Consider the following 112,943-nt stretch of genomic DNA (forward strand, 5'->3'; position numbering starts at 1 on the left):
AGTCACCGTGGGCAAAGTTACCGGCTATGAGTTGGGCCAAACCGCCGACCGTGTGCTGGTGCACATCCTGATCGAACCCAAATACGCGCCACTGGTACGCAGTGGCAGCCGCTTCTGGAACACCAGCGGTTTCGGGCTCGACTTCGGCCTGTTCAAAGGTGCCACGGTGCGCACCGAGTCCCTGGAGACGTTGGTGGCCGGCGGTATTGCCTTTGCCACACCTGATGGTGAGCGCATGGGCAATCCGGCGCGGCCGCAGCAGACGTTCCCATTGTTCGACAAATTTGAAGATGAGTGGCTGACCTGGGCGCCTAAGATCCCGCTGGGCAAATAGACCGAGGCGCGGCCATCGGGGGCAAGCCCCCTCCCACATTTTGACTGTATTCACAAATCAGAGTGTGGGAGGGGGCTTGCCCCCGATGAGGCCCTGAAAATCACCGCAAACCTCACAAAAAAAGGCCGCGATCCATAAGATCGCGGCCTTTTTGCATTTCAGCGCAACACGTCAGACCTCATCCAGCTCCGGCTCGTCCGCCTGCACATTCACTGTCGCCTTCACCACATCATGGCGACGGATGTACTTCCAGTCCGCCTCATCGATGTAGATGCCGTTCGGCCCGCTGCCGCCTTCCAGATCGATCGCCACCTGGGCGGACACCTGCGGCTTCACACTCGCCAGGATCGGCACAAAGCCCAGTTGCAGGCTGGTTTCCAGCAATGCGGCCTGGTTCTTCTCATCGATGTCTGCCGCTTCGTCGAGGTAGTACGGCAAACGCACACGACCAGCCTGGTCACGGTCCATCAGGTGCAACAACAAGTACATGTTGGTCAGCGCCTTGATGGTCATGGTGGTGCCGTTGGAAGCCGCACCGTCGATGTCGGTATGGATTACCGGCTGGCCGTGTACCTTGGTGATCTCGAACGCCAGTTCGAACAGATCCTTTAGGCCCAGTTGGTTATGGTTGGCAGCCACCAGGCGTGCCAGGTATTCCTTGGCCTCTTCGTTCTTGTTGTCCTGCTCGGCGCTCTGGCTGAGGTCGAACACCGACAGCGTCTCGCCTTCTTCATACTGGCCGGCACTGTGGATGATCTGGTCGATATGCTTGAGGGCTTCCTTGTTCGGCGCCAGCACGATGCGGAAGCTTTGCAGGTTGGAGACCTGGCGCTTGTTGATCTCGCGGTTGAACAGCGCCAGCTGGTGTTCCAGGCTGTCGTAGTCGCTGCGGATGTTGCGCAGGGTCCGGGCAATATCGGTGACCGCCGCACGCCGAGCCTTGCCGAGGGTCAGCGCCTCGTCGGTACGGTGCGCATAGGCGTTGATCAGCAGTTGCAGGCGACGTTCGACGTCATCCTCACTGTCGAACTTGGCCACCCCCTTGAGGCGCACCTGGGCGTACAGCGCTTCGATCTGACCATCGGCGCGCAGCAAGCCCTGCCAGCTGTCCTGATAGTCATTGAGCAGCGGCAGCAGGTTGTCCATGGAGTCGTCGACCGGGTCCATGAACGGTGTGCCGAACGGCAGGTCTGCCGGCAACAGCTGGCGACGACGCAGCGCGTCATCCAGCGTACGTTGCTTGGCTTCCATGTCGCCGATCTGGCGGCCGACCAATTGCAGCTTGGCCGACAGTTGCTGCACGCGCTCGGTAAACGCATCGCTGGAGCGCTTCAACTCGTCCTGGGCGGCTTCCATCTGCGCCAGTTGTTCGAGCTTTTCGCCTTCTTCGGCACTCAGGGTCTGGGTGCGACGGAAGTCTTCCAAGGCCTTCTGGGCGTCCAGCACCTGCTGGTACAGCGCTTCGGTCTGGGTCTTGCTCGCGGCGCGGTCGGAAACCACGACCTGCTGGGTTTTCAGTTGCTTGAGTTCTTTTTCCAGGCGCTCTTTCTGGTCACGCAATGCGGCGCGATCCGCCAGGGCCTGCAAGGCCGGAGGCTCGATGTGCGAGATGTCGATGGACAGCCCCGGCACTTCAAAGCGTTCGCCCTTGAAGCCATCGAGGATCTGTTCCAGGGATTTGACCCACTGGCCGTCCTCGTCCAGCGTGATGCCATGCTCACCCAGCGGCAGGCTGAACAACGAACTGTTGAACAGGCGCATCAGGCGCTCGACATCCTGCTGCGAGAATTCTTCGCGCAGTTTGGCGTAGCTGTTGTTGTCGGCGTGATCGAGCTGCTGCTTGACGGACTTCAAGCGTTTTTCCAGGTCGCGCAGACGCTCGTCCAGATCCTCGGCGCTGAACTGCCGCGACTGCGCCAAGGCGCCCGCCAGTTCATCGTGGGCATCCTTAGCGGCCAGCAATTGCTGCTCCAGCACCTTGACGTCATTCACCAGCGCGAAGCGATGCTTGAGCACCGACAATTCGCCCAACCAGCGCTGGATGCCGCTGATTTCCCGCTCCAGACGCATCAGTTCCTGGGTGCCACCGCGTTGGTCGTTCTGCAGCGCATCCTGTTCGTTGCGGTAGTGCTCGGCCTGAATGGTCAGCTCTTCCTTGCGCGCACTGGCGTAGTCCGACCAGGTGCCCAGCAATGAATCCAGCAACGGTGACAGGCGATGCAGTTTGCCGCGCAAGGCGTCGCGCTGTTTCACGCCATTGGCCAGCGCCTCGACCAACGGCCCGGCCGCCACCAGCGAGTTGTAGTCCTGCTCCATGCGTCGCACATCGCGGAAAGCTTCTTCGCACGCGGCGATGTAGTCGACACTGCCGGAGCGCAGGCTGTGTTCGAACGCATCGAGGAACAGCTGCTTGAGCTTGGCCGCCGTAATTTCGCGCATGTGCAACAGGTTGATGAACAGCGCGCGGAAGGTCTTCAGGCTCTGTTCGCTGGTGGAACGCAGCGGGATCAGGGTCAGGTCCAGCGGGATCGATGTATGGCCGCCCACCAGCAAGCGCCGCAGTTCATCAGGCTTGAGTTCGTAGGCTTTGAGACCCTCGCGCTCAAGGTTGGTGAACAGTTCTTTCTGGCGCAGGCAGGTGTCGTTTTTCTGGTAGTGGGCCAGGTCGAGCTTGCCGGCATAGGCAAAGAACTGGTGACCGAAACCTCCGCCTGGCCCACGCCCGACCACGCCGATGACGTGCGGGCCGTGGGGCAGGGAGACCTCCACCAGGATGTAACTGGTGTCGGTGGCAAAGTAGAAGCGCCGCGATTGTTCCAGGGTGTACTTGCCGAAACTCATGTCCGACATGCGCGCCAGGATCGGGAACTGCAAGGCGTTGATGGATGCGGATTTACCCAGGTTGTTCGCGCCATACACCGACAGCGGTTCTTCCAGCGGGAACAAGCCCAGGCTGTAACCGGCGGTGTTCAATAGGGCGAAGCGGCGGATGCCGTAGCGTTCCTTACTCATGCGTCGGTCTCCTGTTCTTCGGCAATGGCACGGGCCAGGGCGTCTTCTTCACTTTCCTCATTGAAGGCGCTCAGGTCCAGCGGGTCATCGGTCTCCAGCAGTTTTTCATCGCTGTCTTCGTCGATGATCACCGGCGCCGGCAGCGGCAGTACGCTGTGAACGCTGGCGGCAAGGTCGCGGTCCTGCTGCACGGAGAGGCACACGTCGAGGAAGCGGTGCATCGGCGGCAGGAAGCGGTAGATGCCATTGTCTTCGCTGGCAAAACCCAGTTGGGTCATGCGGCGCATGATTCTTTCTTCGAGTTCTTCCTGGGTCTGCACTTCGGCCTGGATAAACAGGTCGCGGTATTTCTCCAGCAGCGAAGGCAATTCATCGCGGCCCAGGCTGCCGCCGTCGAGCACGGCAATCGGGTCGCGACCCTGGTCGGCCAGATGCTCGACGAGGATGAAGGTAAACAAGGCCAGGCGCTGGGCCGTCTTGTTGACCTGCGCGCTGGCAATGGCGGAATCCGGCACGAAGTAATAGAAACCGCGGGTATCGCACACCAGCTCGAAGCCCAGGGCCTTGAACAGCGTGCGGTACTGGTCCTGGAAGTTCGACAGTTGCGCGTACAGCTCCGGATCACGGCGGCTGACGTGGTAACCCTTGAACAGCTCGCGAAAGATCGGCGCCAGCTGGGACAGTTCGGATAGATCAAGATGCATAAGGCGTGCTCGCAGAATTCTCGGTGGCGTCGCTGCCGGCCGGGAGCAGGGCGAAGGAGCGCAGGCTGACCTGGTGCTCGTGGGTGTGGTAATCGCGGCGTTCCAGGCGTTCGCGCTTGAAGCGTTTCTCCCGGGACAGGCGCGAAAACCAGTACAGCAATTCGTCTGTAGCGCCGTCCGGTTCCTGCTCCAGCAGCCAGGTCATCAGGTCCGGCATCGGCAGTGCGTCTTCGCAGCGCTCGAGCATTTCCTTGACCGTACGCGGCGCGCGCTGGGCTTCGCCCTTGTGGGATTTGTGCGCCTTGGGGAAACGCGCCGGTTTCGGCTCGAAATTCGCCAGGGCATACACATAAGCTTCGACCTGGCTGGCACTGCCCAGGAAGGTGCTTTGTGGCCGGGTAAACATCGGCATTGCAGCCTGTGGCACTGCGTCCAGGCCCTTGCGGCGGATCGCCGACAGGGCCAGCGCCGCGCCACGGGTCACGGCGTTGTGTCGGCGCGCTTCTTCGCGCAGCGGCAACAGCAGCTCGCGCGCATGGCGCAAGGTCAGCTGGGCGCTGGTCTGCATTTCGAGGATGCGCGCGTGGGTACGCAGCAGCATGTCGTCGTCCACCAAGTGGCCAAGACGCTGTTGCTCGGTAAGCATGCGCAGCAGCACGTTCTCGACCTTGCGCACACCTTGCTCGAAGGCACCGTCGGCGTTCACCAGCTGGATCATCGGCTCGACGTATTCGTCCCAGGTCGCCAAGACTTCTGCGTAACGCTGGCGCAACGGGATCTGGCGGTCGCTGGTCTTGGCGCGGTCGGCCACGGCGGCGAGGGCCTGTTCGTCGTTGGCGAGCTTTTTAAGCACATCGCGCACGCGCATGTCCAGCAGGCGCAGTTGCCGCGCCAGGTCATGGCCGTCGCGGATGTCGAAGGCGTCCTGGATATAACCGGCCAGGCGCTCGAGGTGGCGCAGGTAGGCTTCGATTTCCAGGCACAGGCCAAGCCGGTGCTCCTTGCGCAGGTAGGCGAGGAAGTCATGGATCTGCGCGTTGAGCTCGAAACGGTTCGGGCTCTTGGCCACAGGCACCAGGATATCCAGGCGAATCCACACGTCCAGCAGGCTGGTGATGTCCTGGGGCGTGCTGTCCAGTTGTTGGGCGGCCAATTGTGCGCGCAGCTCGGCAAGGCTCAGTGTGCCTTGGTCGAAGTGTTCGCACAGAGGCTCGAGTAAGGCCCAGTGTTCGGCGAGGGCGCGCAGGACGCGCTTGGGTTCGATCATGGGAATGGCCGGCTGGTTGGCGATTAAAAGTCGCGATTGTACTGCATCAGGCGCGGGATTTATCCACAGCCGGTCAGTGCACAGTGGGCGATTGTTACCCAACAGCGGTAGAATCCCCGCTCTTTACTTATCCACAAGTGGCCGAGCTGTGCTTATCGAGTCCCGACGTCGCGCTTACTTGACCGCCATGCAGGTGGTCAACTGGCTGCCCCGCACCGAACTGCCGTTTGCCGCGCCGTCGCGGCCCGAGTTGTTGCAAGCGCTTGAACCCTATGAGGCGTTCGAGACTTCGGGAGAGGAAGCGGCCGCGCCCGTGGCAGTGGTCAAACCCGCCCCCGAGATGCGCCCTGCAGTCGAACGGGCCAAGATCGAAGTGCCACGCCCTTCGCCAGTGACCAAGGCGGTCAAGGTCGCCGAAGAGGCAGCGCCGGTAGTCAAGGCGCCGGTAGTGCCGCCGCCACGCTTTGCCTTGCAATTGCTGCGGGCCGGGCGTTGCCTCTTGCTGGTGGAACTGCCCACCGGCGAGCGTTTCCAGTCACGCGACCCGGCCTACCTGCTGCTCAAGGACATGCTGCGCGCCGCCGGCCTGCCCGACAGCCCCCAGATCATCGGCGAGCCTGTACGCTGGCCGCTGCTGGTGCGCGGCACTATGGACCAGGGCCCCGAAGCTGCACGGGATTTCGTCCAGGGTTTTGTCTCGGCGCGCCTGGAAGACGAACCCTGCGTGTGCCTATGGTTGATCGGCCTGCCCGCCGTGCGGTTTGCCGGCGAAGCCAATGCCGAGGCCTGGTACCGCGAGTTGCAGGTCGACAGCCTGGGCTCGGTGTGGGCCCTGCCGGGCCTGGAATTATTAATGGAAGAGCCACAGCGTAAGGCTGATGTCTGGCAAGCCATGCGCCGGCTGATGGCGCGCTGGAAAACAACTGATGAGTGAGGCTTTATCCTTCCGCCCGATGACCGAGGCCGACCTCGACGCCGTGCTGAAAATCGAATATGCGGCGTTCAGCCATCCCTGGACCCGTGGCATCTTTCTCGACGGGCTGGGCAAGTATCAAATCTGGCTGATGTTCGAAGGTGAGCAGCAGGTGGGCCATGGGGTGGTGCAGATCATTCTCGATGAAGCGCACTTGCTGAACATCACCGTTAAACCGGAAAACCAGGGGCGCGGATTGGGTTTGGCGCTGCTGGAACACCTGATGTCCCGTGCCTATGCGGCCAATGCCCGGGAGTGCTTCCTGGAAGTGCGCGACAGCAATACCGGCGCGTTTCGGTTGTACGAGCGCTATGGCTTCAACGAGATCGGTCGCCGCCGGGATTATTACCCGGCTGTCGGTGGCCGCGAGGATGCTGTCGTCATGGCCTGCACCCTGGTCGACTGAACACCGGAACCAATCTGGGAGGGGGCTTGCTCCCGATAGCGATGGGTCAGTGACTTATTAAGTGCCTGACACACCGCCGTCGGGAGCAAGCCCCCTCCCACATTTTGTGCGGCGTTGTGTCAGCGTTTGCCGTTGAGCGGGTCCAGATCGGCCAGTTCGGCCTCATCCAGGCCATCTCCGCCGCCAATATCCTCTTCACCAACAACGCTCAGATCATAGTCCGCCGGGCTGTCTTCTCCTTCCTCCCGAGCATCTCTGGCACCATCCTCATGAATCAGCGTTTCCGGGCTCATATCATCATCGGTCGATTCATGGTCATCGGTCGAAGCCCCGGTCATCCCGGCCTCTCGTGCCCGTTCGTCGGGCATCAGGTGCTCGCGCTCGCCATGCGGGATTTCATCGCCGATTTCCGCTGTCTGGTCTTCCTGGTCAAAATCCAGCTCGCGCATTTCACCCATGCGGTCTTCGTTATCATCAATAGGTTCCGGCTGGGTTGCGCCGTAGGGACGTCGTGATTCAGTCATGGCCAATCCTCATACTGTGGGGCTTATAGTGTGTGGACAGGCGTGGCTCCCTAAAGATTCAAGCTAATTAACACTCGGCGTGACCTGGACGAGGGGTTGTCAGTCACAAAACTGCGCATCATTCCTGAGGCTTTCCCTGATGAACGAACTACAAGACCTGCTTGATAACAACGAACGCTGGGCGGATGCGATCAAACAGGAAGATCCCGAATTCTTCGCCAAGCTCGCCCGCCAGCAGACCCCGGAGTACTTGTGGATCGGCTGTTCCGATGCCCGTGTACCGGCCAACGAGATCGTCGGCATGTTGCCCGGTGATCTGTTCGTGCACCGCAACGTCGCCAACGTGGTGCTGCACACCGACCTCAATTGCCTGTCGGTGATCCAGTACGCAGTCGACGTGCTCAAGGTCAAGCACATCCTCGTCACCGGCCACTATGGCTGTGGCGGCGTGCGTGCATCGATGCAGGACCGCCAGTTCGGCCTGATCGACGGCTGGCTGCGCACTATTCGTGATCTCTACTACGAGAACCGCGACCTGTTGGCTCAACTGCCAACTGAAGAAGAACGCGTTGATCGCATGTGCGAACTCAATGTGATCCAGCAGGTGGCCAATGTCGGCCACACCAGCATTGTGCAAAATGCCTGGCACCGTGGGCAGAGCCTGTCGATCCATGGCTGCATCTATGGCATCAAGGATGGCCGCTGGAAGAGCTTGAACACCACCATCAGTGGTTTCGAGCAGCTCCCGCCGCAGTACCGCCTACGTCCGCTGGGCGAAGCCTAAGACCGCTTGTGTTCGCGCCACCAGGTCATGAAAGCCTGGCCTTCGGCGTTCAGCGGTTCCTTGCTGCCGGTGATCCAACCCCGGCAGTTCAGCTCGCCGCAATGGCAAGCGAACTGCCGGGCCAGTGCGTCTTCGGTCATGGCGTAATCAAGGGTCAGCAGGCTACCGGCGAGGATGGGTTGCACCGTCCATAGCTCCAGGTACGTGGTGTCCAGGAACACGTTCGGGTTGCAGGAGTGCTGCAACAGGCCGCAGAACCAACAATCGTACAAATGGATACGCGGCGATAGCTGCAGCGTATGCGGGCGTCGGTCGCTGACGGCGTAGCCAGAAACCTGGGCAATGCGCACGCGGCTGTCAAAGGCAATGCGCGCCATGACACCGCCCGTCATCCCGTGGGTGCCTCGCTTGATCTGGAAGTGCTCGGTCGAGGGGTAACCTTGCTCCACGAGCAGCGTCTTGAAGGGATACAGGCAGCTACTCACCGCGGTTTTAGCCTTATCCATGGCTTGAGTTTTCATTACTCTCCTGAACGGGGCTGCATGGACCTGCGGGTATTAGGTGACTGCCAGTCTTGCAGCAAATGGGCGCGGCCCAAGATTCGCCGAAGTTGGGCCCGATATCTACTGTCAATCTTGACAGTAGAGACGGTTTGTTCGCGTTAAAGCACAGGCGCCATGATGGTGGGCACTGGGGCGACATTTTTCAGCTGTTTCAACTGCGCCTTGATAGACGGTGTAGCGCACTTGGCATTGGCCTGCTCCGGCGTCAGGTGGCGCACCGAGGTGTAGAACAACTCACAGGTCTGCTCCTTGCGTGTGACTTGCCAGGTGTTCATGCACGCCTTGAGTAACACATTCGCATCGCTGGCGGGTTTCTGGCCCATGCCGGCTTGCCAGCAGGCCGCGCTCAAATCCTGGCCCATTACTTTCAACCCGGCGTCGTCAGCCTTTTGTTCATCGCCGTCATAGCTTGCCGGGTCCGCCGCATACCAGATGTAGCTGGGGTGGTTGGCGCCCAGCACGGATACGTTTTTGCCGGCTGCCGGGCTGATTTGTGCCAGTTCCAGCACGCCCACATTCTGGCCGTATTGTTGCTTGATCCAGCTGCGCACCGGCGCGCCGAATGCCACCATCGGCAGTGACCCATTGGCGCGCAGGCTCAGTTCCCTGACCATGCGGGTCTGGTACTCGGTGAAGTAGCTGTAGACTTTTTCCAGGTCTTTACCTGCATTGGACGGCGCGGCGATGGGGGCGATATCGATGATGGTCTGGTAGGCCGGCGTTTCGCTGGCCGGGATACCGTTGTCGGTGAGCAGCGCCGCCCAGCGGTCAGTGGTGGCCGACTCCAGATAGTCCTGGGCCTGGGTGAGTGAGTAATCCGGTGGGAAGTGCAGCAGTTCGATGCTCTTGCGGTTCTCCAGGGCCATGCCCAGCGGCAGGAACAGATCCCAGTTATAAGCCCACTTGCCGTCGCTATTGAGTCGGCTGGCGCCTTGATAAGCCAGGTCCGCAGTGTTGAGCAAGGTGGTCAAGGATTGACCGTAGGTATCCGGTACGCCGCTGAAGGTCGCCGCGATCTGGCCGTCGTGGGTTTTCACGCTGACCTTGGCCCGGCTGTAACCGTCACGCTGCAGGCTTTGGTTCAAATAGTGCTCGGCGGTCTGTTCCAGCGTCCACGGCCGAAAGCAGATCACATTGCAATTATTAGGGAACGCAAACAGCTGGGTGACACGTTGCGTACTGCCCAGTGGCACCTCGATGTCGGCCTGTACGACCGCACTCGCCAGCAGTGCGGCCAGGGTGAAGGACAGCCTGGTCGGTTTAAACATAGTTGGTTCCTTGTCAGCGAAGCCCGTCTGCGCGGGATAAAAGCCCACCTGCACACAGTAGCGGCTGATCAGGAAGTTCGCGTGTTAAATCGCCAGGCATGTCGTTATTGGATAAGCCCCTACAGGTTGAACTGCAAGGCGTTGGTCAAATCGCCCATGGGCTTCTGGCCGCGGGCAATCATCGCGTCATCGCGCTGCTTGAGGCCTTCCAGGGTTTCCAGTTGGAACACCCGGGTGACCAAGCGCAAGATGGATGCTGTGTCATAGACCGTATGGTCCACCGTGCCTTTGCGCGCAAACGGCGACACCACCAGGGCCGGCACCCGCGTGCCCGGACCCCAGCGGTCACCCTTGGGCGGCGCCACATGGTCCCACCAGCCACCGTTTTCATCGACGGTGACCACCACTACCATGTTTTTCCACTGCGGGCTTTCTTGCAGCACCTTCAAGGCGCGGGCGATATGGCGGTCACCCGAGGCGATATCGGCATAACCGGCGTGCATGTTCAGGTTGCCCTGGGGCTTATAGAAACTCACGGCAGGCAGCTTGCCGGCCTGTGCATCGGCGAAGAACTTGTTGGTCGTCGACTCATCGCCCAAGCCAGCGTCGCGCAGGCGCTTTTCACGTTCAGCGCGGTTTTGCGGGCCTTGCTGCTTGAAGTAGTTGAACGGTTGGTGGTGGTACTGAAAGTTCGGAATCTTGGGGATGCCACCGGAATCCTTGAACTGCTCCAAAGTGGCTTGCCACGCCCCGGCGTACCAGGCCCAGTCGACGTTCTTTTTCGACAGCTTGTCGCCAATGTGCTCGTGGGTTTGCGGCACCAGTACGTTGGGCAGGTCTGGTTTGGAATAATCCGGATTTTCCGGGTCGCGAATCCAAGTGGGCCAATACGGTGGGGCCAGGGTGTTCACCCCGTAGCCATCCGGTGTCAGCGCACTGGGGCCGAATTGCGGCGGGCCGGTCATCGCGCTGGCCGGGGACTTGTCCAAAGGTTTGAGGCGCGTGTCGGTGGGGTCATCGCTTTGCAATGTGGCGATCTGCGCCTTGGCCACCGACTGCGCGGCATCAGGATAGAACGGCGCCGTGGCGCTGATCAGGTATTGGTGATTGAGGAACGAGCCACCAAATGCGCCCTGGAAAAAGTTATCGCAGAGTACAAACTCCTTGGCCACGTCCCACAGGCGCAGGGAATAACGGCTCTGGGCATAATGGCCCATGACCAGGCCACCGGAATCGCCCCAGGCGACAAAACCGTCGTTTTTGCCGTCGTTGATCTGCATCTGGTTCTGATAGAACACATGCCACAAGTCGCGGGTCACCAGGCTCAATGGCAGGTCTTCGGCGTTAGGACCCTTGAGAGCGTACGGCGCGTTGGGCAGGTTTTGCTGGAATTGCACTTCGCTGGGATAGGTCACCCCATCCACGGTTTGCGGGCCGACTTGCAACACACCGCCCCACGTGGGGGGCAGGGTGGTCAGTACACTGCCATCGCGGTCGCGCTGCTGGAAGTCCGTGGCGGATAACGCTGAAAGCGGTTTCTCCAATCCTGGGAAATCGGCAAACAGGTTGTTGAAGCTACGATTCTCGGCATAGATCACCACCACGGTCTTCACCTGGTCGTGCAACGCCTTGTCCAGCTCTTGAGACGTAAGCGGTCGCGGTACCGGCGTACTGGGTGCGTCGCTGGTATTGCCGCAGGCACTCAAGGTCGCACCGACCCCCAACACCGCCGCACCGCCGAGGAAGCGTCGGCGGCTGGTGTCTACCGGTGCTTGGGTGGTGGAGTCGGGGGAGGGGCGGTCTTCGTGCTCGTCACTCATTGCGGGGGAGTCCTTGGCGAGATGTTGCAAGATATTTCGCAGGACGGTAGCAATGGAATGTGACGGAACGACGACACACAAGTGATGGCTGGGGCATGTCTACACAGAGTAAGCGCTGCTAGACTGAGCTTCTAATGCACATCACCGAGGTGAGTCGTGAAACCTTCAACTGCACTTGATCTAAAACGAGCAGCTGTCAGAGAGGTGATTGGACGGTTCCAAATATCAAACCCAAGAATATTTGGGTCTGTATTAGCGGGTACCGACCAAGAAGGCAGTGATCTTGATTTGCTCGTTGATGCGCCGCCGGGAACAACTCTTTTTGATCTTGGCGGGTTTCAGGTCGAGCTTGAGGACTTGTTAGGCGTCAATGTCGACCTGTTGACGCCTGGCGACTTGCCTTTGAAGTTTCGCGCTAAGGTGTTGGCTGAGGCCCGTCCTGTATGACAGAAAATCGCTTAGGGGATTATCTCGAGCACATAAGGCAAGCGGCCACTGACGCTATGACGTTTGTCGAGGGGTTGAGTAAGGACGATTTTTTGGAGGACAGGCGAACACAACAAGCCGTGATCATAATTGGTGAGGCGTCGACTAAAATCATGGACCAGTATCCGGACTTCGCTGCGGGCCATTCACACATTCCTTGGCGCAATATGCGGGCGATGCGCAACCGTATAGCTCACGGTTACTTCGATATCAACCTTGATGTTGTCTGGGACACGATACAGAGCGCATTGCCTGATCTATTAGCGCGTCTTCCTACAAAACCATGACCACACCTACTGTAACAGCGGGCGCGGTCCCCCGTGATTTATGGCATAACCGGCGGCAAATATTTCAACGTCGTCCCTAGCGCCCACAGTAAAAACAGCACCAACGGTGTGTGCACCAGCAACTGCACAAACGAAAACCCGATCAAATCCCGTGCCTTCAACCCCAACACCCCCAAGAGCGGCAGCATATAGAACGGGTTGATCAAGTTCGGCAGCGCCTCGGCCGCGTTGTAGATCTGCACCGCCCAGCCCAGGTGGTATTGCAGGTCATTGGCCACTTGCATCACGTAGGGCGCTTCGATGATCCACTTACCGCCGCCCGATGGAATAAAGAAGCCCAGCACCGCCGAATACACGCCCATCAGCAGCGCGTAGGTGTCATGGGAGGCGATGGAGGTGAAGAACGTCGAGATATGGTGTGCCAAGGTCTGGCCGTCGCCGCCCTTGACCACGGTCATCAACGCGGCAATCGAGCCGTACAGCGGGAACTGGATCAACACGCCGGTGGTGGTCGGCACCGCACGGGCCACGGCATCCAGGAAGCTGCGCGGGCGCCAGTGCAGCAGGGCGCCGACCATGATGAACAGGAAGTTATAAGTGTTGAGCCCCGAAATGGCGCTGATCGCCGGCTTGGTGGAAAACTCATGGAATAGCCAGCCGGCCGCCAGCAAAGCCAGCAGAATCGTCAACAGCGGGCTGTGTTCCAACCATTCGCCTGGGCGCGTCGGTGCCTGTGGCTTGGGTAGGTTAAAGGCCGGGTCGACACCGCAGGCCTTGGCATCGCGGGCGCTGTTGGGGCCAGGAGCGGTGGCGTAGGCGATGATCAGCGACACTACGATCAGCGCCAGCAACAGCACGCCGGACTGCCACAGGAAGATGGTTTCAGTGAATGGGATCATCCCGGTGATCGACAGGATCGACGGCGGCAAGCTCGCCGGGTTGGCCTGCAACTGCGCGGCCGACGACGACAGCCCCAGTGCCCACACCGCACCCAGGCCCAGGTACGCCGCAGCGCCGGCGGCGCGGTAGTCCATGCGCAAATCCGTACGCCGGGCCAACGCCCGCACCAGCAAACCGCCGAACACCAGGGATAGCCCCCAGTTGAGCAGGGAGGCCACCATGGAAATCAATGCAACCCAGGCCACCGCCGAGCGGCCGTTCCTGGGGATGCGCGCCAGGCGGTCGATCAACTTCACCGCCGGCGGTGAACTGGCGACCACATAACCGCCGATCACCACAAAGGCCATCTGCATGGTGAACGGGATCAGGCTCCAGAACCCGTCGCCGAACGCCTTGGCCGCTTCGGCCGGCGCGGCGCCCATGCCCAGGGTCGCCACGGCGACGATGATCACGGCGAGGGCGGCAAACACCCAGGAGTCAGGAAACCAGCGCTCTGCAAAGTTGGAGCAGCGCAGGGCAAATCGGGCATAGCGGCTGTCTTCGATAGCATCGGCCACGAGTCTTTCCTCTTGTAGTTATTATGGGTTTTGGCAGTTTTACGGCATGTTCCTCTACACCCATTGATTTGGGAATGTAGTTATCTTCAACGATCGATGAGTAAAACAAATATATCCATCGTGATTGCCATCAATGGGCTCAGCTCATAACCTGCACGCCATTTTGTTTGCCTGCCGAGCCTGCACATGACTGCCACCTTTTCACCACGGGCGCAGCGTTTTTCCCGCTCCGACTATAAAACCCTGGGCCTGGCTGCCCTCGGTGGAGCCCTGGAAATCTATGACTTCATTATCTTCGTGTTCTTCGCGCTGACCCTCAGTCAACTGTTCTTCCCCCCGGAAATGCCCGAGTGGCTGCGGCTGTTGCAGAGCTTCGGCATCTTCGTCACCGGCTACCTCGCCCGCCCGCTGGGCGGCATCCTGATGGCGCACTTTGCCGACCACTTGGGGCGCAAGCGCGTATTCAGCCTGAGCATCCTGATGATGGCCTTGCCCTGCCTGCTGATTGGCATCATGCCGACCTACGCGCAAATCGGCTATTTCGCCCCGCTGATCCTGCTGGCGTTGCGCGTGCTGCAAGGCGCAGCGGTGGGTGGTGAAGTGCCCAGCGCCTGGACTTTCGTTGCCGAGCACGCCCCGCGTCACCATCGCGGCTACGCCTTGGGCTTTTTGCAAGCCGGCCTGACCTTCGGCTACCTGCTGGGCGCATTGACCGCCACCTTGCTGGCACAAGTCTTCACCCCCGCCGAAATCCTCGACTACGCTTGGCGTTTGCCTTTCCTGCTCGGCGGCGTATTCGGCGTGATCGGCGTATGGCTGCGCCGCTGGCTCAGCGAAACCCCGGTATTCCTGGAAATGCAGGCACGCCGCCAAGCGGCCGCCGAAATGCCACTGCGTAGCGTGCTGCGCGATCACCGTGCCGTATTGCTGCCGGCGATGATCCTCACCTGCGTGCTCACCTCGGCCGTGGTGGTGCTCGTCGTTATCACCCCGACCATGATGCAGAAAACCTTCGGCATGAGCCCCAGCCATACCTTCGCCTTGAGCGCGCTGGGCATCGTCTTCCTGAACATCGGCTGCGTCCTTGCCGGCCTGCTGGTCGACCGCATCGGCGCCTGGCGTGCGGTGCTGGTCTACAGCCTGTTGCTGCCGGTGGGGATCTTTATCCTGTATGCCAGCCTGATCAGCGGTGGCGTATGGCTGGGCGCGGCGTACGCCGTGGCAGGCTTGAGCTGTGGCGTCGTGGGCGCGGTGCCGTCGGTGATGGTCGGGCTGTTCCCGGCGCAGGTGCGGGTGTCGGGAATTTCCTTTACTTACAACATCGCCTATGCGCTGTGGGCGAGTACCACACCGTTGCTGTTGATCGCACTGATGCCGACCAGCCCCTGGATCTGCGTGGGGTACTGCGTGGTGATGGGGGCGGTGGGGGTGGCGAGTGTGGCGTTGTTTGGCAAGCGCCACACTTTGGCTGCGTGACGATCAAGTCAGGAAGTGCCAGAGCAGCAACGTACCCACTAACCCAACCACCGAAACAATCGTCTGCAACACCGACCACACCCAGATCGTCTGTTTCAACTGCAAGCCAAAGTACTCACGCACCATCCAGAACCCGGCATCGTTGACGTGGCAGAAGAACACCGAGCCGGCGCCAATCGCCAGGGCGACCAGTGAGCTTTGCGTTGCCGCCAACCCGGCCATCATTGGCGCGAGGATGCCCGCTGTCGTGGTGGTGGCGACAGTGGCCGAGCCGGTGGCTTGGCGCAGGGCCACGGCGATCAACCAGGCAAGCAACAGGTAGGGCATGTGTGCGCCTTCGGCGACCTTGCTGATGGTCTGGCTGACACCTGCGTCCAGCAGGGTTTGCTTGAGGCCGCCACCGGCGCCGATGGTCAGCAGCAACACGGCGATGGGGGCGAGGGCTTTGCGCAGGGTATTGCCGACGTCGGCGCGTGGCATGCCTGCGGCCCAGCCCAGGCATATCACGGCGGCGATGACCGCCAAGCCGAGGGCGATCAGCGGTTCACCGAGGAACTTCAAGGTCAGGCCAAGGGTGCTTTCTGGCGCCAGCGCGACTTTAGCCAAGGTGCTGCCGAGCATCAGGATCACCGGCAAAAGAATGATCAGTAGCGACGCGCCAAAGCTGGACTGGCGTGGGGCCTTGGGCGGTGCGCTGAACAGCGCGCCAATCTCGGCGGGTTCATCCACATGCAGGCGCTTGGACAGCCAGTTGCCGTAGAGCGGCCCAGCCAGGATCACTGCCGGCACCGCCAGGCAAAAGCCCAGCAACATGGTCAGGCCCAGGTCGGCGTGCAACGCGCCCACGGCAATCAGCGGCCCCGGATGTGGCGGCATCAGTGCGTGCAGGGTGGTCATGCCCGCCAGCGCCGGGATGGCGATTTTCAGCAGCGGCTGGTTCGACCGCTTGGCCATCACAAAGATGATCGGCACCATCATCACCAGGCCCACTTCAAAAAACAGCGGCAGACCAATCACCATGGCGACCAGTGCCATCACCCACGGCAATGACTTGCCCTTGCCCAGCCCGAGCAAAGTGGTGGCGATTCGGTCGGCCGCGCCAGATTCGGCCATCAGCGCGCCGAGCATCGCGCCCAGGGCAATGATGATCCCGGCTTCACCGAGAATTGCTCCAGCACCTTTACTGAATGCCTTCGCCACTTCTTCCGGTGGCAGGCCGGCGCCCACGCCGGCGATAAAGGTGCCAATCAGAATCGACAGGAAGGGCGGCAATTTGCTCGCGCTGATCAGCACGATGATGCTAGCGATGGCCAGCAGGACGCAAAGCATGAGACGGGTGTCGTGAACCATCCACGCGGCAGTCGATAAACCCAAGACAGGACTCCTTATCGAGCAGGTTGGCTAATATGTTTCTTTTTGTTTCAGCGCGAAAAGCATACCTGATAGAGCCGGCCCAGGGCGCCCATGGGCGATTTTGGTGCGCCCAAAGCTAACGACGCGCTGGCGGATAGATGACAATTTTGCAAACCATGCCAGTGGATCTGCAATTGCTGCACGAGCAGTTCGATATTGCCCACGCCACCATCCAGGTCGAAGGCGAGGGTTTCCAGCATGACGAACACGACGAAGTGCATGCCTGAGCCTGGCTAACGGATTTGTAATCTTCCACCCACGGCCCTGATAAGTACCGAAAGCTACATTGCCCCTCGCTGGGAACCTCAGCGACTTCATGGGCGTGGAACTCTCGTTATGGCAATTTCCGTTAGAACACTGTTAGGGGCGGCGGCGTTGTGGCTAGCCGCAAATGCCGTCCAGGCACAGCCCCTCACCCTTGATGCAGCCTTGCAAACCGCCTTCGCCAACAACCCGGACCTGGCGGCTGCACAATGGGAAATCGATATCGCCCAGGGCGGCCGCCAGCAGGCCGGCTTGATTCCCAACCCGGTCGCCTCCTGGGACGCCGAAGACACCCGCCGCAACAGCCGCACCACCAGCATCAAGCTCAGCCAGACCCTGGAACTGGGCGGCAAGCGCGGTGCGCGCATCGAGCTGGCCACCCGCGCCCAGGACGCCGCCGCATTGACCTTGGAGCAGCGCCGCAACGTGCTGCGCGCCGAGGTGATCGACAGTTATTACGGCGCCCTGCGCGCCCAGGAACGCCTCGACCTGGCGCAACGCTCGATGGCCCTGGCCGAACGTGGCCTGGCGGTCGCCAACGGGCGTGTCAGCGCTGGCAAGTCATCACCGGTGGAAGCCATCCGCGCCCAAGTGCAGGTGTCGGAAATCCGCCTGGAGTTGAATCGCGCCCAGATTGGCCTGAGTGACGCCTACCGGCAGCTGGCCGCCCGCACCGGCAGTGCCGCCACCGACTTCGAGGCGCTCGCCACACAAAACACCTTCGCACCGGCGTTACCTGCAGCCGCACAATTGCTGGCGCGCCTTGAGCAGACCGCTGAGCTGCGCCTGGCCGAACTGAATATTGTGCAGAACGAAGCCAGCGTGGGCCTGGAAAAAGCCCAGCGCATTCCGGACCTGGATGTGTCCATCGGCAGCCAATACGACGCCAGCGTGCGCGAGCGGGTCAACCTGTTGGGCGTGTCGATGCCGATCCCGTTGTTCAACCGCAACCAGGGCAACATCCTCGCTGCCAGCCGCCGCACCGACCAGGCCCGCGACCTGCGCAACGCCACCGAGCTGCGCCTGCGCACCGAGACCCGCCAGGCCCTGGACCTGTGGCAAGCGGCGATTACCGAGGTGCGCGCATTCAACCAGCAGGTCCTGCCCGCCGCACAAAGCGCGGTCGACAGCGCCACCCGTGGCTTCGAGATGGGCAAGTTCAACTTCCTCGACGTGCTCGACGCCCAGCGCACCTTGATCGCGGCCCGCACCCAATACCTCACCGCGACTGCCCAGGCCACCGACGCCTGGGTACGCATCGAACGCATTTACGGCGACCTCGCCCGGTTTTGATTTTTTCCTGGAGTCTCCTGATGAACAAAAAACATGGCATGGCGCTCGCCGTCGCCCTGGGCCTGCTGCTATCGGGCTTCGCACAGGCCGAGGAAGAAGGAGTGCTCGAACTCACCGAGCAGCAGATCCAGGCCGCCGGCATTCAACTGGCCCAGGCTCAACCGCGCTCTATCAGTACCGTGCTGACGCTACCGGGCGAGGTGCGCTTCGACGAAGACCGCACCTCCCATATCGTGCCCCGTGCGGCGGGTGTGGTGGAGGCGGTGAAGGTCAATCTTGGCCAGTCAGTGAAAAAGGGCGAGCTGCTGGCGGTGATCGCCAGCCAGCAGATTTCCGATCAACGCAGCGAGTTGGCGGCCAGCCAGCGCCGAGTCGAACTGGCGCGCACCACTTTCCAGCGTGAGCGCCAATTGTGGCAGGACAAAATCTCCGCCGAGCAGGATTACCTGTTGGCGCGGCAAACCCTGCAAGAAGCTCAAATTGCCCTGAACAACGCCCGGCAGAAGATGACCGCCCTCAGCGGCAGCGCGGTCTTGGCCGGTGGCAATCGCTATGAGCTGCGTGCGCCGTTTGCCGGGGTGGTGGTGGAAAAACACCTGGGCGTGGGCGAGGTGGTCAGTGAGACCAGCAACGCGTTCACGCTCTCGGATTTGTCCCAGGTGTGGGTCACCTTCGGGGTATTTCCCAAAGACTTGAACAAAGTGCGCGTGGGCAAGCCGGTGAAAGTCAGCTCCACGGAAATGGGCACCGAAGTGCTCGGCACCGTGGCCTATGTCGGCAATTTGCTCGGTGAGCAGACACGTACCGCGACCGTCCGCGTGACCGTGCCCAACCCCGACGACGCCTGGCGCCCAGGCTTGTTTGTGGCCGTGGAGCTCGCCACCGATACCTACCAGGCCAAGGTCACGGTGCCGCAAGCCGCGATCCAGACAGTCGAGGACAAACCCTCGGTATTCGTACGCACCGCAGAGGGTTTTATCACCCGCCATCTTGAATTGGGCGTCAGTCAAAACGGCTACGTCGAAGTGCGCCAGGGCCTGGAGGCCGGCGCGCAGGTGGCGACGGTTGGCAGCTTCATCCTCAAGTCCGAACTGGGCAAAGGCTCGGCCGAACACGCCCATTGATCTGCGAGTGATTCCCCATGTTTGAGCGCCTTATTCAATTTGCCATCGAGCAGCGCATCATCGTGCTGCTGGCGGTGCTGCTGATGGCCGGTGTCGGCATCGCCAGCTATCAGAAACTGCCCATCGACGCGGTGCCTGATATCACCAACGTGCAAGTGCAGATCAACTCGGCAGCGGCGGGGTTTTCACCGCTGGAAACCGAACAGCGCATCACCTTCCCTATCGAAACCGCCATGGCCGGCCTGCCCGGTCTGCAGCAGACGCGTTCGCTGTCGCGTTCCGGATTGTCCCAGGTAACGGTGATTTTCAAGGACGGCACCGACCTGTTCTTTGCCCGCCAACTGGTCAACGAGCGCCTGCAAGTGGCACGTGGGCAATTGCCCGATGGCATTGATACCGCGATGGGGCCGATTTCCACCGGGCTCGGGGAAATTTTCCTGTGGACCGTGGAGGCCGAGGACGGTGCGCGCAAGGACGACGGTACGCCGTATACCCCGACTGATCTACGGGTGATCCAGGACTGGATCATCAAGCCGCAACTGCGCAACGTACCGGGCGTGGCCGAGATCAATACGATCGGCGGTTTCGCCAAGGAGTACCAGATTGCGCCAGACCCCAAGCGCCTGGCCGCCTATAACCTGACGCTCAATGACCTGGTCACGGCGCTGGAGCGCAACAACGCCAACGTCGGTGCCGGTTATATCGAGCGCAGTGGCGAGCAGTTGCTGATTCGCGCACCGGGGCAAGTGGCGTCCATCGACGACATCGCCAACATCGTCATCACCACCTCGGACGGTACGCCGATCCGCGTGCGTCATGTGGCTCAGGTGGATATTGGCCGCGAACTGCGCACCGGCGCCGCCACTGAAAACGGCCGCGAGGTGGTGCTGGGCACGGTGTTCATGTTGATCGGCGAGAACAGCCGCAGCGTGTCCCAGGCGGTGGCGAAAAAACTCGAGGAGATCAACCGCTCGCTGCCCGAAGGGGTGGTGGCGGTCACCGTGTATGACCGCACCAACCTGGTAGAGAAAGCCATCGCCACGGTGAAGAAAAACCTTTTCGAAGGTGCGTTGCTGGTGGTCGCGGTGTTGTTCCTGTTCCTCGGCAATATCCGTGCGGCGCTGATCACCGCCATGGTGATTCCGCTGGCGATGCTGTTCACCTTTACCGGCATGTTTACCAACAAAGTCAGCGCCAATCTGATGAGCCTCGGCGCATTGGACTTCGGCATTATCGTCGACGGAGCGGTGGTGATCGTCGAGAACGCCATTCGCCGTCTGGCTCACGCGCAGCAGCGCCATGGCCGTTTGCTGACCCGCAGTGAGCGTCTGCACGAAGTGTTTGCCGCCGCCAAGCAAGCGCGACGGGCGCTGATCTTCGGGCAACTGATTATCATGGTGGTGTACCTGCCGATCTTTGCCCTCACCGGCGTGGCCGGCAAGATGTTCCACCCCATGGCCTTCACCGTGGTGATTGCCTTGCTCGGCGCGATGATTCTGTCGGTGACCTTCGTACCGGCGGCGATTGCGTTGTTCGTCACCGGCAAGGTCAAAGAGGAAGAAAACTGGGTCATGCGCAGCGCACGTCGGGTGTACGACCCGGTGCTTAATTGGGTGATGACGCGTCGCCCCTTGGTATTTGGCCTGGCGCTGCTGACCATCGTGGTGTCGGGTCTGGTTGCCAGCCGTATGGGCAGCGAATTTATCCCCAGCCTGAGTGAAGGCGATTTTGCCCAGCAGGCACTGCGCGTACCCGGCACCAGCCTGACGCAATCGGTGCAGATGCAGCAGCAACTGGAAAAAACGTTACTGGGCGAGGTGCCGGAAATCGAGCGGGTGTTTGCGCGTACCGGTACGGCGGAAATCGCTTCCGACCCGATGCCGCCGAATATTTCCGACAGCTACGTGATGCTCAAACCCAAGGCCCAATGGCCCGATCCGAACAAGTCCCGCGAGGCGATCATTGCTGACATCCAAAGGGCCAGTGCGATTGTGCCGGGCAGCGTGTACGAGTTGTCGCAACCGATCCAGCTGCGCTTCAATGAATTGATCTCCGGTGTGCGCAGCGATGTGGCGGTAAAGGTGTTCGGCGATGACATGGCGGTGCTCAACACCACCGCCGGGGAAATCGCCGAGACCTTGCAGGCACTCAACGGCGCCTCGGAAGTAAAGGTGGAACAGACCTCCGGCCTGCCGGTGCTGACCATCAATATCGACCGCGACAAGGCCGCGCGCTTTGGCCTGAATGTGGGTGATGTGCAGGACACCATCGCCGTCGCCGTCGGTGGGCGCCAGGCCGGTACGTTGTACGAAGGGGATCGGCGCTTCGACATGGTGGTGCGTTTGTCCGACGCGTTGCGCACGGATATCGAAGGCTTGTCACGACTGTTGATTCCAGTGCCGGCGTTGGCCGGTAATACGTCGGGGCAACTGGGTTTTATCGCCTTGTCCCAAGTCGCCAGCCTCGACCTGGTGCTCGGCCCCAACCAGATCAGCCGCGAGAACGGCAAGCGCCTGGTGATCGTCAGCGCCAACGTGCGCGGGCGTGATATCGGTTCGTTTGTCGAGGAAGCCGAAGCCGCCCTCATGGCCCAGGTGAAAGTGCCCGTCGGTTACTGGACCACCTGGGGCGGGCAATTCGAGCAGTTAAAAGAAGCCTCCGAGCGCCTGCGCATCGTGGTGCCGGTGGCGTTGCTGCTGGTGTTCGGCTTGCTGTTCATGATGTTCAACAACCTCAAGGATGGCTTGCTGGTGTTCACCGGGATTCCGTTCGCGCTGACCGGTGGGATCATGGCGCTGTGGCTGCGGGATATTCCGCTGTCGATTTCGGCGGGGGTGGGCTTTATTGCGTTGTCGGGTGTGGCGGTGCTGAACGGCCTGGTGATGATCGCCTTTATCCGCAACCTGCGCGAAGAAGGGCGCTCGTTGGCGTTGGCGATCCACGAAGGCGCGCTGACCCGCCTGCGCCCGGTATTGATGACTGCATTGGTGGCGTCCCTCGGGTTCGTCCCCATGGCACTCGCCACCGGCACCGGCGCCGAAGTGCAACGCCCGTTGGCGACGGTGGTGATTGGCGGGATTATTTCTTCGACCTTGCTGACGCTGCTGGTGTTGCCGGCGCTTTACCAGTGGGCCCATCGCCGCGAAGAAGAGGACGAATAACAATCTTGAATGCAACACAAAACCAATGTGGGAGGGGGCTTGCTCCCGATAGCGGAGTGTCAGCCAGCACATGCATTAGCTGATCCGCCGCCATCGGGAGCAAGCCCCCTCCCACACTGGACCTGTGCTGTTTTCAGATTCAGGGGAAACACCAGGCTGAACCGCGTAAAGCGCCCCGGCTGGCTGGTGACATGGGCATGCCCCCCATGAAGATGCATGATCGACTTGACGATCGCCAACCCCAGCCCGTTGCCGCCTTCGGCGCGGGTACGGCTGCTGTCGGCGCGGTAGAAACGTTCGAACAGGTGCTGCAGGTGGTGCGCGTCGATGCCTCGACCCGGGTTGCCCACCGACAGCGACACGCTCTGTTCATAGGCTTCCACCAACAACAAGATGCTCGAACCTTCAGGTGTATGGCGAATGGCATTGGAGAGCAAATTGGATATGGCCCGCTGGATCATCAGCCGATCACCAGTCACCCAGGCATCGCCGCGCAGGCTCAGGGTGAGCTCTTTGTCTTCGGCACTCAGGGCAAACAGCTCCATCACCCGCTGGGCTTCTTGGGCCAGGGATACTTCGGTGAATGACGCCCGCGCCGCAGGATGGCTGACCTGGGCCAGGAACAGCATATCGCTGACGATACGCGCCAGGCGTTCAAGCTCTTCGGTGTTGGATTCCAGCACCGCCTTGTATTCCTCGGGCGGCCGCTGGCGGGACAGGGTCAGTTGGGCCTTGCCCATCAGGTTGGTCAAGGGCGCCCGCAGTTCGTGGGCCAGGTCATCGGAAAATTGCGAGAGCTGCTGCACCCCGGCGTCCAGACGGTTGAGCATCACGTTGAAGCCTTGGGCCAGTTCTCCCAGTTCGTAGGGCAAGTTGTCCACGGACAAACGATGGGTCAGGTCTTGGGTGGTGACTTTCGCCGCTACTTGGCTGAACTGCTTCAACGGTGCCAGGCCGCGTTGCACCAGCCACCAGGCGCCCATGCCGATCAGGATCAACAGCAGCGGCAGCGCAATCAGTGTGGCGCGCAGGTAGGCGCTGAGCAACGCCTGGTCGTCCATGCGGTCCAGGGACAGCAGCACCCGCACGCGTTCGCCGCTGGCCAGGCGCATCAGGCTGGAGGCGCTGAGCACCTGGCTGCCATAGTTGTCGGTCCAGTTCAGGTAGCCGAGGGTTTCCCGGGGTTTGAAGTCCGTGAGCAAGGGCTCCTGGGGCTTGGCACCGATGTTGAGTAACACGCTGTTATTGGGGGCGGTGCCGACGATAGTCAGGTAGAAATTGTCATGGCCGATGACCAGGTCCAACAGCGAGTGGGGGCGGGCGCGGATGGCCTGGGCGTCGAGCCCCAGGGCCAGGCTGTGCTGGATCTGTTCCATCTTGCTTTCCAGGTTCTTGCGCGCCAGTTTTTCCAACTCATGGGTGAGGGCCAGGTAGGCCAGGGTGGCCAGCAGCAACACCAGGCCGGCGCCCATCAGGCTGACGGTCAGGCCCAGGCGCATCGACAGGCTGCCGGTCTTCATGGACGCGCTTCCAGCACATAGCCCACGCCACGGATGGTGTGGATCAGCTTGACCTCGCTCTGGTCATCCACCTTGGCCCGCAAGCGGCTGATGGAAACTTCCACCACGTTGGTGTCGCAATCGAAATTCATGTCCCACACCAGGGAAATAATCTGCGTGCGGGTCAGCACTTCACCGCTCTGGCGCATCAGTACGTGGAGCAGGGTGAACTCCTTGGTGGTCAGGTCGATACGCCGAGTGTCGCGATAAGCACGATGGCGGCGCGGGTCCAGTTCCAGGTCCGACACGCGGAACACTTCCGGCTGCGGAATGTGTTCGCTGCGTCGCAACAAGGTGCGCACACGGGCCAGCAGCTCGGGGAACTCGAAGGGCTTGACCAGGTAGTCGTCGGCGCCCATGTCCAGGCCCTTGATCTTGTCAGCCAGCCGGCCCCGGGCGGTCAGCATCATTACCCGCTGGGCGCTATTGCGCCGCAGTTCTTGCAGAACTTGCCAGCCGTCCTTGCCGGGCAGGTTGACGTCGAGAATCACCAGCTCATACGCGTGCTGCCCGGCCAAGTGCAGGCCATCGATGCCATTGGCGGCGCAGTCGACCACGTAGCCGCTTTCGTTCAAGCCTTGCTGCAGGTAGTCAGCAGTCTTTTGCTCGTCCTCAACCACAAGGATACGCATGGGGGTTTTACCTCTAATGTCTGGGGAGAGAAAGCGCCCATTTCCGTTTGGCGGCTGTTTTCAGGGGGGTAGGAAAAGTCTGAACGGTGAAGTAACTTCAGGGTCAACTGCGACCATCAGTCGCATAACCCTGCGGGCAAAAAAAACGCCCCAAGCGGGGCGTTAAAAACTCATCTCTTTCCAAAGGAGCTACACAAAAGCTTCAGAGATGAATGTGCTCGGTGATAAGTTGAAGCCAGTATAGAAATTTCAACTTAACGAGAAGCTGGAGCCAATATTACAATTTTGATAGACGGCTATTTGTGAACAGATGTTAGTTAATCGCGAGCGAATGTAAGCTTACAGCGCGAGCACTGGGCATATCGGGGAGTCATTTGCTGCAGCTGCTGTGCGGCGGCACGCTGATGAAGGTTACGATTCTGCAAACTGGCGGCCTTCTAACAAATAAGTAATGTTCTGGTGAACATGCCGTCAGGGTTCACTGGTTAATCTCGACACTGAACTTTTCAGTCGAGGAACCCGTGATGAACTTTTATAAAGTGGCCTCAGGTGTTTTAACCGCCGTCTTATCCTTCGGTGCACTGGCCGAAGGCGGAGGGGATCGAACCTTCGCCCTGATGATGGAGCGCAACGAGAAAGCCATGGCCGCCTACGCGATCAAAAACGGCAAGCCAGTGCCTGAGGTGCAGGCCTATCGTTATGGCATGGAGTTGGACATTGCCAAGGTGGTCAACATGACGCCGCCGGTCCGCTCGTGCAACGCCGTGCCGTCGCGCATGACCTATGAGGATTCCAGCGGCAAGCTCAAAACCCTGGAGTATCAGGTGTTGGGTGTGTGCCGAAACACGGGCGGTTGAAGGATCAAAAATATAGTGGGGCGGTGGGCTAAAGCGCTATTCAGAAAATGCCGGCAGCGCCGATGCAGCAGTAATCGTCCCGCCCATTTGCCCATCGGTGCCCTATGTTCAATACCCGCCTGAAACAGGAGCTGGCCGCTCTTCGCGAAGACTTGTCGAGCTTGCTGCAGGTCAAGGAGAGCCTGGAGAACGAAATGCTGTGCCTGACGCTCAATGCCGAGGGGCGGGTAGAGTGGGCGAATGCCAACTTCCTGCAGGAGCTGGTTTATCCGCTGAGTGAGATTGTAGGGCGGGCGATTGAAGACTTGGTGCCGGCTCATGTGCGCCAGGACGAGTTCCAATTGCGCTTCAAGCACGCGTTGGCTCGCGGCGAACATTTTGCCGGCACCGTGCGCCTGCTGCGGGGCAATGGCAAGGAGGCGTGGCTGCGCTCGATCGTACAGCCGGTGCGCAATTCGCAGGGGCATCTCAAGCATTTTTCAATGTTCTCCAGCGACCTCACCCGCACCATCGAGAGTTCGCGAGAACATGACAACCTGATCACCGCGCTGATGCGCTCCACGGCATTGATCGAGTTCGACCTGGACGGGCACGTGCTCACCGCCAATGACCGCTTCCTCAGCAGCATGGGTTACAGCCTGGCGCAGATCCAGGGCAAACATCACCGTATGTTCTGTGAGCCACAGGAATACAACAGCCCTGAGTACCAGCAGTTCTGGAAACGCCTGAACGCCGGTGAGTACGTTGCGGCGCGCTTCAAGCGCGTGGACAGCCATGGCCGCCTGGTGTGGTTGGAAGCCACCTACAACCCAGTGCTGGACGCCAACGAGCGACTGTACAAAGTGGTCAAGTTCGCCACGGTGATCACCGATCAGGTCAACCGCGAGCAGGCGGTGGCCGACGCCGCCAGCATTGCCTACAGCACCTCCCTGCAAACCGACGACAGCGCCCAGCGCGGCACCACGGTGGTGACCCAGGCCGTGGAAGTGATGCGTGACCTGGCCCAGCACATGCAACAGGCCGGCGAAGGCATCGAGGCGCTGAACGCCCAGTCCCAAGTGATCGGCACTATCGTCAAGACCATCAGCGGCATCGCCGAACAGACCAACTTGCTGGCGCTGAACGCAGCCATCGAAGCGGCGCGTGCCGGTGAACAAGGGCGTGGCTTTGCGGTGGTGGCTGATGAGGTGCGGCAACTGGCTTCGCGCACCAGCAAAGCCACTGAAGAAATTGTCGGCGTGGTGCGCCAGAACCAGGACATGGCCCGCGATGCGGTGGCGCTGATGGCCGACGGTCGCCTGCAAGCCGAACAAGGCCTGGCCCTGGCGGCCGAGGCTGGCACGGTGATTGTGGAGATCCAGGACGGTGCGCAAAAAGTGGTGAGTGCGGTTGGGCAGTTTGCCAATCAGCTGTCGAGTTAACTGGTTAGCTCAAGAGCATGTTCCAACGCTGAACTCGGTTTTGAATACAACAAAACTCAATGTGGGAGGGGGCTTGCTCCCGATGGCGGTGGGTCAGTCATAGATGTATTACTGACACACCCTCATCGGGAGCAAGCCCCCTCCCACATTGGTTTTGTAGTGTTTTCAGGTACGCGGCATGCAGTCGATGGTGCGGTTTACCACGGTCTTGGCCATCTCCAGCAAATGCCACGCGGCATGGATTCTGGCGCGGTCGTGTGGTTGCAGGTGATCGCAACAGTCCCACACCGTGGCTGAGGCGCTGTGGATCAAGTGGGAGATATAGAGTTGGGCGTCTTCGAAGCTGAGTTCTTCGTTGACGACAAGGCAGTCCATGGGTGGATCGGGAAGGGCTTTGGTCATCGTGTAACTCCTATTGAGCAAGGGAGCGACCACCAACGCTGCTAAACGTAAGGTGGCAGCTGTACGCGGGTTAGCAGACCGGTCAATAGGAAAACCAGCGCACCCGAAGATGCCCCGCGCACAGCCACCATAAACGCGGATGTGGACCGTGTGCCTATTGAGTTCGGGCTGCTAAACCCGATCACTGAACTCCAGTGACGGACCGAAGACTAGCCATCGATTCCAACAGGCACAAGGCGGCGGGGATTGTCTCGGAAACGTCCTGCAATTTAAAGAGACACAGCTTGCTGGCCTTTTACAAACCATGACCAAATGCCAGCAACACCATCCGTCCAAATGTGGGAGGGGGCTTGCTCCCGATGAGGGTATGTCAGTCATACATCTGTGACTGACCCACCGCCATCGGGGGCAAGCCCCCTCCCACATTGGTTTTGTAGTGTTTTCAGGTACGTGGCATGCAGTCGATAGTGCGGTTTACCACGGTCTTGGCCATTTCCAACAAGTGCCACGCGGCATGGATTCGGGCACGGTCGTGGGGTTGCAGGTGATCGCAACAGTCCCACACGGTGGCTGAGGCGCTGTGGATCAAGTGGGAGATATAGAGTTGGGCGTCTTCGAAGCTGAGATTTTCGTTAACGACGAGGCAGTCCATGGGTGGATCGGGAAGGGCTTTGGTCATGGTGTAACTCCTGATTAAGGCAGAAGCCGGCCCAGTCGCGACTAAACGAAGGGTGGCGGCTGTACGCAGGTTAGTCGACCGGCTAATCAGGAAAATCCGGCGCACCCGAGGGTGCCCTGCGCACAGCCACCATAAAACCTCATGGAGGACCATGCGCCTGATTAGAGTCCGGGCGACTAAACCCGATCACTGAAAAGGCAGTGACGGACCGAAGACTAGCCATCGATTCCAACAGGCACAAGGCGGCGGGGATTGTCTCGGAAACGTCCTGCAATTTAAAGAGACACAGCTTGCTGGCCCTTTACAAACCATGACCAAATGCCAGCAACACCACCCCTCCCACATTTGGATCAGCGGCCGAGCATCTTTACCCAGCGCGATGGCGGCATGCCGTAGGTGCTGCGAAATTGACGGGTCATGTGGCTTTGGTCGGTGAAGCCGGCGGTCATCGCCGCATCCACCAACGATTGGCCCTGGGCCAACAGCTGACGCACCAGGTCCAGCCGGCGCATGGTCAGGTAGCGGTAGGGGCTGGTGCCGAACAATAAACGAAAATCCCGCGATAACGCCCAGCGGTCGCGGCCGGCGTGGTCGGCCATTTCATCCAGGGTAATGCTGCGGCCCAGGGCGCTGTGGATAAATTCACGGGCGCGCTCGGCGGCGATGTAGTCGAAGGATTTGCGGCTGACGATGGCGCCGGACGCCATGCTCAGCGCCTGTGCCAGGTCGTACATGGCGTCCTGTTCCTGCATCGGGTCAATCGAGCACTCCAGGTTCTGCAGCAACACTTCGCTGGCGCGGTGCAGCCGTGGGTCGGTGGACAAGCCGCCGGGAATAAACGGCAAGGGCTTGCCGCCAAGGATCTGCTGGATCAGCGCCGGCTCCACATAAATCATCCGGTACTTGAAGCCTTCATCGCTGCCTGCGCGGCCGTCATGGAGTTCATCCGGGTGAATCACCATGGTGGTACCAGGCAGGCTGTGGGTCATGCCGCCGCGGTAATGAAAACTCTGCACGCCGAACAAGGTGCGCCCGATGGCGTAGGTGTCATGGCGATGGGGGTCGAACGCGAAGCCGGCAAAGTACGCCTCGATACGGTCCAGGCCACTGGCGTGCGGGGCGCGGTGCAGCCAATCGAGGGTGTGGGTGGGGTTGCCCATGGTGACTTGTCACAAAAGGAGGTGGAAACACGTTAACCGAGTCTGCCGCGCTTGTCTGCCTGGGGTCTTGTACGATTGTGCAGGCGTCGGCTGGGGCCTATGATCGCGGTTCGTCTACTGCACTGGTGGAGCCTTCCATGGATTTTTTCAACCCTGCCTATGTGGCGCCCTTGGTGGCGCTCGCGCTGCTGTGGACGGTGGCCGTGGTGACGCCCGGCCCCAACTTCTTCAATACGGCGCAGTTGGCCGCCAGCTGTTCGCGACGTCACGGCGTGGTGGCATCGGCGGGCGTGGCGACCGGCACGATTATCTGGGGTCTGGCGGGTGGCCTGGGCATCAAGTCGCTGTTTACTGCCGCGCCCATGCTGTACCTGGCGTTCAAGATCATCGGCGGCTGCTACCTGATCTACCTTGGGCTGAAACTGTTCAAGCGCTCGGCGCCGGCATCGGTGCAGTTGCCCGACGAGCCGCGACGCTCATTGTTTTCCGCCTGGCGCTTCGGCTTGCTGGGGAATTTGTCCAACCCCAAGGCCGCGCTATTCGTCGCCACGGCCTTCGCCTCGACCATGCCGCCGTCGCCATCGCCTGCGCTGCTGACCCTGGCGGTCATCACCATGGCGACCTTGTCGTTCAGTTGGTACACCAGCGTCGCCCTGGTGTTTTCCAGCGAGCGCATGGCAAACCTCTACAGCCGTTCGCGCAAGTGGCTCGACCGCTTTGCCGGCAGTTGCTACCTGTTGTTCGGTGCACATCTGGTAGCGAATCGCTGACCGGCCGTGGTAAGAAGCCTTACTTTCAACAGTGAGGCCGGGTCATGAGCAAGGTGCGGGTAGGGATTATTTTTGGTGGTCGTTCGGCCGAGCATGAGGTGTCGCTGCAATCGGCGCGCAACATCGTCGATGCCCTCGACCGTTCGCGCTTCGAGCCCATCCTGATCGGGATCGACAAGGCCGGTCACTGGCACCTCAACGACACGTCGAACTTCCTGATCAACCAGGAAAACCCGGCGCTGATCGCCCTCAACCAATCCAACCGTGAATTGGCGGTGGTGCCGGGCAAGGCCAGCCAGCAAGTGGTGGAAACCTCCGGCCAGGGGCTGCTGGAACACATCGATGTAATCTTCCCCATCGTCCATGGCACCCTTGGCGAAGACGGTTGCCTGCAAGGCTTGCTGCGCATGGCTGACTTGCCCTTCGTCGGCTCCGACGTGCTTGGCTCGGCCGTGTGCATGGACAAAGACATCAGCAAACGCCTGCTGCGTGACGCCGGTATCGCGGTTACGCCGTTCATTACCCTTACGCGTCGAAACGCGGCACGCACCTCTTTTGAGGCAGCTGCGAACACGCTCGGCCTACCGATGTTCGTCAAACCCGCCAACCAGGGCTCCTCAGTGGGCGTGAGCAAAGTCGGCAATGAAGCCGAGTACCTCGCCGCGGTTGAGCTGGCGCTGGGTTTTGATGAAAAAGTGCTGGTGGAGTCCGCCGTCCGGGGCCGTGAAATCGAATGCGCCGTGCTGGGCAATGACCAGCCCATTGCCAGCGGCTGCGGCGAGATCGTGGTGAGCAACGGCTTCTATTCCTACGACAGCAAATACATCGACGACCAGGCCGCCCAGGTGGTGGTGCCTGCGGCTATCAGCCATGAAGCCAGCGAGCGCATTCGCAGCCTGGCCATTGAAGCGTTTGAAGTGCTGGGTTGTGCAGGGCTGGCGCGGGTGGATGTGTTCCTGACCGATAATGGCGAAGTCCTGATCAACGAGATCAACTCACTGCCCGGTTTTACCCGCATCAGCATGTACCCCAAGCTGTGGCAGGCGGCGGGCATGAGTTACAGCGAGCTGGTAAGCCGCTTGCTTGAACTGGCGCTGGAGCGGCATGCGGGGCGCAAGGGGTTGAAGATCAGTCGCTGATTGCTGGTGGCCCTCGCCGCAAAAGTACGGCCTGTTCGTCAGGTCGTACGAGCAATCCACGAATAGATCAACGTCCTGTTCTCCGCCGGGTGATGAGTCCTCCTGCGATAGCTGGCAAACGCCGGCGAGGTGCAGTAGGTGCATACGTCACTCACCTCGATATGTTCGCGCTTGACCCCGGCCGCGTGCAGCAACAGCAGCCCATACCCGCTCAAATCAAACCAGGCACTTCCTGTTTGCCTGGCATGGGGCGGTGTAATGTGCGGGGCTTGTAGCGGTGTCGGTTGCTCATCGCTCCAGGGCGCCTGGCCGTGCTGCCATACGTGGCCTTGATCGGCCTGGAACTCGGCAATAAACGCCGCGCTCACCTCATAGCAGCACGGTTTGATCGACGGCCCAATCGCTACTCGCAGTTGGTCTGCGGTAATGCCTTTATCTATGAAGCGCTGCACGGCATTGTCGATGATTCCGCGCTGCAAGCCCTTCCAGCCGCCATGGATGGCCGCTACCCACTCACCGCCTGCGATCAGAATGGGCAAGCAATCGGCCGTGATGACCGCAATCGGCTGGCGGCTGTGTGTGAGCACCCCGTCGGCCTCAATCGTGTTGGCCAACTGACCCGGTTGCCACTCGATCACCGACGCGCTGTGCACTTGTTTGCAAATGAACACGTCATCGGGTCGCAGGGGATCATCAATCGAGCAAAAACCGTGATCGACGCCGGGGAGAGCATTGAGGTTGTGGGCTTTGTACACCGTGCATTCTCCGTTGATCAAAACACCTTAGTCGCCCAGCGCCTCGCCTTCGCGCCGAGGGTCGGCGCCGCCGCTCAGCGACACCTTACCCTGGGCATCCCGTGTGCGCACGATGGCCTGGATGCCGCTGGTCATCTCGATTTCGCTGAGGGCATGACCTTTGTCCTTGAGCGCCTGTTTCAGCGCGGGGTTGAACAGACCTGTTTCCAATTCAGTGGCCCCGTTGCGGCTGCCGAAATTCGGCAGGCTGATGGCTGCTTGGGGATCAAGTTTCCAGTCGAGCATGGCTACCAGGGATTTACTCACGTACTCGATGATCTGCGAACCGCCGGGGGAGCCGACGGTGGCGAGCAGCTCACCTGTCTGGCGGTCGAACACCAAGGTCGGCGCCATGGCCGAGCGCGGGCGCTTGCCGGGTTGCACGCGGTTCGCCACAGGCTGGCCGTTTTCTTCGGGAATGAACGAGAAGTCGGTCATCTGATTGTTGAGTAAAAAGCCCTGCACCATCACATGGGAGCCGAACGCCGCTTCCACCGTGGTGGTCATCGACACCGCTCCGCCCTGGTCGTCTACCGCCACCACTTGCGAGGTGGAGATGCGCAGCGGCGAGCGGTCCGGTGCATAAGCCACCTGCACGCCAGCGGGTTGGCCGGGCTTGGCGATGCCCATGCTGCGTTCGCCGATCAGCACGGCACGCTGGGCCAGGTAATCGGGCGCGACGAGGCCGGCAACCGGTACGGGGGTGAAGTCTGCATCAGCCACATACAGTGCACGGTCGGCAAAGGCCAGGCGCCCGGCTTCGGCGATCAGGTGCACCGCCTCGGGTGTCGGCTCAAGCCCGGCCGGCGAGGCACTCTTGACCGGTGTCATCGGCGCGATAGCCAAGCGAGGGTCGCGGGTTTCCAGTGCCTGCAAAGTCCCAAGGATCTGCGCCACAGCAATCCCGCCCGAGGAAGGCGGCGGCATGCCGCAGACCTTCCACTGTTTGTAGTCGGTACACAAAGGTGCGCGTTCCTTGGCGCTGTAGCTCTTGAGGTCGGCCACGGACAGGCTGCCGGCATTGTGATTACCCTGCACCTTGCGTGCGATCTCATCGGCAATCGGCCCGTGGTACAGCGCGTCCGGCCCTTCCTTGGCGATGCGCTTGAACACCGCGGCCAGCGCTGGATTTTTCAGCAGCGTGCCGGTGGCTTTTGGCGAGCCATCGGCATTCAGGAAGTACGCCGCCATCTCCGGCGATTGTGCGATAAAGCGGTCAGCCGCAATCAAGCTGTGCAAGCGCGGGGAAATAGCGAAGCCTTGTTCCGACAAGCGGATCGCGGGCTCAAACAGCTTGGCCCATTGCAGATGGCCGTTCTTCTTGTGCGCCATCTCCAAGGCGCGCAATACCCCTGGCGTACCCACCGAACGTCCACCAATCTGGGCATCCGTAAACGCCATTTGCGTACCATCGGCCTTCAGGAACAAACGCTCGGTCGCACCCGCCGGCGCGGTTTCGCGGCCGTCGTAGGCATGCACCTTTTGCCCATCCCACAGCATGATGAATGCACCGCCGCCGATACCGGAAGACTGCGGCTCCACCAAGGTCAGCACCGCCTGCATGGCAATCGCCGCATCGATGGCCGAGCCGCCCTGGCGCAACATCTCACGCCCGGCTTCGGCGGCCAGCGGGTTGGCGGCGGCGGCCATGTGGCGTTTGGCGTGGCGGGTGCTGAGGTCGGTGCGATAGCCCGAACCCAGTTCCGGGGCGGGTGGTTGTTCGGTGACGGCAGTGTGGCAGGCCGCGAGGGCCAGGGCTGTTGCGATGACCGTCAGGTGGCGGCGGGAAATCAAAAACACGCGCTGAACTCCGTTCATTTTGAGAAGGATCTGTTGTCCTTGGGGAACTGCTTTTTACAGATAAATGGTGCCTTGCATATACAGCACGGCCTTACCGGAAATAATCACCCGGTCGCCCTTAAGTTCACAACGCAACTGGCCCTTGCGCTGGCCGCCTTGCTCGGCAGTCAATTGCGATTTGCCCAGGCGCTCGGCCCAGAACGGTGCCAGCGAGGTGTGCGCCGAGCCGGTGACCGGGTCTTCATTGACCCCCACATTCGGCCCGAACCAGCGTGAGACAAAGTCAAATCGAGTGCTTTTGGCGGTGACCGCAATCCCGCGTTTAGGCAGGCCCCTGAGTCGTGCGAAATCCGGCGTGAGCGCCGCTACCTGAGCTTCATCTTCTACCAGCACGATGTAGTCATCGGTGCCGAACACTTCGGCGTTTTCGATCCCCAATGCACTCAGCAGACCGCTCGGCGGTTCGCAGCGTTGAGGTTGCTTGGCCGGGAAATCCATCGCCAACTCATCGCCATTGCGCGTCACCCGCAGTTCGCCGCTGCGTGTGGCAAAACGCAGCACTTCGGGGGCATCCGCCAACATATGCATCAGCACCCACGCTGCCGCCAACGTGGCATGGCCGCACAGGTCCACTTCGACTTCCGGCGTCAGCCAGCGCAACTCATATATATCGCCGCGAGGCACGAAGAACGCGGTTTCCGAAAGGTTGTTTTCAGCGGCGATGCTTTGCAGTTGTTCGTCGTGCAGCCACTCGGTAAGTGGGCACACCGCCGCCGGGTTGCCGCCGAAGGGGTGTTGGCTGAAGGCATCGACTTGGTAGATATCCAGTTTCATCGTGGCGCTCCGTGTTTCAGGGAGGCTGGACACTAACAGTGGGGTCTGGAAGCGTCAAAATACAGTTGGGCAGTTTTTTTGCGCGCATAGAAAACCGCCTACCTTTCGGTAAGCCGTTTTTAGTACTTGGGATGTGGACATTAGGGCTTCTGTAATTTGCCCTAGGGTGTACCATCGAATACTGCTCATCAGATATTAGTCCGTTATGTCCACACCAAGCGAAGAGAGCCGCCAGATCGTAGCTTCTCTGGCGCTCTGTGTTGGTCCACGCGCTGACACTGCAAGCATCGCCCAGGCGATTGTTTCGATTTTGCAGAATATAGGCGCAGTACTTACGCCCATTATTGGCCAGCAGGGCGTTGCCGCGCTGTACCGGCGCACCTTCCATCTGTGCGTCTCTACTCATCCAAGGCTGGCCGGCATCTATGACAGTGTGCCGGCCGCGATGGACCTGATTGCCCTCAAATCCGTACTCGTCGAGCAGAACGAAACCGATGCGCTGTTTTTCGGTGAGGTGTTGTTGACTACCCTCTACGAGCTACTGACCACGCTGATCGGGCCCTCACTCACTACACGTTTGCTGGTTGACGTGTGGCAGCCTTCTTCGAGCGACACCTCTTCGCAGGAAATTTCGCCATGAGCACCAAAGTGACTATCAATCGTCTGGCCACGGGTGTGCCAGGACTGGACGAGGCCCTGGGCGGAGGCCTGCCAGAGTTTTCGTTCAACTTGATCGCCGGCCCTCCCGGGTGTGGCAAAACTACCCTTGCGCACCAGATGATGTTTGCCCTGGCCACGCCTGAACGTCCGGCGTTGTTTTTTACCGTCCTTGGCGAGCCGCCGTTGAAAATGCTGCGCTATCAGCAGCAATTCGATTTTTTCGACAACGAAGCGATCAACCAGTCGATTCGCTATATCAACCTGGCCGACGACACACTGGCCGGTGACTTGGACGAGGTACTGCGACGGATCGTCAGCGAAGTCGAGGCGTATTCACCGTCGCTGGTATTTGTCGATTCGTTTCGCTCCGTGGTGCTGGCCAGCCAGACCCAAGACAACCCGAATAACAACTTGCCGCAGTTCATCCAGCAACTGGGTATGTTGATGACCACGTGGCAGGCGACGACCTTTCTGATTGGCGAATACTTCACCGAAACCGACACCAATCCGATTTTCACCGTGGCAGACGGCCTGATATGGCTGCGCCAGAGCATCGAGCGCAACTCGATGGTGCGCAAGATGGAAATCATGAAGATGCGCGGCCAGCCGACCTTGCCGGGCCTGCACACCTTTCGTATTGCGACCTCGGGGATCAAGGTGTTCCCACCGGCGGCTATCAATCGCTCGGTTGAAGCGCCGTCGACGTTCCCGATCACACGCCTGAAAATGGGGGTGCCGGTACTCGATGAGATGCTCGGCGGCGGCCTGCCTCGTGGGTATTCGCTGTTGGTGGCCGGACCATCGGGCTCGGGCAAAAGCATTCTGGCGGCGACCTTCCTGGCCGAAGGCGCACGCAACGGTGAAACCGGTGTGATTGCCGTGTTCGAGCAGCGGCCCAACCATTCGCAAAACCCGAAGTTGGCTGAGTTGATCAAGAGCGGGCAGGTTAGCCTGGTAGACAGCCGCGCGCCGGACCTGTCCATCGACGAAATCGTCCACTTGCTGCTCGGCGAGATCGGCCGTTTGAAAGCTACCCGCGTGGTAATTGATTCGCTGTCGGGCTTTGAGCTGGCATTGGCGCCAACCTTTCGCGCCGACTTTCGCGAGTCGCTCTCACGCATGGTCACCGCGCTGACGGCTGCCGGGGTCAGCGTCTTGATGACCTCTGAGTTGGAAGACCGCTACACCGACTTGCGCTTTAGTCCTTACGGCACAGCTTTTCTCACCGACGCGATCATTGTCCAGCGCTACATTGAAGTGCAGAGCCGCCTGCTGCGGATCATGGCAGTGGTAAAGGTGCGCGCCAGCGCCCATTCCGATGAGTTACGCCAGTATTACATCGACGACAACGGCCTGCAGATTGGCGAAATGCTCGCTGATCAGGAGGGACTGCTGGGGGGGCGTCCGACAAAGCAAGGCGCAGAGGCGAAACACATGGGAGATAAAAATGATTGAGCCCGACTCGTGAGCAAGATCAGCGGCGAGAACGAACGTGAGAAGGCCAATGCCGCTCACGAACTGTTCTTGCTCGGTCAAAAAACGGTTGAAGCACGCGCCGTATTGGCCGCCCTACAGCAACAGTTGAACGACGCCAGCAGCCTCTTGGTGGATACCCAGCAGGTCGAGAAGGTGATGCAGGCCAATCAACAATTGGTGTTGGCAATACTTCTAGCCCAGTCAGACGCCGTGACTCCGCCTCGCTTGGGTGAGTTGCATTTGTACCAGGAGTTGCGCGAGGCTAATGCGCAACTGGTCATCGCTGCGCTGAGTGCCCAGGACCTTCAGGCAACAGCCGAACGCGCGCTGAGTCAGCACAAAGGCATCCTCGCCATGGTCGCCCATGAACTGCGAAATCCGCTGACGCCTATCAGCATGATTGCAGAGCGTATGGTGCGTCTGCCTAGCGATCAACTCCCTCGAATGCGGGAATTAATCGAGAGCCAGGTACAGCATATTTCACAATTGGTCGATGATCTGCTGGATGTCTCTCGCGTCAGCACTGGCAAACTGCGAATCAATCTCCGCGATGTCGATATGATGCAGGTAATTCTCGCGGCCGTTGACGCCTGCCGCCCAGTCATGAGTGCGCGACAGCAATATTTCGATATCCATCTTCCCCATGGGATTTTGATGGTGAATGGCGACCCGGTACGTCTCTCGCAGATTCTTCACAACCTTCTGGCCAATGCGGCCAAGTACACCCCTGCCGCCGGCAAAATCAAGCTGATTGTGACGGTAGAGCACGAAGTTCTGAAAATACGAATTTCCGACAATGGAATTGGAGTTACGGCGAAAGCACTGCCCTTTATTTTTGATCCTTATGTTCAAGATTCACACGCTATAGGCTTCAACGGAGCTGGCTTGGGTATTGGATTAACTGTCGTTCGCGAGCTTGTCGAAGCACACGGCGGTACTGTGACTGGTATGAGTGAGGGTAGCGGCAAGGGGAGCGAGTTTGTGGTTTCTCTGCCGCTGGTGGCAACGTTCGCAGCCTGTTAGGAAGATGCAGACGTTAACTTTTACTTATACGGGATCTCTACAACGCCCGGTCGTCGCACGAAGGATCCCCTGCTGAAAATAGACCCGATGACCGAGAGAGCAGGGTGTACTATCGAGAAATAGCATCATGAAGTGATACTTACCCATGGAAAGGGATGATAGCCGCAGGATATCGGCATCGACGGCTAGACGCGCCGGGGACACTCCGACCGCCGAACAAATCGCTAATGCGGTCGTGGCAACATTCAGGGATATTTATACTACTCTCGCGCCGATTATTGGGCAGGAAGGCGTGTTTGCGCTGTATAGGCGAAGCGTCTTTATCTGTGCCTCTCGTCACACTTGTCTCTCCAGCCTCAACGACAGCCTCGAGAAAGACTTTTCTGGATTGAGACGCCTGCTCGCGCAACAAACCAGCGACAAAGCCACAGCATACGGTGACGACTTGCTGAAGACTTTGAATGAGCTACTGATCTCGTTCATAGGATCTTCTCTATCCGTACGTCTGTTGCAGCCCGTTTGGGACAACTCTTTTAGCGACACCCCTGCGCAGGATACCTCGTCATGAATACCAAAGTGACAATCAATCGCTTGCGCACAGGTGTGCCAGGATTGGATGAGGTGCTAGGCGGAGGATTGCCGGAGTTCTCGTTCAATTTGATCGCTGGTACACCGGGCTGCGGAAAGACAACGCTGGCGCATCAAATGATGTTCGCCCTCGCTGCACCGGAGCGACCAGCTCTGTATTTCACCGTACTGGGTGAGCCGCCATTAAAGATGTTGCGGTATCAGCAGCAGTTTGAGTTCTTCGACAACGAAGCAGTGACGCGTTCGATCCGGTACATCAACCTCGCTGGCGATACGCTTACTGGCGATCTGGATGAAGTTTTGCGACGGATTGTGGCCGAGGTTGAAGCTCATAGCCCGTCGCTAGTATTCGTCGATTCTTTCCGTTCAGTGGTGCTGGCGAGCAGTACGCAGAGCAACCCGAACAATAACCTTGCGCAGTTCGTCCAGCAGTTGGGCATGATGATGACGACGTGGCAGGCCACCACATTTTTGATTGGCGAATATTTTAACGAAACGCAAAGCAACCCTGTTTTCACCGTAGCCGATGGGCTCATTTGGTTGCACCAAAGCGTTAAGCGCAACTCTATAGTACGCAAAATGGAAATCATGAAGATGCGGGGGCAGCCGACGTTACCGGGCCTGCACTCTTTTCGCATCAGCAATGCCGGCATCAAGGTATTCGCACCAGCTGTTACCCCTGTTAAGTCAAGCAGGCCTGCCGAAAACTCAGAAGCACTTGATTTTCGTCTGCTGATGGGGAATGCGCACCTGGACGAAATGCTAGGCGGCGGTTTACCTCGAGGGTATTCACTGCTGGTTGCGGGCCCTTCGGGCTCTGGCAAAAGTATTCTTGCAACGACCTTCCTCGCAGAGGGGGCGAGAGGCGGAGAAACCGGCGTGATTGCCGTGTTCGAGCAGCGTCCGAACTATGCTCAAAATGCAACACTTGCAAACCTGATCAGCACCGGCCAAGTCGGTTTGGTGGATAGTCGTTCTCCTGATTTATCAATCGAGGAGGTCATCCATATGCTGCTTGCTGAGATCAAGCGTCTTGGAGCCAGTCGCGTGGTCATAGACTCTTTGTCAGGTTTCGAATTGGCCTTGGCACCGACCTTCCGGGAAGATTTTCGCGAGTCGTTGTCGTGCCTGGTCAGCTCATTGGCGAGCGTTGGTGTAACAGTGCTGATGACCTCGGAGCTCGAGGATCGCTACACGGACCTGCGCTTCAGCCCTTACGGCACGGCGTTTTTGACCGACGCAATTATTGTTCAGCGCTATATCGAAATTGAAAGTCGGTTGTTGCGAGTCATGGCAGTGGTGAAGGTTCGCGCAAGCCAGCACTCCCATGAGTTACGTCTGTACAAAATCGACGATCAAGGCATTCATATTGGCAAAATGCTTGTTGAGCGAGAAGGTCTCTTAGGGGGCCGCCCGACTCAGAAGAACAATCAGACGTCGATGCCGCGGTTTGAGGCGGATGAACTTGGGACGCTTTCGTGAACCGCAAAACGTACGACGATAAAAAAGCGCTCGCTGCTGCGAGTATCGAGCTGACTCAGGTTGTGCAGAAAACCCAGGAGGCTCGCCTAAAGCTTGATGCTCTTGAGCAGAAAGTCGTGAACACTCAGTCCCAAGTGCTGGAAAAGCAGCAGTCCGGGCAGTTAATCGAGGCCAATGAACAACTGGTACTAGCGCTTCTCCAAGCCCAAATTGGCGTTGAACAGGCAGCCACTGCGCTACGTGAGGTTTCTCACGCCGCGCAGCTCGATGTATTGACGGGGCTTCCCAATCGCAGATTGCTACTCGGACGGTTAGCCCAGGCGATCGAAGATACGACGCCGGAGGGAGAGGGGCTGGCTGTACTCTTTTTGGATCTGAATCACTTCAAATTGATCAACGACACGTTGGGGCACAGTGTCGGCGATGAAGTGCTCAAGGAAACTGCACTGCGACTGAGTGGCGCGGTACGCAAGAATGATACGGTTGGACGATACGGCGGGGACGAGTTCATTATCTTGCTGGTAGGCACTATCAGCCATGCCGATGTATTGGGTATCTGCGAGAAGATCATCAAGGCGCTTGGAGTGCCACATCCTATCGGGAATCAGATTCTGCAACTGGCAGCGAGTATCGGGGTGAGTTATTACCCGAAAGATGGCGATGACCCACACACATTGATCGATTGCGCTGACGCGGCGATGTATCGGGCAAAACGGCATGGTATAGGGGTAGCTTTTCACAGCACCGACTTGCCTCCAGTACTGTTGCCTACCCACCTCCCAATTATCCCGGCACAAAAAAAACCGGGCGCTCACCACCCCATAGCCTCAGGAGAACACGAAAGACGCCGTGCTCAATTGCGAGAGGCGAACGAGCAGTTAGTATTAACCGCACTCAACGCGCAACAGCTCCAGGCCGTTGCGGAGGGCGCCCTGGATAAGCAGAAAAAAATTCTGGCGATGGTTGCCCACGAGTTGCGCGATCCTCTGACACCGCTAACCCTGGTGGCGGGGATGCTGATGCAGTCCTCCCATGAACGGTTGGCGACCATACAGGCGATTATTGAGCGTCAGACAAGCCATATTGCGCGTCTGGTAGACGACCTGATGGACGTATCCATGGCCCAGACAGGCAAGCTCAGACTGAACTTCCAGCCTGTAGACATAGCAACGATCATCGATGAGGCCGTCGTCGTTTGTCGTCCTGCGATCGACTTACGCTTTCAGCAACTTGTAGTGCGCAAGCCAAGGCGCCCGCTGATGATCAATGGTGATCAGCTCAGATTGACGCAAATTTTATGCAACCTGCTTGGCAATGCCTCCAAGTACACACCCAATCATGGTTCGATCAAGCTGGTTATTGATGCTGGTGCCGAGGACATTACCTTGACCTTTTCCGATACCGGTATAGGTATTAGTGCTGAGGTTCTGGATTTTATTTTTGATCCCTTCGTTCAGGATGCCCACGCCATTGGGTTCAACGGCACAGGCCTGGGGGTTGGTCTGTCAGTCGTTCGCGAATTGGTCGAGGGGCATCGAGGCTCGGTAAACGTGTTCAGCGGCGGCCTAGGGCTCGGCAGCACGTTTGTCGTCACGCTACCGTTGCCCCCGCAGTCCAAATAACTGTTTTGTGAGGGGGGCAGCTATAGGGATACAAGGAGAGGTATCTAGAAAACAAGAAAGCCCGCACTAGGCGGGCTTCTTGAGGTGATTCATAGACTGCTGTAGACATCTATGGATCGGTACTTGGTGGCTACACAGGGACTTGAACCCCGGACCCCAGCATTATGAATGCTATGCTCTAACCAACTGAGCTATGTAGCCAAGTGGCGCGCATTATTCGCCTGGAACGGCAATGCGTCAAGCCTTTTTATCGAAATTTTTTCTACGCTTTCAACTGTTTAAAGGAAAGCGCCGCTTTGGGCGACGGGCGGCAGGGGGGTCGAGCCTCTCATTCGTCAATCCAATTCTCTACAGGCACGGCTCTGATTCTCCGTGGAGGCGGCATGGATCGTGTTGGCCGCAGCCGAGTCCGTGCCGGATACGCTTTGGCTCGTTCGGTAATGCACCAGGCCTGACGGTGTTGGGCAGATATCCCTGTCGCCCAACGCTTGACCGGTTAAGCCAGGTTACTGCTGCATTGTGTTGTGAGTGACCCGCTTGAGTTGCTCACGTGCCCGGGACAGGCGCGAGCGAACGGTGCCGATAGGTATGTCCAATACGTCGGCGGTATCCTGGTAGCTGCCATCGGTCTCCAGTGAGGCATATAACGTTTTGCGCATCTCGGTCGGCAAGTGATCAATAGCGCTCAGGGTATTTTCCAGGCGCCGGTTGATCTCAAACTCCCAGTCCAGGCTGTTGTTTTCTTCCTGGCCGTGCCACAGCGACTCATCGAACTCGCAATGCGCGGGCTTGGCATACAAGCGTCGAAAGTGATTGCGGATCAAGTTCTGCGCGATGCCGCACATCCAGGTGCTGAGCGTTGCAGTGCCACTGAAACGCTCGCGATTACGCCAGGCTTCCAAGTAGGTCAATTGTAGAAGGTCATCCGCATCTTCCGGGTTGAGCACGCGTTTGTGAATGAAGCGACGGAGTTTTTTCTGTTGGTCGTCTGTCAGGTGAAGCATGAATTGAGGCGAGCTGCCAACAAGGTGAGCTATAGCTCCAATAGGGATATTCATGATGTTTTCCTTAAGGTAGACGCTGTCGAAATGATTTCGACGGCTACCTCTTTTGCACCGCCTGTGCCAACGGAGAATCTGCTGCTAACCATCTGTTTTATATGAATAAATACTTTATGGTGGTGATGCTTTTGTGCAGCAGTTTGCAAAAGGCATCAGAGGCTCGTGCAGGTTTTTTCACGCTGTCCGGTGGGCCGGATTTCGATGGAACCATCTGCGCGGGCTCTGCCACACAGGGATAATCTCTTCCTGTACTGGCCTGCCCATGAAAGTCGAATCCACCAACGAAGTGCCAACGCCCCCTCGATTGGAACTGAACACCGTCAGCCCGGTCGCCAAGCCTGAGCCGGGCAAAGGTATCGATGATCTTTTTCTGCAATTCAGCCAGGAGGTAGAGCCCAACAGCCGCACGTTGGACAAACGCAAAATCGGGGTGCGTGTGCCCCCGGTCCAGGCGTTCTCGCAGCTGTATGAGCAGCTGGGTCATCCGGCCCAGGAAAGTTTTTCGGCGATTGCACGACGGGTCAGGCTGCAATTGCTGATGCAGCCCAGCGTAGATAAATTGCTGGAATCCACTGGCGGTGACCCGGCCCGTACCTTTGTGGTACTCAAGTCGGTGTTGGAGCAGGCCGATGCTGAAGCGCGCAAATCCGAAGCCGCCCTGGCGCGGGATGCCATTGCCAAGTTGGAGATCCGCTTCAAAGGCCAGATCCAGGCAGGCTTGAATATTGCCGTGGCCTTGCAGAAGGCCGGTGGCGATCCCGAGGAGCGCCAGGCGCTACGCGCGCTCTATTACGCCAGTGTGGTGACGCGGCAATCCCTGGCGAGCATGATGCAGGCGCTGTTGGGCGTTTACGGCGACGACCGCTTTGCCCACGGGCTGAATGTGATGTCCAGTGCCTTGACCGCCGACATCGCTGCCCATGTCTCGTCTCTGCCTACGGCAATGTTGCGCACCCTGCTGGTGGGGCTGCGTAGTTGCGGTGCATTGAGCGGAGTGTTGTGCAGCTGCCGTGACTTGACCCAGAACCTGGCGATTGAGCTGCATGCGGTAAACCTGCTGCAGCGCCTGCTGGGCTACGCCAGCACCGGCATTGCCTCAAATGAAGTGATGCGCCTGGCCGACGACATGGGGGGCAACACGTCCACGCTTGTGTCTCTGAATATGCTTTACCCACTGTTTCAAAGCTTGCCGCTGGCGCTATGGCCGGATAGCCGGTCTCGCCAAGAGGCGCTGCATAATTTCCTGTTGGTGATGGATGAGCTTGCCCGTCAAGAAGGCAAGAACCCTCGCTTTCCCGACTCGAGCATTCTGGCGTGAGCGTGCTGTCCACCATCAACGGCGTATTGCTCAAGCTGGCGCAGCGTGCCGAGGTCTTGGGCGCCGTGGTGATCATGGCGATTGTGTTCATTTTCATCGTGCCGCTGCCCACCTGGCTGGTAGATATCCTGATTGCACTGAATATCTGCATTTCCTGTCTGCTAATCATGCTGGCGCTGTACTTGCCCGGGCCTTTGGCATTTTCTTCCTTCCCGTCGATTCTGCTGCTGACCACCATGTTTCGCCTGGCGCTGTCGATCGCCACGACACGATTGATCCTGCTTGAACAGGACGCCGGCGATATCGTCGAGGCCTTCGGCAACTTCGTGGTCGGCGGCAACCTGGCGGTGGGTATGGTCATCTTCCTGATCCTGACCCTGGTCAACTTCCTGGTCATCACCAAGGGCTCCGAGCGGGTTGCCGAAGTGGCGGCACGCTTCAGCCTGGACGCAATGCCTGGCAAGCAGATGTCCATCGACAGTGACTTGCGTGCCGGCTTGATCGACGGCGAGCAAGCGCGCGACAAGCGTGAACAGTTGTCTCGCGAGAGCCAGTTGTTCGGTGCGATGGATGGCGCCATGAAATTCGTCAAGGGCGACGCCATCGCTGGGTTGATCATTGTGGTGGTCAACCTGCTGGGCGGGTTTTCCACGGGGATGTTCCAGCACGGATTGAGCGCTGCCGATTCAATGGCGCTGTATTCGGTACTGACCATCGGTGACGGCTTGATTGCGCAGATTCCCGCGCTGCTGATCTCCCTGACCGCCGGCATGATCATTACCCGTGTGGCACCGGACAGGCACAAGGGCGTCACGAACATGGGGGCTGAAATCGCCCGGCAGATGACCAGCGAGCCCAGGAGCTGGATGATCGCATCGGTGGCGATGCTGGTGTTTGCGATCGTGCCTGGCATGCCGACCCTGGTGTTTATCCTGATCTCGATAATGACAGGCGCCCTGGGTTATTACCTTGACCGTCGGCGTCGTAGGCAAGCGCAGCCAGAAGCCGAAGCCGTCGAGGCCCCGCGGCCGGAAGAAAACGGCAAGGAGGACTTGCGCGGGTTCGATCCGTCCCGGCCCTACCTGTTGCAGTTTCCCTCGGCCTTGCGAGGAACGCCTGAGGTGACGGATCTCATTCATGGAATCCGTCAGGTGCGAAACTCCCTGGTTGCCAATATCGGCCTGACATTGCCGCCGTTTGAGGTCGAGATCGATGACTCACTGGCCGCCGATGAAATGCGCTTCTGCGTGCATGAAGTGCCTATGGTCAAGGCGTCGGTGGTCCAACGAGTGGCCGTGGCTCGCGCTGCGCTTACGGTTGAGCCTGAGCATGGCATACCGGGATTGGCCGAGCGCAATGAACAGGATTGGCTCTGGCTGCCACCTGATGACCCATTGCTTGATGACTCGCAGCTGGAGCGCTTCAGTGCGACAAGCTTGATCGTCGAGCGCATGAAGCAGGCGATGATGCTCAGCGGGCCGCAGTTCCTGGGGATCCAGGAGAGCAAGGCAATCCTCAGTTGGCTTGAACACAATCAACCTGAGTTGGTGCAGGAACTGCAACGCATCATGCCGATATCGCGCTTTTCGGCGGTGTTGCAACGCCTGGCCAGCGAAGGGGTTCCACTGCGCGCCGTGAGGCTGATTGTCGAGTCGCTGATCGAGTATGGCCAGCATGAACGCGAGCCGGAAGCGCTGGCCGACTATGCACGAATTGCCCTCAAGTCGCAGATCTTCCATCAGTACAGCGAGGCCGATGGCCTGCATGCCTGGTTGTTATCGCCGCAAACCGAAAACATCCTGCGCGAGGCTCTGCGCCAGACCCAGACGGGCGTGTTCTTTGCACTCGACAGCGACAATAGCGCGGCGCTGGTCAACCTGCTTAACCAGGCCTTCAGTGCCCGGGCCAAAATTAAAAGCGTGATGTTGGTGGCGCAAGACTTGCGTAGCCCTTTACGGACCTTGTTGCTCGAGGAGTTCAACCATGTGCCGGTGCTGTCCTTCGCCGAGCTGGGGAGCAATTCCAAGGTGAAGGTGCTGGGGCGTTTTGATCTTAGCCAGGATGAGTTGATGCACGGGACGTTGGCATGAACACATCGCTACTTGAGTATGGGGGGACGCACTGATGTTCGAACTCCGGGTGTTGGACGGTTTGCATCAAGGGGCCGCGCTGCCTTTGTTTGGCGAGCAATGGAGCCTTGGCGCCCACGGGGATGCCGATCTTTTGCTGGATGATCCAGGTATCGCCGAGCATCACGCGCGCCTGCTGTTGGCCGATGGTCGGTGGTCGGTGCAGGCTGAGGCTGGGCTGTTGAAAAACAGCGATGGGCAAATGTTGGCGCAAATCAGCGATCTGGCGCTCAACACTGCGTTTGTCATTGGCAGTGTCAGCTTGTGTGTCAGCCCGGCTGATCAGCCTTGGCTACAAGCGTCGGCGCCCAAGCAAGACAGGCAGGTCGTGCAACCTGAGCCCCAGACGTCGTTGCCATTGACCCTGTCGTCCATTTCGTCGACGCAGCAAAAAGGCTTGGTAAGCCTGCTTCTGTTATGCGCTGTAATCATCATGGCGGTTGGTATTATCTTCAGTGGCGAGCGCGAGGCCCAGGCATCGTTGATGCCGGCAGTGATTCAGAAGCCCGGGCTGGATTCGCCCTCCGAGGTGCGCCAGCAACTGATTAAGATGCTCACCGAGCGCGAGCTGCTCCAGCGTGTCAGCTTGCAGATCGTCAACGACCAGATAGCCCTCAATGGTGTCGTTTCCCAGGAAGAAGTGGAACTGATCGCGCGTATGCTCGACCGTTTTGCCGAGCAGTTCGATACCGGCGTGCCGGTGATCAGCCGCGTACGGGTTCGCGACGGCAGGTTGCCGTTCAGGATCTTGCAGATTGTCGGTGGCCCGAACGGCCATGTGGTACTCGAGGAGGGAACCCGGCTGTTCGTGGGCGATGAAGTGGATGGCCTGCGCCTGGTATTGATCGACAACAGCAAAGTGGTGTTCGACGGCGAGCAACGTTATGAGGTGGGCTGGTGAGGGGGTCGTTGCAGGAGCGCCTGGAGGCTTGGCAACTGAACCAGTCCCAGGCGCTGGGCAGCTTCGCCCCGGTCACGATGCGCGGACGCATTCAGCGCGTGAACGGCATGCTGCTGCAATGCCGATTGCCCCAGGCCCGTATCGGTGACCTGTGCCAGGTCGAGAAAACACCAGGTGACTACATGCTGGCGGAGATCATCGGGTTTGACCAGCGCGATGCAGTGCTGAGCGCCCTGGGCAATCTGGAAGGCGTGCGCGTGGGTGCCAGCGTTGAGCGGCTGGGGGTGCCACACCAGGTACGGGTCGGTGATGAGTTGCTGGGGCAGGTGCTGGATGGTTTTGGTCGCCCGATTGCGGGTGACGGTGCCGGCGCATTCGTCGAAGCGGACGCACCTGATGCGACCCCGGTGTTGTGCGAGGCGCCCCTGCCTACGGAACGGCCGCGGATCAACCGCGCACTGGCGACGGGCGTGCGCTCGATTGATGGGCTGATGACGCTGGGGGAGGGCCAGCGTGTCGGGCTGTTTGCCGGCGCCGGTTGCGGCAAGACCACCTTGTTGGCCGAGATCGCCCGTAACGTGGAATGCGATGTGATCGTGTTCGGTCTGATTGGTGAGCGGGGCCGGGAATTGCGCGAGTTTCTCGATCACGAACTGGATGAACAGTTGCGGGCCAAGGCGGTGTTGGTGTGCGCCACCTCTGACCGTTCAAGCATGGAGCGCGCGCGCGCCGCGTTCACGGCAACCGCGCTGGCCGAGGGTTTCCGGCACAAGGGCCAGCGGGTTTTGTTGTTGATCGACTCCCTGACCCGCTTCGCCAGGGCGCAACGCGAAATCGGCCTGGCTGCCGGTGAACCCTTGGGGCGTGGTGGTTTGCCGCCGTCGGTCTATAGCTTGTTGCCGCGGTTGGTGGAGCGCGCCGGGTTGACCCGCGAAGGTGTGATCACGGCTATTTACACGGTGCTGATCGAGCAGGACTCCATGAACGATCCCGTGGCGGATGAAGTGCGCTCTCTGCTCGATGGTCATATCGTCCTGTCACGCAAGCTGGCCGAGCGCGGTCACTACCCGGCGGTCGACGTCCTGGCCAGTCTTTCGCGGATTTTAAGCAATGTCGCTGAGCCCGCGCATATCCGTGCCGGTACGGCGTTGCGGCGCCTGCTGTCGGCTTACCAGCAGATCGAGCTGATGCTCAAGTTGGGAGAGTATCAACCCGGCAACGATGCCCTCACCGACCTGGCAGTCGACAGTCGGCAGGCGGTAGACGGGTTTCTGCGCCAGGACTTGCGGGAACCTTCGCCGCTAGCCGTCACCATGAACCAACTGACTGAGCTGACTGCCCATGTCCCATTCTGAAATGTTATCGGGTGAAATCGATACCTTGCGACGCCTGCGCCGACATCGTGCCGATCGTGCGGAGCGTGCGTTGCGTGAGGCAAAACGGGCTCAGCAAGCGCTGGTCGCGCACATCCGCGAAATGCAGGAGGTGCTCGAGCGGACTCGCCAGGAAGAGGCCCGGCAATGTGCGCAACTATTGAGCGAGCACCAGGGGCAGGTGGTGACGTTCAAGGCGCTGAAGAACTGGAGTGCCAAGGAGCAGGAATTGTCGGCGGGTACGCAGCGCGAAGAACACCAATTGCTGCGGCTGCAAGGGCGGCAGCAAGAGCAGGTGGTGCAGGTCAACCAGGCGCAAAAGCAGGTCACTTTATGCTTGCGCCAAGTAGAAAAAATTCAAGAGTTGTCTGATTTACTGCGGCAGGAGCCGATATGAAACAGGTTGCAGTTACGACACCTGAACGTCAGCGCCCGCGCGATGAGCGTGCACCCGAGTTCAGTGCCTTGGTGCCTTGGGAGCAACGGCGACTGTTTAGCCAGTTGTTTGACGATGATGGTCAGGGCGAGGGCGGATACGGAGCTTCTCTGAACGGAATCAAAGCGTCGGGCGATGTCGCCATGATCGAGGCGCTGACCGAGCAGTTGGCGCCGCGAATGCTCGTCGGTCCGCAGTGGCCGTTGATGGCGGTCTTTCACCTCGGACGCCTTGGGCGGATCAATGCCGATATTCGTCGAGAGCAGGGCAGTTGGAGCGTTGAGCTGGACGCGGAGCAAGACGCTTCGGCGCGCTGGCTCAGTGGGGTGCGCCAACAATGTGAGCAACGTCTGGCTGCGAGCATGGGTCAGCCCGTGAATTTGTACTTGGCCAGATCGGCGCAGGCATGATGCTGCCACCTCTTATATTTCCTACGTTCAAGGCTGATATCGCGGTTGCCCGACAGCGGTTGGGGCACGGGATGCGTATGCCGTTTGAAGTCGCCGGCTCAAGTGGCGAGTTGAAAATGGAGCCTGGTGCTGCCCCTGTGGGTATCCAGCCGCTCTGTTTCGAAACCGCCTGCGGGGTATTGGCCTTCAGCGAGCCGGGACCGCAATTGAGCTTGATGGGTGAATGCCCGGTGACACTGGCGCAGGCCGGCAACGATCCGGATGCCTGGTTCTGGGCCTTGTTCCAGCATCATCTGAGCCCCCAGGTGCAGGCGCTGTTTGGTCATCTGCGTTTACTGCCAGGCACCCGGCCCTTGAACTTTGGCTGCCGATTCTGCGTGACGCTCGGCGCGTCCCGTGTTGCAGGCCACCTGTGGCTATCCGTCGATAGCTTTCTGGCGTTATGCCAGGCAGGGCCCTGGCGCCCCATGGCCAAGCCAATGCCGACGCAGTTTCAACTGGCGATTGACGTGACGCTGGGGCGCCTGCAGTTGCCAGTGCACCAATTGCACAGCTTGCGGGCCGGTGACGTGCTGGTGCTTGAACAGGCCTTTTTCAGCGCGTCGGGAACCGGTCATGTACAGGTTGGCAAACGACGCCTGGTGGGCTGGATTGACGCCGAGTCCGGGCCGATGCGCCTGACCCTTACTTCTATCGAGGACATGCTTGTGGACGAGGATTTTGCAGCACAGCCCTACTCAGGGCATGAGGATGAGACGGCAGTGACGGATGTGTTCGGGCATGAGCCGTTCGATGAATTGAGCATGGCGCTCAATGTGCGTTGCGGTACGCTGAATCTGACGCTCGGCGAATTACGCAACCTTGCACCTGGCGCGGTGTTGGGAGTCTCCGGGTACGCCCCCGGCACAGCCGGCCTCTATTACGGTGACCGCCCTCTCGGCCTGGGCCAGTTGGTTGAAGTGGATGGGCGACTGGGGCTGCAGATGTCTCGCGTGATTTTTTCTCGATGAGTAGTTTCCAGGGAATAGATCCGGTCGTCCTGGCAATATTTCTCGGGGCGCTGTCGTTGATGCCCATGCTGTTGGTCGTCTGCACCGCGTTTCTGAAGATCGTGATTGTGTTAATGATCACCCGCAATGCCATCGGTGTGCAGCAGGTGCCTCCAGGGATGGCGATCAACGGCATTGCGCTGGCGGCGACCCTGTTCATCATGGCGCCTGTCGGTTACGAGATGGCCGAGATCGTCAAGGTGTCCCCCCTGGACCTGACCAGCGTGGGCGCACTCCAGCAGACGGGAATGGAAGCGATCAAACCATTGCGCACCTTCATGCTGCGCAACAGTGCCCCGGATATTCTGACCCACCTGCTGGAGAACTCCGAGCGCATGTGGCCGGCGCAGATGGCGCAGGAAGTCCAGCGTGAGGACCTGATCCTGCTGGTTCCAGCCTTTGTACTATCGCAGTTGCAGGCGGGGTTCGAAATTGGCTTCCTGATCTATATCCCTTTTATCGTGATTGACCTGATCGTCTCCAATCTCCTGCTCGCGCTGGGTATGCAAATGGTTTCGCCCATGACTATTTCCCTGCCGCTCAAATTGCTCTTGTTCGTGATGGTATCCGGGTGGTCGCGATTGCTCGACAGCCTGTTCCTTTCCTATCTCTGAGTGGCTTATGGAACCGATCGTACTGTTCAAGCAGGGCATGCTGCTGGTGGTTATGTTGACGGCGCCGCCGCTGATTGTGGCGGTGGTGGTGGGGGTCCTTACGTCCCTTGTGCAAGCGCTGATGCAAGTGCAGGACCAGACACTGCCTTTCGGTATCAAGCTGGTGGCGGTGGGTATCACCTTGATCATGACCGGTCGCTGGATCGGTGTGGAGCTGGTCCAGCTCATGAACGTGACCTTCGACATGATCGGTCGTTCGGCCCTGCACTGAGGTCTCGCCTGTGCTGCTATATCTTGAGTATTTGCCCAGCTTGCTGGTCGCCATGGCGCGTATCTACCCCTGTGCCTTTCTCGTGGCGGCATTCTGTTTCCAACACATACGTGGCATGCCCCGGCACACTATCGTGATGGTCCTCGCACTGCTGCCGGCGCCGGCTGTTCATGCGGCGTTGGAGGGCCAGGAGCTCTCTGCGTTAATGATCGGTGGGTTGGTTCTGAAAGAGCTGGCCCTGGGAATTTTGATGGGCGTATTGCTGTCGATGCCGTTCTGGATGTTCGAGTCGGTTGGTGCGCTATTGGATAACCAGCGTGGCGCCTTGGCGGGCGGCCAGCTCAACCCCTCGCTGGGGCCGGATGCAACGCCGGTCGGGCACTTGTTCAAGCAACTGGCGATTTTTCTGTTGATGGCCAGCCTGGGGCTGGGAGCGTTGACCCAAGTGATCTGGGACAGCTACCTGGTGTGGCCACCGACGGTGTGGTTTCCGCTGCCCGCTGCCGATGGGTTCAGTACATTTGTCGACCTGCTCGGGGACACGTTCACGCACATGGTGCTTTATGCCGCCCCCTTCATTGCGGTACTGCTGTTGTTGGAGTTCGGCATTGCGCTGCTGGGGGTCTACAGTCAGCAATTACAAGTGAGTACCTTGGCGCCGCCCCTCAAGTGCCTGGCGGGTATTGGTGTCCTGCTGCTGTACTTTGCGTTGTTGCAGGACCTGATTGTTGGGCGCATGGGCTTGCTCACAGACCTCAGGCACTCCCTGGGGGGATTGTTCAAGGTTTCGGTGCCATGAGTGATTCAGGAGAAAAAAAGCACCCCGCGTCAGCCAAGAAACTGCGTGATCAGCGTAAGAAAGGGCAGGTCGCCCAAAGCCAGGATGTAGGTAAGTTGCTGGTGCTGACGGCCATCACTGAAATCGCCTTGTTTACCGCCGAGACCAGCCTGCAACGTTTCCAGCAACTGATGTTATTGCCGATTTCACGCTCGACCCTGCCTTTCCCGCAGGCGTTGGAAGAAGTAATGGTCGAAAGCGTGATGATGTTCTTCTCATTCGCCCTGCTGATGGCTGCGGTGGCGATTATTACTAAGCTGGTCAGCAGTTGGATGCAGTTTGGGATCCTGTTCGCCCCGGACACCCTCAAGCTCGATTTCAACCGTCTCAATCCGCTCAATCAACTCAAGCAAATGTTCTCGGTACAGTCGTTGATGAACCTGTTGATGAGTGTGGTCAAGGCGGCGCTCCTGGGCCTGATCCTGTACGTGGTGATCTGGCCTTCCCTGGGCGTATTGATCAACCTGGCCACCAGCGACCTGCAGAGCTACATCCTGGCATTGATCGCTTTGTTCCGCCATTTGCTGCATGCCTGCCTGGGGTTATTGCTGGTGCTGGCGCTTATTGACCTGACCATGCAGAAGTACTTCTTCGCCAAGCGCATGCGCATGACTCAAGTGGAAGTCGTCAAAGAGTACAAGGATATGGAAGGCGACCCGCATGTGAAGGGGCAGCGCCGCGCCTTGGCACAGCAATTGGCCCAGGAGGAGCCGAAGGTCAAGCTGCCCAAGCTGGAGGAGTCCGACATGCTGGTGGTCAACCCGACGCACTTTGCCGTGGCCTTGTATTACCGCGCCGGCGAAACGCCGCTACCGCTGTTGGTGGAGAAAGGTACCGATGATGATGCCCGTGCGTTGATCGCCCGGGCCAAGAGGGCGGATGTGCCCGTGATCCAGTGTGTCTGGTTGGCACGTACGCTGTATACGAAGAAGCTGGGGGCGAATATTCCTCGTGAAACCTTGCAAGCCGTGGCGTTGATCTACCGTACCTTGCGCGAGCTTGATGATGAAGCCAAGCGTGAGACCCTGGAGTTGCCAGAGCTTGATCTACGTTGACTAACGTTGGGGAGGCGCATCCAGGGTTGCAAGATTGGCCAGCGACAACATTCGGCTGAGGGTCCTGTCGAACAGGGTGCGCTGCGGGGGCAGCGCATGCCAGATCACCAGGGCGTCCTGCGCGTCGATGTAGATGAAGCAACCATCGAATGCCACGGCTTGCTCGAAACGGCGCTCCAGCACCTGCTGTAATTGTAACGGTCGCAATGTTTCGCGTGTCACGTGCAGGGCCAGTCCTTGGCAGGCTCCGGCCTGCATGCCACTGACTGTCACGCCTGGGGCAAGTGCCAGGTGAGCGGCAGAGCCGCCCACCAGGCTGTCGAGGAAGACCTGGCGCTGATCGTCCGGCATTCCTTGAGCGCTCATCGCTCCAGCGACACCGTCTGATAGTCCGCCCGTTCCCCCGCGGGGCCGGGTTCGACGCGCATTTGCGGCGGCCACCAGATCACCAGCTTATCCTTGGTCGATTGGGGGCGTGAGCAGGAGTCGCCCTTGCAGGTGGGCGTACAGCCGACGACGAGCAGTGCCGCGCCGATCAGTGAGGCGTATAGCAAGCGGTGTTTCATGGCTTGGCCTTCTGGGTTGGAGTGATCAGAGAGGGGCGCGGCACGCTGAGGTGTTCATCCTTCACCACCGGACGCATGGCGATGAACACTTCTGCTTCTTCACCTGGCTTGAGCCAGGCCCGTGGCCAGACACTGACGGCCAGGGTTTGTGCATTACTGCATTCCTTTTCGTCGATACGCACATTGCGGTTGAACTGGTTGCGCAGCACCACCACTGCCACGTTGTACTGCGGGCCGGCATACCACTGGCTGCGTTCGGTGTTCAGCGCCAGCAAGTTGCGAGTGCTGCACAATGTGTTCAGCCCCAGTGGCATCGGCGCTGCCTTGAAGGCCTTGGGCACTTCCCCGCTGACCAGGTGCGCCAGGGTGCTGATAATGTCACTGCGCTTGATCACCGGCTGGTGAGGGTCATAGCGCCTGACCAGTGGCGCGAGAGCGGCCTGCAATTCGACCTGGTCGGCCTGCGGCAAGTAGCGTGACGGGTCGGCCTGGTCGCCAATGACGCGGGGCGTGAGGATGAACAAGCGTTCACGCCGATTGTTCTGTCGTTCAGTCGAGGAAAACAGTGCCTTGCCTAATAGCGGGATATCACCCAGCAGCGGTACCTTGCTGAGTCTGTCCGTGCTTTCGGTGACATGGAAACCGCCGACTACCAGTGAACGTTTTTCCGCCATGATGGCCTGGGTGCTGACCTTGCCTCGGCGCACATCGAAGCTGTCGGGGGTGGGGTTGGCTTCTTCGAAGTTACCGTCCTCGATATCTACCAGCAGCTGGATTTGGTGGCCTCCACGGCTAGTAATCACGCGTGGCACTACCTGGAAGCTGGTCCCTACGGTAATCGGTAGAATCGTTGCGTTTTCCCTACCGCGAGACAGGTATTGGGTTCGGTTGAAATCGATCACTGCTGGCTGGTTTTCCAGCGTCAGCACTGACGGATTGGACACCATGGTTGCCAGGCCCTTGGCCTCCAGCGCGCGTATGTCAGCCTCGAAGCGGTCACGGTTTCTAATGGTCAACTGAGTGTTGCCGGGAGCCACATCGGCCCCACCACTGAAGCGACTGTTCTGAAAGCCCCACTTCACACCGAATTCGCGTAGTTGCGTGCGCTCGATATCGAGGATGATCGCATCGATTTCCACCAGTTTACGCGCCACATCGAGTTGGGTAATCAGCTCTCGGTACATCGCCTGCCGTTCCGGCACGTCATAAATCAGGATGGCGTTATTGCGCAAGTCGGCTTCGACGCGGATACGGGCTGGGCTGACGGGGGCCCGCGGGGTGATTGAGATGCCTGCATCGGGCGAGCCGTTCACCCCGTTTGTCGCGGGCGACCCGAGCATTTGCCCCAACAACGGGTTGCTCAGGCGTGGAGCCAGCGGGGTAACGAAAGGGGGCTGGGTGGTGGAACGTTGTGCCTGCGCCGAAGATGTCGAGGGTGAGCGCGGCTCCAGCAGCCCTCGGAGCATGGTGGCCACACCAGGGATGATGATTTTTTCGTTACGGTATTCCATCTGGCGATCCGCCGCGCTGGCGAATTTGAGCGGATAGCTCAACACGCTCTGTTTTTCATCCGCGGAACGGCGCTGGCTGCTGAATCGCTTGATCTGTTCGATATAAACCTTGGGGCCGGAGACCAGCACGACTCCGTCCTCCGGCAACTCGCCCCAGCCGAACCGACTGTCGAGCAGGCCTATGTCGGTGAGCGCCTGCTTGAGATCGGAAATGGTCTCGGAAGAGACCTCCAGGCGCGCGGAGTCTTGCTGGTCGAGGGTGCTGACATAGAGTGTGTTGTTGTACATGTACCATTGGAAACGGTGCTCGACCCCGAGCCGGTCGAGCAATGATTGCGGCGTGTTGGCGCGTATCTTGCCATTGACGTTACCTTCGAGCAGGCCCTCGACTTGAAGTTGCGTACCAAACGTCTGGGCAAAATCCTCCAGCACTTCGCGTACGGGTTTGTGCTGTGCTTCATAAGCGTAGGCAGTGTTTTTCCATTCGGGCGGAATGGCGGCCAGCGTGCTGTCCAGTGGCAACAGCCATCCGGGTAGCAGGATCAGCCAGCCCCAGGCGGCGCGACGGGTGGCAGTAGATAGGTGAGGGCGCAAGCGTTTGTGCTTGTCGATTTTATCAGGCATGGGAAGGTCTCTGGTTAATGCGGTATCGAGCGCAGTGACGTGGGGACGAATGCACGTGCAGGCCGGGCCTGGCGTGCCACGATGGCGCGCCAGGTGTCGCGTTGGTTAAGAAGGGATTCGAGGCACTTGGCGGGCTGTTCGCGGTGGTCCATCTCCACACATTGAACAAGCCAAAGCGTGCCGGTAGTGGGTGACTGCGCCAGTGCGCCCTGGAAATAGCTCAGGCTGGGGCCTCCCAGGCGCATCCAGGTGCGCAGCGAGGCGTTGTCCTCGCCCGCTTTGGTCAACTGGACCTGTATCAGCAGTTTGTTCGAGACGCGCAGAAAGTTGATTTCGTCGTCATTCTCGAACAATGTGAGCTGCTCTTCGTGGCCGTTTAACCAGCCGCCAATGAGTGCGTGCAACTTACTGCACACCATCCAGGGCTGTCTTAAGCAGCGTATGCCTGGAGCGGACTTGTTCGTTGAAAGCGATAATGGAGAGTTTCTGTTGTTTCACTAGATCGCTGAAATACTCGATGTCGCCATCGAATGATTCCGTGTCTTTATAGGCGGTATTCACACGCTTGGTGTCAGATTGAACCTGCTTCAACAGGTGAGTGTTCAGGTTTCCGTAGAAGTCCATGAGTTTTACTCCAGATGTGTCTGAACTGTGTGGCGGGTTGTTTGTCACCAGTTCCATCGGCGGACATGTTTTTTAAAAATATCGCTGCCTTCATCGCTTTTTCGTTGATGTTTCCTACGCGCTCGCAAACAAAATTTCGCGCATTGATGCCCAGTCGATGCGGAAGTCGCCTTCGTCTGTTTCCAACAGCAACGTTTGAGGTTTGACCTGGTCATCAGGACGAAGCCTCCAAAGCGTAGAGTCCAGTTTGGCCAAGGCTTGGGCGATGTGATCGTGCTCAAGGGGGTGGCAAACCAGCGTTGCCTTGATCGGGGGGATTTGCGTCGCTACCAGCTGTTTAATCAATGCCGAAAGGCGTTGGGGCTGAGGCACTTCCTCCAACAGGCAGTGGAAGGCTTGGTTGGCGATGGAAGTGGCGTAGTGCTCAAGGTTGTCGCACATCGCCTGGCGTTGGCGCTCCCAGGCGCTGAGCTGCGCGTTGGCCCGTGACCAGAAGTCGAGACTGGCCTGTTCAAGCAATTCTTCGCGGTGTTCAGCCGCCTGGTGCAAGAGTTCGTCGGCTTGGGCCTGGGCGCTACCCAGTAGCTGCCCGGCCCGCGAGCAGTCGGCAAGCATTTCCCGGGTAATCAAAACCTTTGGCTGCCCGGGGGCACCGTTGTGCAACTCAATTCTGCGTAGGGTCAGCATGGACAAGGCTCCGATTTTTTGCAGTTAACGATGGGTGAGTTCGCTATGCGTTGCGGCGATACGCCAGACAATGGCTTGCCAGAGCGTATTGAGCCGGCCATGGGCGTCGTCAAGTGACAGGTATGTGCTTTCAATTGCCTGCACCCGATGGGGGACCAGGCGCAACCGCAGACGCTGCCAGACAGCAGGTTCGACCCAGGCCCGCAGCAATTGCAGTGAATCGTCGTCCGGTTGCAGCAAGGCCCCGGGATGCAGAGCCTTGGCAAGGCGTTCGCACCACTTGCGGTGTTCGTCGCACAAGGGGCTGTCGAGGTTGGGATGGCACGTGAGATCCAGTAGCGCTATTGCCAGATCAATCTGCTCCGGTGATGCCAGTGCCAAGCCAAGCACCGTTGCACACGGGGCAGGAGGCAGGCACGGCTCTATGCCCAAGGCGGCACATGCCAGCCCGGGCCGGCTGCGACACAAGGGCAGCACTGCGTCATAGGCGTGGGTGCTGGTTGCCTCCGGGTGCGAAGATAGCCAGGGGCTGGCCCACCATTGTGCCCAAGCCAGGTGATCACTCATTCGTCAATTGAGCCGGGGCGACAGCTGGCTTTGACCGTTGTCCCCTTATGCGCCAGAACAGCGCAGCGACCAGCATCAGTATCACGCCGGTAATCAACAGGCCAATACTGGTGCGCCAAAAACTAACGTCGTCCTCAGGGACCAGGAAAGGGCCGAAATACATCAACCGTTGTTGTTCCTGATAGACCGCCGCCGGCACAAAAACGACCGTGAGCTTTTGGGCGTTATCCAGTGCGGTGCTCATGCCGGGAATACTGCTGGCTACCATCCTGCGTACACGGGCCCTGATACTGTCGGGCTCCAATCGCGGGTCATGCTTGATGAACACCGAGGCGGAAGCGGGTTGGACGGGCTCACCGGGAGCCACGCGTTCGGGCAGCACTACGTGCACACGAGCGACGATGACGCCATCGATGTTCGACAGGGTCGCCTCCAGCTCCTGGGACAGGGCATAGATGTATCTGGCACGCTCTTCCAGCGGTGTGGAGATGACGCCTTCCTTGCGGAAGGTATCCCCCATTGTGGCGCGTGCGACCTTGGGCAGCCCTACGGCCTCCAGCGTGCGAACGGCGCGACTGATGTCGGCTACGTTGACCCGAATCACCACGCCGTCCTTGGCAGGCACTTTTTGTGCGCGTATGTGTTTGTCAGCCAGTTCCGCGATGACCTCGTTGGCGTCCTGTTCGGACAGTTGGCGATGCAGTTCGACACTTTCGCCGCAGCCGCCCAGTATCAACGTCAGCGAGAAAATTAATCCGATAGACAGAAAACGAATCATTTTTTCCTACTGTAGGTTGCTGACTTTTTCGAGGCATTGCGCACCCTTGCCGACGCACTTCACCAGGGTTTGGGTCAGCAGTACTGAGTCTGAAAGATGGGAGGCATAGTTGAGTCGATTTTTTTCCTTGAACTCATTGTTGAAGTCCTTGAGGCCTTTGCTCATGCCGCTTTTCGCCTTGTCCAGATGCTGCAAAGCATCGGTCAGGGCATTCGATGATGGTGCGGCGGTAACCCGTTGCATCGAAGGTTCCAATTGCGAGCTGAAAAAGCTCACATCTTCGCTGTGGTGCGTAGATGGGGTAGGGGGCTTGCGGGCTGTCAGGCCGCTTTGATATTCGCGTAATACGTCGACTTCTATTTTCATTAGACCTCCTGGGGAGAACCGCCCTTTAGTGATAAAGGGCGGTCAAGCTACTTAACGTATTGCGTCGATGTTCTTTTTCTTCTCAGTGATCTTGAAGGACTCAATACTTTCCTTCAAAGATTCACGAGCTGCTGCTTTCCTTTCCTGCTTGAGGTCTTCGTTTTCGCCGCCGCTGGAGCTCTGGATAGGGGGTTGGTAGGTGTTTGCGCTGGCGCCAGTAACATTGCCCATAGTTAAACTCCGCTATTTAAGAAATGATATTTGAGCCCGATGTTCTAGTTTCAGTATTGATGCTTCCAATAGGTACTAAATATATCAGGCTCGTACTTGTGTGGCTCAGGCTAGAATATGGTTCCAATTTTTACTTGGAGGATGTATCTGGAGGTTTCTTCGATGCATATCGGCTGGGCAATGCGCTACTGTATTTCTAACTGTTTCATCCGATAGTAGAGCGTTCGCTTCGCCATGCCCAACTCTGCCGCCACCTCGTCCACGCAGTAGGAATGGCGTCGCAAAGCCTCTTCAATCAGGGCTTTCTCGATTTGTTGCAGGCGTTCTTTCAGGTTCGTTGGCGCGTGTGTAGCGTTCGAGGGGGAGTCTGAAAGCGGCGCCAGTCCCAGCACGAATCGCTTGGCAGTGGAGCGCAGTTCACGCACATTCCCCAGCCAAGGATGGCACAGCAACTGTTGGACCAGCTCGCTGCAAGGGGCTGGGGCCAGGCACTTATAGTGCTCGGCTTCCTCTTGAATCATATTCAGGAACAACGGGACGATTCGGTCACGGCGGTTACGCAGCGGAGGAAGATTGATGTTCACCACGCTCAGGCGAAAATACAAGTCGCGCCTGAACTTCCCTTGCTCGACCATCTCATGCAGCGATTGCTGTGCAGAGGCGATGACTCGCATATCTACCGGGATGAACCGGGTGGAGCCCAGGCGTTCGACGCCCCGTGACTCCAGCACACGTAGCAGCTTGGCTTGCATGGAAAGTGGCATGCTGTCGATTTCATCCAGATACAAGGTGCCCAAATGTGCGGTTTCGATAAACCCCGCGCGTGACTGCACTGCTCCGGTGTAGGCGCCGCTGTTGACGCCGAATAGTTGGCTCTCTGCAAGGCTTTCCGGGATGGCGGCGCAGTTGACTGCGACAAAATGACCGCGTCGACCCGACAAACGATGGACCCGTTGGGCCAGGGTATCCTTGCCAGTGCCGGTTTCTCCCAGTAACAAAATATCGATATCGAGCGCTGCAGTACTCTTAAGCGTACGCTCGATGTCCAAGGCTTCAACGGAGGGGAGGTATGTCTCATTTGTTATTGTGTAAGAAGCTGACATAGTCCAGGTGCTCCACTATCGCTATCACTTCACTGTTGATAGAACGCTGTTGGCGTGCAGCCAGTAGAGCCTAAATAATCCAAAAAGTCATCGTGTCTGTTAACGTGAAAAGGCTGAAAAATAACGTGAGAAATATTAACTAATTCAGTGCGCTGTTTTGTTCAAGTGGTTTTTCGGTGGTTATAGTGTGTTTAGCGTAGGAGAAAACTTAAAGGCGGGGGATTGCGTGGATAAGTTGGTTTAGTGCCCTGGGTAAGTAGTTTTTTCATACGTTGAATTTGCACTTGTTTCGAATATTGAAACAAACAGCCACAAAAAAACCGATGCAATGCATCGGCTTTTTTTGTTCGGTACAGGGGTTACAGGTCTACTTATACGTTGAAGCGGAAGTGCATGACATCCCCATCCTTGACAATATAGTCCTTGCCTTCAAGGCGCCATTTACCGGCTTCCTTGGTTCCAGCCTCACCCTTGTACTGGATGAAGTCGTTATAGGCGATGACTTCGGCGCGGATGAAGCCTTTTTCGAAGTCGGTGTGGATCACGCCGGCAGCCTGTGGCGCAGTCGCACCGACCTTGACGGTCCAGGCGCGGACTTCTTCGACACCGGCGGTGAAGTAGGTCTGCAGGTTGAGCATCTCATAGCCAGCACGGATCACACGGTTCAGGCCAGGCTCTTCCAGGCCCAGAGCCTCGAGGAACATGTCTTTTTCTTCGCCGTCATCGAGCTCGGCGATTTCCGCTTCGATCTTATTGCACACCGGAACGACGATGGCGCCTTCTTCCTCGGCGATGGTCTTGACCACGTCGAGAAGCGGGTTGTTCTCGAAGCCGTCTTCGGCAACGTTGGCGATGTACATCACCGGCTTGGTGGTCAGCAGGTGGAAGCCCTTGATCACAGCCTTCTCGTCAGTGCCCATGGTCTTCATCAGGCTGCGTGCCGGCTTGCCTTCGGTGAAGTGAGCGATCAACTGCTCCAGCAAGCCCTTCTGGACCACCGCATCCTTGTCACCACCCTTGGCGTTGCGTGCGACTTTCTGCAGCTGCTTCTCGCAGCTGTCAAGGTCGGCGAAGATCAATTCCAGGTCGATGATCTCGATGTCGCGTTTCGGGTCGACGCTGTTGGAGACGTGGATCACGTTCTCGTCTTCAAAGCAGCGGACCACGTGGGCGATGGCGTCGGTTTCACGGATGTTGGCCAGGAACTTGTTGCCCAGACCTTCGCCTTTCGAGGCGCCGGCGACAAGGCCAGCGATGTCGACGAATTCCATGGTGGTCGGCAGGATGCGCTTGGGGTTGACGATCGCCGCCAGTGCCTCCAGGCGTGGGTCCGGCATCGGCACGATACCGCTGTTGGGCTCAATGGTGCAGAAGGGGAAGTTCTCTGCCGCAATACCGGACTTGGTCAGGGCGTTGAACAGGGTGGATTTGCCGACGTTGGGCAGGCCGACGATGCCGCAATTGAATCCCATGGTGTTTCCCCTCGGGTAAAAGTCAGGCCTTCTGGCTGTGCAGGTTTTTCATCGCGCGGTTCCATTCACCAGCGAAGATATCCGGCAGCACGCCGAGGGCAAAATCGATGCTGGCATCGAGTTTTTCCTGTTCGGCGCGTGGCGCACGACCCAGGACGAAATTTGAAACCATACTGGCAACGCCTGGGTGGCCAATGCCGAGCCGCAGACGGTAAAAAGTGTTCTGATTGCCCAACTGCGCGATGATGTCACGCAGGCCGTTGTGCCCGCCATGCCCGCCGCCTTGCTTGAGCTTGGCAACCCCGGGTGGCAGGTCCAGTTCGTCATGGGCCACCAGGATTTCTTCGGGTTTGATCCGGAAGAAGCCCGCAAGCGCCGCGACAGCCTGGCCGCTGCGGTTCATGTAGGTGGTGGGAATCAGCAGACGAACATCCTGACCCTGGTGCGAGAAGCGCCCGGTCAGGCCGAAATATTTGCGATCGGCCACAAGATTGACGCCTTGGGCGTGGGCGATGCGCTCAACAAAAAGGGCCCCTGCGTTATGCCGGGTCTGTTCGTATTCGGCGCCTGGATTTCCCAGACCAACGATCAGTTTAATGGCAGTCACGACAGGGGCCCTTCCTTTGGAGTTGTGGATAACATCGCCTGACCTGAGTGCGGCGAAAGTGGACGACAGGAGCTCACTTATCCAGAGATAAACTTCGCGTTATCGCCCGCTTTCTCGCTACGTTTCGGTCCGCGATGTTTCCTCAAGCTCCTTTCGTTGCAGAGAGCATTACTCTGCAGCGGTTTCGCCTGCTTCATCTTCTGCTACAACACGTGGCGCGTGGACGCTGGCAACAGCCTTGTCGTCGTTGTGAGCCAGTGCAACGAACTCAACGCCTTTAGGGGCTTTGAGGTCGGACAGGTGGATGATGGTGCCGATTTCAGCAGCCGACAGGTCGACTTCGATGAATTCAGGCAGGTCTTTCGGCAGGCAGCTTACTTCCAGCTCGGTAGCAGTGTGGGAAACAACGCCACCTTTCTTGACCGGAGCTTCTTCACCAACAAAGTGCACAGGCACGATAGCGGTCAGTTTCTGACCGGCTACAACGCGTACGAAGTCAGCGTGCAGTACGTGGCCCTTGGAAGGGTGGCGCTGCAGAGCCTTGATGATAACGTTCTGCTTCTTGCCGCCAACGTTCAGTTCGATAACGTGGCTGTAGGCAGCATCGTTTTCGAGCAGCTTGGCTACTTCTTTAGCCAGCATGCTGATGGACTCAGGGGCTTTTTCGCCACCGTAGACTACAGCTGGAACCAGGCTTGCGAGACGACGCAGGCGGCGGCTCGCACCTTTCCCCAGGTCGGAACGCACTTCAGCATTCAGGGTAAAATCGTTCATGTTGTATCTCCAAAATAACCACATTCGCCCCAGCGTTTGCGACCAGCGCTAAAGGCGATATGGGCAAAAAAGCCCCGCCCCAACAGAATGCTGGGGCGGGGCGCTTTTCGTCAGTGAGGTGCTCCGAAGGTTTGACCCTTAACGGAACATCGCGCTGATCGATTCTTCGTTGCTGATGCGGCGAACCGCCTCGGCAACTACCGGTGCGATATCCAGTTGACGGATACGCGAACAGGCTTGAGCAGCAGCGGACAACGGGATGGTGTTAGTCACCACCAGTTCGTCCAGCATAGAGTTCTCGATGTTCTCGATCGCTCGGCCCGACAGCACAGGGTGTGTGCAGTAGGCGAAGACTTTTGCCGCACCGTGCTCTTTCAAGGCTTTGGCCGCGTGGCACAGGGTGCCGGCGGTGTCGACCATGTCATCAACCAGAATACAGGTACGCCCTTCGACATCACCGATGATATGCATCACTTCAGAGTGATTGGCTTTTTCACGGCGTTTGTCGATGATCCCGAGATCCACGCCCAGGGATTTGGCGACAGCCCGTGCACGCACGACGCCGCCAATGTCCGGGGACACGATCATCAGGTTTTCAAAGCGCTGGTCTTCGATGTCATCCACCAGGACGGGGGAGCCGTAGATGTTATCTACCGGAATATCGAAGAACCCCTGGATTTGGTCAGCGTGCAGGTCAACCGTGAGAACACGGTCGATACCCACCACGGTCAGCATGTCAGCAACGACTTTCGCGCTGATAGCCACACGTGCGGAACGCGGACGGCGATCCTGACGGGCATAACCAAAGTAAGGGATTACAGCTGTGATTCGAGTCGCTGAGGAGCGGCGGAAGGCATCAGCCATCACGACGAGTTCCATCAGGTTATCGTTGGTCGGAGCGCAGGTCGGCTGAATAATGAAGACGTCTTTACCGCGGACATTTTCATTGATCTCGGCTGTAATTTCGCCGTCGGAGAATTTACCGACAGAGATGTCACCGAGAGGGATATGCAGCTGACGTACGACACGCCGAGCCAGATCGGGGTTGGCATTCCCCGTAAAGACCATCATCTTGGACACGCGCAGTACCTAGAGGCTGAGGGTAACCTGGATGAGTATTAGAAAATGGCAGGGGCGGCTGGATTCGAACCAACGCATGGCAGGATCAAAACCTGCTGCCTTACCGCTTGGCGACGCCCCTGTATCTGTTGCAACGAGTGCCCAGCACTCGATTCCTTTTAGAGCAGACTTTGCAGCTTGCGATGCAACATCGAAACGTTGCTTCCCTTTGCTACAAACCCTGTAAGGGTCTCTGTAAGAAGGGCCGAGACTTTATCAGCTTCAGCTTTGCTTGGGAAGCCCCCAAACACACAACTTCCAGTTCCGGTTAATTTTGCTTCGGTAAATTTACCTAACAAATTCAAAGCGTTACGTACTTCTGGATAACGCCTTGCTACAACCGGTAAGCAGTCATTTCGACTGTTTCCCTTGGGAACGGGGCGCACTTTAATGGGAGAAGAGTTACGTGTCAACAACGGATCTGAAAAAATTTCTGCTGTACTTACAGATACTTGCGGCACAAGCACGACATACCAAGGTTCTTCGGGCTCTACAGGGGTGAGTTTCTCTCCCACGCCTTCGGCAAACGCGGCGTGCCCACGCACGAAAACCGGGACGTCGGCGCCCAGTGTGAGGCCCAGTGCAGCCAGGCGGTCGTGGTCCCAGCCCAGTTGCCACAGGTGATTGAGGCCCAGCAATGTGGTTGCGGCATTTGAGCTGCCGCCACCGATACCTCCGCCCATGGGCAGGATCTTGTCGATCCAGATATCGATGCCGAGCGAGGTGCCAGATTGTTGCTGAAGTTTTTTCGCAGCCTTCACAATCAGATTGCTGTCGTGGGGCACGCTTTCGAATTCGGTATGCAGCTGGATCACGCCATCGTCGCGTACGGCGAAGGTCAGCTCATCGCCGTAGTCGAGGAATTGAAACAGCGTCTGCAACTCGTGGTAACCGTCTTCACGGCGACCAAGAATGTGCAGCATCAAATTGAGCTTGGCAGGGGAGGGCAGGGTCAGGCCCTGCTTTTCTGGACGAGCGGTGGTCACGTTATTGCCCCAGCTTGCGAGGTTGCCAGTCCTTGATCACCAGCGTGACGTCAAGGTCGGTGCCGTGCAGCTTGATGCGTTCGGGCAGCCAATAACCGCTTTGTTCAACGTAGCTCAAGTACTCCACCTGCCAACCATCCTGCTCCAGCGTGGCCAGGCGGCTGTCGCCGTTGAGGCTCAGGCGGCTCTTGCTGTCGGGCGCCGGCAAGCCGCGTACCCACCAGACCAGATGCGAGACAGGCAGCTTCCAGCCGATCTGCTGCTCCAGCAGTTCTTCCGGAGAGCTTGCTTCGTAGCGGCCCTGGTTGGCCACTTCCAGGCTCACTTGCCCCGGTCGGCCGGTCAGGCGCGCCGCGCCCCGGCCCAGCGGGCCGGAGAGACGAATATCGTAGTAGTCCTGGCGTTGCAGCCAGAACAGGGTACCGCTGCCGGAGTCTTTCGGCGCACGAACGCCGACTTTTCCCTCGATCTGCCAGCCATCGATACTGCTCAGCTGGTCCTTGTGTTGTTTCCATTGGGCCGGGCTGCCCTGGCCTTCAACGGATTCGCGGCTGTCTATGCCCGCGCAACCGGCGAGCAAGGCGATGAAGCTGAAAACAATAATGTGGCGCAAGAACATAAGCTTAAAGGGTCTCGGATCCGGTCAGGCGCTTGATGGTGCCGCGCAGGATGGGGCTTTCGGGTTGTTCCTTGAGGAATTTTTCCCAGATTTGTCGCGCTTCTCGTTGCTTGCCTTTAGCCCAGAGCACTTCGCCCAGGTGTGCGGCGACTTCTTGATCGGGAAAACGCTCCAGTGCCTGGCGCAGCAAACGCTCGGCTTCGTCGAGGTTGCCCAGGCGATAGTTCACCCAGCCCAGGCTATCGAGCACGGCCGGGTCTTCCGGGTTGAGCTGGTGGGCTTGTTCGATCAACACTTTGGCTTCGGCATAGCGCGTGGTGCGGTCGGACAAGGTGTAACCCAGGGCATTGAGTGCCATGGCGTTGTCCGGGTCGCGCTTGATGATCAGCCGCAGGTCTTTTTCCAGCTGGGCCAGGTCATTGCGTTTTTCCGCCTGCATGGCGCGGGTGTACAGCAGGTTCAAATCGTCAGGGTATTGCAGCAATGCTTGTTGCAGCAGCTTCCAGGCGCGTTCGCCCTGCTTGTTGGCCGACAAAGTCTCGGCCTGGATCAGGTACAGCTGGATAGCGTAGTCCGGCTCGGCATCGCGGGCCGCGGCCAGGCGTTTTTCCGCCTCGTCGGTACGGCCGTTGCTCATCAGGATGTCAGCCTGGCGCAGTTGGGCCGGCAGGTAGTCGTTGCCGGGGCCGACCTGGGCGTATTCCAGCAGGGCGGCCTGCGGGTCGTTGCGCTCTTCGGCAATGCGGCCGAGGTTCAGGTGCGCCGAGTCCACGTGGCTATCGCGTTCGATCAGTTCTTCCAGATAGCCCTTGGCCTCGTCCCAGGCCTTGGCTTCCAGGCAGACCAGTGCCAGGGAATAACGCAGTTCGTCGTCGTCCGGGTATTGCTGGACCAGGTTGGCGAACTGCACTTTGGCGTCCTCCATGCGGTCCTGCTCCACCAGCATGCGTGCGTAAGTCAGGCGCAGGCGCTTATCGTCCGGGTATTTCTTGATACTTTTTTCCAGCAGCGGAATCGCTTCCTTGCCGCGGTTGAGGTTTTGCAGCAGGCGCGCGCGCAGCAGGATCGGCGCGATCTCGCCGTCTTCCGGTGGGTTTTGCTCCAGCAACTTGAGTGCGGCGTCGGCCTCGTCATCCTGTTGCAACAACAGAGCCTTGCCGAACACCAGTTGGCTGTTCTTCGGGTGTTTTTGCAGCAGGCGGTCGAAACTTTTCATCAGGCCATTGCGCGTGTCCTGGTCGGTGTCGGCGGCCGACAGCGCAAGGAAGTCGAAATGTGTGTCGCCCTTGCCCTGCAGGACTTTCTCCATATAGACCATGGAGTCGTCATAGCGTCCTGCACGGGCCAGTTGCACGGCAGCCGCACGTTGGGCTTCCAGGTCATCCGGGGCGTTTTTCGCCCAGATCAGCGAAGTGTCCAGCGCAGCCTGGTCGGCGCCCAGGTATTCGGCGATGCGAAACGCTCGCTCGGAGATGCCCGGGTCCTGGGTGTTGATGGCCTGGGTCACATAATTATCCAGCGCAATATCAAAACGATTGCGCTGGCCGGCCAATTCAGCGGTCAGCAGGCTGTAGATCGTTTCTTCACTGAACGAGGAATAAACCTTGGGCTTTTCAGGGGCGGGGGTGCTGTCTTCCACCGGCGGCGCAGCGTCCGGCGACACGGGTGCCATGGCCTGGCAGCCGCTGAGGAAGACAAAAGCAAGGAGCAACGCGGAAGATCTATTCATATAGGAAGAGGACGACTAACCTGCGGTCGGATCATCATGACACAAGCCTTCGGCCAAACATAACCGAGTCTCAATGCAAGCCTTTATAGGCATAACGAATTAGGACAATAGACGACGGTGGTTGTTCTGGATCTTTCGAAGTAGGACAATTGTCGGCTTCCCGACATCATCAGCGATATTGAATGGCCTTCCTCGCACTCGGTATTAACCACAAGACTGCCTCCGTAGACGTGCGCGAGCGCGTGGCGTTTACGCCAGAGCAGTTGGTTGAGGCCCTGCAGCAGCTCTGCCGGCTCACCGACAGCCGCGAAGCTGCGATCCTTTCGACCTGCAATCGCAGCGAGCTCTATATAGAGCAGGAACATCTTTGCGCGGATGTCGTACTGCGCTGGCTGGCTGATTATCACCATTTGAGCCTCGATGACCTGCGCGCCAGTGCCTATGTGCATGAAGAGGATGCGGCAGTTCGTCACATGATGCGCGTGGCGGCCGGCCTCGATTCGCTGGTGCTGGGCGAGCCGCAGATTCTTGGCCAGATGAAATCCGCCTATGCCGTGGCGCGTGAGGCCGGCACTGTCGGTCCATTGCTGGGCCGGCTGTTCCAGGCCACGTTCAATTCCGCCAAACAGGTGCGCACCGACACGGCTATCGGCGAAAACCCGGTGTCGGTGGCCTTTGCCGCCGTGAGCCTGGCCAAGCAGATTTTCAGCGATTTGCAGCGCAGCCAGGCCTTGCTGATTGGCGCCGGGGAAACCATCACCCTGGTGGCCCGTCACCTGCATGACCTGGGCGTGAAACGCATTGTGGTTGCCAACCGCACCCTTGAACGAGCGAGTATCCTTGCCGAGCAGTTCGGTGCCCACGCCGTGCTGCTGTCGGATATCCCGGCTGAATTGGTACGCAGTGATATCGTCATCAGCTCCACCGCCAGCCAGTTGCCGATCCTTGGCAAGGGCGCGGTCGAAAGCGCGTTGAAGCTGCGCAAGCACAAGCCGATCTTCATGGTGGACATCGCCGTTCCCCGGGATATCGAACCCGAAGTCGGCGAGTTGGACGACGTTTACCTCTACAGCGTCGACGATTTGCATGAGGTGGTTGCCGAGAACCTCAAGAGCCGCCAGGGTGCCGCCCAGGCCGCAGAGGAAATGGTCAGCACTGGCGCCGAAGATTTCATGGTGCGCCTGCGTGAACTGGCGGCGGTGGATGTGCTCAAGGCGTATCGTCAGCAGGGCGAACGCCTGCGTGATGAAGAGTTGCTCAAGGCCCAGCGGATGCTGGCCAACGGCAGCGGCGCCGAAGAGGTACTGATGCAATTGGCCCGTGGCCTGACCAACAAGCTGCTCCACGCTCCCAGCGTCCAGTTGAAAAAGCTTACTGCCGAAGGCCGCCTCGATGCGCTGGCCATGGCCCAGGAACTCTTTGCCCTCGGTGAGGGCGCGTCAGACAGCTCTTCGGATAAAAAATCGCAATGAAAGCGTCACTGCTCAATAAACTGGACGTGCTCCAGGACCGTTTCGAAGAACTGACCGCCTTGCTCGGCGATGGCGAGGTCATTTCCGATCAGGCCAAGTTCCGTGCTTATTCAAAGGAATACGCAGAAGTTGAGCCCATTGTAGCTACCTATAAAAGCCTCACGAAAGTGCAGGCCGACCTCGAAGGCGCCCAGGCGCTGCTCAAGGACAGCGACCCGGACATGCGTGAAATGGCCGTGGAAGAAGTTCGCGAAGCCAAGGAAAAGCTCGCCGAGCTGGAAAGCGACCTGCAACGCATGCTGCTGCCCAAGGATCCCAATGACGGGCGCAACGTGTACCTCGAAATCCGCGCCGGCACCGGTGGCGACGAGGCAGCGATTTTCTCCGGCGATCTGTTTCGCATGTACTCGCGCTATGCCGAACGACGTGGCTGGCGGGTCGAGATCCTGTCCGAGAACGAAGGTGAACACGGCGGCTATAAAGAAGTCATTGCCCGGGTCGAAGGTGACAACGTCTATGGCAAGCTGAAATTCGAGTCCGGCGCCCACCGCGTACAACGTGTCCCGGCGACAGAGTCCCAGGGCCGTATCCACACCTCGGCGTGCACCGTGGCGGTGCTGCCCGAGCCGGACGAGCAGGAAGCCATCGAGATCAATCCGGCGGACTTGCGCGTGGATACCTACCGCTCATCCGGTGCGGGTGGCCAGCACGTCAACAAGACCGATTCGGCAATCCGTATCACCCACTTGCCGTCGGGCATCGTGGTGGAGTGCCAGGAAGAACGCTCCCAACACAAGAACCGTGCGCGGGCCATGTCCTGGCTGTCGGCCAAGCTGAACGACCAGCAGACCAGCGCCGCCGCCAATGCGATTGCCAGCGAGCGCAAGCTGCTGGTGGGCTCGGGCGACCGCTCCGAGCGTATCCGTACCTACAATTTTGCCCAGGGCCGGGTCACCGACCATCGTGTCAACCTGACCCTTTACTCCCTGGACGAGATTCTCGCCGGTGGCGTGGATGCGGTGATCGAGCCGTTGCTTGCCGAATACCAGGCTGATCAATTGGCGGCGATAGGTGAATAAATGACCATTATTGCCAGCCTGCTGCGCGCTGCCGACCTGCCCGATTCGCCGACTGCACGCCTGGATGTGGAGCTGCTGCTGGCTGCTGCCCTGGGCAAATCGCGCAGCTACTTGCACACCTGGCCGGAAAAGATCGTCAGCAGCGAAGATGCCCTGACCTTTGCCGGCTACCTGCAGCGCCGCCGCAGCGGCGAGCCAGTGGCGTATATCCTCGGCCAGCAGGGCTTCTGGAAGCTCGACCTGGAGGTCGCGCCGCACACGCTGATCCCGCGTCCGGAAACCGAACTGCTGGTGGAGGCCGCCCTGGAGTTGCTGCCCGCCACGCGCGCCAACGTCCTCGACCTGGGCACCGGCAGTGGCGCCATCGCCTTGGCCTTGGCCAGCGAACGCCCGGCCTGGCACGTCACGGCCGTCGACCGCGTGCTGGAAGCCGTGGCCCTGGCCGAGCGCAATCGCCAGCGCCTGCACCTCAACAACGCCACGGTGCTGAACAGCCATTGGTTCAGCGCTTTGCAAGGCCACAGTTTTGACCTGATCATCAGTAACCCACCCTACATCGCCGACAATGACCCCCACCTGGTGGCTGGCGACGTCCGTTTCGAGCCGGCCAGCGCGCTGGTGGCGGGCCACGATGGCCTGGACGATTTGCGCCTGATCATCAAGCAAGCCCCGGCCCATCTGAATGCCGGTGGCTGGTTGCTGCTCGAGCATGGCTACGACCAGGCTGCGGCCGTGCGGGACTTGATGCTGGACCAGGGGTTCGAAAACCTACACAGCCGCATCGACCTCGGCGGTCACGAACGCATCAGCCTGGGACGCCGCCCGTGCTGACCGATCAGGAGCTGTTGCGCTATAGCCGGCAGATTTTGTTGCAGCATGTCGACGTTGAAGGCCAGTTGCGCCTGAAACAGAGTCGCGCGCTGATCGTCGGCCTGGGTGGCCTGGGCGCACCGGTTGCGCTGTATCTCGCCGCTGCCGGTGTGGGTGAGTTGCACCTGGCCGACTTTGACACGGTTGACCTGACCAACCTGCAACGCCAGATCATCCATGATACCGACAGCGTAGGGCAGACCAAGGTCGATTCGGCCCAGCGTCGGCTGAGCGCGATCAACCCTGAAATCACCTTGGTCGCCCATCGCACGGCGCTGGATGCCGACTCGCTGGCCGCCGCCGTAGTCGCAGTGGACGTGGTGCTTGATTGCAGCGACAACTTCTCCACCCGCGAAGCGGTCAACGCTGCCTGTGTCGCCGCCGACAAGCCGTTGATCAGTGGCGCGGCGATTCGCCTGGAGGGGCAATTGTCGGTATTCGATCCACGGCGCGCCGACAGCCCGTGCTACCACTGTTTATATGGGCACGGCAGCGACACCGAGCTGACCTGCAGTGAAGCCGGGGTAGTCGGGCCGTTAGTAGGCCTGGTCGGCAGCTTGCAAGCGCTGGAAGCCTTGAAACTGCTGGCGGGTTTTGGTGAGCCACTGGTGGGCCGGCTGTTGCTGATCGATGCCCTGACCACGCGCTTTCGCGAGCTGCGCGTCAAGCGCGACCCTGGCTGCAGCGTCTGCGGACCCCAGCATGGTTAAGGGCGCGCCCATCGGTGTGTTCGACTCCGGCATTGGTGGCCTGACGGTGCTGGAGGAAATCCAGCAATTATTGCCGCATGAGTCACTGTTGTACGTGGCCGACTGTGGGCATATCCCTTATGGCGAGAAAACCCCGGCATTCATTCTCGAGCGTTCCCGTTCCGTCGCTGAGTTTTTCCGCGAGCGCGGCGCGAAGGCGTTTGTGATTGCCTGTAACACGGCCACCGTCGCCGCCGTTGCCGATTTGCGCCGGGACTACCCCGATTGGCCGTTGGTCGGCATGGAGCCTGCGGTCAAGCCCGCCGCTGCTGCCACGCGCAGTGGCGTTGTCGGTGTGCTCGCCACCACTGGCACCCTGCAAAGCGCCAAGTTCGCCGCCTTGCTCGACCGCTTCGCCACCGATGTGCGGGTGATTACCCAGCCGTGTCCGGGCCTTGTGGAGTTGATCGAAACCGGCGACCTGGACAGTGCTGTCTTGCACAAGCTGTTGCAGGGCTATGTCGAACCGCTGATCAGCGCCGGTTGCGACACCATCATCCTGGGTTGCACCCACTATCCCTTCCTCAAGCCACTGCTGGCGCAGATGCTCCCCCCCAACATCATCCTCATTGATACCGGCGCCGCCGTGGCGCGCCAGCTCAAGCGCTTATTGGGTGAGCGCGACCTGCTGGCCGCTGGCGATCCTGAACCTGCACAGTTCTGGACCAGCGGTGATCTGTTTCACTTAAGAAAAATCCTACCGACACTATGGAAACAGCCCGGAATTGTGCGAAGCTTTGCTTCGTGAAAATTTCGTGAAATGCGCTGAAAAAAGCTGAACTTCCGTCTATGCCTCAGCTTCTATAGCCAGTTAGCCTGTTTAAAACCATATAACTTCGTTCGGAAAGGATGTTTCTTATGAAGCGCTTGTTCTGTTTGGCTGCGATTGCGGCCGCTGTGTTGGGACACTCTGTTTCAGCCCAGGCCGCTGGCCTGGAGTTCGGGTTGGGGAGCACCAGTGATTCGACGTTGACCTATCGACTGGGCCTGACCTCGGATTGGGATAAGAGCTGGATGCAAAGCAACGTTGGCCGTCTGACCGGCTACTGGAGCGGCGCTTATACCTATTGGGAAGGTGATGACCGTGCAGGGGCAAGCAGCCTGTCGTTCTCGCCGGTGTTTGTGTATGAATTTGCCGGCGAGTCGGTCAAACCCTACATCGAAGCCGGTATCGGGGTGGCACTGTTCTCCCGCACCCGTCTGGAAGACAACAACATCGGCCAATCTTTTCAGTTCGAAGACCGCCTGGGTTTCGGCCTGCGCTTCAACGGCGGGCATGAAGTGGGCATTCGCGCCACGCACTATTCCAACGCCGGTATCAGCAGCAATAACGATGGGGTAGAGAGCTACTCGTTGCACTACACCATGCCGCTGTAAGCAATGTAGGAACGAGCTTGCTCGCGAAGAACGTCAACGATAACGCAGTGAATCTGGGTTGACGTGGCGCGTTCAGATTTTTCGCGAGCAAGCTCGTTCCTACAGGTCAGCGATAGACCGTGGCGATGCCTTCGCGCTCTTCCAGGCATTCCGGCGCACCCATCTCAAATTCCCGGCAGATCAATGGCCGAAGCGCGTAAATCGTGCACATCATCGTGTCCCGGTCCAGCGCGGCGCACCAGCCGTCGTCCAGGCGCAGCATCACTTCACCGCCCCAATCGTCGGTATCGATAAAGCGCTGCGGTACACCGGTGTCGGTGATCAGCATGACCTCCAACTGGCAGCAGCAGGCCGCACACGTCGAGCAGGTGACGGCAGGTTCGGTGATTTGGATATGGGGGATGTTGGTCATAGGCGCGCAGTGTAAGGCAAGTCGGTCAGGCGCGTATTAAAGCTCGGACGGGCGTCAATTCTCCAATCCCCGTGCGACCCTATGCAGCAAGGGAAACAGCATGGCCCATAACAACGCCAGGCCGATCAATGTGGCTGAGGTTGCGTAGCCAAAACTCACCCCCGCCAACTGGCTGCCTGCGTAATAAGACAGAGGCCCGCCCACCGCGCCCAGCAGGCTGGCAAGCCACCAGGGCCGTGCGCTCCAGGCCAGGCAATGGCGCAAGGTCGTGGCCAGCAATGCCCATAACAACATCAACCAGAATGGAATCATCGGCCCGGGCTCGCTGAAGTGGAAAACTCCCAGGGTGCGTAATAGCGTGTCCAGCAGCGTGCCTGCGAGTGTCACTGTCACGATAAGCACGCCGTCATCCGCCGGCGAACTTATCCACAGCCAATGGATTCCCAGTACCGCCACGCCCACCAGCAGCCACAGACTATCGCCGCCAAGCACGCAGGCAAACCAGCCGCACTGGAACAGCACGGCATTGGCCAAGGGTTTAAGCACTGAAGCGCCCGAGCAACGGTGGGTTGATCGCCGCCGGTTTGGCCAGCAGCAATTGCGCCGTACCAATGGAGCGTTCCATGAAGCCGCCCTCGCAGTAGCACAGGTAAAACTCCCACAAACGCAGGAAGTACTCGTCGTAGCCCAATTCGGTGAGGCGGCCATGGGCGCGACGAAAGTTCTCATGCCACAGGCGCAGGGTGCGTGCGTAGTGCAGGCCGAAGTCTTCCATGTGCAACAGGTTCATGTCTGTGTCGCGGCTGACGATCTGCAGCATGTTTTGTACACAGGGCAAGGCGCCGCCAGGGAAGATATAGCGCTGGATAAAGTCGACGCTGCGCTTGGCCTGCTCGAAGCGTTGTTCGCGGATGGTGATGGCTTGTAGCAGCATCAGGCCGTCGGGCTTGAGCAAATGGGCACATTGCTTGAAATAGGTGGGCAGGAAGCGATGGCCCACTGCTTCGATCATTTCGATCGATACCAGCTTGTCGTACGTGCCGGTGAGGTCACGATAGTCGCTTAGCAGCAAGGTCACCTGATCTTGCAGGCCCAGTGCCTGGATGCGTTGCGCGGTGTAGGCGAACTGCTCCTTGGACAAGGTCGTGGTGGTGACCTTGCAACCGTAGTGCTGCGCCGCATACAGCGCCATGCTGCCCCAGCCGGTGCCGATTTCCAGCAGATGGTCACTGGGCTTGAGCGCCAGCTTCTGGCAGATACGCGCCAACTTGTTCAGTTGCGCCTGTTCCAGGGTGTCATCGGGCGTCAGGAACTGCGCCGCCGAGTACATCATGGTGGGGTCGAGGAACTCTTCGAACAGGTCGTTGCCCAGGTCGTAATGGGCGGCAATGTTTTTCTGCGCACCCTTGCGCGTGTTGCGGTTGAGCCAATGCAAGCCTTGGGTGAACGGCCGGGCCAGGCGTGCCAGGCCACCCTCCATGGCGTCGAGAACGTCCAGGTTGCTGACCATCACCCGGACCACGGCGGTAAGGTCCGGGCTGGTCCAGTAACCGTGGATAAACGCTTCGCCGGCACCGATTGAACCATTGGCCGCCACCAGGCCCCAGGCCGCCGAGTCGAGAATCTGGATCTCCCCCAGCAGGCGTGCTTCCCGGGCGCCGAAGACTTGTCGCTCGCCATCTTCGATGATCACCAACTGACCATGGCGCAATTGGCTGAACTGGCGCAGCACGCCCTTGCGCAACAAGGCGGCGGTCACACCGTTGACGTTCAGGCGGTTGGCCTTGACCGATAAGCTAGGGGATTTCATGGTGGCGATCCTTGGTGTACCCAACTGCGGTGCGAGAGACGCCATCGGCGGCCCGGTGGGGGAAAATCGGTGTGCGCTTGAGCAGTAGGCGCAAGGCTTGCCAGTAGATCGCCAGGCAAGTCTTGGCGGTCATCCAGGGAAAACGCCATAAATAACCATGCAGACTGGCGCGGCTCAGAGGTTGCCGTTCCAGGCTCAGGGTGGCGTCGAAGAGTTTCTGTGGGCCCTGCCAGTCGGCCATGTGCACGCCGAGCCTGGCGGCAGGCGGGCTGAAACTCATGCGGTATTCCAGGTCGCGCGGTAAAAAGGGCGACACATGAAAAGCCTTGGCCACGGCGAAATGCTGGTGCTCATCGGCGGCGAGCGCCTGGGCCGGCAGCACGTAGTGATAGCGCTCGCGCCAGGGGGTGTTGGTCACTTCACACAGGATCGCGGCCAATCGTCCGTCGGCCTCGAAGCAGTAGAAGAAACTCACAGGATTAAAAGCCAGGCCCCAACTGCGGGCCTGGGTCAGTAGGCAGATAACGCCCCGGGGTGTATGCCCCAGTGCCTTGCCGACTTCGTGGCGCACGGCATCGCTCAAGCTCATGCCGTGGCGGGTGAATTCACGCAGATAGTCCTGCTGGCGGAAACCGAAGGGCGCCAAGCGACTTGGGCCGGCCATGGGCGACAGGCCAAGCACTTCATCCTCTTCGCTGAGGTCCAGGTACAGCAGGCCGATGCGGTAGCGAAAGGCGTGGGCCCTGGGCGCAAACCGGCGATGGGCGATCCAGCCGCTGTACAGGGCACTATTCATAGGGCTTCCCCAAAGGCTTGGGCCACGCGCAGGGCACTGACCACTCCGTCTTCGTGAAAACCGTTGGCCCAGTAGGCACCGCAGTAGAAGGTGTTGCGCGCACCGTGCAGTTCTTCCCAGCGGGCTTGAGCGGCCACGGCGGCCAGGCTGTACTGCGGATGGGCATAGGTGTAGCGCGCAAGGATCTTCAACGGGTTGATCATCTGCGTCTGGTTGAGGCTGACGCAAAAGGTGGTGGTGCTGTCGATACCTTGCAGAATGTTCATGTCGTAGGTCACAGCCGCCTGAGGCTGCTGGTTGCCGGTCAGCCGGTAATTCCAGCTGGCCCAGGCCAGTTTGCGGTCGGGCAGCAGGCGCGTGTCGGTGTGCAGCACCACGTCGTTGTTGGCGTAGGGCAGCGCACCGAGGATCTCCTGTTCAGCCTGGCTGGGATCGGCGAGCAAGGCCAGGGCCTGATCGCTGTGGCAGGCGAACACCACACGGTCGAAGGTTTCGCTGCCGGCGGGACTGTGGATAACCACGCCATCGTCCGTGCGTTGCACCTTATGCACAGGGCAATTGAGTCGTACTTGTTCGATAAAGCTGCGGGTCAGCGGTTCGATATAGCGGCTGGAGCCGCCTTCGATCACGCACCATTGCGGGCGGTTGCTCACCGAGAGCAAGCCGTGGTTCTTGAAGAAGCGCACAAAGAACTGCAGCGGAAAGTTGAGCATGTCGGCCAGGGACATCGACCAGATTGCCGCGCCCATCGGCACGATGTAGTGCCGGATAAACCTGGGGCCATAGCCGCCGGCTGCAAGATAGTCGCCGAGGGTCATCTCGGCGCTGATGCGCTGCGCTTGCAGGTCCAGGGGGGCCTGGCGGTTGAAGCGCAGGATATCGCGCAACATGCCCCAGAAGCCCGGCGACAGAAGATTGCGGCGCTGGGCAAACAGGCTGTTGAGGTTGTTGCCGTTGTACTCGAAGCCGGTGCTTTGGTCGCACACCGAAAAACTCATCTCGGTGGGTTTGAATTTGACGCCAATCTGGCCCAGCAGGCGGATGAAATTAGGGTAGGTCCAGTCATTGAACACAATGAAGCCTGTGTCCACCGCATAGCTTTTTCCCTCAACTGTCACGTTGGCCGTATGGGTATGCCCGCCGATGCAGTCACCCGCTTCGAACAAGGTAATGTCGTGGCGGCGGCTGAGCAGGTAGGCGCTGGTCAGCCCGGCGATGCCGCTGCCGATGATGGCGATCTTCACAGTTCGTCCGTGTGCGGCGGCGGGCTGCGCAGCATGCGCTTGCCGATAATCAGTTGCGCCCGGTTGGGCAGCTTGGACAAAGGCCACAGGGTGGCGATGAACATCGCCGGGAAGGCGATCTCCAGCGGGCGTTTTTCCAGTTTTGCAAAGATATGCCGTGCCGCTTTGTTAGCGGACCAGCTCAAGGGCATCGGGAAATCATTGCGCTCGGTCAGCGGCGTGTCCACAAAGCCAGGGCTGATCACCGTGACGTCAATGTTTTCCGGCGACAGGCTGATGCGCAGGGATTCGAACAGGTAGCGCAGCCCTGCCTTGGACGCGCCATAGGCTTCGGCGCGGGGCATTGGCAGATAAGTCACGGCGCTGGCCACGCCCACCAGGTGCGGGGTAAGCCCGGCGCGCAACAGCGGCAGCGCAGCCTCGATGCAATAACTGCTGGCCAGCAGGTTGGTGCGCACTACGTGCTCGATGATCGAGGAGTCAAATTGCCGGGCGTCGACATATTCACAGGTGCCGGCATTAAGGATCACCGTGTCCAGGGCACCCCAGACCTCGCCGATACGTTCACCGATCTCGCGCACGGTCTGGCTGTTGGTCAGGTCGCCGGCCACCACCAGCACTTGCCCCGGATAGCGATGGGCGAGCGCTTCCAGCGGACCTTTGGTGCGGGAGCTGAGTGCCACGTGGGCGCCGCTGTTGAGCAACTCCACGGCCAGCGCGGCACCGATGCCACTGCTGGCGCCGGTCAACCAATAACGTCGGGGAGCAAGGTTCATCCCATTCTCCTTTTCAGCCAACTGACGGTACGTCCAAGTACCGGTACGTGTTCATATAGCAGGACCAAACCAGCGAAATTGTCACTCATGTTCGGCCATCTCCTGACGTGAAGGCAGGCTGCGAAAGGCGGCCAAGGCACGCTCCCGGGACTGCTTCAGGTCAACGATGGCCCGCGGGTAATCCGCCACGCCGAACAGGCCGCCGGCCGCTGCCGGGTTATGCACCTCTTTTTTGTTCAGCGCTGCGAGTTCCGGCAGCCAGCGCTTGATGAAGATGCCATCGCCGTCGAATTTTTCCGATTGGCTCAGCGGGCTGAAAATTCGGAAGTAGGGGGCCGAGTCGGTGCCGGTCGATGAACTCCACTGCCAGCCGCCGTTGTTGGCCGCCAGGTCGCCGTCGATCAGGTGCCGCATAAAAAAGCGCTCGCCTTCGCGCCAGTCGATCAGCAGGTTCTTGGTCAGGAACATCGCCACCACCATGCGCAGGCGGTTGTGCATCCACCCGGTTTCCAGCAGTTGGCGCATGGCCGCGTCGATGATTGGCAGTCCGGTACGTGCCTGTTGCCAGGCGGCCAGGTCCGCAGGCGCGTCGCGCCAGGCCAGTGCTTCGGTTTCCGGGCGAAAGGCGCGGTGCCTGGACACCCGTGGGTATCCGACCAGGATATGTTTGTAGAACTCGCGCCACAGTAACTCATTGATCCAGGTGATGGCGCCGATGTCGCCGCTTTCGAACTCGCCCTGGTTGGTTTGCAGCGCGGCGTGCAAGCACTGGCGCGGCGACACTACCCCGGCGGCGAGGTAGGCGGACAGTTGGCTGGTGCCGGGTTTGGCCGGGAAGTCGCGCTCGTCCTTGTAATAGCTGATCTGCTGGTTGGCGAAGGCGTCGAGACGGCGGCGAGCTTCGTCTTCACCGGCGGGCCAGAGGGCGCGCAAGCTGTCGCTGGAGGGCTCGAAACCTTCTACCGTTGTCGGCACAGGATCGCTTTTCAACTCAAGCCTGGCCTGCGCCTTGGGCGTTGCGACCAGGCGGGGCAGGGAAGTGTGCAGGCGGTTGTAGCAGACCTTGCGGAACTGGCTGAACACCTGGAAGTAGGTGCCGGTCTTGGTCAGCACGCTGCCCGGCTGGAACAACAACTGGTCCAGGTAGCTGTGAAAGGTCACCCCGCGCGCTTCCAGGGCCTTGGCCACCGCAGCATCGCGCTGGCTTTCGTGGATGCCGTATTCCTCGTTGACGTGCACCGATTCCACCGAAAGTTCCTGGCACACCTCGCTCAACACAGTCGGCGCCTGGTTCCAGGTCGCCGCGTGGCGGATCAACAGCGGGATGTTCAATTCGCCCAGCGCCACGCTCAACTGGCGCAGGTTGCGCAGCCAGAAGTCAACTTTACACGGCGCGTCATCATGGGCCAGCCACTGCTCGGGCGTGACCAGGTAAATGGCCACGACCGGGCCGCGCTGGCTCGCGGCAGCCAGGGCGGTGTTGTCGTGCAGGCGCAGGTCGGTGCGCAGCCAGATCAAATGCATTTAGACAATTCCACGCTGGATCAATAACTGGTGGGCCGCCAATGGGTCTTCGGCCACAAACAATTCAGGCATGTCACGGGTTAAGTCGGCCAGCTCGACGTGATGGATACACACCGTTGGGCCGGCAATCAATATTGGGCAACTGACGCCGCCCAATAGTTTTGTGAGTGCCGACAAATGGAGGGCCTTGCTTGAGTACAACAGCACGGCACGCGGTTGCAGATGCTCCACCGCCAGCGCCAATTCGCCGGCCGGCAGTGGCCAGTCAAACACTTCCACCGGGCAATCGGCACTGCTGGCCAGCCAGGCGCTGAGCCACAAGTGTGGTTCCAGTGGCAAGTCGGAATGGTTGATCAGCAGCAGCGGTGCGCCGTGGAGCTGGCGATTGTTGTGATAAATCCGCGCGCCGAACTTGCTGCGCAGCCAGGACAGGAAAAACACCCGCTCCATCTGCGCGCCGAACTGGCCCTGCCAACGCTGCTCCAGCTCCCGGAGCAGCGGCAGCATCAATTGTTCGCACAAGGTACGCGGCGGGTAGAGCGCCATGGCTTGGTTGAAAGCATCGTCGACCCGGCGTTCCGCCAGTTCGCTGATGGCACTGAGCAAATGCTGGCGCAGGCTGTGCCACTCGTTTTCCATCGGCTCGGCACTGGGTTGGGCCGAATCGATCAAATCCTTGACCTGGCTGACTGGCACGCCGCGATTGAGCCATGTGAGGATGGCATGGATGCGTTGCACGTGTTCGGTACTGAACAGCCGATGCCCCTTGGGCGTGCGCTGGGGCACGATCAGGCCGTAGCGGCGTTCCCAGGCGCGCAGGGTCACAGCGTTGACGCCGGTCTGGCGTGCCACTTCACGGATCGGCAACCAGCCGTTTTCCAAAGCCAGGGCAATGTCTTCGCCGGGTTCGTCGAGCAGGGCAGGTTTCATGGATTAAATCGCATTACGCAGGCTGAGGTTTTCCGGGTGCGGTTGCAGGTAGGCCTGCTGCGCGATGTAGCGGTCCGGATGCTGGCGAAAGTGATGCTTGAGCAGGGTCAGCGGCACCACTAGCGGCACAATGCCGTGGCGGTATTGGCCGATGACGGTTTGCATTTCCTGTTTGTCATCGTCGCTGATGACCTGCTTGAGGTAGCCGCTGATGTGTTGCAATACATTGGTGTGAGTGCCGCGTGTGGCGCACTTTTTCAGGCCTGCCATCAGCTCGCTGAAGTAGCCGTGGGCCAGTGCCTGGAGATCGACGCCCTTGCCCATGCTGCCGAGCAAATGGCCCAGGCTTTTGTAATGCGCCGGACTGTGGGCCATCAGCAGGTATTTGTAGCGCGAGTGGAACGTCAGCAGGCCGTGACGGGTGAGTCCCTCGGCCAGCAATCGCTGCCAACTGGCGTAAACGAATACGCGAGTCAGGAAGTTCTCGCGCAGCACCGGGTCATTCAGGCGGCCGTCTTCTTCCACCGGCAGGTTGGGGTGGCGTGCGCAGAATGCCCGGGCGTAGATACCGCGCCCGCCACCGTCGACGGGCGTGCCGTTGTCGCGGTATACCTTGACCCGTTCAAGGCCGCAGGACGGCGACTTCTGCATGAAGATGTAGCCGCACAGGTCGGTGTGTTCCCGGGCCATTCGCTGCCCGTAGTCATCCAGAGGCTGCGTAACGTTGAGCTCACGGTTTACCGTGCCAACGGCTTGCGGCGCGGCAGGGTCGCCCACCAGGCGGATCGGCTCCCGAGGGATGCCCAGGCCGATGGCGACTTCCGGGCACAGCGGCACAAAATCGAAATAGTCGCTGAGGGTCTGGGTGCACAGCAGGGATTGTTTATGCCCACCGTTGAAGCGCACGTTTTCACCCAGGAGGCAGGCACTGATGGCGATCTTCGGTTTTGCATTGCTGGACATAAGCAAACCTCTGCAAGAATCCTGTACAAGATGGAAAACTTGTACAACTAACTCTCATCATAGGTCCGATGTTGTACAAGTCAAATAATTTGTACAGGTCTTTGCAGGGTTTACTTCCAACCCATTTGCCAGGCTTCGACGTTCTGGAGGGTCTGCCAGGAAAAGCGTTCAGTACGCCGAGTGAGGATGGCTTGCAGTTCAATCTCCAGCACAGTGCCTTCTTCGTCACAAAACACTTCAGTGACCAGGAAATGTTTTTCCTTGTGGCGGGGCTGTGCTGCCGTCCATTTCGACAGCAGCAGTTTGGCGGGATTGATGCGATTCATTGAAGATGCTCGATCAAGCGCCGCGCCGCTTCCTGGCCGCTGAGCCAGGCGCCCTCCACACGGCCGGATAAGCACCAGTCACCGCAGACGAACAATCCCAGGTCGGCATCGGCCAGCACTCCGAACTCATGGCTGCTGGACGGCCGGGCATAGAGCCAGCGGTGCGCCAGGCTGAACGAAGGCGCCGGCATGGCGCTGTGCAGCAGCTCGGCGAAGGCGCCGTGCAGGTGTTCGATTACTGCTTCCTTGGGCAGGTCCAGGTGCGCCTTGCTCCAGGCGCTGGTGGCGTGCAGCACCCAGGTGTCGAGGGTGGTGTCACGCCCGGGTTTGCTGCGATTGCGTGCCAGCCAATCCAAGGGGCTGTCTTGTACGAAGCAGCCCTCCATTGGCGTATCCAGGGGCTTGTCGAATGCCAGGGCGATGGCCCAGGTCGGGTCCATCTTTACGCCGGCCGCGGCACTCGCCAGTTTGGGCGCGGCGGCCAGCAACGTGGTGGCCTGGGGCGCCGGCGTGGCAACGATCACATGACTGAAGGGGCCATGGTTGCCGCCGTCCGCGTCGAGCAGGTTCCAGTGCTGCGTACCTTGGAATACCTCGGTGATGCGGCAACCGAACTGCACCGGCAAGTCATCGAGCAGCGCGCGCGTAATGGCGCTCATGCGCGGCGTGCCGACCCAGCGGATCTGTTCATCGGGCGAGGGCGTCAGCTGGCCGGACTTGAAGTTGTACAGCTGGGGCTTCCATTGCTCTGCCCAGCCGTTACTTTGCCAGCGCTGCACTTCGTTGACGAAGCGCCGGTCACGGGCGGTGAAATATTGTGCGCCCATGTCCAGGGCTCCGGCATCGCTGCGTTTGCTGGACATGCGTCCGCCGCTGCCGCGGCTTTTATCGAAGAGTTGTACAACATGCCCCGCGTCTCGTAACGCTCGGGCGGCGGAGAGACCGGCGATGCCGGTACCAATGATCGCGATAGGAACAGTCATGGGAGGCCTCGTTTTACCGTTGGGTACAGACTACGCCGACACCAATAGCTGTACAATATTGTTTTTTGGTATAAGTTTTGGCGTGCCTGATTGTGTGGCGTGACCTATGGTTAAGCTAAGGCTTAAACGCTCGTCACGCTCAATTATCAAAATGATCCCTGCTTATAAAATAGACCAGTGAGCGGCGGCGAACGTTACATGAGGAGAGTCCCATGCATATTTTGCTGACCGGCGGTACCGGCCTGATTGGCCGTCAACTCTGCAAGCACTGGCTTGCCCAGGGCCATCGACTGACGGTGTGGAGCCGACAACCAGAAACGGTTGCCCGGGTGTGCGGTGCGCAGGTGCTTGGGGTTGCTCGTCTGCAAGAGGTGATTGGCACGGTGGACGCGGTGGTCAACCTGGCGGGTGCCCCCATTGCCGATCGGCCCTGGACCCACAAGCGCAAGGCGTTGCTGTGGAGCAGTCGCATCAGTCTCACCGAAATCCTGCTGGCGTGGATGGAAAGCCTGGAGCAAAAACCGGCGGTACTGATCTCCGGTTCCGCCGTGGGTTGGTATGGCGACGGCGGCGAGCGCGAATTGACTGAGGCCAGCGGCCCGGTACTGGATGATTTCCCCAGCCAGCTGTGCATTGCCTGGGAAGAAACCGCCCAGCGTGCCGAAGCCCTGGGCATACGTGTGGTGCTGGTGCGTACCGGCCTGGTGCTGGCGGCCGAGGGCGGCTTTTTGTCGCGCCTGTTGCTACCGTTCAAACTGGCGCTGGGCGGGCCGATCGGCAAAGGTCGGCAGTGGATGCCCTGGGTACATATCAAGGATCAAATCGCCCTGATTGATTTTCTTCTGCACAAGGAAGACGCCAGCGGTCCTTATAATGCCTGCGCGCCCCACCCAGTGCGTAACCGCGAGTTTGCCAAGACCCTGGGCCAGGTGTTGCATCGCCCGGCGTTCATGCCGATGCCGGCCTTCGTGTTGAAGGTTGGTCTGGGAGAGTTGTCCGGCCTGTTGCTGGGCGGGCAAAAGGCACTGCCCGAGCGGCTGTTGGCGGCGGGTTTCACTTTCCAGTTCACTCAATTGCGTGCGGCTCTGGACGACTTGTCCAGCCGCCTCTAGAGATAGGATGTTGCATGACGGATCACGCGTTGTTACTGGTCAACCTGGGCTCGCCAAAGTCCACTTCGGTGGCCGATGTGCGCAGCTACCTCAATCAGTTCCTGATGGATCCCTACGTGATCGACTTGCCTTGGCCGGTAAGGCGCTTGCTGGTGTCGCTGATCCTGATCAAGCGTCCCGAGCAGTCGGCCCATGCCTACGCATCGATCTGGTGGGACGAGGGTTCGCCGCTGGTGGTGCTGAGCCGTCGCCTGCAACAGCAGATGACCGCGCAGTGGACCCATGGCCCGGTGGAGCTGGCGATGCGGTATGGCGAGCCGTCCCTGGAAACCACCCTGACGCGCTTGGCCGCCCAAGGCATCCAGAACGTCACGCTGGCGCCGTTGTATCCGCAGTTTGCCGACAGCACCGTGACCACGGTGGTGGAGGAGGCCAAGCGTGTGGTGCGCGACAAGAAGCTGAATATCCAGTTTTCGATCCTGCAACCTTTCTATGATCAGCCCGAATATCTGGATGCCCTGGTGACCAGCACCCAGGCTCACCTGACGCAGGATTACGATCATTTGTTGCTGAGTTTCCATGGCTTGCCCGAACGGCATCTGAAAAAGCTCGACCCTACCGGCGGGCATTGCTTCAAGGATGCCGACTGCTGCAGGAATGCATCACCTGAAGTGCTCGCCACGTGCTATCGCGCGCAATGCTTCAGCGTTGCCCGGGATTTTGCCGAGCGTGCCGGCTTGCCCGATGGCAAATGGTCGGTCGCGTTTCAATCGCGTCTGGGTCGGGCGAAGTGGATCGAGCCCTACACCGAGACACGCCTGGAAGCGCTGGCCCAGCAAGGCGTGAAAAAGTTGCTGGTGATGTGCCCGGCGTTTGTCGCCGACTGCATCGAGACGCTGGAAGAAATTGGCGATCGCGGTCGCGAGCAGTTTCGCGCGGCGGGGGGCGAGGAGTTGGTGCTGGTGCCGTGCCTGAATGATGACCCGCAGTGGGCGGCGGCGCTTAATACCCTGTGCGAACGAGCTCCCGTTGCCTTGTAGCCAAGCCTTGCGGTGACTTAAATGTGGGAGGGGGCTTGCTCCCGATAGCAGTGTGTCAGTCAGTACTTCTGTCACTGATCCACCGCTATCGGGGGCAAGCCCCCTCCCACATTTAGTCCCATGCTCGTCAGAGATTGAGGGTCAGGCTGACGGTGAGGTTGCGCGGTTCACCGGGGTTCGCCCAATAGCGGCTGTAGGACCGCTCGTAGTACTTCTCATCGAACAGATTGTTAAGGTTCAACCCCACGGTGACATTCTTCGTAGCCTTGTAGTGGGCCAGCAAATCCACGGTGTGATAGGCCGGCAGCTCGAAACCTGTACCCGCTTCACCGGAGCGATCACCGACATAAGTGAACGCTGCACCCAGATCCGAGCCACGCAACGCGCCATCCTGGAATTCATACACCCCCAACAGACTGCCACTGCGCTTGGCTACGCCGAGAATGCGGCTGCCGGTGGGGATTTCTTTGTCGCCCTTGGTCACTTCGGCGTCGATATACGCGAAGGCGCCGATCACACGTATGGCGTCGGTCACTTGCCCGGTCACTTGCAGGTCAAGGCCCTGGCTGCGAGCCTTGCCCATGGCGCGGTTGGTGTCGGTCGCCGGGTCCAGGGCCAAAACGTTTTCCTTTTCGATATGGAAGGCGGCCAGGGTGGCGCTGAGTCGCTCGTCAAACAGTTCGCTCTTGATCCCCACCTCATAGCCCACGCCTTCTTCTGGCTTGAAGGATTTGCCACCGGCATCCAGGCCGCTGTTTGGCTTGAACGAGGTGGACGCGTTGGCAAATACCCCCACTTGTGGCGTGAGTTGGTAGAGCAGGCCGGCGCGCTGGGTAAAGGCGTCGTGGGTCTGGCGACTTTTGACGTGGTTGCGGGCAAAGTCGTCGGTGCTTTGTTCGAAATGTTCGAAGCGCGCGCCGATCATGCCGCGCAGGCGGTCGGTGAAGATGATCTGGTCTTGTAGATTCAGCGCGTGGCTTTTGGTCTGTTCGAAGAAGTCGGTACCAGAGCGTTTGCCATTGGCTTTGGGCTGGCCATAGACCGGTTTATAGATATCGATAGGGTAGTCGCCATCGATCGCTGTCACGCGCTCTTTCTTGCGGTAGTCCTCGTATTCGGTGCCGATCAGCAGTTCATGCTGCCAACTGCCAATATCGAACAGGCCGCGTAGTTCCAACTGGGTGATGCTGTCGTGCCAGCCCGTGGAGCGTTCACGGTAGCGGCGGTTGACGGTGCGGCCATCCGCGTAAAGCGCACGGCTTTCCGACGCGTCGCCCCACAGACTGCCTTGCTTGTAGTGGCTGGCCAGGCGCAGCTTCCAGGCATCGTTGAGGTGGTGTTCCAACGCGGCCTGGATGCGATTGTTGTGGTTATCAATGTTGCCGTCGTTGGGCTCGCCGAGGAAGGTTGAGTGGGACATGCCGGTATTGGCGACGATGCCGCGGTCGAAGGTGGAGCTGTGGCGCACGAATTCGCTTTCTACGAGCAGATGGGTGTCGGGGTCGAGTTGCCAACTGAATGAAGGCGCGACGAACACCCGTTTGCTGTCGACGTGATCGCGAAAGCTGTGGTTGTCTTCCACCGCCAGGTTGACCCGGGACAATACGCGCCCTTCGCCGTCCAGCGGTGTATTCACGTCCAAAGCGGTGCGGTAGCGGTCCCAACTGGCAGCGCTGGTCTGCAGGGTGGTGAAGGCGTCGGGCTGGGGTTTCTTGGTGACGATATTCACCGTGCCGCCAGGGTCGCCACGCCCATACAGGCTGGCGGCGGGGCCCTTAAGCACTTCAATGCGTTCGATATTGGCAGTATCGGGTGTGCTCGGGTAACCGCGGTTGGCGCTGAAACCATCCTGGTAGAACTCGGACGTGGTGAAGCCGCGCACACTGTATTCGTAGAGGGTCAGGCCGCCGAAGTTGTTCTGCTTGGACACGCCGCCGGCAAATTCCAGGGCGCGTTCCACACTGGTGCTGCCCAGGTCCTTGAGCACTGTGGCCGGAATCACGCTGATCGACTGTGGGATATCGCGCACGGCGGTGTCGGTCTTGGTGGCACTGGCCGAGCGTGTGGCACGGTAGCCCGTGACTGGTCCGGTGGCGGATTCATAGGCCTCGGAGGTCACGCTGATGGTGTCCAGTTCCAGGGTGTTTTCTTCGGCGTAGGCAGGGTCGAGCAGCAAACCCAGGGCCAGGCCGGCCGAGGGCACAAACTTGCGAGGCGGCATGATAGAGCGTTCCAATGGCGATATTGAAACAATATAACATGCCTAATGAGAATGAATACTGTGAAACGTACCCTGCAAGCGCCCGCGAATGGGCGCCTGGTATGCGTGGGCTATTGTTCTTCTTTCACCGGCGCCGTTGCCGGCGGTGGGCGCAGGCCGATTTCCGCCGACAGCTTGATTTCCTTGCCGTTGCGCATGACCTGGATCGCCACCTTGTCGGTCGGCTTGATCCGCGCCACCTGGTTCATCGACTTGCGGCCATCACCGGCCGGGGCTCCGTCGATACTGAGGATCACGTCGCCCAGTTGCAGGCCGGCTTTCTGCGCCGGGCCGTCGCGGAAGATCCCGGCAACCACGATGCCCGGGCGCCCGGTCAAGCCGAACGACTCGGCCAGTTCCTTGGTCAGTGGCTGCACTTCAATGCCCAGCCAGCCACGAATCACCTGGCCGTGTTCGATGATCGACTTCATCACTTCCATCGCCAGCTTCACCGGGATCGCGAAACCGATGCCCTGTGAGCCGCCGGACTTGGAAAAAATCGCGGTATTGATGCCCGTCAGGTTGCCATTGGCATCCACCAGCGCGCCGCCGGAATTGCCTGGGTTGATGGCCGCGTCGGTCTGGATGAAGTCTTCGTAGCTGTTAAGGCCCAACTGGTTACGCCCAGTGGCGCTGATGATGCCCATGGTGACCGTCTGGCCTACGCCGAACGGGTTGCCAATGGCCAGCGCCACATCACCCACGCGCAAACCGTCGGAACGGCCGAGGGTGATGGACGGCAAGTTCTTCAAATCGATCTTCAGTACCGCAAGGTCGGTTTCCGGGTCGCTGCCTACCACGCGGGCCAAGGTCTCGCGACCGTCACGCAGGGCCACCACGATCTGGTCGGCGCCGCTGGTCACATGGTTATTGGTGAGGATGTAGCCTTCGGGGCTCATAATCACCCCGGAACCCAGGCTGGACTCCATGCGGCGTTGCTTGGGACCGTTGTCACCGAAGTAGCGGCGGAACTGCGGGTCTTCGAACAATGGATGAGCGGGTTTGTTGATGACCTTGGTGGTGTACAGGTTGACCACCGCAGGTGCTGCAATGGTGACCGCATCGGCATAGGTCACCGGGCCTTGGACCACCGTGCTGGTCTGCGGCGCCTGTTGCAGGTTCACATCCAGGGTAGGCAGGCCCACCCACTGGGGATAACGCTGAATAATCAGCATCGCGATCAGCACGCCAGCCAACAATGGCCATCCAAAAAAACGCAGTGCCTTGAGCATCAAGTAAGTCCTGACAGGTTGCAGGGGGCGGGAGAGCGCCCATAATGTCGCGCATTATACGAGGCTGCGAGGCCTGCGAACCGGATATTTAGGAGTCTTTTATGGCCGTCCCCCTTACTACCCTCGTCGAGGAAGCGGACCGCTACCTCGGCAGTGCAAAAATTGCTGATTATTGCCCCAATGGCCTGCAGGTCGAGGGGCGCCCGCAGGTGATGCGCATCGTCAGCGGTGTGACCGCCAGCCAGGCGCTGCTGGACGCCGCTGTCGAAGCCAAGGCCGATCTGGTGCTGGTGCACCATGGCTATTTCTGGAAGGGCGAGAACCCGTGCATCACCGGCATGAAGCAGCGCCGCCTGAAGACCCTGCTCAAGCATGACATCAGCCTGTTGGCCTACCACTTGCCTTTGGACCTGCACGCCGATGTCGGCAACAACGTGCAACTGGCGCGTCACTTGGACATCACTGTCGAAGGCCCGCTGGACCCGAGTAACCCCAAGATCGTCGGCCTGGTTGGCTCCCTGGCTGAGCCTCTATCGGCCGGGGACTTCGCTCGCCGCGTGCAGGACGTGATGGGCCGCGAGCCACTGCTGATCGAAGGCAGCCAGATGATCCGTCGCGTCGGTTGGTGCACCGGGGGTGGTCAGGGCTATATCGACCAGGCAATTGCCGCGGGTGTCGACCTGTACCTGAGCGGTGAGGCGTCCGAACAGACCTTCCACAGCGCACGGGAAAACGACATCAGCTTCATCGCCGCCGGCCATCACGCCACCGAGCGCTACGGCGTCCAGGCGTTGGGCGACTACCTGGCGCGACGCTTTGCCCTGGAGCACTTGTTCATCGATTGCCCGAACCCGATCTGAATGTGGGAGGGGGCTTGTCCCCTCCCATACTAGCCCCCCATTTCAGGCCAAACTCGGCGGCATATTCATATACCGTTTCGATCTAGTTGGCGCCCTGAATAGAAGCAGGTGCTGTGCTAGCATGCCTCGCTCGAACACGGCCCGCTGGCCGTCCATAAGATCGTTTTTTCCGTGAGTAACCATGGTCGACAAACTGACGCATCTGAAACAGCTGGAGGCGGAAAGCATCCACATCATCCGCGAGGTCGCCGCCGAGTTCGACAACCCGGTGATGCTCTACTCGATCGGTAAAGACTCCGCCGTGATGCTGCACCTGGCACGCAAGGCCTTCTTTCCAGGCAAGCTGCCGTTCCCGGTGATGCACGTCGACACCCGCTGGAAATTCCAGGAGATGTACAAGTTCCGCGACCGCATGGTTGAAGAGCTGGGCCTGGACCTGATCACCCACGTCAACCCCGATGGCGTGGCGCAGGGCATCAACCCATTCACCCACGGCAGCGCCAAGCACACCGATATCATGAAGACCGAGGGCCTCAAGCAGGCCCTGGACAAGTATGGTTTCGACGCAGCGTTCGGCGGTGCCCGTCGCGATGAAGAGAAATCCCGTGCCAAGGAGCGCGTGTACTCGTTCCGCGACAGCAAGCACCGCTGGGACCCGAAGAACCAGCGCCCGGAGCTGTGGAACGTCTACAACGGCAACGTCAACAAGGGCGAGTCGATCCGCGTGTTCCCGCTGTCCAACTGGACCGAGCTGGACATCTGGCAGTACATCTACCTGGAAGGCATCCCGATTGTGCCGCTGTACTTCGCCGCCGAGCGCGACGTGATCGAAAAGAACGGCACGTTGATCATGATCGACGACGACCGCATCCTCGAGCACCTGTCCGACGAAGACAAAGCCCGCATCGTCAAAAAGAAAGTACGTTTCCGCACCCTTGGCTGCTACCCGTTGACGGGTGCGGTGGAGTCCGAAGCCGAGACGCTGACGGACATCATTCAGGAAATGCTCCTGACGCGAACTTCCGAGCGCCAGGGCCGGGTCATCGATCACGATGGTGCCGGCTCCATGGAAGACAAAAAACGTCAGGGTTATTTCTAAGGGGTTGTCATGTCGCACGTATCTGATTTGATCAGCGAGGACATCCTCGCCTACCTGGCCCAGCACGAGCGCAAGGAAATGTTGCGCTTCCTGACCTGCGGTAACGTCGATGACGGCAAGAGCACCCTGATCGGGCGCCTGCTGCACGACTCCAAGATGATCTACGAAGATCACCTGGAAGCCATCACCCGCGATTCGAAGAAATCCGGCACCACGGGCGACGATATCGACCTGGCCTTGCTGGTCGACGGCCTGCAGGCCGAGCGTGAGCAGGGCATCACCATCGATGTCGCCTACCGCTATTTCTCCACCGCCAAGCGCAAATTCATCATCGCCGACACCCCCGGCCATGAGCAGTACACTCGCAACATGGCCACTGGCGCGTCTACCTGCGACCTGGCGATCATCCTGATCGACGCCCGTTACGGCGTGCAGACCCAGACCCGTCGCCACAGCTTCATCGCCTCGTTGCTGGGGATCAAACACATCGTGGTGGCCGTCAACAAGATGGACATCAATGGCTTTGATCAAAGCGTCTTCGAGTCGATCAAGGCCGATTACCTGAAGTTCGCCGAAGGTATTGCGTTCAAGCCGAGCACCTTGGCCTTTGTACCGATGTCGGCGCTCAAGGGCGACAACGTGGTGAACAAGAGCGAGCGTTCGCCCTGGTACACCGGCCAGTCGCTGATGGAGATCCTCGAGACCGTCGAGATCGCCAATGACCGCAACTACACCGACCTGCGTTTCCCGGTGCAGTACGTCAACCGCCCGAACCTGAATTTCCGTGGTTTCGCCGGCACCCTGGCCAGCGGCATCGTGCACAAGGGCGACGAAGTGGTGGTGCTGCCGTCGGGCAAGAGCAGCCGGGTCAAATCCATCGTTACCTTCGAAGGTGAGCTGGAAAACGCCGGCCCAGGCCAGGCCGTGACCTTGACCATGGAAGACGAGATCGACATCTCCCGTGGCGATCTGCTGGTGCATGCCGATAACGTGCCGCAAGTGACCGACGCTTTCGACGCCATGCTGGTGTGGATGGCCGAAGAGCCGATGCTGCCGGGCAAGAAATACGATATCAAGCGCGCCACCAGCTACGTGCCGGGCTCCATCACCAGCATCGTGCACCGCGTGGATGTGAACACCCTGGCCGAAGGCCCGGCGAGTTCGCTGCAGCTCAACGAAATCGGCCGGGTCAAGGTCAGCCTCGACGCCGCCATCGCGTTGGATGGCTATGACAGCAATCGCACCACCGGCGCCTTTATCGTCATCGACCGTTTGACCAACGGCACCGTGGCTGCGGGTATGATCATCGCGCCGCCGGTCAATCATGGCGGTTCTGCGCAGCACGGCAGTCTCGCGCATGTCGCCACCGAAGAGCGCGCCCTGCGTTTCGGCCAGCAGCCGGCCACGGTGTTGTTCAGCGGGCTGTCCGGCGCTGGCAAAAGCACCTTGGCCTACGCGGTTGAGCGCAAGCTGTTCGATATGGGGCGTGCGGTGTTTGTACTGGACGGCCAGAACCTGCGTCACGACCTGAACAAGGGCTTGCCTCAGGACCGTGCCGGGCGTACCGAGAACTGGCGCCGTGCAGCTCACGTAGCACGCCAGTTCAACGAGGCTGGCTTGCTGACCCTGGCCGCATTCGTCGCGCCGGATGCCGAAGGCCGTGAGCAGGCGAAGGCGCTGATCGGCGCTGACCGTCTGCTGACGGTCTATGTGCAGGCCTCGCCGCTGGTGTGCGCCGAGCGTGATCCGCAAGGTTTGTACGCGGCGGGTGGGGATAACATCCCGGGTGAGTCTTTCCCGTACGACGTGCCGTTGAACGCCGACCTGGTGCTCGATACCCAGGCCTTGTCGCTGGAAGACAGTGTCAAGCAAGTGCTGGAGTTGTTGCGCCAGCGCGGCGCGATCTAAGGTTTGACGCTACAAAAAAGCCCGCCACCGATGACTCGGTGGCGGGCTTTTTTACATCTTCAAGATCGAGCGCGGTCAAATGTGGGAGGGGGCTTGCCCCCGATAGCGGTGGGTCAGCTACGGCTGCATCAACTGATACTCCCTCATCGGGGGCAAGCCCCCTCCCACAGGTTGATCATCGCTTGCTTGGGAATTCGGTGTGAAGCTGATCCAGCAACGCATCCTTGGCTTCCCACAGTTGGTTAATCCACCCCTGGAACGCCAACCGATACTCCCCGTCCTGCTCATAATTCTTGCCGATAAACTCGGCCGGAATCTGCACCTCTTCAAACCGCACCACCACGTCCTTCACATTCCCGCACAGCAAATCCCAATATCCCGGGCGCCCGGCTGGATAGTGAATGGTCACATTCACCAGTGACTTCAACTGCTCCCCCATGGCATCCAGCACAAACGCAATGCCGCCGGCCTTGGGCTTGAGCAAATAGCGAAATGGGGAGTTTTGCTGCGCGTGCTTGCCCGGCGTAAACCGCGTGCCCTCGGCGAAGTTGAAAATGCCCACCGGGTTGTCGCGAAATTTAGCGCAGGTCTTGCGGGTGGTCGCCAGGTCCTTGCCTTTCTTTTCCGGGTGCTTCTCCAGGTAAGCCTTGCTGTAGCGCTTCATAAAGGGAAAGCCCAGTGCCCACCACGCCAGGCCAATCACCGGCACCCAGATCAATTCCTGCTTGAGGAAGAACTTCAACGGGCGAATACGCCGATTGAGCACGTATTGCAGCACCATGATGTCGACCCAGCTCTGGTGGTTGCTGGTCACCAGGTAGGAGTGCTGGTAGTCCAAGCCCTCGAGGCCAGCCAGGTGCCAGCGCGTGCGCCGTACCAGGTTCATCCAGCCCTTGTTGTTGGTCACCCAGGCTTCATGGGTATGGTTCATCAGCCACTCGCTGAAGCGCTTGGCGAAGGGCAGCGCCTTGAACAGTGCGACGATAAACAGGAACGAGCACAGCAGGATCGTGTTCAGCGCCAGCAGCAGCGAAGCGATTACCCCGCGTACGGCGGCAGGTAGAAAATCCAGCATTTAGATATCCATAGGTCGGTTGGCGGCTTGGATCGCCGTCAGGGCGATGGTGTACACGATGTCGTCTACCTGGGCGCCACGCGGCAGGTCGTTGACCGGTTTGCGCAGGCCCTGGAGCATCGGCCCCAGGCTTACGCAATCGGCGCTGCGTTGTACGGCTTTGTAGGTGGTGTTGCCGGTGTTCAGGTCTGGGAACACGAACACCGTGGCCTTGCCCGCAACCTGGCTGTTGGGGGCCAGTTGCCGGGCGACGTTTTCGTTGGCGGCGGCGTCGTATTGCAACGGGCCATCGATCAGCAGCGAACTTTGCTGCTCGTGGGCGAGCAGGGTGGCTTCACGGACTTTTTCCACTTCTTCGCCACTGGCCGAATCACCACTGGAATAGCTGATCATTGCCACCCGTGGCGTGATGCCGAACGCGGCGGCGGAATCGGCGCTTTGCAGGGCGATTTCCGCCAGTTCCGCGGCGCTTGGGTGTGGGTTCATCACACAGTCGCCGTACACCAGCACCTGCTCGGGGAACAGCATGAAGAACACCGACGATACCAGGGTGCATCCTGGCGCGGTCTTGATCAGCTGCAGGGCAGGGCGAATGGTATTGGCGGTGGAGTGAACAACCCCGGAGACCAGGCCGTCCACTTCGTCCAGGGCGAGCATCATGGTGGCGATCACCACGGTATCTTCCAGCTGTTGCTCGGCCATGGGCGCGTTGAGGCTCTTGGTCTTGCGCAACGCGACCATTGGCTCGACGTAGCGTTGGCGTATCAGGTCCGGGTCGAGAATCTCCAGGCCCTCGGGCAGTTCGATGCCCTGGGCGCGGGCGACCGCCTCCACATCCTCCGGCTTGGCCAGCAGCACGCAACGGGCAATGCCTCGGGCCTGACAGATGGCGGCGGCTTGCACGGTCAGCGGCTCGCTGCCTTCGGGCAACACGATGCGCTTGTTGGCGGCCTGGGCGCGTTGGATCAACTGGTAGCGGAACACGGCCGGCGACAGGCGCATCTCCCGTGGCGTACCGCAACGCTGGTGCAGCCAGCGCGCATCGAGATGGCTGGCGACGAAGTCAGTGATGATCTCCGCACGCTCGCGGTCATCAATGGGAATTTCCTTGTTGAGGCTATTGAGCTGGTTGGCGGTGTCATATGAGCCCGTGCTCACCGACAGCACCGGCAATCCGGCCTGGAAGGCGCCGCGGCACAGGTCCATGATGCGCGGGTCGGGCAGGGTGTCGCTGGTCAGCAGCAGGCCGGCCAGCGGCACGCCGTTGATCGCGGCCAGGCTGACGGCGAGGATGATGTCGTCGCGATCTCCTGGGGTTACCACCAGCACGCCGGGCTTGAGCAACTCCACGGTGTTGCGCATGGTGCGCGCGCAGATGATGATCTTGGTCATGCGCCGGCTTTCGTAGTCGCCGGCGTTGAGGATCTGCGCGCCCATCAGGTCGGCCACGTCACGGGTGCGCGGAGCGTTGAGCTCGGGCTGGTAGGGGATACAGCCGAGCAGGCGAAAGTCACCACTGCGCAACAGCGGCGAATGCTCTTTCAGGCGCGCCGAGAAAGCCTCCATGCTTTCGTCGGTGCGCACCTTGTTGAGGATCACGCCCAGCACTTTCGGGTCTTTCGGGCCGCCGAACAATTGCGCCTGCAATTCCACCCGGCCAGAAAGTTCGGTGAGCACCTCGTTTTCTGGTGCCGAGACCAGGATTACTTCGGCATCCAGGCTCTTGGCCAGGTGCAGGTTGACCCGTGCCGCGTAGCTGGCGCTGCGGGTCGGCACCATGCCTTCGACGATCAGCACGTCCTTGCCCACGGCGGCCTGCTGGTAGAGGGTGATGATTTCTTCGAGCAGCTCATCGAGTTGGCCGTCGCCGAGCATGCGCTCTACGTGGGCAAGGCCCAAAGGTTGGGGCGGTTTGAGCCCGTGGGTGCGTGCCACCAGTTCAGTGGAGCGTTCCGGGCCGGTATCGCCCGGGTGAGGCTGGGCAATCGGCTTGAAAAAGCCGACCTTAAGGCCGGCCCGCTCCAGGGTGCGCACCAGCCCAAGGCTGATGGAGGTCAGGCCCACACCAAAATCGGTGGGCGCGATAAAAAAAGTCTGCATGCGGATTCTCTGGAGGTGCATGGCTTGGGTGGCGCTCTATGTTTGAATGCCTACCGCGGATCAGGCGCCAAGGTTAGCGTTATTCTTGCGCTTGCGCACACCAGCCGCACACAAAGGGTTGGCCTATTTTTTCAAGGCGTTGCGCAGGGTCCAATACCCAGGCGCGCGACTGCCAGGGCGGCTGGTGGCGCAGGTGCTGGGTGTGCCCGCAGGACAGTTCGACGACCCAATGCCGGTCGTCGTCCTGATGGAAGCCGGTGATGAAGGATGCCGTTGATCGGCCCCGTCCGTCCGGGTTCTGTTCGCTTTCGGGCAAATCCTTGTTTAGACTTGTCCGTTCTTCATTCTTATGCAAAAGGTCTCGCCCCATGACGATCGCCGCTAACAAGGCTGTCTCCATCGACTATACCCTGACCAACGACGCTGGTGAGGTCATCGACAGCTCAGCCGGCGGCGCGCCGCTGGTCTACCTGCAAGGCGCAGGTAACATCATCCCGGGCCTGGAAAAGGCCCTGGAAGGCAAGAGCGTCGGTGACGAGCTGACTGTCGCCGTAGAACCTGAAGATGCCTACGGCGAATACTCCGCCGAGCTGGTCAGCACCCTGAGCCGCAGCATGTTCGAAGGCGTTGACGAGCTGGAAGTGGGCATGCAGTTCCACGCTTCCGCGCCGGACGGCCAAATGCAGATCGTCACCATCCGTGACCTGGACGGCGACGACGTGACCGTCGACGGTAACCACCCACTGGCAGGCCAGCGCCTGAACTTCCAAGTGAAGATCGTTGCCATTCGCGACGCTTCCCAGGAAGAGGTAGCCCACGGCCACGTCCACGGTGAAGGCGGTCATCACCATTGATTGTGGTTTGATCAATAGGTAGCAAAAACGCCCCGACTGGTTCGGGGCGTTTTTTTTGCGTTTTAATGTGGGAGGGGGCTTGCTCCCGATAGCGGTGTATCAGTACCAGATATTCAGACTGACACACCGCTATCGGGAGCAAGCCCCCTCCCACAAAGGGATTTGTGATGAATCTGTGGGCAAACAAAAATGCCCCGGACCTTTCGGTACGGGGCATTTCTTAACTGTTTCGCAACCAGGGCTGCGTGGCAGTTGTTACCACTTAGGCAGCAGCAGGAACGCTCAGAGCCTTGATGTGGCCATTCAGGCGGCTCTTATGACGAGCGGCCTTGTTCTTGTGGATGATGCCTTTATCGGCCATACGGTCGATAACTGGCACGGCCAGAACGTAAGCAGCTTGGGCTTTTTCAGCGTCTTTGGTGTCGATGGCTTTAACTACATTCTTGATGTAGGTACGAACCATGGAACGCAGGCTGGCGTTGTGGCTGCGACGCTTCTCAGCCTGTTTTGCACGTTTTTTGGCGGAAGGTGTGTTGGCCACCGTCGAGCTCCTCGAAAGACTTTTTAGGAAATAGCAAACAAAATAGGCCGCGAATCATGCCGATGACTTGATGGGTTGTCAAGGGCGGCTGATGCGAACTGCTGAGTGGTCGATCTGAAGAGGCGGGTGATTTATTTCCGGCGCTTGACCTGTAAACTCGCGAGCTTTGGCTCTGTGCTGTTGCAGGCGCGCAGTATCGCATAAGTGGGCGCTTTGTTCGCCTGCTCTTTATCTATAGGCGCAAACTCTTTCAATGAATCTGCTCAAATCGTTGGCTGCCGTCAGCTCTATCACGATGATCTCCCGGGTTTTGGGGTTTGTGCGTGACACCCTGCTGGCGCGCATCTTTGGCGCCAGCATGGCCACGGATGCCTTCTTTATTGCCTTTAAACTCCCCAACCTGTTGCGGCGGATCTTCGCCGAGGGCGCGTTTTCCCAGGCCTTCGTGCCGATCCTGGCCGAATACAAGACCCAGCAGGGCGAGGAGGCGACCCGTACCTTTATCGCCTACGTCTCGGGCCTGCTGACCCTGGTGCTGATGCTGGTGACCCTGATCGGCATGCTCGCCGCACCCTGGGTGATCTGGGCCACAGCCCCGGGATTTGCCAATACTCCGGAAAAATTCGCACTGACCACTGATCTGCTGCGAGTGACCTTTCCTTATATATTGCTGATTTCCCTGTCGTCCCTGGCCGGGGCGATCCTCAATACGTGGAACCGTTTCTCGGTGCCTGCTTTCGTTCCGACTCTGCTTAACGTCAGCATGATTATTTTTGCGCTGTTCCTCACGCCGTATTTCGATCCGCCGGTCATGGCCCTGGGCTGGGCGGTCCTGGCCGGAGGCCTGGCGCAGCTGCTGTACCAGCTGCCGCACTTGAAGAAAATCGGCATGCTCGTGCTGCCGCGCCTGAATCTCAAGGACACCGGTGTCTGGCGCGTGATGCGCAATATGCTGCCGGCGATCCTCGGGGTGTCGGTGAGCCAGATTTCGCTGATCATCAACACCGCGTTTGCCTCGCTGCTGGTCTCGGGCTCGGTGTCGTGGATGTACTACGCCGATCGCCTGATGGAGTTGCCGTCCGGCGTGCTTGGCGTGGCGTTGGGCACGATCCTGCTGCCGACCCTGGCGCGCACCTACGCCAGCAAGGACCGCCAGGAGTATTCGCGAATCCTCGATTGGGGCCTGCGCCTGTGCTTCCTGCTGGTATTGCCATGCGCCCTGGCCCTGGGGATCCTCGCCGAACCGCTCACGGTCTCGCTGTTTCAATACGGAGAATTCGATGCGCATGACGCCTTGATGACCCAGCACGCGCTGGTTGCCTACTCCGTCGGCCTGCTCGGCATTATTGTGATCAAGGTGCTCGCGCCTGGTTTTTACGCGCAGCAAAACATCCGCACCCCGGTGAAAATCGCAATTTTCACGCTGATCGTCACGCAACTGCTCAACCTGATATTTATCGGGCCTTTGGCCCATGCAGGGCTGGCGTTGGCGATCAGTGCCGGCGCCTGCATCAATGCCGGCCTGCTGTTTTACCAACTGCGCAAACAGCAGATGTACCAGCCACTGCCGGGTTGGGGAGTGTTCTCCCTCAAGCTGCTGGTGGCAGTCGCCGCGATGTCCGCCGTGCTCGTTGGCCTGATGCACGTAATGCCGGCCTGGGGCCATGGCGATATGCTGGAGCGCTTCATGCGCCTGGGTGTATTGGTGGTCGCGGGCGCGGCGGTGTACTTCGGCATGTTGCTGTTGCAGGGTTTCCGCCTGCGGCATTTCAATCGCAAGTCGCTGGGATAGAGAGTTTGCCGCGATAAAACGGGTGTTTTATCGAATCGACCCATTTGGCCTGCGCTGTTGCCTGTCGTCCGGGGCTGGGTGTGGTTATAATCGACCACTTTATGAGCAAGAAGCGCGTTATGCAGCTGGTTCGAGGTCTTCACAACCTGCGCCCCGAGCATCGGGGCTGCGTCGCCACTATTGGCAACTTTGACGGTGTACACCGTGGCCACCAGGCTATCCTGGCCCGGCTACGCGAGCGTGCGGTCGAGTTGGGCGTGCCCAGCTGCGTGGTGATTTTCGAGCCACAACCGCGGGAGTTCTTTACCCCGGAAACGGCGCCGGCCCGTCTGGCACGCCTGCGCGACAAGCTGCAACTGCTGGCCGAAGAGGGTGTGGACCGCGTCCTTTGCCTGGCTTTCAACCAGCGCTTGCGTAGCCTCAGCGCCACCGAGTTCGTTGATCGTATCCTGGTGGAGGGCCTGGGGGTGCAACACCTGGAAGTCGGCGACGACTTCCGTTTCGGATGTGACCGGGTCGGGGATTTCGATTTCCTGCAACATGCCGGCGCCAGCCAGGGGTTTACCGTCGAAGCCGCGCAAACCGTCGAACTGGACGGTCTGCGCGTGAGCAGCACCCAGGTGCGTAACGCCCTGGCTGCTGCCGACTTCGGCTTGGCCGAGCGGTTGCTCGGTCGCCCGTTCCGCATTGCCGGACGGGTATTGCACGGTCAGAAGCTGGCGCGCCAATTGGGCACGCCAACTGCCAACGTGCAACTCAAGCGCCGTCGTGTACCGTTGACCGGGGTTTACCTAGTGAGCGTCGATATCGACGGCCAATCGTGGCCGGGAGTCGCCAATATAGGCGTCAGGCCCACGGTTGCAGGTGATGGCAAGGCCCACCTGGAAGTTCACCTTTTGGATTTTGCCGGTGATTTATACGACCGGCGTTTGACGGTGGTTTTCCACCAGAAGCTGCGTGAAGAGCAGCGTTTCGCCTCCCTGGAGGCGTTGAAAACGGCGATCAATGCGGATGTCGCCGCCGCCCGTGCACTAGCCGCACCTAGCGCCCATCGCTAACCGAAGAGCCTTAAATGACCGACTATAAAGCCACGCTAAACCTTCCGGACACCGCCTTCCCAATGAAGGCCGGCCTGCCACAGCGCGAACCGCAGATCCTGCAGCGCTGGGACAGTATTGGCCTGTACGGAAAGTTGCGCGAAATTGGCAAGGATCGTCCGAAATTCGTCCTGCACGACGGCCCTCCTTACGCCAACGGCACGATTCACATCGGTCATGCGCTGAACAAGATTCTCAAGGACATGATCATCCGCTCGAAGACCCTTTCGGGCTTCGACGCGCCGTATGTCCCTGGTTGGGACTGCCACGGCCTGCCGATCGAACACAAAGTCGAAGTGACCTACGGCAAGAACCTGGGCGCGGATAAGACCCGCGAGCTGTGCCGTGCCTACGCCACCGAGCAGATCGAAGGGCAGAAGTCCGAATTCATCCGCCTGGGCGTGCTGGGCGAGTGGGACAACCCGTACAAGACCATGAATTTCAAGAACGAGGCCGGTGAAATCCGTGCCTTGGCCGAAATCGTCAAGGGTGGTTTCGTGTTCAAGGGCCTCAAGCCCGTGAACTGGTGCTTCGATTGCGGTTCGGCCCTGGCCGAAGCGGAAGTCGAGTACGAAGACAAGAAGTCCTCGACCATCGACGTGGCGTTCCCGATCGCCGACGACGCCAAGCTGGCCGAGGCCTTTGGCCTGGCGAGCCTGAGCAAACCGGCTGCCATCGTGATCTGGACCACCACCCCGTGGACCATCCCGGCCAACCAGGCGCTGAACGTGCACCCGGAATTCATCTACGCCCTGGTGGACGTCGGTGATCGTCTGCTGGTGCTGGCCGAGGAAATGGTCGAGGCCTGCCTGGCTCGCTACGAGCTGCAAGGCTCGGTGATCGCCACCACCACCGGTACCGCACTGGAGCTGATCAACTTCCGTCACCCGTTCTACGACCGTTTGTCGCCGGTGTACCTGGCTGACTATGTCGAGTTGGGTTCGGGTACCGGCGTGGTTCACTGCTCGCCCGCCTATGGCGTGGACGACTTCGTGATCTGCAAGAAGTACGGCATGGTCAACGATGACATCATCAACCCGGTGCAAAGCAACGGCGTTTATGTGCCTTCGCTGGAGTTCTTCGGCGGCCAGTTCATCTTCAAGGCCGACCAGCCGATCATCGACAAACTGCGTGAAGTCGGTGCGCTGATGCAAACCGACACCATCAAGCACAGCTACATGCATTGCTGGCGCCACAAGTCCCCGCTGATCTACCGCGCCACCGCGCAGTGGTTCATCGGCATGGACAAAGAGCCGGTCAGCGGCGACACCCTGCGTGTGCGCTCGCTCAAAGCCATCGAAGACACCCAGTTCGTCCCGGCCTGGGGCCAGGCGCGCCTGCACTCGATGATTGCCAACCGTCCGGACTGGTGCATCTCCCGCCAGCGCAACTGGGGCGTGCCAATCCCGTTCTTCCTCAACAAGGAAAGCGGCGAGCTGCACCCACGCACTGTCGAGCTTATGGAAGAAGTGGCGCTGCGGGTTGAACAGGAAGGTATCGAAGCCTGGTTCAAGCTGGACGCTGCAGAGCTGCTAGGCGATGAAGCGCCGCAGTACGACAAGATCAGCGACACCCTCGATGTCTGGTTCGATTCTGGTACTACTCACTGGCACGTGCTGCGCGGCTCGCACCCGGTGGGCCACGAAACCGGTCCGCGTGCCGACCTGTACCTGGAAGGCTCCGACCAACACCGTGGCTGGTTCCACTCGTCGTTGCTCACCGGGTGCGCCATCGACAACCATGCGCCGTACCGCGAACTGCTGACCCACGGTTTCACCGTCGACGAGACGGGCCGCAAGATGTCCAAGTCGCTGAAAAACGTGATCGAACCGAAAAAAATCAACGACACCTTGGGCGCCGACATCATGCGCCTGTGGGTGGCGTCGACCGATTACTCGGGTGAGATCGCCGTATCGGACCAGATCCTGGCCCGCAGTGCCGATGCCTACCGCCGCATCCGCAATACCGCACGCTTCCTGCTGTCGAACCTGACCGGTTTCAACCCGGCCACCGACATCCTGCCGGCTGAGGACATGCTCGCCCTGGACCGTTGGGCCGTGGACCGTACCCTGCTGCTGCAGCGCGAGTTGCAAGAACACTACGGCGAGTACCGCTTCTGGAACGTGTACTCGAAGATCCACAACTTCTGCGTGCAGGAACTGGGTGGTTTCTACCTCGACATCATCAAGGACCGCCAGTACACCACCGGCGCCAACAGCAAGGCGCGCCGTTCGGCGCAGACCGCGCTGTATCACATCTCTGAAGCCCTGGTGCGCTGGATCGCGCCGATCCTGGCCTTCACCGCCGACGAACTGTGGGAATACCTGCCGGGCGAGCGTAACGAATCGGTGATGCTCAATACCTGGTACGAAGGCCTGACCGAGTTGCCGGCCGACTTCGAAATGGGCCGCGCGTACTGGGAAGGCGTGATGGCGGTAAAAGTTGCCGTGAACAAGGAGCTGGAAGTTCAGCGTGCGGCCAAGGCCGTCGGTGGCAACTTGCAGGCCGAAGTCACCCTGTTTGCCGAGGAAGGCCTGACTGCCGACCTGGCCAAACTGAGCAACGAACTGCGCTTCGTGTTAATCACGTCGACTGCCAGCCTGGCACCGTTTGCTCAAGCCCCGGCTGACGCCTTGGCTACCGAAGTACCGGGCCTCAAGCTCAAAGTCGTCAAGTCGGCCTTCCCCAAGTGCGCTCGTTGCTGGCACTGCCGTGAAGACGTCGGCGTGAACCCTGAGCACCCGGAAATCTGCGGCCGTTGTGTAGACAACATCAGCGGTGCTGGCGAGGTTCGCCACTATGCCTAACTCAGCCAGTCGTTTTGGACGTCTGGGCTGGCTCGTATTGAGTTTGCTGGTCCTGGTCATTGACCAGGTCAGCAAGGCTCACTTCGAGGGCTCCCTGGAGATGTTCCAGCAGATCGTGGTGATTCCGGATTACTTCAGCTGGACCCTGGCCTACAACACCGGCGCCGCCTTCAGCTTCCTGGCTGACGGCGGTGGCTGGCAGCGCTGGTTGTTTGCCCTGATCGCCGTGGTGGTGAGTTCAGTGCTGGTGGTCTGGCTCAAGCGCCTGGGTCGCGACGACACCTGGCTGGCTATCGCCCTGGCCCTGGTGCTGGGCGGCGCGCTGGGCAACCTGTATGACCGCATCGCCCTGGGCCATGTGATCGACTTCATCCTGGTGCATTGGCAGAACCGTCATTACTTCCCGGCGTTCAACTTTGCCGATAGCGCTATTACTGTCGGTGCAATCATGCTGGCGCTGGATATGTTCAAGAGCAAGAAAACCGGAGAGACCGTCAATGACTGATCAGGTATTGGCTGAGCAACGCATCGGCCAGAACACGGAAGTCACTTTGCATTTCGCATTGCGCCTGGAGAATGGCGACACGGTCGATAGCACCTTCGACAAAGCTCCGGCGACTTTCAAGGTGGGCGACGGTAACCTGTTGCCGGGTTTTGAAGCAGCCCTGTTCGGCTTCAAGGCTGGCGACAAGCGTAACCTGCAGATCCTGCCGGAAAACGCCTTTGGCCAACCCAACCCGCAAAACATACAGATCATCCCGCGTTCGCAGTTCGAAGGTATGGACCTGTCGGAAGGCTTGCTGGTGATTTTCAATGATGCGGCGAATACCGAACTGCCTGGCGTGGTGAAAGCTTTCGATGACGCGCAAGTGACCATCGACTTCAACCACCCGTTGGCCGGCAAGACACTGACCTTTGACGTCGAGATCATCAACGTCAAAGCGCTGTAACTGACCGTACACGGTCTAAAATGTGGGAGGGGTTTGCTCCCGATAGCGGTGTATCAGCTAAGTATTTGCAGATTGATATACCGTTATCGGGAGCAAGCCCCTCCCACCTTTGATCCCCATTGTCGGTTGAGTCAGCGTTAAATTCGACTCAACGTGGCTGCAAGACACGAGGCACAGCATGCAAATCAAACTCGCCAACCCCCGTGGCTTCTGCGCCGGCGTGGACCGGGCGATCGAAATCGTCAACCGCGCCCTGGAAGTTTTCGGGCCGCCGATTTATGTGCGCCATGAAGTCGTCCATAACAAATTCGTGGTCGAAGACCTGCGCGCACGCGGCGCTATCTTTGTCGAAGAACTCGACCAGGTGCCCGACGACGTAATCGTCATCTTCAGTGCCCACGGCGTGTCCCAGGCCGTACGTACCGAAGCGGCAGGCCGTGGCCTTAAAGTATTCGATGCCACTTGCCCGCTGGTGACCAAGGTGCACATCGAAGTGGCGCGCTACAGCCGTGACGGCCGCGAATGCATCCTGATCGGCCATGCCGGTCACCCCGAAGTCGAAGGCACCATGGGTCAGTACGACGCCAGCAACGGCGGCGCCATCTACCTGGTTGAAGACGAAAAAGACGTCGCCAACTTGCAGGTACACAACCCGGATCGCCTGGCATTCGTGACCCAGACTACCTTGTCCATGGACGATACCAGCCGTGTAATCGATGCCCTGCGCACGCGATTCCCCTCCATTGGCGGCCCCCGCAAGGACGACATCTGCTACGCCACGCAAAACCGCCAGGATGCGGTCAAGCAACTGGCGGATGAGTGCGATGTGGTGCTGGTGGTCGGCAGCCCGAACAGCTCCAACTCCAATCGCCTGCGTGAGCTGGCTGAACGCATGGCCACACCGGCATACCTGATCGATGGCGCCGAAGACATGCAGCGCAGTTGGTTCGATGGTGTCGAGCGGATTGGCATCACCGCGGGCGCCTCGGCCCCGGAAGTCCTGGTGCGCGGCGTGATCCAGCAGTTGCAGGCCTGGGGAGCCACCGGTGCTGATGAGCTGGCTGGTCGTGAAGAGAACATCACGTTCTCCATGCCCAAGGAACTGCGGGTCCGCTCGCTGCTCTGACGCCCGACGGGCTGGTATAGCCTCGGCATAATGCCTGCTCGGTTTTCACACTGCGCAGGCTGATGCGCCCGCTGGGCGCCAGCACTACCTGGTACAGGCTCTGTGCCTGGCTTGTGTCGCACACATGCACGGTGCCGGCACGGAAGCCCCCGCCGGCAAAGACCGGCTCTCCCAAACCGCTGAAACGCACCTGGTTCGTGACCGGGCCATTGCCCGCGATAAGCACATGCCCGCTGTCCTGTCGTTCAAGCAATACCGGGTTATCTTCGTCCAGGTGACCACGCCCATTGATGTCCAGTATCACCCGCCACCCCAGGCTCCAGTCCTCGTCCCGCGCGTGAATGACCACCGCCTGATTGCGTGCGATGGCCTCGGCGCGTGCGTAGCGCAGGCCTGCAGCGAGTGATTGGGCCACGCTTTGTCGCTGCTGTGATTCAAGCAACCCTTTGAAGCCGGGCACGGCCAGTTGTGCAAGAAAGCTGGTCACGATCAGCCCAAGCAGCATTTCAATCAGGGTGAACCCTCGTTGTGTCATGTGCGTTCCCTCCGTGGACGCGAGTGGGTCTACAAGTTGCAGACCTAGGTATAGCCCTGGGCCTCTGGTGATGAATGATGGCCTTTATGTCCAAAGTATTTCCCTTTGTTCCTGGAGCGGCGCCGCTTGAAAGCCGACGCTAGTCTTGGGTCGTACAGCAGGTTTTGCCTGCTTTTTTCCGGCCTTCGACATGGATGACGACGGTAATGCCCGCCTGCCCGAATCGATTTTTCCTGCGCGCTTTCCAGCGACGCCAATCCGGCATGACCTTGATCGAGGTGCTGGTAGCGCTACTGATCCTGGCCATTGGTCTGATGGGCGCTGCAGTGCTCCAGCTCAATGCGCTCAAGTACACCGACAGCGCCAGGATGACCAGCCAAGCCAGTTTTATCGCCTACGACATGCTTGACCGCATTCGCGCCAACGCCGGTGCAGATTACTCGTGGGGCAGCGCCGAGCCCGCGCCGCGCAGCACTTCGACTGCCAGTGTGCGTGACTTGGACCTGCACGATTTCGAGGCCAATATCATTGGTTTTGCAGGCGAAGACGCTAAAGGGTCGGTGGCTTTGAGTGGGCATGAGGTCACCATCAGCATCAGCTGGCAGGACGCTCGAGCGGCAAACAGGCCTGGAGCCCGGGAAACCTTCACCCTGACCAGTCGTATCGCCAATGATCAGGGAGCGTTGCAATGAATCGTCTTGTTCGAGGTTTCAGCCTGGTGGAATTGTTGCTGGCACTCGCCGTAGGGCTAGTGCTGGTGCTGGGTGCGAGCCAGGTGGTGATCAGCTCGCGACTGACCCATGCCAGCCAGCAGGCCGCGATGGTGCTGCAGGATGATGCGCGGTTTGTCCTGAGCAAGATTACCCAGGACATACGCCAGGCAGGCATGCTGGGGTGCCTGGCCACGGCCGTCATCGACAACGCGCCTGCCGCCTTTGATCGGCCGATAAGCTGGGAGGCGTCGGCGAGTGCAAAGTCACTGACATTGGTTACGGCGAGCGTCGGTGAGGGCGTTGGCAAGCCGGATTGGACGGTACTGTCCGACTGCAAGGAGGTGGCCCAGGCTTATGCCGGGGCACCGCCTGCCGCCGCACCTGGCCAGATCCGCTTTGGCATACGCCAGCTTACCTACACCTACGAAACAGGCCAGTTGAAGATCAGTACGCCGGCAACGCCTGCGAAAGCCGTACTGATGGATAACGTGCGGGCATTCGACATCAGCTTTGGCATGGCGGCCCAGCCGGCATCAACGGTTGTGGTGCGTTACGACAGGCACCCGGTTGACCCGTCGCTGATACGCAGCGTGCGCATCCATATGACGCTGCAAGACCCGTCTGGACGGGTGAAGGATCAGAGCTACAGCGTCGTGGCCGCGCTGCGAAATCGGCTGGGTTAGGCGTGATGGTCATGCTTGGTAGGCTTCATGTGCGGCAGGCCGGGATGGTGTTGCTGATCAGCCTGGTATTGCTGCTGCTGTTATCGCAGGTGGGGTTGTCATCCATGCAGGGGGCGGTATCCCAGCAAAAAGTCGCGAGCAGCCTGTGGCATCGCAATCAATCATTTCAACATGCCGAAAGTGGCCTGAGGTTGGGCGAGTGGGCGGTACAGAGGGTAGGCGGGGCATTGCCCATATGCCACTCGGTCACCACTTGTGCGCCGCCCGTTGAAGCTTTTTCGCTGGTGGGCGGCGGGACCAATCCTGCCTCGGCGGTCTCTTGGGTAGCGCTGATGGGGGGATTCTATGGCGTTCAAGCACTGGGTATGGGGGCTGGTATGGTCCATCTACCGATCCATGCCTCGGCGGCACTGTATCGGGTGACTGCAGTCGGGCTCGCAGGCCAATCACGCACGGTGCTCGAGACGGTCTACGCACGCGTGGAGGAGGGCGGCAGCGTCAGGTTTCGACGGGTCTTATGGCGGCAACTTCAATAGGGAGCAATAAAATGGGCATGGATAGCCGGGGCTTTAGCCTGATCGAGTTACTGATCGTGGTGGCGATCATCGCGTTGCTGGCTGGGGTCACCTATCCCGGATATATCGGTCAGATTAAAAAGGTTTATCGAGCGCAAATCGTCACGTTGTTGAGCGAGCAAGCCCAGCACTTGGAGCGTTTTTATACGAGGAACGGCACTTTTATTGATGTAAGCGGCGTCAGTGCGGGCAATGATCATTATAGAATCAGTGTCGTTTTAAACCCCCAGGATTTTGACCTGCTCGCTACGCCTGTTGTGGATTCATTGATGGCGGGTGATGCGTGTGCAGCCTTCAGCTTGACCAGCACCGGTATGCGAAGTAACCCGGGAGCGGCGCCTGATATGTCGCGCAAGCTCTGCTGGGGGCAATGATGAGCGTGCTTGAAGAGTGGGCGCCGGGCGCGTCTTTCCCTGTTTATCGGCTGGATCAAATAATGGCAAAGCAACAGCAAGTGGTGATTGTCGGCGGCGGAGTAATCGGCCTGTTGACGGCTTACAACCTCGCCAGGGAGGGGCAGACGATCATACTGCTGGAGCGGGCGGGGCTTGGGCAGGAGTCTTCCTGGGCGGGTGGCGGGATTGTTTCGCCGTTGTATCCATGGCGCTATAGCCCGGCGGTCACCGCCTTGGCCCATTGGTCCCAGGATTTTTACCCACAACTGGCGCAGCGCTTGTTTGCCGCTACCGGCGTGGATCCCGAGGTGCATACCACGGGCCTGTACTGGCTTGACCTGGATGATGAAGGTCAAGCATTGGCCTGGGCTGCGCGTGAAGGACGGCCATTAAGCAAGGTGGATGTGTCGACGGCCCATGATGCAGTGCCGGTATTGGGAGGCGGCTATTGCCGGGCGATCTACATGGCCGACGTGGCCAATGTACGCAACCCACGCCTGGTCAAATCCCTGAGGGCTGCGCTGCTGGCATTGCCGGGTGTGACCATACAAGAGCATTGCGAAGTACAAGGATTTGTCCGCGAGGGTGACAGCGTGGTGGGCGTTAACACCGCTGCAGGGCAGGTTCCGGGTGATCAGGTGGTGCTCGCTGCCGGGGCCTGGAGTGGGCAATTGCTGGGCACGCTGGGCTTGGCGTTACCCGTAGAGCCGGTCAAAGGCCAGATGATTCTGTACAAGGGTGCGCCTGACTTTTTATCCAGCATGGTCCTGGCCAAGGGGCGGTATGCGATCCCGCGACGTGATGGGCACATCCTGATCGGAAGTACATTGGAGCATGAGGGGTTCAACAAGACGCCGACCGAAACCGCGTTGGAAAGCCTCAAGGCCTCTGCGGTAGAGCTGATTCCGGCCTTGGCGGCCGCCGAGGTGGTCGGGCATTGGGCAGGGTTGCGGCCTGGCTCGCCGGAGGGTATCCCGTATATCGGTGAGGTTCCTGGGTTCAAGGGGTTGTGGCTCAATTGTGGCCATTACCGCAATGGCCTGGTGCTAGCGCCGGCCTCCTGCCAGTTATTCGCCGACTTGCTGTTGGCGCGGGCCCCAATCATCGATCCCACGCCTTATTCGCCCGCCGGTCGCCTCAACGCTGGATAGATTTCGGCCCTTGTTCCAGATGTGCCTGGGTGCAATACCACGCCTGGCTTGAACTCAGTGCGCGATCCTGCGGCAGATGCACGCCGCAGTGGGCGCAACGCACCATCAGCGCTGCATTCGGCTCAGCAGGCCGTTGCTGGCGCGCTGTAGGGTTTTTGAATTTGCGCCAGAACCATACCGCGGCAGCAATGACGGCAATCCAGAACAGTAGACGAAGCATAATGGGCAGTTTCTCGGCAAGGAATGCGTCAGTTTAGCCAAGGCGGCCACGGGCGCACAGCGCAATAAATACTCGCTCATAAAAAAGGGAGCTCCTCAGAGCTCCCTTTTGCGTTGCGTCGAACAATCAGTCGAACACACCGAAGGTCATGTAGCTGAACCATGAACGGTCTTCGTTGTTGCCAAGGGCCTGCGGCTCCTCTTCTTCGATGACGTCGCCGTTCTCGTCGTGAGGCTTGAGGTCCGAAGGAATGGCATCCTTGGCATCCTGGTACTGCTTGATCACGTCCTGATTGGCGCGGGTTTCGCCCGGCGGCAACGGTGGACGGGATTCGATCAGGCCCAGGGTGTATTTGCTCAGCCAGGAACGGTTGTCCGCTTCGGCAACCTGAGGCACGAACTGGCCGTCTTTCAGGCTCGGGTGGTCAGGGTAGTTGAGTTTCAAGGTTTCCAGGCTGGTGGTCGCCAGTGTATCCAGGTGCAGACGCTGGTAAGCCTCGGTCATGACTGCCAGGCCGTCACCCACGGAGGGGGTTTCCTGGAAGTTCTCCACTACATAGCGGCCACGGTTGGCGGCTGCGACGTACGCCTGGCGGGTCAGGTAGTAGTGGGCTACGTGGATCTCGTAGGATGCCAGCAGGTTGCGCAGGTAGATCATGCGCTGCTTGGCGTCCGGCGCGTAGCGGCTGTTCGGGTAGCGGCTGGTCAGTTGGGCGAACTCGTTGTAGGAGTCGCGGGCAGCACCCGGGTCACGCTTGGTCATGTCCAGCGGCAGGAAGCGCGCCAGCAGGCCAACGTCCTGGTCGAACGAGGTCAGGCCCTTCATGTAGTAGGCGTAGTCCACGTTCGGGTGCTGCGGGTGCAGGCGGATAAAACGCTCGGCAGCGGACTTGGCAGCTTCCGGCTCGGCGTTCTTGTAGTTGGCGTAGATCAGCTCAAGCTGGGCCTGGTCGGCATAGCGCCCGAACGGGTAACGCGACTCCAAGGCCTTCAGCTTTGCTGTGGCGCTGGTGAAGCTATTATTGTCCAGGTCTGTCTGAGCTTGCTGGTACAGCTCGACTTCGCTCAGGTTTTCGTCGACGACGTCCTTTGTTGACGAGCAAGCAGCAGTCATGGCGAGGATGGCGATCAGCAGCAGGTGTTTCACTTGCATGGCGGCTTGCGTCCCTATGACGGCCGCTGTCTTGGGCGGGGCCGTCCTGTTATGATGAGCGCCCCGTTGAAAGCCTCGGGGCAAAAGACGCCGTATTTAACCACAAGCGCGCAGCCGAAACCAAAGGCTGTGCCACGCCTAGTCTGAGCATGTCCGATAAAATTGAACTTCGCGCAGAGGTGCCGTCCGAATTGGGCGGCCAACGCCTCGATCAAGTCGCCGCACAATTATTCGCTGAGCACTCGCGCTCGCGCCTTTCCGCCTGGATCAAAGACGGCCGCCTGACTGTGGATGGAGCGGTTATCCGCCCGCGAGACATAGTCCATGGCGGTGCGATTCTTGAGCTGACTGCCGAGCAGGAAGCCCAGGGAGAATGGGTCGCCCAGGACATCGAGCTGGATATCGTCTATGAAGACGACGATATCCTGGTCATCAACAAACCCGCAGGCCTGGTGGTTCACCCGGCCGCCGGGCACGCTGATGGCACCTTGCTCAATGCCCTGTTGCACCACGTGCCGGACATTATCAATGTCCCGCGCTGCGGCATCGTGCACCGCCTGGACAAGGACACCACCGGCTTGATGGTGGTGGCCAAGACCATCCAGGCGCAGACGCAGCTTGTTACTCAATTGCAGAGCCGCAGCGTCAGTCGTATTTACGAGTGCATCGTGATCGGCGTGGTGGTGGCCGGTGGCAAGATCAATGCACCGATTGGTCGCCACGGCCAGCAGCGCCAGCGTATGGCGGTGATGGAAGGCGGCAAGCAGGCCGTCAGCCACTATCGTGTGCTGGAGCGTTTCCGTTCCCATACCCATGTGCGGGTCAAGCTGGAAACCGGGCGTACCCACCAGATTCGTGTGCACATGGCGCACATCAACTTCCCGTTGGTCGGAGATCCTGCCTACGGCGGTCGCTTCCGAATTCCGCCGGCGGCGAGCCAAACCATGGTTGAATCGCTGAAATCCTTCCCGCGCCAGGCACTGCATGCCCGTTTCCTGGAGCTGGATCATCCGACGAGCGGTAAGCGAATGAGCTGGGAATCGCCGCTGCCAGACGATCTGGTCTGGTTGCTGTCGCTGCTCAAGCAGGATCGCGAGGCATTTATCGGATGAATGACTGGCTGATTCCTGACTGGCCTGCGCCGGCCGGGGTGAAAGCCTGCGTCACCACCCGAGCGGGCGGCGTCAGTCTGGCGCCGTTCGACAGCCTCAACCTGGGCGATCACGTCGAGGACAGCCTGGAGGCCGTCCTTGAAAATCGCCGCCGTCTGACCGACGCGTTCAATATTCAGCCTGCCTGGTTGCGCCAGGTCCACGGTACTAACGTGGTTGAGGCTGATCCGGGTCGTACTGTCGAGGCAGATGGCAGTTGGACCAGCACTCCTGGCATCGCCTGCACATCCATGACAGCCGATTGCCTGCCTGCGCTGTTCTGTAATCGGGCGGGCACCCGGGTTGCCGCTGCCCATGCCGGTTGGCGTGGCTTGGCGGCCGGCGTGCTGGAGGCCGCGTTCGAAAGCCTGGATACCGCTCCCGAAGACGTCTTGGTCTGGCTCGGACCTGCCATTGGCCCGCAAACCTTTGAGGTCGGCCTGGAAGTGCGTGAGGCGTTCATGCAGCAACTACCGGCCACCGCTGAAGCCTTTGTTCCCAGCCACAATCACGGCAAGTTCATGGCCGACATCTACCAGCTGGCGCGCCTGCGTCTGGCAATACGCGGTGTCACCGCTGTATATGGTGGCGGTTTATGCACCGTGACCGACCCGCGCTTCTTTTCTTATCGCCGCAGCCTGCGTACGGGCCGATTCGCCTCCCTTATCTGGCTTCAACGCTAGACTCTCCTGACCTGTATCAACTATCCGCCGCTTGAAACCCCCAGAATCCACCCCATCTATAAGGGTATCTGGCAGGTTTCTTCATTCAGGATGTGTTTGTTCATAGCTCCGGCCTGCTCAAAAGGAAGGTGACTAATGCGTATTGATCGTTTAACCAGCAAATTGCAGTTGGCCTTATCGGACTCCCAATCCCTGGCGGTCGGCCTCGACCATCCGGCGATTGAGCCTGCGCACCTGATGCAGGCGCTCCTGGAACAGCAAGGTGGTTCCATCAAGCCGTTGCTGATGCAGGTGGGCTTTGACGTCAACAGCCTGCGCAAAGAGTTGAGCAAAGAGCTCGACCAACTGCCGAAAATCCAGAACCCTACCGGTGACGTGAATATGTCCCAGGATCTGGCGCGCCTGCTCAACCAGGCCGACCGCCTGGCCCAGCAGAAAGGTGACCAGTTCATCTCCAGCGAACTGGTGCTGCTCGCCGCCATGGACGACAACAGTAAGCTCGGCAAATTGTTGCTGGGCCAGGGCGTGAGCAAGAAAGCCCTGGAAAACGCCATCAACAACCTGCGTGGGGGCGAGGCGGTGAACGACCCCAACCATGAGGAGTCGCGCCAGGCCCTGGACAAATACACCGTCGACCTGACCAAGCGCGCCGAAGAAGGCAAGCTCGACCCGGTGATCGGTCGTGACGACGAAATCCGTCGCACCATCCAGGTCCTGCAACGCCGCACCAAGAACAACCCGGTGCTGATCGGTGAGCCTGGCGTGGGTAAAACCGCGATTGCCGAGGGCCTGGCCCAGCGCATCATTAATGGTGAAGTGCCGGACGGCCTGAAAGGCAAGCGCCTGTTGTCCCTGGACATGGGCTCGCTGATCGCCGGCGCCAAATTCCGTGGTGAGTTCGAAGAGCGCCTGAAATCGTTGCTCAATGAATTGTCGAAGCAGGAAGGGCAGATCATTCTGTTTATCGACGAATTGCACACCATGGTCGGCGCCGGTAAAGGCGAAGGTTCCATGGACGCCGGCAACATGCTCAAGCCAGCCTTGGCGCGGGGCGAACTGCACTGCGTCGGTGCGACCACGCTCAACGAATACCGCCAGTACATCGAAAAGGACGCAGCGCTGGAGCGTCGCTTCCAGAAAGTGCTGGTGGAAGAGCCAAGCGAAGAAGACACCATTGCCATCCTGCGTG

Annotated in this window: 111 protein-coding genes, 2 tRNA genes and 3 pseudogenes (2 of these 116 cut by a window edge); 58 read left to right on the top strand and 58 right to left on the bottom strand. The window is 59.7% G+C overall.

The features are described from left to right. Positions 1-334, top strand: partial view of a PqiB family protein gene (locus tag BLU48_RS00485; protein ID WP_057024813.1) — the end only. Its footprint begins 1,970 nt before the window's first position; only the last 334 of its 2,304 coding nucleotides appear in the window; its start codon lies off the left edge, out of view; the stop codon is at positions 332-334. A gap of 171 nt (positions 335-505) precedes the next feature. On the opposite strand, the gene mksF is transcribed toward BLU48_RS00485, so the two are convergent. The 3 genes from mksF to mksB are packed head-to-tail and all read right to left on the bottom strand — an operon-like array spanning position 506 to position 5,317. After that, complete coding sequence (mksF, locus tag BLU48_RS00490; protein ID WP_057024814.1) at positions 506-3,346, bottom strand: Mks condensin complex protein MksF; 2,841 nt, start codon at positions 3,344-3,346, stop codon at positions 506-508. Then, on the bottom strand, positions 3,343-4,050 hold the full coding sequence (gene mksE / locus BLU48_RS00495) for an Mks condensin complex protein MksE (protein ID WP_057024815.1): 708 nt from the start codon (positions 4,048-4,050) through the stop codon (positions 3,343-3,345). Before mksE ends, mksF begins: the two co-directional genes overlap by 4 nt. After that, positions 4,040-5,317 (bottom strand): Mks condensin complex protein MksB, encoded by a 1,278-nt coding sequence (mksB, locus tag BLU48_RS00500; protein ID WP_057024816.1) that lies wholly within the window; start codon positions 5,315-5,317, stop codon positions 4,040-4,042. Before mksB ends, mksE begins: the two co-directional genes overlap by 11 nt. A 187-nt stretch (positions 5,318-5,504) precedes the next feature. Between mksB and BLU48_RS00505 the strand changes: the two genes are divergently transcribed. Then, positions 5,505-6,251: a hypothetical protein gene (locus BLU48_RS00505; RefSeq protein WP_057024817.1), complete on the top strand. Its 747-nt coding sequence runs from the start codon at positions 5,505-5,507 to the stop codon at positions 6,249-6,251. Continuing rightward, positions 6,244-6,696 carry a ribosomal protein S18-alanine N-acetyltransferase gene (gene rimI, locus BLU48_RS00510; RefSeq protein WP_003188286.1) on the top strand — a complete coding sequence of 151 codons (453 nt, stop codon included), beginning with the start codon at positions 6,244-6,246 and terminating at the stop codon, positions 6,694-6,696. The genes BLU48_RS00505 and rimI overlap by 8 nt, the downstream gene beginning before the upstream one ends. Before the next feature lie 119 nt (positions 6,697-6,815). On the opposite strand, the gene BLU48_RS00515 is transcribed toward rimI, so the two are convergent. Further along, entirely contained in the window at positions 6,816-7,220 is a 405-nt protein-coding gene (locus BLU48_RS00515; protein WP_057024818.1) for a hypothetical protein, read from the bottom strand. 139 nt (positions 7,221-7,359) lie between these two features. On the opposite strand from BLU48_RS00515, the gene can reads away from it, so the two are divergent. After that, on the top strand, positions 7,360-8,004 hold the full coding sequence (gene can, locus BLU48_RS00520) for a carbonate dehydratase (protein WP_046070813.1): 645 nt from the start codon (positions 7,360-7,362) through the stop codon (positions 8,002-8,004). Here the strand turns inward: can and BLU48_RS00525 are convergent. The 3 genes from BLU48_RS00525 to acpA all read right to left on the bottom strand — a co-directional run bounded on the left by BLU48_RS00525 (position 8,001) and on the right by acpA (position 11,655). Next, a complete protein-coding gene (locus tag BLU48_RS00525; protein WP_057024819.1) occupies positions 8,001-8,525 on the bottom strand; it encodes a hypothetical protein in 525 nt (174 codons plus the stop codon). The two genes, can and BLU48_RS00525, sit on opposite strands and share 4 nt — an antisense overlap. Before the next feature lie 140 nt (positions 8,526-8,665). Beyond that, positions 8,666-9,835, bottom strand: a complete 1,170-nt coding sequence (locus BLU48_RS00530) for a hypothetical protein (RefSeq protein ID WP_057024820.1) — start codon at positions 9,833-9,835, stop codon at positions 8,666-8,668. 119 nt (positions 9,836-9,954) lie between these two features. After that, positions 9,955-11,655, bottom strand: coding sequence for an acid phosphatase (acpA, locus tag BLU48_RS00535; protein WP_057024821.1), 1,701 nt, complete (start codon positions 11,653-11,655; stop codon positions 9,955-9,957). A gap of 156 nt (positions 11,656-11,811) precedes the next feature. On the opposite strand from acpA, the gene BLU48_RS00540 reads away from it, so the two are divergent. Then, positions 11,812-12,102 carry a nucleotidyltransferase family protein gene (locus BLU48_RS00540; protein WP_057024822.1) on the top strand — a complete coding sequence of 97 codons (291 nt, stop codon included), beginning with the start codon at positions 11,812-11,814 and terminating at the stop codon, positions 12,100-12,102. After that, on the top strand, positions 12,099-12,428 hold the full coding sequence (locus BLU48_RS00545; RefSeq protein WP_057024823.1) for a HepT-like ribonuclease domain-containing protein: 330 nt from the start codon (positions 12,099-12,101) through the stop codon (positions 12,426-12,428). Before BLU48_RS00540 ends, BLU48_RS00545 begins: the two co-directional genes overlap by 4 nt. A 38-nt stretch (positions 12,429-12,466) precedes the next feature. On the opposite strand, the gene BLU48_RS00550 is transcribed toward BLU48_RS00545, so the two are convergent. Beyond that, on the bottom strand, positions 12,467-13,885 hold the full coding sequence (locus BLU48_RS00550) for a short-chain fatty acid transporter (protein WP_057024824.1): 1,419 nt from the start codon (positions 13,883-13,885) through the stop codon (positions 12,467-12,469). A 186-nt stretch (positions 13,886-14,071) separates the two neighbouring features. Here BLU48_RS00550 and BLU48_RS00555 point away from each other — a divergent pair, with 186 nt between their 5' ends. Beyond that, positions 14,072-15,361: an MFS transporter gene (locus BLU48_RS00555; RefSeq protein ID WP_057024825.1), complete on the top strand. Its 1,290-nt coding sequence runs from the start codon at positions 14,072-14,074 to the stop codon at positions 15,359-15,361. 3 nt (positions 15,362-15,364) lie between these two features. Here BLU48_RS00555 and BLU48_RS00560 read toward each other — a convergent pair whose 3' ends face one another. Next, positions 15,365-16,735, bottom strand: coding sequence for a GntT/GntP/DsdX family permease (locus tag BLU48_RS00560; protein WP_057024826.1), 1,371 nt, complete (start codon positions 16,733-16,735; stop codon positions 15,365-15,367). Positions 16,736-16,905: 170 nt separating this feature from the next. On the opposite strand from BLU48_RS00560, the pseudogene BLU48_RS31575 reads away from it, so the two are divergent. The 4 genes and pseudogenes from BLU48_RS31575 to BLU48_RS00575 all read left to right on the top strand — a co-directional run. Beyond that, positions 16,906-17,001, top strand: a pseudogene (locus BLU48_RS31575) (cation transporter); the annotation flags it as partial. Positions 17,002-17,110: 109 nt separating this feature from the next. Further along, positions 17,111-18,331: a TolC family protein gene (locus tag BLU48_RS00565; RefSeq protein ID WP_057024827.1), complete on the top strand. Its 1,221-nt coding sequence runs from the start codon at positions 17,111-17,113 to the stop codon at positions 18,329-18,331. Positions 18,332-18,351: 20 nt separating this feature from the next. Beyond that, a complete protein-coding gene (locus BLU48_RS00570) occupies positions 18,352-19,455 on the top strand; it encodes an efflux RND transporter periplasmic adaptor subunit (protein WP_057024828.1) in 1,104 nt (367 codons plus the stop codon). Between the two features lie 17 nt (positions 19,456-19,472). Continuing rightward, on the top strand, positions 19,473-22,616 hold the full coding sequence (locus BLU48_RS00575; protein WP_057024829.1) for a CusA/CzcA family heavy metal efflux RND transporter: 3,144 nt from the start codon (positions 19,473-19,475) through the stop codon (positions 22,614-22,616). Between the two features lie 59 nt (positions 22,617-22,675). Here the strand turns inward: BLU48_RS00575 and BLU48_RS00580 are convergent, their stop codons facing one another. After that, positions 22,676-24,136: a heavy metal sensor histidine kinase gene (locus tag BLU48_RS00580; RefSeq protein ID WP_057024830.1), complete on the bottom strand. Its 1,461-nt coding sequence runs from the start codon at positions 24,134-24,136 to the stop codon at positions 22,676-22,678. Continuing rightward, a complete protein-coding gene (locus BLU48_RS00585) occupies positions 24,133-24,807 on the bottom strand; it encodes a heavy metal response regulator transcription factor (RefSeq protein ID WP_057024831.1) in 675 nt (224 codons plus the stop codon). The genes BLU48_RS00580 and BLU48_RS00585 overlap by 4 nt, the downstream gene beginning before the upstream one ends. A gap of 524 nt (positions 24,808-25,331) precedes the next feature. Between BLU48_RS00585 and BLU48_RS00590 the strand changes: the two genes are divergently transcribed. The 3 genes and pseudogenes from BLU48_RS00590 to BLU48_RS32600 form a co-directional block, all read left to right on the top strand. Continuing rightward, entirely contained in the window at positions 25,332-25,664 is a 333-nt protein-coding gene (locus BLU48_RS00590; RefSeq protein WP_057024832.1) for a DUF2790 domain-containing protein, read from the top strand. Positions 25,665-25,858: 194 nt separating this feature from the next. Then, positions 25,859-26,497 (top strand): annotated as a pseudogene (locus BLU48_RS32595) (PAS domain-containing protein); the annotation flags it as partial. A 156-nt stretch (positions 26,498-26,653) separates the two neighbouring features. After that, a pseudogene (locus BLU48_RS32600) lies at positions 26,654-27,085 on the top strand (methyl-accepting chemotaxis protein); the annotation flags it as partial. A 165-nt stretch (positions 27,086-27,250) separates the two neighbouring features. On the opposite strand, the gene BLU48_RS00600 reads toward BLU48_RS32600, so the two are convergent. The 3 genes from BLU48_RS00600 to BLU48_RS00610 all read right to left on the bottom strand — a co-directional run bounded on the left by BLU48_RS00600 (position 27,251) and on the right by BLU48_RS00610 (position 29,326). Beyond that, positions 27,251-27,487: a hypothetical protein gene (locus tag BLU48_RS00600; protein ID WP_057024834.1), complete on the bottom strand. Its 237-nt coding sequence runs from the start codon at positions 27,485-27,487 to the stop codon at positions 27,251-27,253. Between the two features lie 442 nt (positions 27,488-27,929). Beyond that, complete coding sequence (locus BLU48_RS00605; protein WP_057024835.1) at positions 27,930-28,166, bottom strand: hypothetical protein; 237 nt, start codon at positions 28,164-28,166, stop codon at positions 27,930-27,932. 350 nt (positions 28,167-28,516) lie between these two features. Continuing rightward, complete coding sequence (locus BLU48_RS00610) at positions 28,517-29,326, bottom strand: AraC family transcriptional regulator (RefSeq protein ID WP_057024836.1); 810 nt, start codon at positions 29,324-29,326, stop codon at positions 28,517-28,519. Positions 29,327-29,463: 137 nt separating this feature from the next. Here BLU48_RS00610 and BLU48_RS00615 point away from each other — a divergent pair, with 137 nt between their 5' ends. Both BLU48_RS00615 and ddlA read left to right on the top strand, forming a co-directional pair. Then, positions 29,464-30,096 carry a LysE family translocator gene (locus BLU48_RS00615; protein ID WP_057024837.1) on the top strand — a complete coding sequence of 211 codons (633 nt, stop codon included), beginning with the start codon at positions 29,464-29,466 and terminating at the stop codon, positions 30,094-30,096. A 44-nt stretch (positions 30,097-30,140) separates the two neighbouring features. After that, a complete protein-coding gene (ddlA, locus tag BLU48_RS00620; protein WP_057024838.1) occupies positions 30,141-31,235 on the top strand; it encodes a D-alanine--D-alanine ligase in 1,095 nt (364 codons plus the stop codon). A gap of 38 nt (positions 31,236-31,273) precedes the next feature. On the opposite strand, the gene BLU48_RS00625 is transcribed toward ddlA, so the two are convergent. From BLU48_RS00625 to BLU48_RS00635, 3 genes are read right to left on the bottom strand one after another with little or no spacing between them, the layout of a single operon-like run. After that, entirely contained in the window at positions 31,274-31,990 is a 717-nt protein-coding gene (locus BLU48_RS00625) for a purine nucleoside phosphorylase YfiH/LACC1 family protein (protein ID WP_057024839.1), read from the bottom strand. 27 nt (positions 31,991-32,017) lie between these two features. Beyond that, on the bottom strand, positions 32,018-33,847 hold the full coding sequence (gene ggt, locus BLU48_RS00630; RefSeq protein ID WP_057024840.1) for a gamma-glutamyltransferase: 1,830 nt from the start codon (positions 33,845-33,847) through the stop codon (positions 32,018-32,020). Between the two features lie 36 nt (positions 33,848-33,883). After that, positions 33,884-34,663 carry a PhzF family phenazine biosynthesis protein gene (locus BLU48_RS00635; RefSeq protein ID WP_057024841.1) on the bottom strand — a complete coding sequence of 260 codons (780 nt, stop codon included), beginning with the start codon at positions 34,661-34,663 and terminating at the stop codon, positions 33,884-33,886. 205 nt (positions 34,664-34,868) lie between these two features. Here BLU48_RS00635 and BLU48_RS00640 point away from each other — a divergent pair, with 205 nt between their 5' ends. The 5 genes from BLU48_RS00640 (at position 34,869) to BLU48_RS00665 (ending at position 41,514) form a co-directional block, all read left to right on the top strand. Then, on the top strand, positions 34,869-35,303 hold the full coding sequence (locus BLU48_RS00640; RefSeq protein ID WP_231989007.1) for a hypothetical protein: 435 nt from the start codon (positions 34,869-34,871) through the stop codon (positions 35,301-35,303). After that, a complete protein-coding gene (locus tag BLU48_RS00645; RefSeq protein WP_057024842.1) occupies positions 35,300-36,778 on the top strand; it encodes an ATPase domain-containing protein in 1,479 nt (492 codons plus the stop codon). Before BLU48_RS00640 ends, BLU48_RS00645 begins: the two co-directional genes overlap by 4 nt. A gap of 9 nt (positions 36,779-36,787) precedes the next feature. Beyond that, positions 36,788-37,822, top strand: coding sequence for a sensor histidine kinase (locus tag BLU48_RS00650; protein WP_057024843.1), 1,035 nt, complete (start codon positions 36,788-36,790; stop codon positions 37,820-37,822). Positions 37,823-38,386: 564 nt separating this feature from the next. Continuing rightward, a complete protein-coding gene (locus tag BLU48_RS00660) occupies positions 38,387-39,892 on the top strand; it encodes an ATPase domain-containing protein (RefSeq protein ID WP_057024844.1) in 1,506 nt (501 codons plus the stop codon). Further along, complete coding sequence (locus BLU48_RS00665) at positions 39,889-41,514, top strand: diguanylate cyclase domain-containing protein (RefSeq protein ID WP_057024845.1); 1,626 nt, start codon at positions 39,889-39,891, stop codon at positions 41,512-41,514. Before BLU48_RS00660 ends, BLU48_RS00665 begins: the two co-directional genes overlap by 4 nt. A 124-nt stretch (positions 41,515-41,638) precedes the next feature. Here the strand turns inward: BLU48_RS00665 and BLU48_RS00670 are convergent. Both BLU48_RS00670 and BLU48_RS00675 read right to left on the bottom strand, forming a co-directional pair. Next, a tRNA-Met gene (locus BLU48_RS00670) sits at positions 41,639-41,715 on the bottom strand. Positions 41,716-42,020: 305 nt separating this feature from the next. Continuing rightward, a complete protein-coding gene (locus tag BLU48_RS00675; protein ID WP_057013785.1) occupies positions 42,021-42,572 on the bottom strand; it encodes an RNA polymerase sigma factor in 552 nt (183 codons plus the stop codon). 265 nt (positions 42,573-42,837) lie between these two features. Between BLU48_RS00675 and sctW the strand changes: the two genes are divergently transcribed. The 11 genes from sctW to sctU are packed head-to-tail and all read left to right on the top strand — an operon-like array spanning position 42,838 to position 52,969. Next, positions 42,838-43,893: a type III secretion system gatekeeper subunit SctW gene (gene sctW / locus BLU48_RS00680; RefSeq protein ID WP_057024846.1), complete on the top strand. Its 1,056-nt coding sequence runs from the start codon at positions 42,838-42,840 to the stop codon at positions 43,891-43,893. Then, the gene (gene sctV, locus BLU48_RS00685) at positions 43,890-45,983 is read left to right on the top strand and encodes a type III secretion system export apparatus subunit SctV (RefSeq protein WP_057024847.1); all 2,094 of its coding nucleotides are present in this window, start codon (positions 43,890-43,892) and stop codon (positions 45,981-45,983) included. The genes sctW and sctV overlap by 4 nt, the downstream gene beginning before the upstream one ends. Before the next feature lie 34 nt (positions 45,984-46,017). Continuing rightward, on the top strand, positions 46,018-46,923 hold the full coding sequence (locus tag BLU48_RS00690) for an FHA domain-containing protein (RefSeq protein ID WP_057024848.1): 906 nt from the start codon (positions 46,018-46,020) through the stop codon (positions 46,921-46,923). Then, on the top strand, positions 46,920-48,278 hold the full coding sequence (locus BLU48_RS00695) for a FliI/YscN family ATPase (protein WP_057024849.1): 1,359 nt from the start codon (positions 46,920-46,922) through the stop codon (positions 48,276-48,278). The genes BLU48_RS00690 and BLU48_RS00695 overlap by 4 nt, the downstream gene beginning before the upstream one ends. Beyond that, a complete protein-coding gene (gene sctO / locus BLU48_RS00700; protein ID WP_046070786.1) occupies positions 48,265-48,693 on the top strand; it encodes a type III secretion system stalk subunit SctO in 429 nt (142 codons plus the stop codon). The genes BLU48_RS00695 and sctO overlap by 14 nt, the downstream gene beginning before the upstream one ends. Continuing rightward, positions 48,690-49,142 (top strand): type III secretion system HrpP C-terminal domain-containing protein, encoded by a 453-nt coding sequence (locus BLU48_RS00705; protein WP_057024850.1) that lies wholly within the window; start codon positions 48,690-48,692, stop codon positions 49,140-49,142. Before sctO ends, BLU48_RS00705 begins: the two co-directional genes overlap by 4 nt. Further along, complete coding sequence (locus BLU48_RS00710; RefSeq protein WP_057024851.1) at positions 49,139-50,152, top strand: FliM/FliN family flagellar motor switch protein; 1,014 nt, start codon at positions 49,139-49,141, stop codon at positions 50,150-50,152. The genes BLU48_RS00705 and BLU48_RS00710 overlap by 4 nt, the downstream gene beginning before the upstream one ends. Next, positions 50,149-50,805, top strand: a complete 657-nt coding sequence (gene sctR / locus BLU48_RS00715) for a type III secretion system export apparatus subunit SctR (protein WP_057024852.1) — start codon at positions 50,149-50,151, stop codon at positions 50,803-50,805. The genes BLU48_RS00710 and sctR overlap by 4 nt, the downstream gene beginning before the upstream one ends. A 7-nt stretch (positions 50,806-50,812) precedes the next feature. Then, positions 50,813-51,076 carry a type III secretion system export apparatus subunit SctS gene (sctS, locus tag BLU48_RS00720; RefSeq protein ID WP_057013794.1) on the top strand — a complete coding sequence of 88 codons (264 nt, stop codon included), beginning with the start codon at positions 50,813-50,815 and terminating at the stop codon, positions 51,074-51,076. 10 nt (positions 51,077-51,086) lie between these two features. Then, positions 51,087-51,875, top strand: coding sequence for a type III secretion system export apparatus subunit SctT (sctT, locus tag BLU48_RS00725; RefSeq protein ID WP_057024853.1), 789 nt, complete (start codon positions 51,087-51,089; stop codon positions 51,873-51,875). Further along, positions 51,872-52,969 (top strand): type III secretion system export apparatus subunit SctU, encoded by a 1,098-nt coding sequence (gene sctU, locus BLU48_RS00730; RefSeq protein WP_057013796.1) that lies wholly within the window; start codon positions 51,872-51,874, stop codon positions 52,967-52,969. The genes sctT and sctU overlap by 4 nt, the downstream gene beginning before the upstream one ends. Here sctU and BLU48_RS00735 read toward each other — a convergent pair whose 3' ends face one another. From BLU48_RS00735 to BLU48_RS00825, 19 genes are all read right to left on the bottom strand, one after another. Then, a complete protein-coding gene (locus BLU48_RS00735; protein WP_082636719.1) occupies positions 52,970-53,335 on the bottom strand; it encodes a transcriptional regulator in 366 nt (121 codons plus the stop codon). Continuing rightward, positions 53,332-53,535: an HrpT family type III secretion system protein gene (hrpT, locus tag BLU48_RS00740; protein WP_057024855.1), complete on the bottom strand. Its 204-nt coding sequence runs from the start codon at positions 53,533-53,535 to the stop codon at positions 53,332-53,334. Before hrpT ends, BLU48_RS00735 begins: the two co-directional genes overlap by 4 nt. After that, on the bottom strand, positions 53,532-55,670 hold the full coding sequence (gene sctC / locus BLU48_RS00745) for a type III secretion system outer membrane ring subunit SctC (protein WP_057024856.1): 2,139 nt from the start codon (positions 55,668-55,670) through the stop codon (positions 53,532-53,534). Before sctC ends, hrpT begins: the two co-directional genes overlap by 4 nt. 14 nt (positions 55,671-55,684) lie before the next feature. Next, the gene (locus BLU48_RS00750) at positions 55,685-56,074 is read right to left on the bottom strand and encodes a type III secretion system chaperone (protein ID WP_057024901.1); all 390 of its coding nucleotides are present in this window, start codon (positions 56,072-56,074) and stop codon (positions 55,685-55,687) included. Position 56,075: 1 nt separating this feature from the next. Next, positions 56,076-56,294, bottom strand: a complete 219-nt coding sequence (locus BLU48_RS00755) for a hypothetical protein (protein ID WP_057024857.1) — start codon at positions 56,292-56,294, stop codon at positions 56,076-56,078. A 114-nt stretch (positions 56,295-56,408) separates the two neighbouring features. Continuing rightward, a complete protein-coding gene (sctL, locus tag BLU48_RS00760; protein ID WP_057024858.1) occupies positions 56,409-56,981 on the bottom strand; it encodes a type III secretion system stator protein SctL in 573 nt (190 codons plus the stop codon). 24 nt (positions 56,982-57,005) lie between these two features. After that, a complete protein-coding gene (locus tag BLU48_RS00765; RefSeq protein ID WP_231989054.1) occupies positions 57,006-57,371 on the bottom strand; it encodes a type III secretion protein in 366 nt (121 codons plus the stop codon). A gap of 169 nt (positions 57,372-57,540) precedes the next feature. Continuing rightward, on the bottom strand, positions 57,541-58,326 hold the full coding sequence (sctJ, locus tag BLU48_RS00770) for a type III secretion system inner membrane ring lipoprotein SctJ (protein ID WP_057024860.1): 786 nt from the start codon (positions 58,324-58,326) through the stop codon (positions 57,541-57,543). A 6-nt stretch (positions 58,327-58,332) separates the two neighbouring features. Continuing rightward, complete coding sequence (locus tag BLU48_RS32145) at positions 58,333-58,692, bottom strand: hypothetical protein (RefSeq protein ID WP_057024861.1); 360 nt, start codon at positions 58,690-58,692, stop codon at positions 58,333-58,335. 51 nt (positions 58,693-58,743) lie between these two features. Beyond that, positions 58,744-58,923 (bottom strand): hypothetical protein, encoded by a 180-nt coding sequence (locus BLU48_RS00780; RefSeq protein WP_057024862.1) that lies wholly within the window; start codon positions 58,921-58,923, stop codon positions 58,744-58,746. 185 nt (positions 58,924-59,108) lie between these two features. Continuing rightward, a complete protein-coding gene (locus BLU48_RS00785; RefSeq protein ID WP_057024863.1) occupies positions 59,109-60,026 on the bottom strand; it encodes a sigma 54-interacting transcriptional regulator in 918 nt (305 codons plus the stop codon). A gap of 371 nt (positions 60,027-60,397) precedes the next feature. Continuing rightward, entirely contained in the window at positions 60,398-61,498 is a 1,101-nt protein-coding gene (ychF, locus tag BLU48_RS00790) for a redox-regulated ATPase YchF (RefSeq protein ID WP_057024864.1), read from the bottom strand. A 22-nt stretch (positions 61,499-61,520) separates the two neighbouring features. Then, entirely contained in the window at positions 61,521-62,105 is a 585-nt protein-coding gene (gene pth, locus BLU48_RS00795; protein ID WP_003208389.1) for an aminoacyl-tRNA hydrolase, read from the bottom strand. Positions 62,106-62,273: 168 nt separating this feature from the next. Beyond that, positions 62,274-62,879, bottom strand: a complete 606-nt coding sequence (locus BLU48_RS00800) for a 50S ribosomal protein L25/general stress protein Ctc (protein ID WP_057024865.1) — start codon at positions 62,877-62,879, stop codon at positions 62,274-62,276. A 138-nt stretch (positions 62,880-63,017) separates the two neighbouring features. Beyond that, a complete protein-coding gene (locus tag BLU48_RS00805) occupies positions 63,018-63,959 on the bottom strand; it encodes a ribose-phosphate pyrophosphokinase (RefSeq protein ID WP_003208392.1) in 942 nt (313 codons plus the stop codon). 46 nt (positions 63,960-64,005) lie between these two features. Further along, a tRNA-Gln gene (locus tag BLU48_RS00810) sits at positions 64,006-64,080 on the bottom strand. A 37-nt stretch (positions 64,081-64,117) separates the two neighbouring features. After that, the gene (ispE, locus tag BLU48_RS00815) at positions 64,118-64,921 is read right to left on the bottom strand and encodes a 4-(cytidine 5'-diphospho)-2-C-methyl-D-erythritol kinase (RefSeq protein WP_057024902.1); all 804 of its coding nucleotides are present in this window, start codon (positions 64,919-64,921) and stop codon (positions 64,118-64,120) included. Between the two features lie 64 nt (positions 64,922-64,985). Further along, a complete protein-coding gene (lolB, locus tag BLU48_RS00820) occupies positions 64,986-65,603 on the bottom strand; it encodes a lipoprotein insertase outer membrane protein LolB (protein ID WP_057024866.1) in 618 nt (205 codons plus the stop codon). A 4-nt stretch (positions 65,604-65,607) separates the two neighbouring features. Continuing rightward, positions 65,608-67,332 carry a tetratricopeptide repeat protein gene (locus BLU48_RS00825; RefSeq protein WP_057024867.1) on the bottom strand — a complete coding sequence of 575 codons (1,725 nt, stop codon included), beginning with the start codon at positions 67,330-67,332 and terminating at the stop codon, positions 65,608-65,610. A 182-nt stretch (positions 67,333-67,514) separates the two neighbouring features. Here BLU48_RS00825 and hemA point away from each other — a divergent pair, with 182 nt between their 5' ends. The 6 genes from hemA (at position 67,515) to BLU48_RS00855 (ending at position 72,879) form a co-directional block, all read left to right on the top strand. Then, on the top strand, positions 67,515-68,804 hold the full coding sequence (hemA, locus tag BLU48_RS00830; RefSeq protein ID WP_057013808.1) for a glutamyl-tRNA reductase: 1,290 nt from the start codon (positions 67,515-67,517) through the stop codon (positions 68,802-68,804). Next, positions 68,801-69,883, top strand: coding sequence for a peptide chain release factor 1 (prfA, locus tag BLU48_RS00835; RefSeq protein ID WP_057013809.1), 1,083 nt, complete (start codon positions 68,801-68,803; stop codon positions 69,881-69,883). The genes hemA and prfA overlap by 4 nt, the downstream gene beginning before the upstream one ends. After that, positions 69,884-70,714, top strand: coding sequence for a peptide chain release factor N(5)-glutamine methyltransferase (gene prmC, locus BLU48_RS00840; protein ID WP_057024868.1), 831 nt, complete (start codon positions 69,884-69,886; stop codon positions 70,712-70,714). Then, entirely contained in the window at positions 70,708-71,463 is a 756-nt protein-coding gene (locus BLU48_RS00845) for a molybdopterin-synthase adenylyltransferase MoeB (RefSeq protein WP_057024869.1), read from the top strand. The genes prmC and BLU48_RS00845 overlap by 7 nt, the downstream gene beginning before the upstream one ends. Further along, positions 71,456-72,250 (top strand): glutamate racemase, encoded by a 795-nt coding sequence (gene murI, locus BLU48_RS00850; protein WP_057024870.1) that lies wholly within the window; start codon positions 71,456-71,458, stop codon positions 72,248-72,250. The genes BLU48_RS00845 and murI overlap by 8 nt, the downstream gene beginning before the upstream one ends. A 110-nt stretch (positions 72,251-72,360) precedes the next feature. Beyond that, a complete protein-coding gene (locus BLU48_RS00855; protein WP_043049248.1) occupies positions 72,361-72,879 on the top strand; it encodes an acyloxyacyl hydrolase in 519 nt (172 codons plus the stop codon). Between the two features lie 106 nt (positions 72,880-72,985). Here BLU48_RS00855 and BLU48_RS00860 read toward each other — a convergent pair whose 3' ends face one another. From BLU48_RS00860 to BLU48_RS00910, 11 genes are all read right to left on the bottom strand, one after another. Then, the gene (locus BLU48_RS00860; protein ID WP_046070825.1) at positions 72,986-73,291 is read right to left on the bottom strand and encodes a YkgJ family cysteine cluster protein; all 306 of its coding nucleotides are present in this window, start codon (positions 73,289-73,291) and stop codon (positions 72,986-72,988) included. Between the two features lie 54 nt (positions 73,292-73,345). After that, a complete protein-coding gene (locus BLU48_RS00865) occupies positions 73,346-73,837 on the bottom strand; it encodes a DUF2878 domain-containing protein (protein WP_057024871.1) in 492 nt (163 codons plus the stop codon). Then, entirely contained in the window at positions 73,830-75,101 is a 1,272-nt protein-coding gene (locus BLU48_RS00870) for an SAM-dependent methyltransferase (RefSeq protein ID WP_057024872.1), read from the bottom strand. Before BLU48_RS00870 ends, BLU48_RS00865 begins: the two co-directional genes overlap by 8 nt. Next, a complete protein-coding gene (locus BLU48_RS00875) occupies positions 75,088-75,897 on the bottom strand; it encodes a DUF1365 domain-containing protein (RefSeq protein ID WP_057024873.1) in 810 nt (269 codons plus the stop codon). The genes BLU48_RS00870 and BLU48_RS00875 overlap by 14 nt, the downstream gene beginning before the upstream one ends. Next, on the bottom strand, positions 75,894-77,141 hold the full coding sequence (locus BLU48_RS00880) for an NAD(P)/FAD-dependent oxidoreductase (RefSeq protein ID WP_057024874.1): 1,248 nt from the start codon (positions 77,139-77,141) through the stop codon (positions 75,894-75,896). The genes BLU48_RS00875 and BLU48_RS00880 overlap by 4 nt, the downstream gene beginning before the upstream one ends. After that, entirely contained in the window at positions 77,138-77,917 is a 780-nt protein-coding gene (locus BLU48_RS00885) for an SDR family NAD(P)-dependent oxidoreductase (protein ID WP_057024875.1), read from the bottom strand. The genes BLU48_RS00880 and BLU48_RS00885 overlap by 4 nt, the downstream gene beginning before the upstream one ends. Before the next feature lie 81 nt (positions 77,918-77,998). Continuing rightward, complete coding sequence (phrB, locus tag BLU48_RS00890) at positions 77,999-79,441, bottom strand: deoxyribodipyrimidine photo-lyase (RefSeq protein WP_057024876.1); 1,443 nt, start codon at positions 79,439-79,441, stop codon at positions 77,999-78,001. Then, entirely contained in the window at positions 79,442-80,371 is a 930-nt protein-coding gene (locus BLU48_RS00895; RefSeq protein WP_057024877.1) for a MerR family transcriptional regulator, read from the bottom strand. Positions 80,372-80,374: 3 nt separating this feature from the next. Next, positions 80,375-81,334, bottom strand: a complete 960-nt coding sequence (locus tag BLU48_RS00900) for a YbgA family protein (RefSeq protein WP_057024878.1) — start codon at positions 81,332-81,334, stop codon at positions 80,375-80,377. A gap of 110 nt (positions 81,335-81,444) precedes the next feature. Continuing rightward, positions 81,445-81,660, bottom strand: coding sequence for a TIGR02450 family Trp-rich protein (locus tag BLU48_RS00905; RefSeq protein WP_057024879.1), 216 nt, complete (start codon positions 81,658-81,660; stop codon positions 81,445-81,447). Next, positions 81,657-82,643, bottom strand: coding sequence for an NAD(P)/FAD-dependent oxidoreductase (locus tag BLU48_RS00910; protein WP_057024880.1), 987 nt, complete (start codon positions 82,641-82,643; stop codon positions 81,657-81,659). Before BLU48_RS00910 ends, BLU48_RS00905 begins: the two co-directional genes overlap by 4 nt. 212 nt (positions 82,644-82,855) lie before the next feature. On the opposite strand from BLU48_RS00910, the gene BLU48_RS00915 reads away from it, so the two are divergent. Together BLU48_RS00915 and hemH are read left to right on the top strand one after the other, a co-directional pair. After that, entirely contained in the window at positions 82,856-83,755 is a 900-nt protein-coding gene (locus BLU48_RS00915; protein WP_057024881.1) for a TIGR01777 family oxidoreductase, read from the top strand. A gap of 14 nt (positions 83,756-83,769) precedes the next feature. Further along, entirely contained in the window at positions 83,770-84,795 is a 1,026-nt protein-coding gene (hemH, locus tag BLU48_RS00920; RefSeq protein WP_057024882.1) for a ferrochelatase, read from the top strand. Between the two features lie 127 nt (positions 84,796-84,922). Here the strand turns inward: hemH and BLU48_RS00925 are convergent, their stop codons facing one another. Together BLU48_RS00925 and algW are read right to left on the bottom strand one after the other, a co-directional pair. Further along, positions 84,923-87,016: a TonB-dependent siderophore receptor gene (locus BLU48_RS00925; RefSeq protein ID WP_057024883.1), complete on the bottom strand. Its 2,094-nt coding sequence runs from the start codon at positions 87,014-87,016 to the stop codon at positions 84,923-84,925. A 110-nt stretch (positions 87,017-87,126) separates the two neighbouring features. Continuing rightward, positions 87,127-88,287, bottom strand: a complete 1,161-nt coding sequence (algW, locus tag BLU48_RS00930; RefSeq protein ID WP_043049273.1) for a Do family serine endopeptidase AlgW — start codon at positions 88,285-88,287, stop codon at positions 87,127-87,129. A 101-nt stretch (positions 88,288-88,388) separates the two neighbouring features. Here algW and BLU48_RS00935 point away from each other — a divergent pair, with 101 nt between their 5' ends. The 3 genes from BLU48_RS00935 to cysN all read left to right on the top strand — a co-directional run bounded on the left by BLU48_RS00935 (position 88,389) and on the right by cysN (position 92,154). Further along, positions 88,389-89,147: a Nif3-like dinuclear metal center hexameric protein gene (locus BLU48_RS00935; protein WP_057024884.1), complete on the top strand. Its 759-nt coding sequence runs from the start codon at positions 88,389-88,391 to the stop codon at positions 89,145-89,147. 181 nt (positions 89,148-89,328) lie between these two features. Further along, positions 89,329-90,246: a sulfate adenylyltransferase subunit CysD gene (gene cysD, locus BLU48_RS00940; RefSeq protein ID WP_057024885.1), complete on the top strand. Its 918-nt coding sequence runs from the start codon at positions 89,329-89,331 to the stop codon at positions 90,244-90,246. Positions 90,247-90,255: 9 nt separating this feature from the next. Then, on the top strand, positions 90,256-92,154 hold the full coding sequence (gene cysN, locus BLU48_RS00945; protein ID WP_057024886.1) for a sulfate adenylyltransferase subunit CysN: 1,899 nt from the start codon (positions 90,256-90,258) through the stop codon (positions 92,152-92,154). A gap of 175 nt (positions 92,155-92,329) precedes the next feature. Here the strand turns inward: cysN and BLU48_RS00950 are convergent, their stop codons facing one another. The 3 genes from BLU48_RS00950 to BLU48_RS00960 form a co-directional block, all read right to left on the bottom strand. Next, on the bottom strand, positions 92,330-93,229 hold the full coding sequence (locus BLU48_RS00950) for an acyltransferase (protein ID WP_057024887.1): 900 nt from the start codon (positions 93,227-93,229) through the stop codon (positions 92,330-92,332). Next, positions 93,230-95,329: a phosphate acetyltransferase gene (pta, locus tag BLU48_RS00955; protein WP_057024888.1), complete on the bottom strand. Its 2,100-nt coding sequence runs from the start codon at positions 95,327-95,329 to the stop codon at positions 93,230-93,232. Between the two features lie 79 nt (positions 95,330-95,408). After that, a complete protein-coding gene (locus BLU48_RS00960; protein WP_057024889.1) occupies positions 95,409-95,699 on the bottom strand; it encodes a DUF3565 domain-containing protein in 291 nt (96 codons plus the stop codon). Here BLU48_RS00960 and BLU48_RS00965 point away from each other — a divergent pair. Beyond that, positions 95,698-96,183 carry an FKBP-type peptidyl-prolyl cis-trans isomerase gene (locus BLU48_RS00965; protein WP_027606858.1) on the top strand — a complete coding sequence of 162 codons (486 nt, stop codon included), beginning with the start codon at positions 95,698-95,700 and terminating at the stop codon, positions 96,181-96,183. The two genes, BLU48_RS00960 and BLU48_RS00965, sit on opposite strands and share 2 nt — an antisense overlap. Before the next feature lie 262 nt (positions 96,184-96,445). Here BLU48_RS00965 and rpsT read toward each other — a convergent pair whose 3' ends face one another. Then, positions 96,446-96,724, bottom strand: coding sequence for a 30S ribosomal protein S20 (gene rpsT / locus BLU48_RS00970; RefSeq protein WP_003188401.1), 279 nt, complete (start codon positions 96,722-96,724; stop codon positions 96,446-96,448). A gap of 253 nt (positions 96,725-96,977) precedes the next feature. Between rpsT and murJ the strand changes: the two genes are divergently transcribed. The 6 genes from murJ to ispH all read left to right on the top strand — a co-directional run bounded on the left by murJ (position 96,978) and on the right by ispH (position 104,496). Then, on the top strand, positions 96,978-98,516 hold the full coding sequence (gene murJ / locus BLU48_RS00980) for a murein biosynthesis integral membrane protein MurJ (RefSeq protein WP_057024890.1): 1,539 nt from the start codon (positions 96,978-96,980) through the stop codon (positions 98,514-98,516). A 119-nt stretch (positions 98,517-98,635) separates the two neighbouring features. Then, positions 98,636-99,574, top strand: a complete 939-nt coding sequence (gene ribF / locus BLU48_RS00985) for a bifunctional riboflavin kinase/FAD synthetase (protein WP_043049285.1) — start codon at positions 98,636-98,638, stop codon at positions 99,572-99,574. Positions 99,575-99,588: 14 nt separating this feature from the next. Further along, positions 99,589-102,420 carry an isoleucine--tRNA ligase gene (gene ileS, locus BLU48_RS00990; RefSeq protein WP_057024891.1) on the top strand — a complete coding sequence of 944 codons (2,832 nt, stop codon included), beginning with the start codon at positions 99,589-99,591 and terminating at the stop codon, positions 102,418-102,420. Next, the gene (lspA, locus tag BLU48_RS00995) at positions 102,413-102,925 is read left to right on the top strand and encodes a signal peptidase II (protein WP_046070847.1); all 513 of its coding nucleotides are present in this window, start codon (positions 102,413-102,415) and stop codon (positions 102,923-102,925) included. Before ileS ends, lspA begins: the two co-directional genes overlap by 8 nt. A 7-nt stretch (positions 102,926-102,932) precedes the next feature. Continuing rightward, a complete protein-coding gene (locus BLU48_RS01000; protein ID WP_172833437.1) occupies positions 102,933-103,370 on the top strand; it encodes an FKBP-type peptidyl-prolyl cis-trans isomerase in 438 nt (145 codons plus the stop codon). 178 nt (positions 103,371-103,548) lie between these two features. Next, positions 103,549-104,496 carry a 4-hydroxy-3-methylbut-2-enyl diphosphate reductase gene (ispH, locus tag BLU48_RS01005; protein ID WP_034118029.1) on the top strand — a complete coding sequence of 316 codons (948 nt, stop codon included), beginning with the start codon at positions 103,549-103,551 and terminating at the stop codon, positions 104,494-104,496. Here the strand turns inward: ispH and BLU48_RS01010 are convergent. Next, positions 104,450-105,031 (bottom strand): GspH/FimT family pseudopilin, encoded by a 582-nt coding sequence (locus tag BLU48_RS01010; protein ID WP_057024893.1) that lies wholly within the window; start codon positions 105,029-105,031, stop codon positions 104,450-104,452. The genes ispH and BLU48_RS01010 overlap by 47 nt on opposite strands. Before the next feature lie 206 nt (positions 105,032-105,237). Here BLU48_RS01010 and pilV point away from each other — a divergent pair, with 206 nt between their 5' ends. The 5 genes from pilV to thiO all read left to right on the top strand — a co-directional run bounded on the left by pilV (position 105,238) and on the right by thiO (position 108,548). Next, positions 105,238-105,723, top strand: a complete 486-nt coding sequence (gene pilV, locus BLU48_RS01015; RefSeq protein ID WP_057013836.1) for a type IV pilus modification protein PilV — start codon at positions 105,238-105,240, stop codon at positions 105,721-105,723. Next, positions 105,720-106,427, top strand: a complete 708-nt coding sequence (locus BLU48_RS01020) for a prepilin-type N-terminal cleavage/methylation domain-containing protein (protein WP_057024894.1) — start codon at positions 105,720-105,722, stop codon at positions 106,425-106,427. The genes pilV and BLU48_RS01020 overlap by 4 nt, the downstream gene beginning before the upstream one ends. 5 nt (positions 106,428-106,432) lie before the next feature. Next, positions 106,433-106,963 (top strand): PilX N-terminal domain-containing pilus assembly protein, encoded by a 531-nt coding sequence (locus BLU48_RS01025; protein WP_057024895.1) that lies wholly within the window; start codon positions 106,433-106,435, stop codon positions 106,961-106,963. Positions 106,964-106,974: 11 nt separating this feature from the next. Further along, on the top strand, positions 106,975-107,376 hold the full coding sequence (locus tag BLU48_RS01030; RefSeq protein ID WP_057024896.1) for a type IV pilin protein: 402 nt from the start codon (positions 106,975-106,977) through the stop codon (positions 107,374-107,376). Positions 107,377-107,438: 62 nt separating this feature from the next. Further along, positions 107,439-108,548: a glycine oxidase ThiO gene (thiO, locus tag BLU48_RS01035; protein ID WP_057024897.1), complete on the top strand. Its 1,110-nt coding sequence runs from the start codon at positions 107,439-107,441 to the stop codon at positions 108,546-108,548. Here thiO and BLU48_RS01040 read toward each other — a convergent pair. Then, entirely contained in the window at positions 108,535-108,768 is a 234-nt protein-coding gene (locus tag BLU48_RS01040) for a PP0621 family protein (RefSeq protein WP_043049303.1), read from the bottom strand. The two genes, thiO and BLU48_RS01040, sit on opposite strands and share 14 nt — an antisense overlap. Before the next feature lie 126 nt (positions 108,769-108,894). Continuing rightward, complete coding sequence (locus BLU48_RS01045) at positions 108,895-109,920, bottom strand: outer membrane protein assembly factor BamD (RefSeq protein ID WP_046070855.1); 1,026 nt, start codon at positions 109,918-109,920, stop codon at positions 108,895-108,897. Positions 109,921-110,069: 149 nt separating this feature from the next. Here BLU48_RS01045 and rluD point away from each other — a divergent pair, with 149 nt between their 5' ends. The 3 genes from rluD to clpB all read left to right on the top strand — a co-directional run. Then, a complete protein-coding gene (gene rluD, locus BLU48_RS01050) occupies positions 110,070-111,032 on the top strand; it encodes a 23S rRNA pseudouridine(1911/1915/1917) synthase RluD (RefSeq protein WP_005784662.1) in 963 nt (320 codons plus the stop codon). Then, positions 111,029-111,754: a peptidoglycan editing factor PgeF gene (pgeF, locus tag BLU48_RS01055; protein ID WP_057024898.1), complete on the top strand. Its 726-nt coding sequence runs from the start codon at positions 111,029-111,031 to the stop codon at positions 111,752-111,754. Before rluD ends, pgeF begins: the two co-directional genes overlap by 4 nt. 135 nt (positions 111,755-111,889) lie before the next feature. Further along, on the top strand, positions 111,890-112,943 hold the beginning of the coding sequence (clpB, locus tag BLU48_RS01060) for an ATP-dependent chaperone ClpB (RefSeq protein WP_043049306.1). 1,511 nt of this gene lie beyond the right edge of the window; the window shows 1,054 of its 2,565 coding nt (coding positions 1-1,054); it begins with the start codon at positions 111,890-111,892; its stop codon lies beyond the right edge, outside the window.

It is taken from the genome of Pseudomonas synxantha, from assembly GCF_900105675.1.
Classification (GTDB): Bacteria; Pseudomonadota; Gammaproteobacteria; order Pseudomonadales; family Pseudomonadaceae; genus Aquipseudomonas; species Aquipseudomonas synxantha.

Coding starts and splice junctions, on each gene's coding strand:
- mksF (WP_057024814.1), bottom strand. CDS start 3,346: ATGAGTAAGGAACGCTACGGCATCCGCCGCTTCGCCCTATTGAACACC.
- mksE (WP_057024815.1), bottom strand. CDS start 4,050: ATGCATCTTGATCTATCCGAACTGTCCCAGCTGGCGCCGATCTTTCGC.
- mksB (WP_057024816.1), bottom strand. CDS start 5,317: ATGATCGAACCCAAGCGCGTCCTGCGCGCCCTCGCCGAACACTGGGCC.
- BLU48_RS00505 (WP_057024817.1), top strand. CDS start 5,505: ATGCAGGTGGTCAACTGGCTGCCCCGCACCGAACTGCCGTTTGCCGCG.
- rimI (WP_003188286.1), top strand. CDS start 6,244: ATGAGTGAGGCTTTATCCTTCCGCCCGATGACCGAGGCCGACCTCGAC.
- BLU48_RS00515 (WP_057024818.1), bottom strand. CDS start 7,220: ATGACTGAATCACGACGTCCCTACGGCGCAACCCAGCCGGAACCTATT.
- can (WP_046070813.1), top strand. CDS start 7,360: ATGAACGAACTACAAGACCTGCTTGATAACAACGAACGCTGGGCGGAT.
- BLU48_RS00525 (WP_057024819.1), bottom strand. CDS start 8,525: ATGAAAACTCAAGCCATGGATAAGGCTAAAACCGCGGTGAGTAGCTGC.
- BLU48_RS00530 (WP_057024820.1), bottom strand. CDS start 9,835: ATGTTTAAACCGACCAGGCTGTCCTTCACCCTGGCCGCACTGCTGGCG.
- acpA (WP_057024821.1), bottom strand. CDS start 11,655: ATGAGTGACGAGCACGAAGACCGCCCCTCCCCCGACTCCACCACCCAA.
- BLU48_RS00545 (WP_057024823.1), top strand. CDS start 12,099: ATGACAGAAAATCGCTTAGGGGATTATCTCGAGCACATAAGGCAAGCG.
- BLU48_RS00555 (WP_057024825.1), top strand. CDS start 14,072: ATGACTGCCACCTTTTCACCACGGGCGCAGCGTTTTTCCCGCTCCGAC.
- BLU48_RS00565 (WP_057024827.1), top strand. CDS start 17,111: ATGGCAATTTCCGTTAGAACACTGTTAGGGGCGGCGGCGTTGTGGCTA.
- BLU48_RS00570 (WP_057024828.1), top strand. CDS start 18,352: ATGAACAAAAAACATGGCATGGCGCTCGCCGTCGCCCTGGGCCTGCTG.
- BLU48_RS00575 (WP_057024829.1), top strand. CDS start 19,473: ATGTTTGAGCGCCTTATTCAATTTGCCATCGAGCAGCGCATCATCGTG.
- BLU48_RS00580 (WP_057024830.1), bottom strand. CDS start 24,136: ATGAAGACCGGCAGCCTGTCGATGCGCCTGGGCCTGACCGTCAGCCTG.
- BLU48_RS00585 (WP_057024831.1), bottom strand. CDS start 24,807: ATGCGTATCCTTGTGGTTGAGGACGAGCAAAAGACTGCTGACTACCTG.
- BLU48_RS00590 (WP_057024832.1), top strand. CDS start 25,332: ATGAACTTTTATAAAGTGGCCTCAGGTGTTTTAACCGCCGTCTTATCC.
- BLU48_RS00600 (WP_057024834.1), bottom strand. CDS start 27,487: ATGACCAAAGCCCTTCCCGATCCACCCATGGACTGCCTTGTCGTCAAC.
- BLU48_RS00605 (WP_057024835.1), bottom strand. CDS start 28,166: ATGACCAAAGCCCTTCCCGATCCACCCATGGACTGCCTCGTCGTTAAC.
- BLU48_RS00610 (WP_057024836.1), bottom strand. CDS start 29,326: ATGGGCAACCCCACCCACACCCTCGATTGGCTGCACCGCGCCCCGCAC.
- BLU48_RS00615 (WP_057024837.1), top strand. CDS start 29,464: ATGGATTTTTTCAACCCTGCCTATGTGGCGCCCTTGGTGGCGCTCGCG.
- ddlA (WP_057024838.1), top strand. CDS start 30,141: ATGAGCAAGGTGCGGGTAGGGATTATTTTTGGTGGTCGTTCGGCCGAG.
- ggt (WP_057024840.1), bottom strand. CDS start 33,847: ATGAACGGAGTTCAGCGCGTGTTTTTGATTTCCCGCCGCCACCTGACG.
- BLU48_RS00635 (WP_057024841.1), bottom strand. CDS start 34,663: ATGAAACTGGATATCTACCAAGTCGATGCCTTCAGCCAACACCCCTTC.
- BLU48_RS00640 (WP_231989007.1), top strand. CDS start 34,869: ATGTCCACACCAAGCGAAGAGAGCCGCCAGATCGTAGCTTCTCTGGCG.
- BLU48_RS00645 (WP_057024842.1), top strand. CDS start 35,300: ATGAGCACCAAAGTGACTATCAATCGTCTGGCCACGGGTGTGCCAGGA.
- BLU48_RS00660 (WP_057024844.1), top strand. CDS start 38,387: ATGAATACCAAAGTGACAATCAATCGCTTGCGCACAGGTGTGCCAGGA.
- BLU48_RS00675 (WP_057013785.1), bottom strand. CDS start 42,572: ATGAATATCCCTATTGGAGCTATAGCTCACCTTGTTGGCAGCTCGCCT.
- sctW (WP_057024846.1), top strand. CDS start 42,838: ATGAAAGTCGAATCCACCAACGAAGTGCCAACGCCCCCTCGATTGGAA.
- BLU48_RS00690 (WP_057024848.1), top strand. CDS start 46,018: ATGTTCGAACTCCGGGTGTTGGACGGTTTGCATCAAGGGGCCGCGCTG.
- sctO (WP_046070786.1), top strand. CDS start 48,265: ATGTCCCATTCTGAAATGTTATCGGGTGAAATCGATACCTTGCGACGC.
- BLU48_RS00705 (WP_057024850.1), top strand. CDS start 48,690: ATGAAACAGGTTGCAGTTACGACACCTGAACGTCAGCGCCCGCGCGAT.
- BLU48_RS00710 (WP_057024851.1), top strand. CDS start 49,139: ATGATGCTGCCACCTCTTATATTTCCTACGTTCAAGGCTGATATCGCG.
- sctR (WP_057024852.1), top strand. CDS start 50,149: ATGAGTAGTTTCCAGGGAATAGATCCGGTCGTCCTGGCAATATTTCTC.
- sctS (WP_057013794.1), top strand. CDS start 50,813: ATGGAACCGATCGTACTGTTCAAGCAGGGCATGCTGCTGGTGGTTATG.
- sctU (WP_057013796.1), top strand. CDS start 51,872: ATGAGTGATTCAGGAGAAAAAAAGCACCCCGCGTCAGCCAAGAAACTG.
- BLU48_RS00735 (WP_082636719.1), bottom strand. CDS start 53,335: ATGAGCGCTCAAGGAATGCCGGACGATCAGCGCCAGGTCTTCCTCGAC.
- hrpT (WP_057024855.1), bottom strand. CDS start 53,535: ATGAAACACCGCTTGCTATACGCCTCACTGATCGGCGCGGCACTGCTC.
- sctC (WP_057024856.1), bottom strand. CDS start 55,670: ATGCCTGATAAAATCGACAAGCACAAACGCTTGCGCCCTCACCTATCT.
- BLU48_RS00755 (WP_057024857.1), bottom strand. CDS start 56,294: ATGGACTTCTACGGAAACCTGAACACTCACCTGTTGAAGCAGGTTCAA.
- sctL (WP_057024858.1), bottom strand. CDS start 56,981: ATGCTGACCCTACGCAGAATTGAGTTGCACAACGGTGCCCCCGGGCAG.
- sctJ (WP_057024860.1), bottom strand. CDS start 58,326: ATGATTCGTTTTCTGTCTATCGGATTAATTTTCTCGCTGACGTTGATA.
- BLU48_RS32145 (WP_057024861.1), bottom strand. CDS start 58,692: ATGAAAATAGAAGTCGACGTATTACGCGAATATCAAAGCGGCCTGACA.
- BLU48_RS00780 (WP_057024862.1), bottom strand. CDS start 58,923: ATGGGCAATGTTACTGGCGCCAGCGCAAACACCTACCAACCCCCTATC.
- BLU48_RS00785 (WP_057024863.1), bottom strand. CDS start 60,026: ATGTCAGCTTCTTACACAATAACAAATGAGACATACCTCCCCTCCGTT.
- ychF (WP_057024864.1), bottom strand. CDS start 61,498: ATGGGATTCAATTGCGGCATCGTCGGCCTGCCCAACGTCGGCAAATCC.
- BLU48_RS00800 (WP_057024865.1), bottom strand. CDS start 62,879: ATGAACGATTTTACCCTGAATGCTGAAGTGCGTTCCGACCTGGGGAAA.
- ispE (WP_057024902.1), bottom strand. CDS start 64,921: ATGCTGCACATTCTTGGTCGCCGTGAAGACGGTTACCACGAGTTGCAG.
- lolB (WP_057024866.1), bottom strand. CDS start 65,603: ATGTTCTTGCGCCACATTATTGTTTTCAGCTTCATCGCCTTGCTCGCC.
- BLU48_RS00825 (WP_057024867.1), bottom strand. CDS start 67,332: ATGAATAGATCTTCCGCGTTGCTCCTTGCTTTTGTCTTCCTCAGCGGC.
- hemA (WP_057013808.1), top strand. CDS start 67,515: ATGGCCTTCCTCGCACTCGGTATTAACCACAAGACTGCCTCCGTAGAC.
- prfA (WP_057013809.1), top strand. CDS start 68,801: ATGAAAGCGTCACTGCTCAATAAACTGGACGTGCTCCAGGACCGTTTC.
- prmC (WP_057024868.1), top strand. CDS start 69,884: ATGACCATTATTGCCAGCCTGCTGCGCGCTGCCGACCTGCCCGATTCG.
- murI (WP_057024870.1), top strand. CDS start 71,456: ATGGTTAAGGGCGCGCCCATCGGTGTGTTCGACTCCGGCATTGGTGGC.
- BLU48_RS00855 (WP_043049248.1), top strand. CDS start 72,361: ATGAAGCGCTTGTTCTGTTTGGCTGCGATTGCGGCCGCTGTGTTGGGA.
- BLU48_RS00860 (WP_046070825.1), bottom strand. CDS start 73,291: ATGACCAACATCCCCCATATCCAAATCACCGAACCTGCCGTCACCTGC.
- BLU48_RS00870 (WP_057024872.1), bottom strand. CDS start 75,101: ATGAAATCCCCTAGCTTATCGGTCAAGGCCAACCGCCTGAACGTCAAC.
- BLU48_RS00875 (WP_057024873.1), bottom strand. CDS start 75,897: ATGAATAGTGCCCTGTACAGCGGCTGGATCGCCCATCGCCGGTTTGCG.
- BLU48_RS00885 (WP_057024875.1), bottom strand. CDS start 77,917: ATGAACCTTGCTCCCCGACGTTATTGGTTGACCGGCGCCAGCAGTGGC.
- phrB (WP_057024876.1), bottom strand. CDS start 79,441: ATGCATTTGATCTGGCTGCGCACCGACCTGCGCCTGCACGACAACACC.
- BLU48_RS00895 (WP_057024877.1), bottom strand. CDS start 80,371: ATGAAACCTGCCCTGCTCGACGAACCCGGCGAAGACATTGCCCTGGCT.
- BLU48_RS00900 (WP_057024878.1), bottom strand. CDS start 81,334: ATGTCCAGCAATGCAAAACCGAAGATCGCCATCAGTGCCTGCCTCCTG.
- BLU48_RS00905 (WP_057024879.1), bottom strand. CDS start 81,660: ATGAATCGCATCAATCCCGCCAAACTGCTGCTGTCGAAATGGACGGCA.
- BLU48_RS00910 (WP_057024880.1), bottom strand. CDS start 82,643: ATGACTGTTCCTATCGCGATCATTGGTACCGGCATCGCCGGTCTCTCC.
- BLU48_RS00915 (WP_057024881.1), top strand. CDS start 82,856: ATGCATATTTTGCTGACCGGCGGTACCGGCCTGATTGGCCGTCAACTC.
- hemH (WP_057024882.1), top strand. CDS start 83,770: ATGACGGATCACGCGTTGTTACTGGTCAACCTGGGCTCGCCAAAGTCC.
- BLU48_RS00925 (WP_057024883.1), bottom strand. CDS start 87,016: ATGCCGCCTCGCAAGTTTGTGCCCTCGGCCGGCCTGGCCCTGGGTTTG.
- algW (WP_043049273.1), bottom strand. CDS start 88,287: ATGCTCAAGGCACTGCGTTTTTTTGGATGGCCATTGTTGGCTGGCGTG.
- BLU48_RS00935 (WP_057024884.1), top strand. CDS start 88,389: ATGGCCGTCCCCCTTACTACCCTCGTCGAGGAAGCGGACCGCTACCTC.
- cysD (WP_057024885.1), top strand. CDS start 89,329: ATGGTCGACAAACTGACGCATCTGAAACAGCTGGAGGCGGAAAGCATC.
- cysN (WP_057024886.1), top strand. CDS start 90,256: ATGTCGCACGTATCTGATTTGATCAGCGAGGACATCCTCGCCTACCTG.
- BLU48_RS00950 (WP_057024887.1), bottom strand. CDS start 93,229: ATGCTGGATTTTCTACCTGCCGCCGTACGCGGGGTAATCGCTTCGCTG.
- pta (WP_057024888.1), bottom strand. CDS start 95,329: ATGCAGACTTTTTTTATCGCGCCCACCGATTTTGGTGTGGGCCTGACC.
- BLU48_RS00965 (WP_027606858.1), top strand. CDS start 95,698: ATGACGATCGCCGCTAACAAGGCTGTCTCCATCGACTATACCCTGACC.
- BLU48_RS00960 (WP_057024889.1), bottom strand. CDS start 95,699: ATGGGGCGAGACCTTTTGCATAAGAATGAAGAACGGACAAGTCTAAAC.
- murJ (WP_057024890.1), top strand. CDS start 96,978: ATGAATCTGCTCAAATCGTTGGCTGCCGTCAGCTCTATCACGATGATC.
- ribF (WP_043049285.1), top strand. CDS start 98,636: ATGCAGCTGGTTCGAGGTCTTCACAACCTGCGCCCCGAGCATCGGGGC.
- ileS (WP_057024891.1), top strand. CDS start 99,589: ATGACCGACTATAAAGCCACGCTAAACCTTCCGGACACCGCCTTCCCA.
- lspA (WP_046070847.1), top strand. CDS start 102,413: ATGCCTAACTCAGCCAGTCGTTTTGGACGTCTGGGCTGGCTCGTATTG.
- ispH (WP_034118029.1), top strand. CDS start 103,549: ATGCAAATCAAACTCGCCAACCCCCGTGGCTTCTGCGCCGGCGTGGAC.
- BLU48_RS01010 (WP_057024893.1), bottom strand. CDS start 105,031: ATGACACAACGAGGGTTCACCCTGATTGAAATGCTGCTTGGGCTGATC.
- pilV (WP_057013836.1), top strand. CDS start 105,238: ATGCCCGCCTGCCCGAATCGATTTTTCCTGCGCGCTTTCCAGCGACGC.
- BLU48_RS01020 (WP_057024894.1), top strand. CDS start 105,720: ATGAATCGTCTTGTTCGAGGTTTCAGCCTGGTGGAATTGTTGCTGGCA.
- BLU48_RS01025 (WP_057024895.1), top strand. CDS start 106,433: ATGGTCATGCTTGGTAGGCTTCATGTGCGGCAGGCCGGGATGGTGTTG.
- BLU48_RS01030 (WP_057024896.1), top strand. CDS start 106,975: ATGGGCATGGATAGCCGGGGCTTTAGCCTGATCGAGTTACTGATCGTG.
- thiO (WP_057024897.1), top strand. CDS start 107,439: ATGGCAAAGCAACAGCAAGTGGTGATTGTCGGCGGCGGAGTAATCGGC.
- BLU48_RS01040 (WP_043049303.1), bottom strand. CDS start 108,768: ATGCTTCGTCTACTGTTCTGGATTGCCGTCATTGCTGCCGCGGTATGG.
- BLU48_RS01045 (WP_046070855.1), bottom strand. CDS start 109,920: ATGCAAGTGAAACACCTGCTGCTGATCGCCATCCTCGCCATGACTGCT.
- rluD (WP_005784662.1), top strand. CDS start 110,070: ATGTCCGATAAAATTGAACTTCGCGCAGAGGTGCCGTCCGAATTGGGC.
- pgeF (WP_057024898.1), top strand. CDS start 111,029: ATGAATGACTGGCTGATTCCTGACTGGCCTGCGCCGGCCGGGGTGAAA.